Consider the following 115343-nt stretch of genomic DNA (forward strand, 5'->3'; position numbering starts at 1 on the left):
CACCTGTCTGAGCGCAGCGAGTTTGGGGATTTTCACTGGTTTTTAGAAAAATCCTGCACATTTAGAAATGCTTATGCCCGAAACCGGAACTGGAAAGGTCCAGGAAACGAAAGCGCCGGACCGGGCAGAGGCAGCTGGAAGTGAAGGCTGAACTGTTACTAAATTATGATTAATTTTCCATTTTTTTCTTGCATTTTTCCGTCAACGTGGTAAAATAGTTGCTATGGAGGTGTAGCTCAGCTGGGAGAGCGCTTGCATCACACGCAAGAAGTCGCAGGTTCGAGCCCTGTCATCTCCATTAGAAGAGATTGCTGATTTCCTGAATGGGAGGTCAGCATTTTTTTGTTATAAAAAACTTTCTCTGTAGAAGCAAATGTGGTAAAGCAAACGCAGTGAAAAAAATTCGGAGGAACAAATATGACCATAAGAAGAATCAGACGTATCTATAGAATCAGCGGCATTCTGTCCGTACTATGTTTAACTTCCCTGTCCGGGTGCTCTGGTATGAAAAATTTTCAGGAGAGCACTCCGCCTTATGAAATGGTGGAGCAGGAGACGAACGGGACTGAGGCCTTAGGGCAGACAAATAGGGAAAGTACAGAGGATAATGGTCTTTTGTCCGCGCCGGAATCCACCGCCGCAGAATCCACCGTTACCGCACCTCCCGCACCGTCGATCATAGAACCCGACTGGTCTCACCATTTCAAAGGCCTGAACGGCGCGGCTGTATTTTACAATCCAACCGCAGGCAAAACAATGATCTGCAATCCGGAACTGGCCAGCCTCCAGCGTTCTCCCTGTTCCACATTCAAGATCATCTCCTCCCTGATCGGTCTGGAAAACGGCTTCATCGATCCCAAAGACTCCGTCCGTTCCTGGAGCGGGGAAAGCTTCTGGAACGAGGCGTGGAACAAAGACATTGACTTTCCGGAAGCATTTCGTACTTCCTGCGTCTGGTATTTCAGAAAGGTGATCGATGATATCGGACCGGATCTCCTTCAAACAGAGCTAAACCGGTTACAATACGGGAACTGTGATATCTCCGACTGGGAGGGACGCCTGAATACAAACAATAATAATCGGGCGTTGACGGGCTTCTGGATAGAATCCTCGCTGAAAATCTCCGCATCGGAGCAGGTACACGTGATGGAACGGATCTTCGGACCGGATACCGTTTACCGCGCGGAGACTATACGGCAATTAAAACAGGTAATGCTGGTGACTGACCAGGGCGAAACCGGGTTTCCCGTCTATGGAAAGACAGGATTGGGCAAAATGGCTGGTGTTGCAGTCGATTCGTGGTTTACAGGCCTCGCAGACACCCACAGCGGAATCGTGTATTTCAGCGTTTATTTAGGCGAGACTGAGGGCGCGGAGGTGTCCAGCTCAAAGGCAAAAGAAATTGCATTGCAGATATTGTCAGAACTCTGACCATTGCCATTATTTAGGGGAATTACGATTTACTTCCCCCCCGGTTAATCAGTCAAGCTCTAATCGCATAAGCACAATTTCCTGCCATCCCTGACTGCGGGAACGGAACCCTCTGGGATTCCTGCCATACTCCAGGAATCCCACGCTTTTATATAGTGCGATCGCGCCCACATTGGTACTGACTACCTCTAATTCCAATTGCAGGTAGCCGGCCTGCCTTGCGCATTCTATGCATGCTTCCATGAGTGCACGACCGATGCCCTTATTCCAATAAGCCTTCGCTATGCTGATTCCAGCCTCTGCCCGATGTTTTACCTTATCCTTTGAACCGACTTTTTCAATTCCAGCTCCCCCGACTAAATATTCACCGACAAATGCACATAATTCGATCTCATTCCTGCTGTTTTCTTTTTCAAGCAAAATAGCTTTCTCCTGCTCAATATTGAAACTGTTTTCGTCCGGGTAAGTCAACAGGAAATCGGTCTCACCATGTGTTTGCTGAAAATTATCATGAACCAACTCTGCATCTGCTTCCCGCGCATTCCGCAGCAAACATTTTGTATTATCTTTTAAAATTACTGTTTTATAATAGTTTATTTTCTATTCCCCCCAAATCAGCTCTCCGCTTATATTTTAACACTATTTCTGCTCATCATAGCTGTATTTCAGCAGCTCATAAATCTCATCTGTCACCGGATCATCTTTAAAATACCCTTCTAAAAGGCTTAAGACTTTCTCCGCGAATTCCGACGGGATCGGCTTCCCATCGATGGCGGTGTGGAGATCCTGCTTCATCTCGCTGACCATCTCCCGCTTTTCCGGTATGGGAAGCCCGTATATCCTGCACAGCATGCCGATCGCCGCACACGCTTCATTCGGCGAGGTCAAAGGTGCGTTTTCGAATCTCGTCTTAATCTCCACTGCCTGCTTGTTAATGTAAAACACCATCTCTCTCCACTCCTTTTTCTCAGATCGGCCTGCCGGCTCTATTTTATCCGGCGGCCGTCATTTTGCTGGAAGCTTACCCGGAAGCCCTCGGTACGCTCTACCATATCCAGCCGGCGGATCATCCGGTTAATCACATCCACCGGCACGCTCCGCTCCCGAACCGTATTGCGCCGCAGCACTTCCCGGTAGGGCACCTCCAAATATCTGATATTCACTCTTGCACCGTAATTGCTGCAAAGCCGGCATATCTTCTGTCTGTTGTCCAGCACCAGATTGGTTGCATTCCACACAAACGGGGTCTGCGTGCGCAGAAATCCCTTTGCCCGCTCTCTCGCAACGGCTGCCACAGGCCCGGAAGGCTCACTCGGCCGCACTCCCATCTCCTCCCGGATGTCATCCAGGGATATCACCGGGAGATGTGGAAAATTCTCCTGAATATACGTATCCTTACCTGCCAGCGGAAGCCCCGCCATCACATAGACATCGAACTTCGTCGTATCGTAGAGGCATTCCTCCGGCCATATGGTCTGTTTCTCAAAGTAACAGAATCGCGTATACTCATTGGCAAAATGAATCCGCTCATCATAACAGCCTGTTTCCCTGGCATAAGCCCTGAAATATTCCACCGTCTCCAGAGCCGCCGTCTTGTCCCTGCACTCCCGTCCCAGCACATCTGCGCGCCCAAGAAGCCAGAGCAGCTTCAGCCTGACGCTCTCCCTTGCTCTCACAAGACTAACGGCAGGCGACTCCTTCTCCATAAACAAGAGCGGCAGCCCGTGGTAACGGATCAGCCAGGCTATCTCCTCCCTGACCGCAAATGGAATCAAAAAACGTTCCTCCAATTCCTTATAGCACAGCTCCCGAAACCGCTTCATCCCCGCAATGCTGTGCCCGGGGGAAATGATTCTGCCCTCTTCTTCGGCAGAGCGCATCGTGCAGCTCTTCTTTCCGATATCGTGGAACATGGCGGCCATATAAAGGACCGCACGTTCCTCCCTGTTTAAATCCTTCCACTCTTCGCCTGACACGACTGCACGGCAGACGCGCCTCGTATGCTCCAGCACATTTCCCTCACGGTGCCATGTGCTGTCCTGCATGACGTCTTCCAGCTCTTCCAGCCATCGAAACTCCACGAGGAGTGCGTCAAAGCAGTATTCCTTCTGCTCTAAGAAATCTTCAAGTCTCTGCTGATCTGCCATACTCACACCTCCTCCCGAAGGGGAAGATCCGAGAATAAATCCGTCCCCGGCGCCAGCTGGTTCGGAATGACGGGCCGGTTGAGCCAATGCGTCTCCGAATCGAGAATTGTGTTTAAAAATGTGCTTCTCACATATTTAAACCGGTCCGTCACCAGACCGTCGTCCTCTGCCTTGATGTAGATGCCTTCCATGAGATCGGACATGTCTGTCTGCCGTTTTACCAGTTCCCAAAAAAGCCCCTGTTCCTCACACTGCTCCCGCAGGGACTGCTCATACCGCTCCGACTTAAAATGTGACCTGCCAAGCCAGGAAACCAGCTCATCCAGAGAATCCAGCCTGCCCTCAAACAGAACGAGGACCGACACAATAAACGGGCACTGTAAGAGCAGCTTCCTTCGCGCAGCCGTACTTAAAAAGCATTTCGTTTCCTTATCAAAAATGTCAAATTCCATAAAATAATGGGTAAGCCTGTCATAGTACACCGTGTGTTTGGCATACAGCCATTCTCCATACATCACATAGCGCGTCCCCAGTATCTCATATAAATCCGCCTGATGGCAGCTGGCCCACGTCTTAAACAGATCAAACTGGCGCTCTCCATAGCCGCCGTTTAAGAAATGGCCCCTGCTCTGGAGCATCAGTTTACCGTTCTCCCCAAAGCTGACGCCGCAGTTGGCACCATCCACCTTTTCCTCCAGGACCACGAATTTTCCCCGGATCTCCTCGAATCTCACATTTTTCAAATCCTCGTCGCCCGCCTGGATTCTGGAGCCTTCGATATGGCGGGTTCTCGGATATTTATAAATCATTTCCATATTCATTTCACTTCTTTCTCTCTTCATGTTCCCGTTATATGCCACAGACCTTTCAGCCATCCGCCAAAGCGCACGTTTCCATTTTACGCAGCAGGAGCCCTCTCCCATTACACAAGAAAGAGTCCGGCTCGCCGGACTCTCGCGCCGGAGGGCTTTTATTTCATAGGACGAACTTTTCTGTGAAATAAAAAAGCTGTGGCCCATACATCACCACAACACAAGTTAAGTCCCGCGGCAGCTTCCGGAAGAAGATCCATACGTATCCTCCCGACCAGCCGCTCACGAAAACAGACGAAAAAGAAATTCTTTTTCGGGCGTGTGTACGGTGTAAAAGTATCGTTTATAAGGGTATCAAAACAAGACGGCCCGCACGCTGCGTTCCATCCCAGGTTCCATTGATTTACTTATAAACAAACCATTACATCGTTCTCACCCTTTCTTTATAAATCTAGGGTAATCTTACCATCAAATAAATAGAATGTCAATTTATCTATACAAATAACGTGGCGTCACCTATAATAAGGATATCAATTTTATTACGGAGGCAGAACTATGCGTAACTACTTTCTTATTTATGACGACTGCTGTTTCTTTGAGATCGTGCTGCTGGGATATTTCATGAAATATTCCACGCTTGGTGAACAGCCCTGTGCTTACTGCATGGCTGGCTCCGCTGATGACGCAGGCGGCGGAACAATCCGCACATCGGAAGGCTTCTGCGTTCAGGCAGACACATTTTTAAAGGATATCGATCCGGACGAAGTCACATCCTTCATCATTCCGGGCGGCGATATCGCTCATGTCAAAGGAGACGAACTGAGTGCCTTCCTTCACAGACTTAACCGGGACAAATCCTGTATCTGCGCCATCTGCGCCGGCGTCGATCTTCTGGAAGAATACGGTTTTCTGGAAGGAAAGAACACCATTCGGACAAGCAAAAATCTGGCTGTGAGCGACGGACGTCTCATCACAGCCAGACCAAACGGATATGTAGATTTTGCAGTCGAAGCGGGAAAGGCCATCGGCCTGTTTTCAGACGAGGCCGACATTGCCGAGACACTGGACTTCTTTAAATACCACAAATCAGAGATCTGACTCGGTGCTGCCGCAAACGGCGTCACGATTCATCCACGGTAAATAGTTCCTCTATCGTGACGCCGAAGACCTTTGCGATATTCCAGGCCAGAACAAGGGAAGGATTGTACTTCCCCTTTTCCAGGTTGCCGATCGTCTCACGGCGGACTCCCACTCTGGCCGCCAGTTCTTCCTGCTTCATATCATACCTGGCCCGGTATTCTTTGATCCGGTTTTTAATCATCTCCCGACCACCAGCTTTCTTTTATTCCGTAATAGGCAGTTGATAACGCATAGACCAGCACCGATGCGCTCCACCCCCAGGCAATCCCGATGATAAGCGCCTTGCTGATCCCATAAAGCGCCGCATAAATCAGCGTCACCACGGCAGTTAAAACCATGCCGCACATAAATGCCCTGGCAGCGGACTTATTCATATACTCGATCATCATCTCATCTGTCTTTCTGAAAAAGTACTGAAAATCCACCGCAAATCCAAAGAATGCGAGGAAGGTACGCTCCTCCGTGACAATTCCCAGGATACCCAGCAGCGATAAAAATCCCAGACAACCATAGCCGTATTTCATATTCTTACTCCTTTCTATGTGGTATATTTATAACTTTATGTTACAAATATACCACATAGCTTTTGAGCTGTCAACAGCCAGTTATCCCGATTATAATAGTAAAACAGTTTTTCCTCTAACAATATAAACAGGCGGCAGCCACAGATATTTAAACCTGTAACTGCCGCCCGTCTGCCCTTTAAACCGTTGCAATATCAATCAATGTCAATTCATTCGCCCTGTTTTCCATACTGGTCACAAGGGCCGCCGCCGTATCGAGTGAGGTCAGCACGTTTACGCCTGTCTCGATGGCATTTCTTCTGATTATGAAACCGTCACGGCTCTTATCCGCACCCTGCGGCGGGATATCGATAACCAGATCGATCTCATGTCCCAGAATCAGATCCAGCAGGTTCGGGGACTCCTGTTCCAGCTTTCTTACTGCCAGCGCCTTTACTCCATGGCTGTTTAAGAACTTCGCAGTTCCCGCGGTAGAGAAAATCCGGTATCCCTGTGCCTGGAATCTTCTTGCTATGTCCACGGCCTCTTCCTTCTCGGAATCGCGGACCGTGATAATCATATTTTTATACTTCGGAAGGCGCACGCCTGCTCCCTCAAATGCCTTATAAAGCGCCTCATTGAAGGTCTTCGCAATTCCCAGACACTCTCCGGTAGACTTCATCTCCGGCCCGAGGCTGATATCGGCGCCGCGGATTTTTTCAAAGGAGAATACTGGCATCTTGATGGCGATATAGTCCGCAGAAGGCTGAAGTCCCGGCGTATAGCCCAGCTCCCGGATGGTCCGTCCGCAGATGATCTGCGTCGCCAGCGGCACGATGGGGATTCCGGTAACCTTGCTGATATACGGCACGGTACGGGAAGAACGTGGATTCACCTCGATGATGTACACGTCGTCTCCGTCCACAATGAACTGAATGTTGATCATTCCTTTCACGTGAAGGGCTCTCGCCAGCTTCTCCGTATAGTCTACTAAAGTCTCGATGTTCTTCTCTGTCAGATCCTGAGCCGGATAGACGGAAATACTGTCGCCGGAATGAATACCGGTCCTCTCGATATGCTGCATGATTCCCGGGATCAGAATGTCGGTGCCGTCACAGATGGCATCAACCTCGATCTCTTTTCCCATGATATACTTATCTACGAGTATCGGATGCTCCTGGGCAATCTGGTTGATGATTCCGATAAATTCGTCCACATCCTGGTCGCTGATGGCGATCTGCATGCCCTGACCGCCTAAAACATAGGATGGACGGACCAGCACCGGATATCCCAGCTTATGGGCCGCTTCTTTAGCCTCTTCGGCAGTGTAAACCGTATGGCCCGCAGGTCTCGGAATACTGCATTCCTCCAGAATCTTATCAAACAGCTCCCGGTCCTCCGCCGCATCCACATCTTCCGCGGCCGTACCGAGAATCGGAACACCCATCTTCATCAGACTTTCCGTCAGCTTGATGGCCGTCTGGCCGCCGAACTGAACCACTGCCCCATCCGGCTTCTCGATGTCCACGATGCTCTCCACATCCTCCGGTGTCAGCGGCTCGAAATACAGCTTATCCGCAATATCGAAGTCGGTACTTACCGTCTCCGGATTATTATTTACGATAATCGTCTCATAGCCCTCTTTGCTGAACGCCCAGGTGCTGTGAACCGAACAGAAGTCAAACTCGATCCCCTGGCCGATACGGATCGGGCCGGAACCGAGGACAAGCACCTTCTTCCGCCCGCTGGTATATGCGGCTTCATTCTCGCTGCCAAAGCAGGAATAGTAGTAAGGCGTCTCCGCCGCAAATTCAGCCGCGCACGTATCCACCATCTTAAACGCGGCCACAATGTTGTTGTCCTTACGCATCTGATGAATCTCCTGTTCGGAGCTTCCTGTCAGTCTGGCGATGACGTTGTCCGGGAACTCGATTCTCTTGGCTTCTCTCAGCAGATCCACCGTCAGCGGTCCCTTCTTAAGCGCCTCTTCCATCTCCACGATGATCGCCAGCTTATCGATAAACCAGACGTCGATCTTCGTGATCGCATGGATCGTCTCATAGGTGAAGCCGCGTCTTAACGCCTCCGCGATCACCCAGATTCTCCTGTCGTCCACGAGGGCCAGCGTGTCCTTTAATTCCTCGTCGGAAAGCTCCGTAAAATCATAGGACATCAGGCTGTCCACATGCTGCTCTAAGGAACGGATCGCCTTCATTAAGCCGCCTTCAAAGTTCGTACAGATACTCATGACCTCTCCGGTCGCCTTCATCTGGGTTCCCAGCGTTCTCTTGGCGCTGATGAACTTGTCAAATGGGAGGCGCGGCATCTTGACCACACAGTAATCCAGCATCGGCTCGAAGCTGGCGTACGTCTTCTTCGTAACCGCGTTCTTAATCTCATCCAGAGTATAGCCAAGCGCGATTTTGGCCGCAACCTTGGCAATCGGATATCCGGTGGCCTTGGAAGCCAGCGCGGAGGAACGGCTCACGCGCGGGTTTACCTCGATGACACAGTATTCAAAGCTGTCCGGGTTTAAGGCGTACTGTACGTTACAGCCGCCGGTGATTCCCAGTTCGCTGATAATTTTAAGCGCTGATGTACGAAGCATCTGGTACTCCTTATCGCCCAGAGTCTGGGAGGGAGCCACAACGATGCTGTCGCCGGTGTGAACGCCGACCGGATCGATATTTTCCATATTACAAACGGTGATCACATTGCCCGCACCGTCGCGCATCACTTCGTATTCGACTTCCTTCCATCCTGCGATGCATCGCTCCACCAGGACCTGTCCCACACGGGACAGACGAAGGCCGTTTTCCAGGATCTCCGCACATTTTTCCGGGTTCTCTGCGATACCGCCGCCGGAACCGCCCAGTGTGTAAGCCGGACGAAGGACTACGGGATAACCGATCTTTTCCGCGATTTCCAGACCGTGTTTGACATCCTCCACGATATCGGAGGGAGCCACCGGCTCGCCGATCTTCTCCATAGTCTCCTTAAACATCTCGCGGTCTTCCGCCTTTTTGATGGTAAGAGCCGTGGTTCCGATCAGACGCACGTTGTTATCCTTAAAAAATCCGGCGTCCTCTAATTCCATGGCAAGATTCAGTCCCGCCTGGCCGCCCAGAGTCGGGAGCACGCTGTCCGGTTTCTCCTTCAGGATCAGCTGTTCCACCACTTCTACCGTCAGAGGTTCGATATAAACCCTGTCCGCAATATCCTTATCCGTCATGATGGTGGCCGGATTGGAGTTTAAGAGAACCACCTCGATGCCTTCCTCTTTTAAAGAACGGCACGCCTGGGTTCCCGCATAGTCGAATTCCGCCGCCTGGCCGATGATGATCGGGCCGGAGCCGAGAACAAGTACTTTTTTAATATCAGGATTCTTCGGCATTACTTTCCCTCCTCCATCATTTTCAAAAATCTGTCAAATAAGTAGCCGGAGTCCAGCGGTCCCGGACATGCCTCCGGATGGTACTGAACCGTGAAAATGTTCTTATTTACGTATTTTAATCCCTCGTTGGTGCCATCGTTGACATTGACAAATGCCGGAACGGCTGTCTCAGCTTTAAGCGTATCCATGTCCACCACATAGCCGTGGTTCTGTGAAGAAATGTAGACGCGTCCTGTCTCTAAGTCCTTCACCGGATGGTTTCCGCCGCGGTGACCGTATTTTAACTTGTGGGTATCCGCGCCTGTGGCCAGCGCCATCAGCTGATGGCCGAGGCAGATGGCAAAGATCGGAACCTCTGATTCATATAATTTGCGGATCTCGGTGATAATATCCGTACACTCCTTTGGATCTCCGGGGCCGTTGGAAAGCATGATTCCGTCAGGCTTTTCCGCCAGAATCTCTTCCGCGGCCGTCGTCGCCGGGTATACGGTAACCTGGCAGCCTCTCTCATTCAAAGAACGGGCAATGTTCATCTTGGCGCCTAAATCGAGAAGCGCCACCTTCTTTCCGTCTCCCGGAAGCACGTATTTTTCGGCGCAGGTGGTTTTCTTCACCACACCGGTAACCGAATAATTTTTCATACGGGCAACAGCCTCATCACAATCAAAATTTTCATTGGTTGTAATCATGCCGTTCATCGTACCTTTTTCTCTTAAGATTTTTGTTAGGGCTCTCGTATCGATACCACTGATACCTGGAATATCTTGTTCCTCTAAGAAATGCTGAATGGTATCCCCGCTTCTGAAGTTGCTGGGGATTCTAGATAATTCTCTGACAATGTAGCCGTCCGGCCATGCTTTATACGATTCCATATCTTCACGACAAATTCCGTAATTACCAATCAGCGGATACGTCATCACCACGGCCTGCCCCGCGTACGAGGGGTCGGTGAGGACTTCTAAATAACCGGTCATGGAAGTATTAAATACGATTTCGCTGATTACTTCCCTTTTCGAACCAATGCTGGTCCCTGTGAATACGGTTCCGTCTTCCAGTATTAAAAAAGCTTTCATACGTAAAGTCCCAATCCTTTCTTAATGCTATGCGTTGTTTGAGCGCTCTGAAAATCAGCCCAAATTGAATAGATTATACATGATTTCACGACATTTTTCAACTGTTTTCTGCACGATTGTCTGACTATCTTTTTCCGCTTTTCGCAGACTATTTTAAACATATTATACAATACCCTGTTTTATATATTGAGATGGATGGTTCTTCCGGCCGTGGCATTCACCTCCTTAAGGAATCGCATTCCCGGCGAATAACCGGGCTCAAAACTGCAGAGACTATCTGCGAGGTGATGTTTATGATAGATAACAGTGAAATGCCCATCGGCTTTACCATGGAGCTGGCACAGCATTCCGACATTCTGACCCGTTTTGCGGAGCTTCCGGAATCCAGACGGAACGAACTCGCAGACGGAGCCAGAAACGTTGAGAGCCGGAATGAAATGCGTAACTACGTAGAGTCCATGTTCCGGTAAAACGTCCGGAAATTCGGAATCCCTTCAGTCAGCCAGGATTCCCGGTCTGCGGCGCCTGCCCCCTCCCGGCAGAAACTTTCTCCGCCGCAGCCCGTTTTCCGGAAAAACCGGAACATTTGCGAGACAGCCGTCATATACTGTCAGTAATCATCCAATAAAGGGGCAATCTATGAGAAAATATATGACCGCTGCCGCACTGGAACCTACTGATACCGGCTTACTCCAGGTAAATGTAGTTTCTGCCGAAAACAATTTTCCTATCCGCGATGCCGAAGTTTCCATCGCTTACAAAGGAGATCCTGAAAGCACTGTAGAATCGACGAACACCAATTCTTCCGGCCAGACCGGGGAGATCCGCTTAGCCGCTCCTCCGCTGGAATACAGCCTGTCGCCCGGCTTAACCCAGCCCTATTCCGAATATACCATCACCATCCGGGCGCGGGGCTTTGCGGAAGTCGCTATCTCGGGAACGGAAATCCTGCCGGACTCTCTTGCAATCCAGCCGGTCCGTATGACGCCGCTGGCCGACGAGGTATCACCGGACACTCCCATCGTCATTCCGGATCACACGCTCTATGGCTACTATCCGCCGAAAATTGCTGAAGCTGAAGTAAAGCCGGTGGCTGAAACCGGTGAGATCGTCTTAAGCCGCGTGGTAGTTCCTCAGACCGTCGTGGTTCATGACGGGGTTCCTACCGACTCAACCGCCCCCAATTACTACGTTCCATACCGGGACTACATCAAGAATGTGGCCTCCAGTGAAATTTATGCCACCTGGCCCCGCTCCTCCATCACGGCAAACGTTCTGGCCATCATGAGCTTCACACTGAACCGTGTCTACACGGAGTGGTACCGCAACCAGGGCTACGATTTCACCATTACCTCTTCCACCGCTTTTGACCATAAATGGATCTATGGCAGAAATATCTTCGAGTCCATCTCCGAGGTTGTGGATGAGATCTTCGACAACTACTTATCGCGTCCCGAGGTCAAACAGCCGATCTTAACCCAGTACTGTGACGGCAACCGGGTGTCCTGCCAGCACAAAGGCTGGATGACGCAGTGGGGCTCCGCAGACTTAGGCGAGCGCGGATACAGCCCCATTGAAATTCTGCGCTATTTCTACGGTGATGACATGTACATCAATACCGCCGAGCAGATTTCCGGCATCCCCGCTTCCTGGCCCGGCTACGATTTAACCATCGGCTCCAGCGGCCAGAAGGTACAGCAGGTGCAGGAACAGCTGGACGCCATCGCCACCGTCTACAGCGCCATCCCGCACATTACGCCGGATGGAATCTTCGGACCGGCAACCGCCGCCGCTGTGCGGGAATTCCAGTCCATATTCGGCCTCCCTGTGACGGGAGTCATCGATTTCCGAACCTGGTACAAAATCTCCCATATTTATGTGGGAATCACAAGAATCGCCGAGTTAAATTAATTAATATAATAAGAAGAAACAAAAAAAGCCAGATGCATCGGTTCTGCTGATCAGACGATGCATCTGGCTTTTTGTATTGCTGTTTTTTGTATTCCTGTTTTTTGTATTCCCGTTCCTCAACCGCCGGCTCATCCTTCTCCGCCGCACCGAACCGCCGCCACGTATCCCAGCAGGCACAGGGAAATCCCGCCAAGCAGCTGGTAGAGTTCGATCTGTTTCCACGCCACATCCCACAGGATCACCACCGGCGAGGAAAATACCAGGCCGATGATCACGCGGTACATCTGGCGCTCATGATTGACCAGAAGATGTTCCACAATTTTGGCAAACAGAAAAATTCCGAGTCCCAGCCCTGTAAAATACGGAAGCAGGACCAGTCCATCGGACAGAAGCGCTGGAAAATCAAACGCGGCCGCCGCCCTGATACAGCCGTTTGTCGTCTGCAGCAGCGGCTCGTACACACCGATCATCATCATGATCATGGAGCCGCTCACGCCCGGAACCACCATGGTTCCCGCAGCCAGTATGCCCACGAAGAACATGGAGATGATCCAGAACCGGCCGGAAGAGAGATAGGCCGCTCCGGTCTTCACCGCCTCGCCTCCAGCCCGGGAACCGGAGGCGAGGGATAATCCGCCCGCTACGGTAATGAAGATCACCACGGCGGCTGTGATGCAGATCGTCACCGCCCCCAGTCTCTTCTCCCCAGGCTCCGCCTTCGCCTTCGTCTTCTCAAACAGGGCCGGAAGGCCGCCGCCGATAAGCCCGATAAACGCCAGCTTCGTCTGTAAGGGAAACGTCCCAAATAAGTATTCGAACACCAGAGACAGGCTGATGATCCCAGCCACCGCCCCCAGACCGTAGGGAAACAGCGTTTTTATGCTTTCCACCGGTTCCTTAAAGAGCCGGTTCACCGCATGGATGATCGTGTCGTACACGCCCATGGATATGGCCAGCATCCCTCCGCTGATGCCGGGAAGGATATTGGCAATTCCTATGACCACGCCTTTCAGCAATTCACCGATATACTCCAAATCATTCCTCCTTCAAGGTTGTATATCGTATTTTATGCTTCATCCACCACTTCTAATACCTCTTTCACCCTGGCAATGTGATAATCAGCCAGACTCTGGTCGAAATTGTAGCGGTTATCGATCACCGCCGCGATCTTCATCCCGGCTCTGCTGGCCGCTGTGATCCCGATGGTGGAATCCTCCACCGCCAGACACTCTTCCGTCCTTACGCCCAGCTGGGCCGCTGTATACTGATAGATTTCAGGGTCCGGTTTGCTCCGTTTAAACTGGCTGCCGCTGACCACCACTTCAAAATATTCCCGGATCTCATTTTCACGAAGAACCCGTTCCACTAAGTCCAGCTGGGTGGAAGAAGCCAGGGCGAGCCGGTATCCCTTTTCCTTCAAAGTTCTTAAGACCTCTGTAACTTCCGGGCGGTAGATTTCTCTATAATCCACCTCACTGTAAATATCACGCTGGCGGCACTCATCTCTCAATTCCTCCCACGGCTGTCCGTTATCGACCGCACGCTCCAGTACCTCCCACGCCTCTTTTTTCGTCGCGCCAACCATCGGATAAAGTTGTTCGATGCGCACGTTCGGGTTCTTCTTCCTGGCAAATTCCAGCTGAAATTCCAAATACGTTCCCTCACTGTCGATGATCACGCCATCCATGTCAAAAATCACTGCCTTAACCATGTGTTTCCTCTCTCCTGTCCCTTATCCTGTGTTACCAGTATTTCCATAATAAGCATTCCCAGGCGCCTTTTCGCAAGTCCGGCCTGCCCGGATGGCTCTATCATATCACACTACTGCCGGTTTTCACAATATATCATTTTTAGCCATCAGGGTAAACCTACAGAATTATGAAAAGCTGCTTTCACCGATCTGAAACTGGGTGAAGCACTCCGGCCCCGGTTCCCTGGCGGAATGAACCCCCTGAACTCGCTCTCAACCTCATTAGGAACCACACTTCTTAATAATTCTGTAAGTTTACAGGTTTATCCTGTTCAGCCGTCAAAAAAACGGCACAGCCAAACCTGACTGTGCCGCCCGAACTCATATTTTATAGCCTCTGATCTTTATGTACTCCTCGATCATTCTGACACTTCCCTTAATTCCGGCCGTTGATGTATTGATCAGAAGATCGTAGTTCTCCGGGTCCGCCCATCCTCTCCCCGTGTAATAACGGTAGTAATTCCGGCGTTCCTTGTCAATCCGCTTCACATTCTTCTTAATGTCCTCCGGCGCATAGAGTTCTTTCTCCTTTACCCTGCGGATTCTCGCGTCCATATCCGAATAAATGAAGATCCGCACCAGTTCGATGTTGTCCGCGTCCTCCAGCACGTAATCGGCGCACCGGCCCACAATGACGCAGGACTGCTCCTCTGCCAGCTTCCGGATCACCTCCGACTGGAAACGGAATAAGTTGTCCGCCGAGATCAGGTCCGAACCGAAGCTGGGGCCTCTCATCTCCGGCGTCATGCTGCTGATAATCCGGTACAGAAGCCGGTTCCCCGCTTTCTCATCCGCCAGATGAAAGTAACTCTCCTTGATGCCGCTCTCGTCGGAATTCATACGCAGGATATTCTTGTCGTAAAAATCAATTCCCAATTCTCCCGCCAACTTCCGACCGATTTCATTGCCGCCGCTGCCATACTGACGGCCAATGGTAATAACAAGTTTCTTATCTCCCATGTGAATCCCTCCTGTGCATGCGTGACCGTTGATTTGTTGTTTTCTGTCTCCATTATAACACACATTTTCTGCCGCGGACACTATTTTTCCGGAATATGGAGTTCCCCAGCGGGGTCATATTATAGTTCACAGCCATGTCGGTAACGGGACCATTTTCACTGCTGGAAAATGGTCCCGGTCCGGTCTCTTAAGAAACTGCCGGTCTTCTGACAAGAAATGTATTGTATCCATACCGTCTCAGCTCCTGCTCCATTTGCACGGCGTTATCCAGCTCCCGGAAAGCGCCGGCACGTACCTTGAATAGACCGTCCTCACTGACAATAAAGGCTGGGAATCCCTGGGACCGCAGTGTGTTCATCTGCTGTTCTGCCAGAGAGCGGATACGGTAAGCTCCCGTCTGAATCTGGTAGTACTCCGGCTGCTCCGCTTCCCCTTCCCGGATCGTTGTCAGAATTCCGTCGGCAATCGCTCTTGCGATGGCATCGAAATTATCATCAAACAGCTGGTTGTCGGCCTCATTGTCGATGAAACCCACCTCCACCAGAACGGCCGGCATCTCGGTTCTGCGAAGCACGACCAGCCCCGGCCTCTCGATGATGCCCAGGTTGGCAAACCCCGTATTGGCCAGCTCTTCGTTGATATTGTTCGCAAGCTGGGCCGGAACCCCCTTATTCTCAAATACGAGACTCATAATTCCGGAGGCGCTGCCCGGTATCGGCATAGCATTCCGGTGAATCGATACGAAATAGTCCGCTCCCGCCTCATTCGCCATTGTGGCCTTTTCCAGAGGCGTATTATACGTATCATCTGTTCTTGTATATCTGACGTCTACTCCATTCTCCGACAGAATTTTTCCTACCGCCAGGGCAAGCCTCAATGCATCGTCCTTTTCCTGTCTTCCTTCAAATTTTGCGCCCGGATCAGCGCCGCCGTGACCGGCATCTATCACTACTATCTTTCTTTCAGCCAAAAGAAAAACTCCTTTCACATACCTCTATGATGTAAAGTATGTGAAAAGAGCCCTGAATGTACCATTTTTGATCTATTCCTGTAGTTTCTTCACTTTTGTAAGGCGTTCATTCAGCCGGACAACCCATTCCTTGCGTATGAGTCCTCCTGATTTCCTTGCAATGCTTTCTAACGGAAGCTCTCCCAGGGTATGCAGCAGGGGCTGGCTCAACACATCGGCTCCCGCCTCCTCCTCCAAAACCTTTTTCGCCTCCGGATTATCCAAAATCTCATCCAGTGTATCGTATACGGAATGGTACCCGTTCCTCACACGGTACTCGGTCGCCACCTCCCGCATCTCCGCATTCCGGTCCTGTCTGAATAAATAGGAAGGTTCATCCGCCTGTTCTCCATACAGGATCACATCGTCGTAATCCCCGCGCTCCGTCTTCACCAGAATATCATTCTTCCCCGGAAGCAGCGCCACCCCGTCCAGCCAGAAGATATGGCAGTCCTTGCACATGGCTCCCATGGATTTGCTGTTCACAAACAGCTCCACGTCCTCCGCGTTTGAATAAACACGGATGGTGTTCCTGCTTTCCGCCCGTCTCTTATAACGCTTTCCGGTAATATGAACCACAGGCTCCCCGGACCACTCCGCCTTATACAGGTAGAATGCGTCCTTTCTCGTCTTTCGGTCATACGTGACCAGCCCCTTGTTATTTCTCCCGTTCACACCGCCTTCCTTGCGGTTGACGGAGGCGAAATCACACAGATTCCACACATAGGACGCCCACACCAGCGGATGCTCCCTTATGATTGCCAGCATCTCTTCGTGGTACAGAGACTGGTAGCTCTCGGAGTAATCGCCTCTCGTCGGCGAACCGGTCTGGTAAGTCAGAATTCCATCCGCGCCGTATTCCGATATGGCGATCGGAACGGGCACCTGCTTCTGCTGCAGTTCATCCAGCCAGACTCCCATGTCACTGCATTCGCCCACATACCATCCGTAATAGACGTTATAGCCGATTCCGTCGGTAATAACGCTCAAAGGGCTGTCCTCCGCAAGGGTCATCATGTGGGAGCAGACCGTGATGCGTCCGGGGTCAAGGCGTTTCGCCAATGCGTTCATCTCCCAAAGCGCCTCCTCCACCCAGTCCTCTGCGCCAAACATGGTCACATCGTTGCCGATTCCCCAGAAGCAGATGGACGGATGGTTGTAGTTCTGTTTTATCAGCTCCGTCAGCTGTAAAAGAGCGTTTTCTCTGGCCGCTGCACTGTCTGAGAGTCTGGAGATAAACGGAATCTCCGCCCATACTGCCAGCCCCTCCCGGTCGCACAGCTCATAAAAATAAGGAGCGTGCTGATAGTGGGCCAGCCTTACGGTATTGGCGCCGATTTCCTTTAAGAGGGCCATGTCCTCCTCTATGTCCTCCCGGGAAATGGCCCATCCGCGGTCCTCCCGGTCCTGATGGCGCCCCACCCCGTGGAGAAACAGCCTCTCTCCGTTCAGCTGAAACCCCCTTTCTGCGGAAAGGCTGATGCTCCGGAAGCCGAATCGGATCATACGCTTCTCCATCCACTTTCCGTCCTTCAGCAAATCTGCGGACAGCGTGTACTGATAAGCACTACTGCGTCCATTCCACAAAACAGGCTGCTCGATAAAAAGCTCTGCCGGCTCCTTTCCTGCCTTGACCGTCGCTTTCGCACACAGCTCCCCGTCCTGATCCAGCACCTGGCAGCAGACCTCGCACCCCTCCGGCTCGTCCACCACGCTGTACACGCGGACCCGTCCTCTGCCGCCGCCCGTAATCTCCGGAATAATATAAACACCCTCGGAGCCGTCGTCATCCAGGCTGAATCTCGACGCATCCGCCACCACCAGATTGACATCCCGGTAAATACCGCCGAAAAACGTGTAGTCCGCGGCGATCGGATATACATCGTCGCGCACGGAATTGTCCACCCGCACTTCAATCCGGTTGCACTGCCCCGGTCTCATCCATTCCGTAATGTTAAACCGGAATAAGGAGTAGCCGCCCTTATGCGTCCCTACCGGCTGATCATTGACCACAACCTCGGCGACACTGCCCGCAGCGCCTATCTCCAGATAGATGTCCCTGCCTTTCCAGTCATCCGACATCTCAATCTGCTTTTCATAGACGCACACTCCCACATAGCCGCCGTTCCCATTCTGTCCTCCCCTGATATCCCAGATGTGAGGCAGAGTAACCACGGCGGCAGGGCTTCCATCACCTTTTCTGAATTTCCAGTCAGAATTAATATTGTATCTTCTCATTCTGCTCCTCCCTGCTGAAAACGCATCCCTGTCAGCCTGATACCTTTAGCTACATTATACAAAAGCTTCAGAAAAGGTACAATACTTTTTATAAAAATGCACTATAATTAATAATTAATCGATTGAAGAAAGGAATCGCCGGCCTCCATACCATCCGCCCCCCTCGGACCGACCGGAGTTGACAGTACGATCTGTGTGTTCGTCTTCCCGTATTTCTGCACTTCTCCGATAAAAGCGTCCAGCTCCATGGTGCTCCGGAAGGCCACCTTCAGCAGCATGGAGTAGTCTCCCGTTACGCAGCTGCACTCCAGCACATTGGGGATCTCCGCCATACGTTCGTAAAATCCCAGCTTCTCTCCAGGCAGAACATCCAGATTTACATATGCCGTGATGTGATATCCCAGCTTAACCGGATCCACCGCCGCGTGGTACCCGGTGATGATGTCCTCCCGTTCCAGTTTTCCAATCCTGGAGGAAACCGCCGGCGAAGACAGAAAGGTACTCTCAGCAATCTTTTTGAGGGAATACCTTGCATTTTCCTGCAGCATCTGCAATATTTTCTTATCGATCTCATCCATCTGATTTTTCTCTCCTCTTATAGAATAAAAATTCCGGCAAGCGGGGCACCCCGTAAAACAAGAAAGAGTCCGGCGAGCCGGACTCTCGCGCCGGAGCGCGGTCGCTTCAGCGGCCATACTTCCTTAGCGCGGAGTGCGCATCCTCCCGGAGGGTTTTTATTTCATAGGAGGAACTTTCCTATGAAATAAAAAAAGCGTCAGTACCGCCAGGGTACGAACGCTTTTGTCCTTTTTATTCACAACCATTATCTTTATTTTCTTATTTCTCATCTATCATAACCACAGAAAGAGCGGTTGTCAACGTTATTTTCTTAGGGAAACCATATTTTTCATGCGTTCCACGGCCTCCACCGTGTTCTCATACGTGCCGAATGCCGTTAAACGGAAGTATCCCTCGCCGCTGGGCCCAAATCCGCTTCCAGGAGTTCCCACCACGCCGGCCTCGTTTAAGAGGCAGTCGAAGAACTCCCAGGAGGTCATTCCGCCAGGGACTAAAAGCCAGATATAGGGGGCGTTGACACCGCCGTACACCTCGCATCCGATTTCCTTCAGCCCTTCATAGATCACCTTCGCATTTCTCATATAATAGGCCACCTGCTCCTTTAGCTGCTCTCTGCCTTCCGGAGAGTATACCGCCTCACCGGCCTTCTGAACGATATAGGGGGCGCCGTTGAACTTCGTTCCGTGGCGCCTCGCCCACAGGGAATGGAGCATCACACCTCCGCGGACCAGTTCCTTCGGAATCACGGTAAAGCCCAGACGCACGCCGGTAAAGCCGGCGTTTTTCGAGAAGGAACGGAACTCTATGGCACACGTTCTGGCCCCGTCGATCTCGAAGATGGAGTGTGGAACCGACGGCTCTGCGATATAAGCCTCATAAGCCGCATCGTAAAGGATCACGGCTCCCGTTCTGTTGGCATAGTCGACCCACACCTTAAGCTGGTCTCTCGTAAGCGTCGTTCCGGTTGGATTGTTTGGAACGCACAGATAGATCAGATCGGGAGTCTCCTCCGGGAGCTCCGGAACAAACTGGTTTTCCGCCATGCACGGCATGTAAATGACTCTGCTCCATTTTCCCGTCTTCTCGTCATACTCCCCGGTTCTGCCGGCCATGACGTTGGAATCCACGTAAACCGGATAGACCGGATCGCAGACGGCAATTACCGCGTCCTCGCTGAAAATCTCCTGGATATTGCCGCAGTCGCATTTCGCACCGTCGGAGATGAAGATTTCATCCGCCTCGATCTTGCATCCACGGGCCGCGTAATCGCCAGCCGCGATGGCCTCCCGCAAAAAGCCATAGCCCAGATCCGGCGCGTAACCATGAAATGTCTCTGCACTGCCCATCTCCTCCACAGCATCGTGAAGCGCCTTTATGAGAGCCGGCGCAATGGGCTGCGTGACGTCGCCGATTCCCAGACGGATAATCTTCTTATCCGGATTTGCAGCAGTATAGGCGTTCACCTTTTTTGCGATAGCGGAAAACAGGTAGCTTCCCGGCAGTTTCAGATAGTTGTCATTTACTTTTACCATCGATGTCCTCCTGTGAGCATATTATAAATTTTCTGGATCAAATTCCCCCTGAAATACTTCCACGGCCGGTCCGGTCATATACACATGGCCGCTCACCCGGTCCCAGGTAATACTTAATATTCCCCCCTTCAGTTCCACCTCCACGGTATTCTCCGTCCTGCCGCTTAAGACGGAGGCCACAGCGCTCGCCGTCGCTCCCGTGCCGCAGGCCCACGTCTCCCCGCTTCCGCGCTCCCACACACGCATGCGGAGATGGCTTCTGTCGATCACCTGGATAAACTCTGAATTGGTCCGTTCCGGGAAACGTTCATGTGTCTCAAACGCCGGTCCCATGGCCTCTAAATCCAGTCCGTCAATCTCGTCCATATAATAGATGGCGTGAGGATTTCCCATGGAGATTCCGATGAATTCATAGGACCGGCCGTCGATCGTGATCGGCTCCGGCACCTCTCCCGTCACCTCGGGAATCCCCATATCCACGGTGATGAGCACGGCCTTACCGCCCTCGTCAGTGACCTTTAAATGCTTGATTCCCGCCTTCGTCTCCACATCGAATTCATCCTTTTCCACGATATGGTGGTCGTACACGTATTTCCCCACACACCGGATTCCGTTTCCGCACATCTCGCTCTCGGAGCCGTCGGCATTAAACATCTTCATGCGGCAGTCCGCCTGCCCGGAAGGGCAGATCAGAATCAGGCCATCCGAACCGATTCCAAAATGGCGGTCACTGACCTTCACCGCCAGCTCCTCCGGCCGCTCCACCGTCTCCTCAAAACAGTTGATATACACGTAGTCGTTACCCGTTCCCTGCATCTTTGTAAACTTCATGGTATCCCCCTTATCTGTTAATCAGGCTCATGATCATCTGCGCGGTTTCCACCATGTTGGTGCCGCTGTCCATGCTGCATTTCTGCAGATAGCGGTGGGCATCCGTCTCGGTCATATGGTTTCTGTCCATCAGAAGTTCCTTCGCCTGTTTGATTAATTCCTGTTCTTCCCTGCTCCGTTCCAGGGGCTTCAGTCTCTGTTTTCTCCTTCTCCTGACCAGCGATTCCATCATCATCTCCAGAGTGCTGATCAGATCGTGAACCTTCAGGGGCAGTCCGAGACAGACCACATCCTCCGGCGCTCTTCCGTTCCAGAGTCCCGGCGATGCCACCAAAAGCATCCGGACTCCCGGCGGCAGACAGTCGTGGAGCTCCTCGTACACCATGTCTGCAAATCTGGCCCCGCATACCACAATCCCGCTTCCCAGTTCATCGGCGCTGTTAATGGCCTGTGCGCCGGAAGTACAGACCGACGCGACCGAAAAGCCATTTTTTGCAAGGATATTCCTAATATTTTTCGCGTCCTCCGGTTTGGAGAACGCCACAATCACATTGGCCAAGCGCACTCACCTCCAGGGTATCGAATCAGCTGCGAAACAAAAAAATCAATACTTATACAAGTACTCCTTTGTCTCCCAATCCGTTACGTACGCCCGGAACATCCGCCATTCGGCTTCCTTGGCCTCCAGATACTTGGTATAAATATGCTCTCCCAGAACCTCTTTCATGAATCCGCTGCTCTTAAATTCCTCGATGGCCTCACCGAGCGTCTCAGGAAGCCTGGATATACCGCGCGCAAGAACCTCCTCCGGCGCCATGGTATAAATATTAGTATCTACACTGTCGGGCGGAACCATACCTTTTTTAATCCCGTCCAGGCCAGCCGCCAGGCAGGCCGCCAGCGCCAGATACGGATTGACGGAAGGGTCCGGGCAGCGCAGCTCGATCCGGGTGCTCTCTCCTCTCGACGACGGAATCCGAATCAGCGGACTGCGGTTTGCCTTTGCGGACCACGCGATATAGATGGGCGCGTCGTACCCGGGTACGAGCCGCTTGTAGGAATTCACCAGCGGATTCGTTAAAATGGTCATCTCCTTCATATGGCAGAGGATGCCGGCCATAAACTGGTAGGCGAGCTGGCTGAGCCCCAGAGGATCCGCCTCATCCTCAAATAAGTTCTTTCCATTTAAATCAGACAGGGACATATTTAAATGCATACCCGATCCATTGACTCCCGCCTTCGGCTTCGGCATAAATGTGGCATGAAGGCCGTGGCGTTTCGCAATCGCTTTTACTGCCATCTTAAACGTCATGACATTGTCGGCTGTCACCAGCCCTTCCGCGTATTCGAAGTCGATTTCATGCTGTCCCGGCGCCATCTCGTGGTGAGAGGCCTCTATCATAAATCCCATATCCTCCAGATTGAGCACGATATCCCGGCGGACATTCTCTCCCTGATCAATAGGAGCCACGTCGAAGTACCCGGCCATTTCTTGGGTCTCCGTCGTCGGTCGTCCTTCCTCGTCTGTCTGAAAAATAAAAAATTCGCATTCCGGTCCGGCGTTAAAGACAAACCCCATATCGGCCGCTTCCTTTAGCACGCTTCTCAGCACATACCGCGGATCTCCCTCAAACGGAGTCTTATTGGGACGGTAGACGTCACACATCAGCCGCGCCACCTTTCCCTGCTGCGGGCGCCACGGAAAAATCTCAAAGGTATCCAGATCCGGATATAAATACATATCGGATTCCTCGATCCGCACAAAGCCCTCGATTGAGGACCCGTCAAACATGCAGCGGTTATCGAGCGCCTTCTTCAGCTGGCTCGATGTGATGGCAACATTTTTCAGCATACCAAAAATGTCAGTGAATTGAAGCCGGATAAACTCCACATCTTCCTCTTCCACGATTCGGAAGATATCTTCCTTACTGTATTTGCTCATAATAGCGTCTCCCTTTCCTCTCTTCTTACTCACTTCTGCACAACAAAGAATCCGGCAGGCCGGACTCCCGCGCAGAAGCACGCATACCCGGTTAAGCGTGGCGCGCGTTCCTGCCCGCAGGGCTTTTTGTGTAGCAGGAGCACATCCCCAGACACAAAAAGGGGCGTGATGTGCCAGAACCCCTGACCGGAGCGTCCGCCCCGATGAAATTCTCTTACATCACCCCCGTTATATGCATAAAATATAACAGCTTGAAAAAAGTTTGTCAATGTATTTTTATTCTTATTCTGGAAGCATTTTATTCATCTTTGGAAAATAATCCAGTCATCCGCAAAAAGGGACGACTGTACAACCGACAGCCCTCCCTTCTCAAGTCTCCTAATAGTAAGCAGCAAAATCATTCCCCGGCATTCCCGCCGAGCCGCTCAATTTCCCTCCGCAGCCGCGCCAGTTCTTCGTCTCTTTTCCTTAATTCTTTATCCTTCTCTCTCTGATCTGCTTTGCTCTGTTCCAGCTCCGCCTTCTTATTCCTGACTTCTTCCGCCAGCTTCTTAATCTCTTCCTGCTGCTCTTCAATCATCAGCTCCACCGTATTCTTATCAAACAATGCCAGCGTCTCGTTATACATCGCTATCAACTCCTCCGGTTCATCCGAACTTAAAAAATACAGCCACGCATCCAGCTCTTTATCTATATTGTGAGTGATTTCCCTGAAAATGTCAAGCGCTATAAAGATAGCAGGCGCTTCTCTGCCCCGGGAAGCGGTAACCTACCTTCTGAATCTCCACATTGGCCAGCGCACCGGATTCCAGTTCCACGACAATATCCATGATAATCAACGACGCCTCAGCTGTCAGACGCTTAAACTGGGAAGGCAGAACCTGTTTTACTGTCACCTGCTGCCCAATGATAACCGTCAGAAGACGGGACAGCCGTTCCCCATGCAGCACAGGATCAAATACATGCTTAAAAAACGGGTCGTATGTAATCCTTAACCCTTTTGCTCCTCTGACAATATCAAGGATTTCCCGCCTGAAATCCTCTGTCAGACTCAAATACTCCTCATAGGCGGGCGAAGTCCTCAGGACGTCTTGCGCCTCCTTTGCGGACAGCACAATGCCGCCCATACCATTCGACAGATACTCTGTGTTTTTCATACGCATGGTCTCCTTTTTTAATTTTCAGTTAAGTTTGAGTGAGTCTATCGGCGAAATGCCGGATAATCAGAATGAACGGAAGACGTTCCGCTCACTAAATGAATAGTTTTATTGTAGCAGAGAATTGGCGAAAAAGAAACTGTCAAAATAAAATAATACAGTTGAAATTTCAGCGGTCAATTTTATCAAAAATAAAGCCCCATACCCTCCGGTTTTCCCGCAAAGGTATGGGGCCATTTCCCTTAAACTTCCGTACCTGCGCTGCCCTCAAACGCCTTCTCCCGCGCCTTCTTATAATTCAGCGCCCGGATGGCATTTAAGATCGCCAGTACCGAAACACCCACATCGGCGAATACCGCCGCCCACATGGTTGCAAATCCAAATGCTGTTAGAATCAAAACCAGCACCTTGACACCGATTGCAAATATAATATTCTGTTTTACAATCCGCATGGTTTTTCTGGCGATAACGATGGCATCCACGAGTTTGGAAGGTTCATCTGTCATAATCACCACATCCGCCGCTTCCACTGCCGCGTCGGAACCGATTCCGCCCATGGCGATACCGATATCCGCCCTGGCAAGAACAGGGGCGTCATTGATGCCGTCACCCACGAATCCCAGTGTGCTGCCTTCCGGCTTCGTAGTGAGGAGCTCTTCTACCTTCCCCACTTTATCCCCCGGCAGGAGGCCGCCATACGCTTCATCGAGGCTCAGCTTATCTGCAACCGCCCTGCCCACTTCCGGTTTGTCTCCGGTCAGCATTATGAGACGTCTGACACCGGCTCTTCTCAGTCCGTGCAGCGCTTCCGGCACATCCTCGCGCACCGTATCGGATATGATGATGGAACCGAGGAACACGCCGCCTTCTGCGATGTAGAGGGATGTTCCCATGATTTCCGGCACATCCGTAATGGTGATTCCCTGTGCCTTCATCAGCCGTTCGTTACCGATATATAAGTCTTTTCTGCCGTTCTCCAGATCCAGTACGGCGTGGATTCCGTGCCCGGCAATCTCTTCCGCCGTGACGATCCTGGATTCCTCCACGCGCTTTCCATATGCGTCCTTCACCGACAGGGCAATCGGATGGTTGGAATGAAACTCTCCGTAGGCCGCCAGTTCAAGCAGTTCGTCCTTCGTTCCTTCCACCGGTTTTACCCGTGTCACCTGGAACTTTCCTGTGGTCAGCGTTCCTGTCTTATCAAATACCACCGTATCGAGTGACGCCACCGCTTCCAGATAGTTGCTTCCCTTCATCAGGATGCCCTGCTTTGAAGCCGCTCCCAGACCGCCGAAGAAGCTGAGCGGAACGGAGATAACCAGTGCGCATGGGCAGGACACAACCAGGAAACTGCACGCGCGGTAAATCCAGATTCCCCAGTTTCCGGCTGTGAGCAGAGGCGGAATAATAGCCAGAACCAGCGCCAGACAGACGACCACTGGGGTATACACTCTGGCAAATTTCGTAATGAAGTTCTCGGCCTTTGCCTTTCTGGAGCTGGCATTTTCCACCAGTTCCAGGATCTTAGCCACGGTGGAGTCGTCGAACAGCTTCGTCACCTGAACCTCCAGAACTCCGTTCAAATTGATGGAGCCGCTGATGATCGGATCATGATCCTTTACCTCCACCGGCATGGACTCTCCGGTCAGCGCCTTCGTATCAAGGCTGGAGCTTCCTTTTATAATCACGCCGTCGAGCGGCACCTTTTCCCCTGGCTTAACGACGATCGTATCTCCGATTTCGACTTCATACGGATCGACCTTCTCTTCTTTTCCATCCCGGACCAGGTTAGCATACTCCGGGTTGATATCCATCAGCTCGGTGATGGACTTTCTCGACTTGTTGACAGCATAATCGCTGAATAACTCTCCTACCTGATAAAACAGCATGACCGCAACCGCTTCTTCCAGGGCCCCGCATCCGATCGCTCCGAAGGTTGCCACTGTCATCAGGAAATTCTCATCAAATACCTGGCCATGGGAAATGTTGCGCACCGCCTTGAGCGGAATGTCATATCCGGCCGACAGATAGGAAATCACAAACGGAATCCAGGCATAAGCCGTCTTCCCTTCCATCAGGGCTCCCGCGATCAGAAATACCGCGCTGACCGCCAGCCTTACTACCATCGTTTTCTGTTTTTTCGTCATCGCTGCTCCTTAACGTTTACCGGAGTACCTTGAATTCTGCTTCCGGTTCTATCTTATATGCAATTTTTCTGCTTTCTTCCACAATCGCGTCTGCACGGTCGTCCTCGACCTCCATGGTCAGTCTCTGCGTCATAAAGCTGAGTGCCGCAGACTTCACGCCTGCCAGCTTCGAAACCTCAGTCTCGATCTTTGAAGCACAGTTTGCACAGCATAAACCTTCTAATTTAATAATCTTTCTCATACCTTACTCTCTCCTTTTTCTTTTCTCTTATTCGCAGATATGTTCCATGCCCTGGGCCAGAATCGTCTCGATATGGCCGTCTGCAAGGGAATAAAATACGGTTTTTCCGTCCCGCCTGAACTTTACCAGACGCATCTGCTTTAGGACGCGCAGCTGATGGGATATCGCTGACTGCCCCATCTTCAACAGGCCTGCGATATCGCAAACGCACATCTCGGACTGGCTGAGTACATACAGGATCCTGATTCTGGTAGAATCTCCGAATACCCGGAAGAATTCGGCCAGATCCAGAAGCTGCTGGTCAGCCGGCATCACCTGCATGACACGGTTTACAATGTCCTCGTGGACCGATATAAAATCACAGTGAGGTGCCTCGCTGTCCTGCAGATCCATTCTGTTTCCATCCTCCATGATTTACCTCCTTCTTGTTCTTATTTTATTCCATCATATGAATAACTGTTCATATGTTTATATTATCACATTTTATGAATAAGTCAATACCCTTTTTCCGTTGACTTTTGCCCTCTCCGGTGCTAAAATGAAGTTCCTTTCTCCCGCCTTCATCCCATTCCGGGAATCGGGAAAAGAGAATATTGATACCACGGTAGAGTCCCCGGGAAGCAGGCGTCATTTCCTGCTGCACAGTCACCTCCCGGAGAGGAATGCGGTTTTTGAGGCATTCCACCGCTTGGCAAGATATTAGAACGCACTCACTGTTACGACAGATCTGCAGCCGGCTGTCCTCTGTCAGAAAGTACACGTTCCATAATATTACTACCAGGAGGAACCATTATGATTCAAGTGGAACATGTGAACAAGACTTTTAAAGTCGCAAGAAGGAGCGCCGGCTTTTCTGAAGCGGTCAGGGCGCTTTTTCACAGAGAAGTGGACTATGTCCATGCGCTGAACGACATCACCTTCACCATCGGAGACGGTGAGATGGTCGGCTACATAGGCCCCAACGGCGCGGGAAAAAGCTCCACCATCAAAATCTTAAGCGGAATTCTGACTCCCGACAGCGGAACCTGCCTCATTGACGGCCGGATACCCTGGAAGGAACGGAGGGAACACGTAAAAGAGATCGGCGTCGTATTCGGCCAGCGCTCACAGCTCTGGTGGGACGTGCCCGTCATCGATTCCTTCGAACTTCTCCGCGACATCTATGAAATTCCCCAGACACATTACGAAGACGCACTCGACGAGCTTGTAGATTTACTGTCCTTGAGTGAAATCATGCGGACGCCTGCCAGACAGCTGTCCCTCGGCCAGCGGATGCGCTGCGAAATCGCCGCCTCCCTGCTGCACCGGCCGAAAATCTTATTTCTGGATGAACCGACCATCGGCCTGGATGCCGTCTCCAAGCTGGCAGTCCGTGAATTTATCCGCAGACAGAACAGAATTCACGGCACCACGGTCCTCCTGACCACCCATGACATGCAGGACATAGAAGCCATGGCAGACCGGGTCATGCTGATCGGAAGAGGCCGTCTGCTTTTAGACGGCACCTTCGAGTCACTGAAAAATCACTGCCGGGAAGAAGGGGAAACTTTGGATGAGATGGTCGCGGATCTGTACCGCGATTATCGGATTTAGGAGGCGGCTTATGAAAAAATACCTCTCATTTTTCCGGATTCGCTTCCTACACGGGCTGCAGTACCGGACTGCCGCGGTGTCAGGCATGGTCACCCAGTTTGTCTGGGGCGCCATGGAGATTTTACTGTTCCGGGCCTTCTACCAGGCGGATTCCTCATCATTTCCCATGACCTTTCAGGCGCTGTCGACCTACGTCTGGCTTCAGCAGGCGTTTTTGGCCCTCTACATGGCTTGGTTCTGGGAGATGGAGCTGTTTGATTCCATCACCACGGGTAATGTAGCCTACGAGCTCTGCCGTCCCGTGCGCCTCTATAATATGTGGTATGTCCGGAGTCTGGCCGTCCGTCTGTCAAAGGCGGTGCTGCGCTGTATGCCGATTCTCATCGTAGCCCTTCTCCTTCCGAAGCCCTACGGCCTCACACTGCCATCCCATCCGGGAACCTGGTTTTTTACCGTACTTTCCATGGTTCTGGCGCTGTTCATCGTCACTGCGCTTAACATGGTGGTCTATATGTCTGTTTTTTATACCATTTCCTCTCAGGGAATCCGGCTGATCGTCTCGTCGCTCTTCGATTTTTTCAGCGGCGCCGTCATCCCCCTGCCCTTTTTGCCGGGAAATATAGGAGCTGTCGTCAGCCTGCTACCCTTTGCCTCCATACAGAATGTGCCGTTCCGCATCTTCGGCGGTGATTTGAGCGGCCGTGAGATATACTTAAGCATTTCGCTACAGGTCTTCTGGCTGCTTGTGATGCTGGCCGCCGGCCGGGCCATGGAACGCCATGCATTGAAACACGTTGTCATACAGGGCGGTTGAGAAAAAGGAGGAATCTTTTATGAAAGCAGTACGGCTTTATTTTCGTTTTTTTGAAATGCAGTTAAAAAGCATGATGCAGCACAAGGCTTCGTTCTTTTTCACCATGCTGGGACAGTTTCTCGTCTCTTTTAACGCGTTTCTGGGCGTCTACTTCATGATGACGCGTTTTCATGAGGTTTCCGGCTTCATCTATCCGGAGGTGCTCTTATGTTTTTCCATCACGCTGATGGCGTACACGCTGGCGGAGACATTTTTCCGCAGCTTCGATACCTTCAACCTGATGATTGGAAACGGTGAATTCGACCGGATCCTGCTGCGGCCGGGCAGCTGCGTCTTCCTGGTGCTGTGCAGCAAGATCGAGCTTACAAGGATCGGACGGCTTCTCCAGGCTGTCGTCATGCTGGCTTACGGAGTGGCGAAAAGCGGTATTCTCTGGACACCGATGCGGGTGCTCACGCTGGTTCTCATGATCGGAGGCGGGACCCTCGTGTTTGCCGCTGTCTACATCATCTTTGCCTCCATCTGTTTCTTCACTCTGGAGGGGCTGGAGTTCATGAACGTGTTCACGGATGGTGCGCGGGAATACGGTAAGTATCCGGTCGCCATTTACGGAAAGACGGTGCTCACGATCTGCACCTTCCTGGTGCCGTTTTCCCTGTTCCAGTACTATCCCTTCCTCTATCTGACCGGCAAAACGGCCAGGGACTGGTACGCCCTTCTTCCGCTGCCCGCCTGCCTCTTCTTAATTCCGGCGGCCTGCCTGTGGCGTTTCGGATTGTCCCATTACCAGTCCACGGGTTCATGAGAGAGCCCCTCTGAAGCAGCTGTTACACAAAAAGAAGGCAGAGAAAGTAAACGGTTCTACCTTTTACTTTCTCTGCCTTCCGGCACTTGAAACTCTATGGCTTATTCGGCCTGATTTTGCTTTTTCTTCACGCAGCGATGGGAACGATAGCTGCTATCTGATCAATTATATTATCACAGTTATCTGTATGGAAGATAACTTCTACTGTTCTCGATTTAGCAAGGGACAGCACTCCAACAATCGACTTCGCATCTACTATACGGCTTCCCAGTTTTACGTCCGCATCAAAATCACATTTGCTCATAATTTTTACAAATGAAAAGATCTGTTCTGCCTGGTCAAACGTTACGAAAATATGCTTCATTTTTATCACCCCTTTGTTTTCTGACAGTTTATATCATACCACGACACGATTCGACATTTCTACGGTAATATTTTTCTAAATACTGGAAAATATTTCGTTTTTGCCATTTATCCCCGTTTCACAGGCCGCTGCCGCCCTCATCCGGTGATGCGGGATCGCCCGCCGTCACCTCCAGACCGCCGCCGGCGCCCTCGTGAATCGGATAGTCCCTGCCGTCTTCCGTTTTGAATACCGCTCCTTCTCTCACTGTAAGCTCCTGATTAACCAGTGCCATGGACACCTGGGCAGACAGCTCTCCTAAAGCAGCCGGATTCCAGAGATTTAACTCCGGGCACACGCAGGCGCCGTCAGAAACAGTGTCTTTCTCAGACATGGGTGGGATCCCAAGACCTGTTACCCTGATCTGTCCCTCAAGTCCCTGCTCTTTTACGACATCCGCAGCGGCCTTAATCCCTACCGTGGTGGGCGCACAGATCGCTTTAAGAGCCGGGTACTTCTCAATCAGCTCTCTCGTCCTGGCTTCGGAGGCCTTATAATCATCCTCCCCATATACAATATCCACGAGACGCATGTTCTGATACTCCGGCTGTTCCAGTTCTTCCATCATGGCGTGAATCCACTGGCTCTGATTGGCGGAACGGGCCTGGGCCGAAAGGATTGCCCACTGGCCCTCCCCATCCATACAGTCCCTGACCGCGTGCACCAGACTGGCGCCTGTCTCCTTTGGATCGGCCGGGCTCACATAAATGCTGCGGCTGTCCTTTTCCGTGTCAGAATCTAAAGTAGTGACCACGATTCCTTTTGCCATCGCCTCCTTTAACACGGGAGCGAGCGCATGTTCGTCACTGACCGCGATGGCGATGGCTTTCACCCTCTCCCGCATCATACGGCGCACAAGAATCACCTGATCCTGGGCCCTCGCCGATTCCGGATACAGCACCTCGCAGCGATATCCCGCTTCCTCTGTCACCTGGCGGAACGATTCCGCCACTTCTTCATTATACTGGTTATCTTTTGATTTCATGATTATTGCATATTCCGGATTCTCCGCCACCAGCCCCGCAGCACTGCACGCCGCAAGGCTTAAAAGGGTCAGAAGTCCTATTATCAGCCAGAACCGTTTCACCGTCTTCCCTCCGCTGTCTCTTCTTTAGTTTCCATTATATTCCAGTATACTACCCATGGGGTAATTTGTCTATTTTCGTTGCATATTTCCTATTTCCTGTTACAATATTTATATTCCATGTTTACTAAACATGAAACCGGGAACGTTCTGGCGTTCCCGCATTTTTGGAAGGAGAAAGATACGATGAAACTGCTGATTGTAGACGACGAAAAACTGACCCGCGAAGGAATCCGTGACAGCATCGCCAGGCTTTCTCTGCCTTTTGACTCCATACTTCTCGCCGACGACGGGGTACACGGCCTGGAGACTGCGGTCTCCGAACAGCCGGACATTGTCTTAACCGATGTGAGGATGCCCCGGATGACAGGTGTTGAGATGGCAGAAGCCATACTGGAAAAGAATCCTGACACCGCTATTATTTTCATGAGCGCCTATTCTGATAAAGAGTATTTAAAGGCAGCCATTAAACTGAAGGCTGTCCGTTACGTAGAGAAACCACTGAGCCTCTCCGAGCTCGACGACGCCCTGGCCGAGGCCCTGTTAAACTGCCAGGTGCGCAGCCACACGCGGAGCGCCGTCATGATACAGGAAAAGGAGCAGAAAGGCCATCTGGCCCACCTTCTGTCGCTTCCGGGCAGCGAGGCGGCAGCGCTGGAGCTGAGCAGCCAGCTGGAGCTTACTATCGGTCCCGCCACCTCGTTTTTCACAATCATCGTGGACAGCATGACGCCGCTCTCCGAGCTTCCGGAGATCCCGATGGATGAGGCGCGGGAGAATTTCCTGATCTTGTTAAAGGAGCTGGGATTAAAGCAGGTCTATGCCTTCCGCTCCGACCGCTATGTGATCGTACATATATATTCTGAGAAAAAGCCGGATAAGGAGGCCGTTAAACGATGCGCCCTGTTCTTACAGGAGAGTTTCGACAAATACTGCCGCTTTTTCCTCGCGGCAGGCCCCATCGTCACGGGTGCCGCCTCCGTCCATCTCTCTTACGAGAAGGCGAAGCTCCTCCTGGAAAACAGCTTTTTTCACGAGTTCAATTCCATTTTGACCGATTACGATAAACCGGCAGCCCTCTGCCCGCCCGCCGATGTGCTGATGGACTTTGGCCTGGCCCTCTCGGAAAAACAGAAGGAGAAGGCGCTGGAGCTGGTGAGACAGCTCCACGACTCCATCTTGAACGGCCAGCCGCTTCTGCCCAGCCAGGTGAAGGATATCTACTACAAATACCTTGTAAAGCTGGACGAAAACGGCATCATGAACTACGTTTCCCTGTGGAGCAGCGAGGGAGTAAATCCTCAGTCCATCTGGGACAGCGTACTCCGCTGCCGCACATTTTCCGAGCTGCACAGCCTGCTGGCAGAGAAAATCGAGCAGTATTTTGACCATTTAAGCCGGGACACGGGGGAGAATCCCCTGGTCTTTCAGGTCAAGGAATACCTTCACCAGAACTATGCCATCTCCTCGCTCTCTGTGCTGGATGTCAGTGAATACGTGAACCGGTCTTCCAGCTATATCTGCACGCTGTTTAAAAATGAGACGGGGCAGACACTGAACCAGTATCTGACCAATTACCGGATCAAGAAGTCCAAGCAGTTTTTGGGAGATCCCCGTTATAAGATCGCCGATATTTCCTCCAAGGTGGGCTACAGCGACGGCAACTATTACAGCAAGACCTTTCGGAAGCTGGTGGGCCTGTCCCCTTCTGAATACAGGGAGAAAATACTTTCATGAGAAACTTCTTCAGACGAATGATGCGTCACTATACGTATGACCTGAAACTAAAGAATAAGCTTGTTATCTCCCACGCTCTTTTAATTCTGCTGCCCACAGCGGTCTTATCAGGCTTTATTTTCGTAAAGCTTTACGGCATCGTCATGGACGACTCCATCCGCTCGGAGCAGGCCTTATCTGCACAGACGGCGGCGTCGATCGAGAATCTGGTGTCCCACGTGACCTATGTATCCGACGCACTCAAAGAGTCTTCCTCTATCCACCGCCTCTTCTATCTCTCGGAGAGCGATGCAGCGGCGTTTGAGCCGGAGCAGAACCGAATGGACAGCCTGTTTCATTTGACGGACAGCCTGACCGACAACACCATGATCACGGGAATCCGCATCTACTACGATGATTCCGTTTACCCTGATCTGATGAAATACAATACCGAGGGCAACCGGCTGTTTGCTCCTGTCTCCTCTGTCAGCAGCAGCTACTGGTACGGAATCTTCAGCACCATGCATGATAGGGAGCTGCTCTGCCCGGAGCTCTACTTAAGTCCGTCTGAAGCAGGGGAATTCGGCCGCCTGGCCTATATTTCCAAGATCACCTATCTGCCGCCTGTCGGTTCCGATCAGGAGCTTGTGCAGGCCTCCGCCTATCTGGCAGTGTATTTTAACGGTGAGCCCTTCGATTCCGCGCTTATTAACAACGCCTCGGTCAAGGGAGAGGCAGCCTACATCATCAACAGCCGTGACGTGATGGTATCCGCCTCCGACATGGCCCTTGCGGGGATCTACTACATTCCCGCGGACGAATTCTTTTCCGAGATCGGTCCGGAAAAGACATTCTCCCTGGTGGCGTATCCGGATGGCGACGCATATACGGCCTACTTCCCGGTCCGGAACACGGACTGGTACATGGTCTCCCTGCTGCCCTCCAGCCACATCACCGACGCGGGGCGGAATCTGATGGTTCAGCTGATTATGGCCTACCTCCTCTTCACCGCCGCCGCCCTCTTCATCGCCCTGAAGCTTTCCGTCTCCATCGCGGACCGTATCATCGCGGTGGCCTATCAGATGGAATCCGTCCGTACAGGCCGGCCCAGGCCGATGGAGGCCGAGGAGACCGGCTGTGACGAGATCGGCGTCCTCACCGACACGTACAACTATATGACGGAAGAGATCAACGATCTGATGAACAGCCAGGAGAAGGCCTCCGAAGACTTAAGGCTGGCGGAATTCCGGGCCTTACAGGCGCAGATTAATCCGCATTTTCTCTATAATACACTGGATATGATTAACTGGCTGTCCAGAACCGGACGAAAAGAAGACGTTACGAAGGCGGTCCAGACGCTCTCCCGCTTCTATAAGCTGACGCTCAGCAAGCGGGGGCTTATGAACACCATCGAGGAAGAGTTAGAACACACCGAGCTATACGTGGAGCTCCAGAACATGCGTTACGACGACTGTGTCAGCTTCGTCGTGGATGTGCCGGATGAACTGTCCGAATATACCATTCCAAAGCTGACCTTCCAGCCCATTGTGGAGAATGCATGGCTCCACGGAATCATGGACAAGGAAGAAAAAAGCGGCAACATCCTTCTGACGGGCTGGCGGCAGGGCGGGGACATTGTCTTCCTCATCTCCGACGACGGCATCGGGATTCCTCCCGAAAAGCTGGAATCCATTCTGGCAGAAGGAAACGGAGATCCCATGGCAAATGGAACCTCCGATTCTGTACACATCGGTGTCTATAACACCAACCTCCGTCTGAAGCGTCTCTACGGAGATTCCTACGGCCTTACCTTCCAGAGTTCTCCCGGAATGGGAACGGAGGTGACCATAAAGATTCCCGCGAAACGCCGGGAAGACAGCCCTGTTTAAACCAACAGAGCTTTAGAGCGTGTTTGAAAATTGCTTTCTGACACACTCTAGTGATGACAGCTTCCGCCGCCATGATTGCAGTCATGCGCTTCGCCTTCATGGTGGTGGCTGCACATGGTATCAGGATTGTAGGAGAGCGTTCCCTTTAAGAGCGCCTCCACAGCCTGGTCCGCATCTCCGCTCACACCCGGATACAGTTCGATTCCGGCCTCGCTCAGCGCATTTCTCGCGCCTCCGCCGATACCTCCGCAGATCAGAGTCTTCACTCCCAACCCTTTTAAGAATCCAGCCAGCGCGCCGTGACCGTTTCCATCAGTTCCCACGACCTCTGAAGATACAACGGTTCCCTCTTCTACCTGATAAATCTTAAACTGCTCGCTGTGTCCAAAATGCTGAAACACACCGCCATTCTCATACGTTACCGCAATTTTCATGATTCCATCCTCCATTATGATATTCTTGTCCGTCACACCTGCGTCCGGAGCAGCGTCGCTTTCTGCAGTCCTTTTTACAGCATCCGCCCGCCCTGGGACATACCTCATAGTTCCCTCCGCAGATGGAAAGAGCGCTTCCCTCCACCAGCATGGCCGCTATCTTCATCCTCGCGGACTGGTATACGGCCTGAACCGTCGTCCTGGCCACACCCATCTGGTCTGCGCATTCCTCCTGAGTACAGCCCAGATAGTCGATGAGGCGGATCGTCTCATACTCTTCCAGCGTCAGGGAAATAATCTGGTCCGACTCCGGGCCTGTCTCTGCTTCGATCTGGTCCGTCCCCGGGCCTGTCCCTGCTTCCAGCGGTCCAAACCGCATTCTTCCCGGTATTCCGCATATCCGTCTCGCCTTAACGGGCCGTGCCATATCGTTTCCTCCCTTGCGCAGATGTTATTGACATATGTCATTTATTATAAGGCAATTTTTGACATATGTCAATTATAATTATTTTTCTTTCACATATACCCAAAACGGGCGGAGGCTGCACCTGAAATCCGTGCTGCCTCCGCCCGTTTGTCTCACTGCCGACGCAGATCCGCGCCCCAGTCTCATCGGATCGATCCGATAATTCCGTCCGCCATATCTTTCCGGTATGGATCGTAGACGATCTCGATCATCATAATGGACTCTCCCGACCACCGGAAATACAGATCCTGGTTGAGAAGTCCCGTATAGATTACCGGCAGCTTCGCGTATTCCCGGCCGCCAAGGGTGACCATCTCCACCGCTCCGATCTGCATGTACTCGTCGTATCCGCCGAGTCCCTGCCCCATCACCGCGGCCAGCTGTCCGGCATCCATTCCCTTAAACTCCTCGTCCATCTGGTCATACGTCACCACCACCATGGACACCGTCATATCCGGTGCCGCCACCGACAGATCCAGGGTCATGGTATCATCCACGTATAAATCCATATAGGATTCCAGCGGCACGAAGCCTTCCGGAACCGTCACCTGATAGCCCAGCCGGGGGCTGGTAAACGTCATTCCGTTCCAGCTCCCCGCCGCCGGTGTGACGCCGGGTCCTTCCACCATGGCGCCGTTATCGTCAAAGGTATACTCCGTCCCGTCGATCACACGGGTTGTCCCACAGACCATCGCTCCGGAATCCTCCAGATAATACCAGATCCCCTGAAGCTCTATCCAGCCGGTTTTCATAAATCCATCGGCTCCTATGTAATACCATCTGCCCTGATCCGTAATCCAGCCTTCCGGGGCAAATGTTCCGTCATCCTCCTGGTACTGCCAGCCACTCTCCTTCGTACCGGGGCCTGGCTGTTCTGCGGCCTGATACTGCCATGTCCCTGCCCAGGCCTGTCCCGTACCCAATGTGCCAAACAAAAGCACAGCGGCTGCGGCAATCCATTTTCGCATCACTGCTTTGTTCCTCCTGTCCGGACGTGCTGTTGGTACAGCGCTGCTTAAATTCCTGCGCAACGTTTTACCAGGCTTTCTGCCTTCCCAATACCGGTCTCCGGTTGATGATCTTATCGATGACCAGGAAATAGATTGTCACCGATACGGCTGCGCTGACAAAATCGGAAATAGGTTCCGTATAAAATATGTATTTGATTCCCATGGTTGCAGGAATCAGAAACGCGCCGCCGAGGAAGATTATCTTCCGGAACATGGACAGTGTAATCGCCACCCGTGCGATCCCCATACCGGTAAACCCGTCCACTACAGTATATTGCGCAGCCAGAGGAATTATGCCTAACGTATAGATTTTAATGGCCCAGACAGTCAATTCCACATACGTCTCATTCTGTGTGAAGATCCGGACGAAAAACTGGGGAATGGTGTGGGCGATCAGGAACATGACCGTGGTAAACACAAGCCCCAGCATCGCGATATGGACCTCTGCCTTCTTGATTCGTTCCGGCCTTCTCGCGCCGTAATTATAGCCCAGGATCGTCTGGGTCCCGCTGGTAATCCCGCCAAGCGGCATGGTGACCATCAGCATAAAGCTCTGAACGATCGTCATGCAGGTCAGCAGCATGTCTCCCTGCTCCGCGCCGCCGTACTTCTGAATCACAGTATTCAATGCGATGATCAGAATGTTGTCAAACGCGATGATCAGGAACGGACTTAAGCCGATTAAAAGGACTCTCTTCATGATCTGCCAGTCGTATTCCCCGAAGGTGATCCGCACCGGCGCCCGCTCGCTGAAAAGGAACTTAAGCACGTAGGCGCAGGAAGCCATCTGAGACAGCACCGTAGCCACGGCCGCGCCGCGCACTCCCATGTGAAACACAAAGATAAACACGGGGTCCAGTATAATATTGCACACCGCGCCGATTAAGACCGACTTCATCCCCACCTTGGCGTAGCCCTGGCAGATGATAAACTGGTTCATCCCCGTCGCCAGGAGCGCAAATACCGTCCCCAGCAGATAAAACGTTATGTATTCGTTTGCATAAGGAAACGTGGCCTCGCTGGCTCCGAACCACATGAGCAAGTGGTTCTTCATCAGCAGGGCGATCACTGTAATCGCCGCTGACAGCACGGTCAGAAGCAGAAAACAGTTTGCCAGAATCTGTCTGGCCGCCCGCTCATTCTTCTCCCCCAGCCGTATACTCATGAGGGGGGAACCGCCGACACCCACTAAAAAAGCAACAGAAGAAATGAGGGTCACAATCGGGCCGCAGATTCCTACTCCTGCCAATGCGATTTCGCCTGTTCCGGCGATATTACCGATATACATTCTATCCACAATACTGTAAAACACACTCACAAACTGGGCCAGCATGGAGGGAAACGCAAGCCTCCATACCAGTCCTCTCATATCATCTGAATCTAAATTATTCTCTGCCTTCACCTTCTGTTATCCATCCTGTATCCCAATTTTCTTTCGCTTATTCTGCCATCGCTCCGTCAGGGCCAAAGGTATAAGATGCCCCGTCGATGGTCATAGTCGTGTCGTGAATCATGGCGCCATTGGAATCTAAGTAGTACCACTTACCGTCTACTGAGACCCAGCCGGTCTGTTTCACGTAATTCTTCGTATAATACCAGTTACCGTCCACATGCTTCCAGCCTTCCGCCGGAATCAGTGTTCCGTAATCCACAAAGGAGAATTCGATGGTCACGTCACCGGTAATTCCATCTACCTTTCCCTTATCCGTGCACTGCCATATGGTTCTGTTCTGGCAGTTGTTGATGGTTCCGTACCTCGCATACCAGATATCGTACGGAATCTGGCTGATATCCATGTGATTGGTCAGCCACTCGTTGTTCGCATAGACGACTGGCCGGTATCCCGCGTCGGATATCACTTTGCAGAATGCGTTAATATTGTCGGTAATCTGCTGCTTCGTCAGACCGTTGTCCAGAAGGTGCTGCGATTCCACATCGTACGCGATCGGATACGAGACCGGATAGTCCCGCACCATCTTTAGCACGTAATTCGCCTCGTCTATGGCACTCTGGGTGTCGAGTGCCTGTGTGTAGAAAAATACACCGGTCTTAATCCCGTTTTCCGACGCGCCCTGCATGTTCATGGAATAGTAGGGATCCATATCCTTGTAGTATCCGATTCTGATCATGGCGAAATTCACGCCGTCGGCCGCGACCTTTGCCCAGTCGATGCCTCCCTTGTCCGCGTTCGCCCGGTTCTGATACTTCGTCACGGTAATGCCTTTCTCCAGCGCTCCCGCTATGGGCGCCCCCGACGCGTCCACATACTGACCGTTTTCCTTGTCCCACGGCTCTGCCGCTGCCGCCGTAAACGGCACAGCAGCCATCATCATGACGGCCATCAGTCCCGCCGCCAGACGGATTCCTTTTTTCTCGTTCCTGATTTTACTCATTCCTTCCTCCAATTCGTTACTCGCTTTCCGTCAGTCCGATTCCCTGCGGAATACATTGATATCGTGAAGCAGCGTCTTCACACTGTAGATCAGGGAATCAAATGCCCCGAACTCATACAGATTCAGAAACAGCATGCCGATGGGCACCGCCAGGATCATACCCGCGACTCCGCTGATCTTAAAGCCCAGATACAGAAACAACAGCGTTGCAAGAGGATCCAGCCCCATGGTATCGCCCACAATCTTCGGTTCTATGACACGCCTCAGTACCTGTGTGAGCACGTAGAGCGCAAGCATCCCCACTGCAAAAGCAGTATCTCCTGAAAAGAGCCTGATCACCGCCCAGGGAATCAGGATCGTCCCGGTTCCCAGCACCGGAAGGAAGTCCAGAAAGGCCACAATAACGGCGATCAGAAGAGCGTAATCGACTCTCAGGACCAGAAGGCCGACAGCAAGCACCACTGCGATTACAAACATGATCTTGAACTGTGCGAGAAAATAGCCTCCCACCAGATGCTTTATATCTTTTTTCAAATACTTATAATACTTCGATCCGCCCTCCGGCATGTATTTCTTAAAGAATTCCAGTATCTTATCGCGGTCCACGATAAATAAGTAGGACGAAAAGATCGTGACAATCGTATATACCAGTGCCGCGGGAATACTCTTAACCACGTTGCCGGCAACGGTCACCGTAGGGCTTGCGATCTTCTGCACTGCCAGGTTCAAATACTCCCCGATATGTCCGAAGAACTGGTTTACGGAGTCTGAAACGCTCTGAGGCAGGAACTGCAGGAGCCGTTCCACTTGAATCAACATCTTCTGGACTTCCACGGAAGCCGATTCATAATACTTCGGGATGTCGCCCACGAAACCGACAGCTTCCGATACCAGCTTCGTAATCACAAAGTAAAGAAGCGTGATAATAAGCGCCAGAACCGCCACCACAATCAGCATGGAGCTGTGCTTTCTCACGATCTTCACCCGTTTTTCCAGAAACTTCACCAGCGGATTGGCTATCATCGCAATAATCCAGCCGATGACAAACGGCAGGAAAAACTTCAAAAAACGCGGTCCTATAAAACAGACCAGCCAGATAACAAGCAGGGGTATGACAATATTGAGAATTAACCTGCAGTACTTCTTCCAATTATTCATAATCATCACCTGTCCTCATTATACTCCCCGGCCGGAACCATTACAAATGAAGAAAATCTAAAGATATTCTTTCAAAAAGCGGTACAAGGCATCCATCTCCTCATCGGTTCCGATGGTAATGCGCAGATAGTTGTCAATCCGCGGCTGATTAAAGTACCGCACAAAGATGCTGTTCTGCCGGAGTGCCTCATAGATGTCCTTCGCCCTGGCGGTCTCATGGGAAGCAAAGATAAAGTTCGCCATGGATTCAGGGAAGGTAAAGCCAAGCTCGTGAAGCCTTAGCTTCGCCTGTTCTCTCGTACGGATAATCTTCTCCACCGTATCCTGGAAATACGCCCGGTCCTCCACGGCCTTCGCCCCCAGAATCTGGGACGGCATATTCATGGTATAGGAGTTGTAAGAGTATTTCACGTCATTCAAGGCGCGGATTAAGGCCGGATTTCCGATGGCATAGCCGATTCTCATGCCCGCCATGGATCTCGACTTACTGAAAGTCTGCACAACCAGAAGATTTTCATACTTCCTGGTCAGCTTAAGCGCGCTGGTTCCGCCAAAATCAATGTAGGCCTCGTCCACAATCACCACCGAGTCCTGGTTATGGGAAACGATGTCCTCCACCTCCGAAAGCGGCATATAAAGCCCGGTAGGCGCGTTGGGATTAGGGAAAATAATTCCGCCGTTCTCACGGTAATACTCTTCCTTCACAATCTTGAAATTCTCATCCAGAGCCGGTTTCTCATAGGGCACGCCGAAAAGCTCAGCCCAAACCGGATAGAAGGAATAGGAGATGTCCGGGAAAAGCACCGGCTTATCGGAGTTGAAAAAGGTCATGAACGCCATGGCGATCACGTCGTCGGATCCCACCCCTACAAAGATTTCATCTCTATCCACTTTATAATATTCGGAAAGTGCGTCCACAAGAACCGAGGATGCAGGATCCGGATATTTTCTGAACAGATCGTAATCCATCTCCTTAAGCGCTGCGCTTACGCCCGGCGCCGGCGGATAGGGATTCTCATTCGTATTTAACTTGACTAAATGGCTGCCCCTCGGCTGGTCTCCCGGCACGTAAGGGACTACTTTTCTGATATTTGCCTCCCATGGTTTCATCGCTCTTCCTCCCGTCATGAAAGTCCGTACTCTCCGGCAACCGCTTCAAAGGCCGGCAGAGACCGCTCAATCTGCTCATAAGACACACAATAGGAAATTCTCACATATCCGGGACAGGCAAATGAGGTTCCCGGCACCACCAGCAGGCGGTGCTTCTTGCATACTTCACTGAAAGCCCTGTCATCCGCTTCCGGAGATTTTACAAACAGATAGAATGCGCCTTCCGGACGGATACACTCGAAGCCAAATCCCGTGAGGCCGTTGTAAAGGAGATTCCGGTTCCTGTCATAGGCCTCCACGTTTACCTTCTCGTCAATACAGCGCATGATCACCCGCTGCATCAGCGAAGGAGCGTTCACGCAGCCGAGAACACGGTTGGCAATGGTCGCCGCTGCGATGACAGCCTTTGAATCCTCCAGCTCATCCGGAATCACCAGATACCCGATCCGCTCTCCCGGAAGCGACAGGGACTTGCTGTAAGAGTAGCAGACAACGGTGTTATGGTAGAACGGCGTCACATAAGGCACCTCCACCCCGTCATACGCCAGCTCCCGGTAGGGCTCGTCCGATATCAGCACGATGGAAGTCCTGTACTCCTCTTCCTTCGCCTTCATAACTGCCGCAATCTGTTCCAGCGTCTCCGACGAATAGACCACTCCGGTGGGATTGTTCGGCGTATTGATGATGACCGCCTTCGTCCGTCTCGTAATCTTCTCCTTCAGCTCCGAGATATTCGGCTGAAATGAGGAGGTATCCGGGGACACCGTCACCAGCACTCCGTCGTAATTTCTCACATAGGCGCCGTACTCCATAAAATAGGGGGCAAATACGATCACTTCGTCTCCCGGATCCAGAACCGTCTTTAAAATAACGTTCATACCGCTGGCTGCGCCCACGGTCATCAGAATATTCTCCAGATGAAACTGTGTGCCGAATCTCCGGTTCAGCGACTGTGCCACCGTATCCCGGACATCCTCGAAGCCCGCGTTGCTCATGTAACCATGGACCATGGTAGACGCTTCTTCCGCCACGATATCCGTAATCGCCCGGTTCACCGCCTCCGGCGCCGGTACATTGGGATTGCCAAGGCTGAAATCATAGACATTTTCCGGTCCGTAGATGGCGGCCAGGCGTTTTCCTTCTTCAAACATGGCCCGAATGGCAGAATTATTCTCAACAAGGGGCCTCATCTTCTCAGCTATCATATCCTCATTCCCTCACTTTTTTCTGAATTTATGGCTGGTGCTGCATTGCGTAAACTACCTCACCAAGTGCTCATAGTATACCATACCAGGAACTCAAGGTCTATAACAAAAATGAAGAGCCGGGGACAGCTGCAGGCGTCTTTTCACACCTGGCAGTTCCCCGGCTCACGGTCTCATTTCCGGCTAATCCACGATGTCTTCTCCGCAGCGCAGGCAGATGCCTTTCCCTTGGGAAGACGCCGTTTCAAGCGCCTGCTCCGCCTTTTCGTAAAGATCATCAAAGTCTGCGCTTCCGTCCGCGGCCATCACATATCCCGCGTTGATGGAAGGCCGGATCTTTGCCGACTCCAGGGACAGCTCCATCTTCATATCCGCCATCAGCTGTTCCAGCTTCCTGCACATATCCCTGCTCCCGATATTTTTACAGAGCACCAGGATCTCATAGCCGCTGATCCGGCAGACGATATCCTCCTCACGGAAAAAGCGCTTCAGCTTATCCACGCTGTTCACCAGGATCCGTTCCCCGCTCATCTGTCCCAGCGCCTCATTCACCTCTGGAAACCCGTGAAACCGGAACAGTGCCAGCGCGGACGGCTGGCCTCTGCGCCTGGATATCCACTCCTTCATCAGGGGAATCCCCGTCTCCCGGTTATGGAGACCCGTCAGCAGATCCATCGGTGCAGGCCTGCACCGCTCCAGTTCTTCCAATCGTTTTCTGCACTCTTTTATCTCCTGGCGCAATGCCATGATCTCATCGATATCCAGGATGACTCCGTATACAAATGTGGTGCCATTCCAGTGTTTTCGTCTCGCCTGATAGCGGATCCATACATATCCCGCCTTCGTACGCATACGAAATTCCAGGCTGTATACGGTCTGTTCCTCCGCCATAACAGCGGACAGCACCCGGTCCCGGTCACCGGGATGGATGAGCGAAGCCATCTGATTCTGATACTCCTCCTCCAGCTCACGACCGGTAATCCCGAGAATTTCCAGAAAACGCCTGCTGACATAGAGAAGCTCCATGTCCTCCGTCCACCGGCAGCAATGAAAACCGCCCGGAACGCCGGAATCCAGAAACTCCAGTTCGTCGTTCTGCAGCTGAATGGATTCTCCGGCCGTCTTAAGCATCTGGGGCTCAAATGCGCCTTCATCTCCGTTAATATTCAGGACATCCGCGAGAATCCGCTGGGAGGAAGCCAGCCTCTCTTCCTGTCGCTTTACCTTTGTCACGTCGCTGACCGATCCATAGAACAGCCTGTGGTCATCCCTTTCCTTTAAGAAAAAGATGCGCAGGGAGATCCACATCAGCTCTCCGCTCAGCCTGTAGCGCCGTATGATGCCTTCCGATCCCTTCAGCGGATTTCTGCAGGCCGCCTCGAAGAGCTCCAGCACCTTGCCCTGGTCATCCTCGTGTATCTGCGCCATAATAAATTTCCTGCGTTCCTCCAGATCGATGGGATTACAGCCGGTCACCCGGTAATACCCCTCGTTCACAGAAAGCAGCTCGATCTTTTCCCCGCAGACATCGTAAAGGGCCATTCCGCCCAGCATATTATTGAGGATTGCCTCGCTGGTCACATCCTTATTGACAAGGTCCTCCAGGCGGAGTTCCTCCAGCTGATGGGCCTGAATGCCACGGTAATCCACATTCTCTTCATGGAGAAGCAGCGGTTCAAACTGTTCGATCGGCATCGGACGGTAGTAGTAATAGCCCTGCCCGTAGATACAGCCCACATTTCTCAGGAAATCCACCTGCTCCTTTTTCTCCACGCCCTCCGCGATCACCCGCAGCTGCGTCAGCCTCGCCATGCGGACGATGGTCTCCAGGATTCCCATGCCGCGGTTCTGGCTGTACTCGTTCATATCCAGAAATTTCGTGTCGATCTTGATGACATCCACATTTACATCCTTTAACATGTTGAGCGAGGAGTATCCGCTTCCAAAGTCGTCCATAAAGACGGTAAAGCCCGCATTCCGCAGATCGATCACCACCTGGCGAATGAGATTGTAATCCTCGGCGTAGGCGCTTTCCGTGATCTCGATGGCCAGGAGCGCCGGATCGATCTCATACCGGCTCGTAAGCTCTGCAAACGTATTCGTAACGTTCATGGAATAGATATCGATTCTGGAGACATTGACCGCGATCGGAATCGGCTTATGCCCCGCAGCGATCCAGTCGTGAAGCCTTCCGCACACCATATCCCAGACGTAAAGGTCCAGATTGGTAATAAAGCCGTTGCTCTCCAGAAGGGGAATAAATTCTCCCGGCTGTACGATGCCCCTTACGGGATGGTTCCATCTGACCAGCGATTCCAGTCCGATAATCTTTCCCGTCAGCATATTGCACTGGGGCTGGGCGTAGAAGATAAACTCCCGGTTGTCCAGGGCCCTCTGAACCTCCGACAGAAGCACCTGGTCGTCCTCCATCTTCTTTTTCATTCCCGCGTCGTACCGCCCTGTACGGTTTAGGTAATTCCCCTTGACCGTGGAAAGGGCGATGGAGGCTCTGTCATACATCATGCTGACGGATAGATTCCAATCCTCTATCTCATAGACACCGAAGGCTGGAAGGAAGCCGGCGCTTCCCCCGTACTGCTTCACAAAATGCTTAATTCCCCGCTCCAGATTCCCAAGAACCGACTCGTCTCTCGGAATGATGATGGCAAAATCATCGCCGCCCATATAGCCGGCCATGGAATCGCACTGCTTTTCGACTTCTTTTAACTGCTCCGCAATGCTGATCAGGAACCGGTCCCCGGCCTCCTCCCCGAACCATTCGTTAAACAGCTTGAAATGCTCAATATCGATGGCGACCATGCTGAACCTTATGCCGCGCTTTTCCCGGAGAAACTGTTCCGCTCTCTCCAGAAACAGGCCGTACCGGTACAGTCCCGTCATGGAATCCTTCTCTTCCAGCCTGCTTCCGCCTCTGTCCGGGGCCGCAGTCTCCTGCTTCTTCTGCTGATCGATGTCCTGGATAAAGACCATGATAACCGTCTTATCCTGCTCCCCCGTCCGCAGCAGCACGGCGGTCTGGGCCACCCAGCAGTACTCCCCGGACACAAGAAGCTTCCGGAATTCCCCTCTTATGGTGTGGTTTTTTCCGCTCAGGCGCTGTGACAGCGTATCAAAATTCCAGAACTCCAGGAAACGCTCCCGGTCCTCCGGATCAATCATATGATCCGCAACCTCCATACACATGGTATCCAGGCTTCCCTCCATGGCGGGAATCACGTATTTCCCATTCTGATGGAAGAGTATCTTATAGGTATTCTCTGCCAGGTTTAACTCGAACAGCTCTTCATAGACACTGGTCTCCGTCAAATCGTAAAACAGGCTCCTGCTCTGCCTGTCCACAATCTTAAAGAGCATCAGCCAGCACCGCCCGCACCCAGGCCACTCAACCTGTCCCGACGACAATTCAAGCCACTGCCGGTTTACCGCGTCGTAAAACAGAATATGGCTGCAGTCCTCCTTCATGCCCGGACAGCCGCTGCATGGAGAATCTCCATTACAGATTCCCTGATAACAGGTGATCCCTACTCTTAAATTCGGGCAGACAGCCTTTGCTGTTTCATTGAAGTAGACAATCCTGTAATCTTCGTCTATAACATAAATGCCGGTACCTTCTCCAGCCACTGGCAATTGATCCATACGTTCCGCCTCTCTGCCGCAGTCAATACCGCCGGCATTCTATCGCAATTATTATCTATTATAAGCTATGGGAGGGGGTACGTCAACAAAACGAAATTGATGTTGGGCGGGGAAAATTGCGGTACAGAACGAAAAAGCGGGTGAAATTTGCCCGCATACAGATGTATACAGGATACATCCTTGCGTCAAGTTTCACCCGCTTTTCAAGCTGTCAATACCAGAGCGTGTTTGAAAAATCATTCCCGCCATCTGCACGCCCCACTTCGCGGCATATTTGGCCCCAATTCAGTCAGCGTAGCCCACTACGCCTCCTTCATCGGGGCCAAATCTCCCACAAAGTGTGACGCACAGCTGGCAGAAAGCATTTTTCAAACACGCTCCAGGACTCACAGGCTGCGCAGCTGCTCTACCATTTCGTGAGATAAGGTAAATTTACCGACGTAGCCCACGTCTCCGGTCATCAGGACGGAGCCGTCCTCCTCGATTTCCACTTCAAGCACTCCGCCCGGCATGTGGACGTACATCTTGGGATCGGTGAGGCCCATCTTGTAGGCTGCTCCGGCGGCGGCGCAGCCGCTGGTTCCGGATGCGAGGGTATAGCCCGCGCCTCTCTCATAGATCTCGATTTCGATGTTGGTCCTGTCCACCACCCTGAGGAGTTCGGTGTTTACCTTTTCCGGGAAACACTCAGCCGCTTCGGAGTGACGGCCGATGCGGCAGGCCAGATCCTTTGAGATATCGCTCAGCCAGATCACGCAGTGAGGATTGCCGATGGAGACACAGGTCACCCGGTACGGAATGCTGCCGAACATCATCGTTTCATTTAAGACTTCACGCCTCGGACCTGTCATCGGGATTTCGTCGCTCCAGAAGCTTAAATGCCCCATGGAAACCTTGATTCTCGTTCCTTCCTCATTCAGGTAGTGGATCTGCTGTTCCCCGCTTAAGGTATTGACCAAAAAATGATTTTTCTGCACATAGCCCGCATCTTTTAAGTATTTGCCGAATATCCGGACACCGTTTCCGCTTAACTCCGCCTCGCTGCCATCCGGGTTCAAGATCTTCACCGTCATCTTGTCTTCCCCCAGAATCGGGCCAACGAGAAGGCCGTCCGATCCGACGCCAAAATTGCGGTTGCAGATCAGCCGTACCGCCTCCTTTGAGAGCTTTAATTCATTTTTATTCGGATCAAAAATCAGGTAATCGTTTCCGAGTCCATGGTATTTCTCTAACGTAATCTTCATAATGCGGCTCCTTTCCCGTTTTTAACAATTGCTTCGCATAATTCCTGATATGTGATTCCGGCTGCCTCCGCCTCCTGCGGAAGAAGGCTGAAAGGCGTCATACCCGGAAGAGTGTTGGCTTCCAGACAGTAGATGGCGCCGTCTCCATCCATCAGAAAATCGACTCTGGAATAGTATCCCAGTTCCAGGATACGATGAACCGTCAGAGCGGCGGCTTCCAGCCTTGACTCCTGCTTTTCATCGATCCCGGCCGGACAGATCTCTCTGGTCATGCCGGGCTGGTACTTGTTTTTATAATCGTAAAATCCTTTTTCCGGTATGATCTCTATAGCGGGCAGGGCTCTTCCGCCCAGTACGCCTACAGAGAATTCCCGTCCCGTAATCTTTTTCTCCACCAGCACGCGGTCGCCATAGGAAAATGCGGCTTCCAGCGCCGTATGCCATTCTTCTTCCTTGTCTACGATTGTGACTCCCACACTGGAACCGCAGTCCAGAGGCTTTACGACACAGGGCAGGAATTCTGGCTGACTGCATTTTCCCCTTTCTGCAAGATACCAGTCAGGAGTAGCCACTCCGGCCGCCCGCATCAAAATCTTGGAAATATTCTTATCCATTGCCAGTAAGCTTCCCATATAACCGCTGCCCGTATGGGGAATTCCGTACGCCTCCAGTACTGCCTGGATCTGCCCGTTCTCTCCTGTGCTGCCGTGGAGCGCGATAAACACCATGTCCGCCTCCCGACATGCCTCCAGAACGCCAGGGCCAATCAGTGATTTTTTCGCACCGGTCTCTGCTCCGAGCAGCTCTAAGTCAGGGGCTTCCCCGCCGATTTCGTAAGCAAAGCCCAGCCCTTCTTCCCTGGTCCTGTAATGAACCCGCTCCCCTGCCTTAATTCCCAGCCAGGGATCCAGGAAAAAGACTTCATGGCCCCGCTCCATCAGCGCATTGGCAATTAAAGAGCCCGAGGACAGGGACACATCCCGCTCTGGACTGTATCCGCCTGCTAAAACAATAATCTTCATGATAAATTCCCTCTTTTGTCATTCATTCTTTCCCTCTATTATAGCCAGCATTATTTATCATTTCTATCGATATTATGCTGTTTTTATTGCATATTGTGTCTATTGCTGTATAATAGAACCGTTAAGGAAAGGAAACAAGAACTTATGACCGGCTATGAAAAAAGAGGATACCTAAACAGCGACTTTCGGCTGTTCCATTTGACCGATACAAAAAAACAGGATTTTGAATACCACTACCACGATTTCGATAAAATTATCATCTTCATCCGAGGCCGTGTGACATACCGGATCGAAGGCCAGGCGTATGAGCTGCAGCCTTACGATATCGTACTTGTGAGCCATAACGATATTCACAGGCCGGACATCGATCCGTCGGTTCCCTATGAACGGATCATCGTCTACCTCTCCCCCCGCTTCATCACCTCCTACCGGTCCGACACCTACGACTTAAGCGACTGCTTCCATAAGGCGAAGGAGCTGCGTTCCAACGTGCTGCGGATTCATTCGCTGGAGAAGAGCGGACTCTTTAAGACCATCACCGATTTAGAATACGCCTGCGCCCACGATGGATACGCGAAAGAGCTGTACTGCCAGGTGGTATTTCTGGAGTTCATGATCAAATTAAACCGCGCCGCCCTGACCGGACGGGTGGAATACATCTCCCCCGGCACCGGCGACCGCAGAATCTCCGCAGTCATGGAATTCATAGCCGGGCATCTGACAGAGGATCTGACCGTAGATCAAATCGCCGACGCCGCTTATTTAAGCCGCTACCATCTGATGCACCTGTTCAAACAGGCCACCGGCTATACCCTTGGTAATTACATAACCGAAAAACGCCTTTTGCTGGCGCGGGATCTGCTTCGCAGCGGGACGCCCGTTACCAATGTATGCTTTGACTGCGGCTTTAAAAACTATTCTACCTTTTCCAGGGCGTACAAAAAATACTTTGAATCCACCCCCTCCGATGCGAAGAAGACGTAAAACAGGCAGCCTGGATAACAGGCTGCCTGCCAAAAGGGCATACCGCTTCGCCCGTGCGTAATTCTTATCCTGTCATCCGTTTGGAATCCAGCCGTTTGGAATCCATCAGTTTGGAATCTTCATCGTATGGAGAATATCGTCAATCTCCTGCCATCTCGATGGAATAAACACGGTCTCAATCATCAGTACATAGGAGCCGCAGCGTTTGAAATAGACATCGGCAATCCCCTCTTCACTCTGTATTAACGTGATCTTTGCGAACCCCAGATCGTTGAAGGAAGCGCCGATGACATCGCTTTCGCTTCTATAAATATATTTAAAGTAATAGGCCAGTTCCTCATCCGACCAGTTTTCCCCGTCCAGCTCAGACATATTGATAATGGCGGTGACGATGATACTGTTGCCGTCGGGCGCTGATGCCACCATGTCATACTGTGCCTCCTCCGGCAGAGAGACGGTATTCCCCGAAACAGCCTGATAGGAATCCGGCAGTGTAATCTGGTATCCAACCAGCCGGTTCACGTAGGTCGTCCCGTTCCAGCCGTCATTCAGCCGTACCTGCGGCTGTACCCACGCTCCGGAACCGTCAAACGTATAATCGGTTCCCCCGATATTCCGGGTTGTGCCAGAAACCATGGCCCCCGTATTCTCATCAAAATAGTACCATACTCCGGCGCCAGCCTGGAACCAGCCGGTCTTCATAAAGCCGTCCTGCTCCACGTAATACCAGGTTCCCTGGTCCTCTACCCACTGGGCTGCCGCATAGCTGCCGTCATCGTTGTGATACTTCCATCTTCCCTCCTGATTCTCCCAGGTTCCGGCAAATGCCGATGATGCCATTACCACACTGAGCGCCGCGGCAACAACAGCGGTCATCCACTTCTTCCCCATATTATTTCTCCCTTCCCCGCACCGGAACCTTCCGATAATCCCAGCGCGATTCCTTTTTCTATAAGTCTATGGTACCGCCTTTTATATAGACTGTCAAGTATGCATTCTTTCTCTTTTATTTCGTCTTTGCAGATTTGTTTTTCATTTTATCTTAATATTGTTTCCAAACATCTAATATTTTCTTAATCCTTTATTACTTTCGTTGCAATCCATTTTCTGCCATGGTATTCTCTTACTAGGGCGTAGTAGAAAATTGCTTTCTGTCATCTGTACGCCCTGAAACCAAATTTAATCCATTCTCAGGGAGGAGAATTATTATGAAAAAAGTGGTTTCACTTATGATTCCGCTCTTTGCCGCTGTGGTCGGAATCACCGCATGCGGCTCGGGCAGCAAATCTTCAATGGTAGCAGAAACAACGGCGGCTTATACCGAGGCAGCCGCCGAAACCGTGTCAAACACCTCCATGACCTATGACTCTGCATCTCAGAAATCCGAAAGCGGTTCCGGCGGCGAACTGGAGATGGATACGTCAGGTACTCCGCTCCTGCCAGAAGGGCGCAAACTGATCCGCAACATCACGATGCAGGTGGAGACGGAAGAATTCGACAAGATGATCTCCGGCATCAATGCCAAACTGTCTGAAGCAGGGGGGTACATTGAACAGTCCGATATCTCCGGCACCAGCTTGAACTATCGCGGAGAGCCCGTTCCCCGGTACGGCAACATCACCGCACGCATCCCCAACGATAAACTGGACCGTTTCGTGGGCGCAGTCAGTGACAGCGGGAACGTCACCAACAAATCAGAGTCCACGCAGGACGTAACACTCCAGTACAGCGACGTGGAAAGCCGGAAAAAGTCACTGGAGATCGAGCAGGAACGCATCTGGCAGTTTTTGGAGAAGGCCGAGTCCATCGATACGGTCATCACGCTGGAACAGCGGCTCTCTGATATCCGCTACCAGCTGGAATCCATGGAATCCCAGCTTCGCCTCTACGACAATCAGGTGGATTACAGCACCGTCTATTTAAGCATTTCAGAAGTGACGGCCTACACGCCTGTCACACCGGAGACGACCGGAGCACGAATTAAAAACGGGCTCGCAAAGAATTTCGAGTCCATCGTCACAGCCCTGACCAATTTACTGATCCTCTTCATCACCACATGTCCTTTCTGGATTCCGTTAGCCCTACTCGCGGCTATTGTTATTTCCATCGTCCGGCGCCATAACCGGAAGATCGACAGGATCTATGCGGAAGAAAAGGCAAAGAGAGCCGCCGCACAGAAGACCGGGGAATTGCCGGATCAGGGATCGGATAAGGAAGATCGCAAATCGGGTAAGGGATCGGACGAAGATATGGATTCATAAAGAATAAATACATAAATGACAACAAAAAACATAGGGAGCATTACCTGCTGGTAATGCTCCCTATGTTTTTAATCAGCACGGATATGCTCCCATCCGCGTTCGTAATAAATTCCACTGAGTTTCTGTTCTGATATTCCTCCATGGGAATCTTAATCTCGATACCGGTGTCCGTGGTCAGATACTGTTTTTCGAATTTTTTGGTGGTGGATGGATTCTGAGGTGTCACCTGTTTTTCCGAAAGATTGTATTTTTCCATCTTTTCCGTAAATTCTTCCTTCAGTTCCGGTTTTTCGTGGAAAATCTTTTCCGCTACGGTGGGAATGTCGATGCTGCCCTGCTCCGCCAGCTCCTGGCTTAAGATGCTCTTCGCCTCCATGTGGGCTTCCCACTGCTCAGACTCATCATAATATCCCTTCTGCACCTGTTCTACTGCCTTGGTTACGATCGAGAGCTCCGTTTTCGGAGACATGCTGCCGTGGCACTGCAAAAACATCTGGGAGAAGTAATTGGTCTTCACCCCGTTGACCTCATACTTTTTTTCCATCACACGCAGAGAGTAATCATTTAAGTCGATCAGACACGCCTCTGCCAGCTTCTGATTTTCCGCAGGAAGAATGGCGTTCTGCCGGATAATGTCGTTGCAGTTTCCATTTTCCGTATAGTTCGTCATATGAGTATAGGAGGACTTATAGTTCATCTTAAGCAGGGCGATTCCGCACTGCTGTCCCGCGTCGTACCGCACCACCATCAAATCCGCGGACGGAATCTCGATGTTGGAATACATGATGTCAAACAGCTTCTGGGCGATCTCCTGAGACTTCTGGATAAACGTGTCCTCATCCATCTCCGAGACCATCTGGTAAACCGGGGAATCCCCGTCAAACTGACAGGATTTTCCCTCGTCGCTGGTCATGACCCGGTAAATATGGCTTCTCACAAAATCGGAAAAATCGGAACCGTGCTCCAAAAGGCCCCCCGACATCACCGCCGTCCCCACGGTGGAATCCAGAATATGTATGATGACGTGTGTTACTCTGATATCTTCTTTTTCCATTGCTTACTCCTCTTTCTGTAAATATCTGCAATACAAAATTGTTCGAAGGCACTTAGTGCCGGAGAACAGGCGAAAGACACGGGGTTATCCCGCCTCTCAGGATTACCCGTGTCTTCCGTCATTACGCCAGGAGCAGAAGCCCCACAGCAGGCCTGTAATAATCAAATAAAACCAGGTGGCCGGATTGCTGAACCATGTGGTGAAGAAGGACAGCACCAGATACATCGCAAACTGGGCATAAAACAGATAGCCCACCGGATTGCGTATCCGCTTCATCATCCGAACCAGCAGAAATGCGACCGCGCCCAGAATACAGGCAAACAGAACGACGCCGATGATTCCAAAATCATAGAAGGAATCGTAAAACAGCGTGACCGTCGTCAGCTCCTCCTTCGTCACATAGATCGGAAAATCCACCAGGGAGGGAACCAGGAACTTGAGTCCGGTCAGCGCCCACAGTGGGAACAGCATCCGAAGGCCGAAGGTATGGGATGGAAGCCATTCCACCATACAGTTAAAGTTATCGTAGTTATTGGCAATATACATGTAAGGCTGTGTGACAAAGATCGGCATCTCGCTGTTCTTCATCTGGAAGATTCCATTTAAATACGAAACGTCATGGCCTCTCGCAAAGGTCAGCAGCACATAGATGGGGATCATTCCCAGCACAAGGCCTATGGCGTAAGAAATCTTCAGCCGGTTATCCATGGCAATATACGTGAGCACTGCCAGCCCTACAGCCAGAATCAGCTGGAAACGGGACACGCAGAGGACCGGAATCGCACAGGCGATCAGATCCATGAGGATCACCAGCACCATACGCACGCCGTTCCGCCCCTGTTCGATACAGAAATAGAGCACGGACAGCGCCGGCACCAGGACGCATGAAACCGTAAAATAGTGAACTCCCGTGATATGGAAGGTCGAATACGCATGCGGCACGCCCCGTACGAAAAACGGAATGAATCCCAGGATCAGGGCCTCTGCCAGAAACGCACCCAAGGACACCGCGGTAACGATGACCATGGACCAGAACAGCGGCCTCTCATAGCCCTGAAAATTAAACCATCTGGAACGCTGGCCTCCCGACTCTCCCTGAGCCCTCATCAGAAACTCATACATCACCCAAAAGCCTAAAAGCGCCACCAGGAAACAGAGCCATGTGACTATATTCCAGTCCGACGACAGCTCAGACAGCTTCAGACACGCAATCCCCTGTCCTCCAACCCAGAACAGGGAGAAAAGCCCGCGAAGATGAATGATATTCTCCGTCCTCTTATAATCGTACCAGTACAGCCAGACAGCCGCCAGGATGAGAACAAGGCCCGAAAGCCAGTAATACCCCGCCCTCGCAAACAGATAACTGGCTGCGTAACAAATCAGATATACACCCATATTAGTTTGTCTCCTTCATCACAGGAAGGCAGCCGCCAATGCGACAGCTGCCTTCCTTTCAGGATTTTATAATTCGTAAATTCAGCTCGACCCTGCATTGCAGACTGTGAACGCTTCGTTCAACTCCGCAGTGCACCTCGACTCCGCTCCGCTTCGTCTCGGTCGCGGGCATTCGCCCTATGAAAAAGATCAAAGAAAAATCTGCTTATGTGCAGGCACAACGCATATTTTCCTTCGCTCTTTTTCGCACTGCTCACTGCAGTTCGCGCATGTATGCCTCAACTTCGCCCGCTGTCACGAATGACATGGCTTGATCGGCGATGGACTGCAGTTCTGCGATACTGTAGCCTGTGATCAGCTTTCTTGCGTTTAAGACTGCGGAAGCGCTCATACTGAACTCATTTAAGCCAAATGCCAGCAGCAGCGGAATCATCAGCGGATCGCTGGCCGCTTCGCCGCACATGCCTACCATGATGCCCTCCTTGCGGCCGCACTGGATGATGTGGCGGATGCTGCGGAGTACGGCCGGGTTTAACGGGGAGTAAAGGTAGGATACCTTGTCATTTCCTCTGTCTACCGACATGGTGTACTGTGTTAAGTCATTTGTTCCAATGCTGAAGAAATCCACTTCCTTCGCGAACGCATCGGCCATTAAGGACGCGGCTGCGGTCTCCACCATGATACCCACCTGGATATCTCTCTTATAGGCGATTCCCTTTAAATCAAGCTCTGCCTTCACTTCTTCGATCATCGCCTTCGCTTCCCGGAATTCCTCCAGGCATGTTACCATCGGAACCATGATCTTAATATTGCCGAACGCACTAGCGCGCAGAAGCGCACGAAGCTGCGGTCCGTATACATCTTCCCTGCGGTCCAGGCAGAATCGGATGGCCCGGTAGCCCAGAAATGGATTTTCATCTTTCTTTAATCCCATATATGGAATCTCTTTGTCGCCGCCGATATCCAGTGTACGGATAATCACAGGCTTGCCGTTCATGGCAATGGCTACCTTCTGATACGCCTCGAACTGCTCGTCCTCAGTCGGCATGGAATTCCGGTCCATAAACAGGAATTCTGTACGGAACAGGCCAATGCCTTCCGCGTCGTACTGAAGAACCTTGTCCACATCTTCGGGTTTGCCGATGTTGGCCACCAGTTCGATGGTCACGCCATCCTTCGTTACAGTTGGCTTGCCGATGTACTGGTCCAGTTCCTTCTTTTCTTTTAAATAAGCGGTTCTCTTTGTCTCATATTCCGCAGTGACCGTTTCCTCCGGATTCACGAATACGATTCCTTCCGATCCGTCCAGAACCACAGTATCTCCGTCTTTTACATTTTTTAAAAAACCCTCTACCGCAACTACCGCCGGGATCTCCAGGGCTCTTGCCAGAATCGCGCTGTGAGAGGTCTTTCCGCCTAATTCCGTTACGATACCACATACATTGTCCGGATTGATACCGGCCGTCATGGATGGGGTTAAATCCTTTGCAACGATGATGCTGCCAGCCGGCAGTGAGGCGATATCCACGGAACTGACCCCGAGTAATATCTTCTGCATACGTGTCTTGATATCACGCATATCGGTTGCTCTCTGCTGCATCAGCTCGTCTCCCATGGACGCGAACATATCGGCATACATGTTGCAGACATTCTCGATCGCATATTCACTGCACGCATTCTCCCCTGCGATCGTGTTCTCAATCTCGCCTGTCAGCATCGGATCAGAAAGAAGCATTAAATGGCCGTTTAAAATCTCGGCCTCCTTCTCTCCCACTCTCGTAGCCAGATCCTTAGCCAGAGCATCCGTCTCCTCCATCGCCTGATTTAGGGCCGCATGAAAACGTTCCTTCTCAGCTGCTGCATCGGAGATCGTCTCCTTCTTAATCACCAGTTCTGTCTCTTCCACGATAGCGGCTTTCCCAATGCCGATACCTGCAGATGCGCTTGTTCCTTTCATCATAACAAGACCTCCTTATTAATTATAAAATAGATTTATTCGCCCAGTCCGTCTTCGACAGCCTGAACCATGGCAGCCAGAGCCTCTTTTTCGTCCACTCCCTCACAGACGAATTCAATCTCATCGCCGCTTTTTACGCAGGCGCCCAATACACTGAGCACGCTCTTTGCATTGGCGGTGGTATTCTTAAAACGAAAATTCACCGAAGACTTGAAGTTCATAGCTTCCTTACAAAGAATCCCCGCCGGCCGTAAATGCAGGCCGGTAGGATTCTTTATGACAACTTTAGCACTGACCATATTCTATCCCTCCACACATCGTTACTGATTCTTATTCTGCTGCTTTTTTTGAAGTACCGGCGGTTGCTGCTTCATCCGTCTCCTGGTCAGCTGTCGTCTGTCCAGGGCCTTCACTCTCATCCTCGTTATCAGAGACAACCGTCACTTCAAAGTCAGAATAATTCACCACTTCAAACCCTTCTCCCACCTCGAAGGTAAGCTTACCTGCATGGGTTCCAGGCTCCAGGCCGGTCATATCGAGCGCGGCATTCATATCCCTGATATCCAGTGTATCCAACTCCTCCTTCAGCCCCCTGACCGTCACATCTACGCTGTCCTTGCTGAAGGTATACTCATAATCAGGGTCTGAACCACTGCTGGCTAAATCGGCCAGCTTAAGAGTGTAGGACTTTGTCGTCAGTGGTTCTACCTTTAAGGTAACCGTCACCTGGCTCTGGGCATTCGGTGCGATCGTCGTGCTCGGAGGCAGATAATCGTTCAGATCAAGATGGATCACCTTGTCTGTAGTCGCTCCGTCGATGGTAAGCTTGTCATCGACAACAGATAGCGCATTGACAGACGCCAGCACTGACTTCGTCGCAACCACGGGAACGGATTTCAAGTCGCTCTCCACTCCTGTGAACCGGTAGCCGGGGGCCACGGTTCCCTTCACTTCGAAATTCAGTGTCAGTTCCTTGGCCTTCAGGATCGCCATGTTATAATGGATGCTTTCCGGAGTAATCGTCAGTTCGTCTCCGAGATCCGTCAGTTCTTTATCGTTCGCGTCATAGCATTTGGGCGTTACGTAGCCGTCTAAGTCCGCATTGGCACCTTCCCGGTTAATCTCAATGCCGATCGACGCAATCTTGCCAATCACGGATTCCGGCGCGCGCGCCACCACGTAATCGGAGGACAGAGTAGTAATTCCTGACGCGTAACCGTCTTCCACCTCTCCTACGTAATTCACCTTTAAGTCGAACTTCTTATTCTGCATGGCTTCCGTTTTCACATGGAGAACCATTGGCTTCGCCGTCACTTCCCCGTTTCTGATCAGGGATACCTTGTTTTTGTTGACCTCTATGGTGACCGGCACCGCGCCTGTCACATCGTTATAGTCCTTTAAATCAATATACGCGCTGAAATCGGATTCCCGAAACAGCGAGCTGTTTCTCGTGTTTACCTGGTAACTCACCGTAACGCTGTCCTTGCCGATAATTTCATACGTCAGATTGGCATTATCCAGGATCTCCTCATTACGGACATCCACCGGAATTGTAAACGGCTGTCCGGAAACAACGGGATTGGAAATATTAACAATCGCCATCCAGATAACAAAGGCAAGAACGAGAGAAACGACTTTCAGGCCGAGATTATTTAGCAACTTTTCCTTCATTTTTCCGCCTTCCCTTCAATATCTTAAATCTGCTGCCTTCTCCTTCCACGTGTTTGATATCCATAAGCAGTTCCCGCAGCGCATCCGCGTCAACCGCGCGCTTTAAGCCGCCTTCCGAAGCGACAGAGACACGCCCCGTCTCCTCAGACACCACGATGGTCAGACTGTCTGTTACCTCGCTGACGCCGACCGCGGCACGGTGCCTCGTTCCCAGTTCCTTGCTGATAGACATGTTGTCGGACAGCGGTAAGTAGCATGTCGCAGCCGCCACCCGGTTACCGTGTATGACCACCGCCCCATCGTGGAGTGGTGTGTTGTGTTCGAATATATTAATCAGAAGCTGGCTTGACACCAGACCGTTTATTTCAATGCCGGTTCGTTCGATCTCCTTTAAGGAGTCGCCGCGCTCAATCACCATGAGCGCTCCCGTCTTTACCTTGGCCATCTCGAAAGTAGCTTTCACCAGCTCGTTGATCGTCCGGTCGGTAAATGCGGAATTGTCCTTTCCGTCATCAAAGGTAAGAATTCCTGTAAGCGGGTTTCTGCTTCCCAGCTGTTCCAGCGCCTTTCGAAGCTCCGGCTGGAAGATCACGATCGCCATCGTCACTGCCGGCGTCGCTATCGTATTTAAAATCCACTTGATATTATCAAGACGGAAGATATAGGTCAGCACATAGAAAAACAGTATTAACAGAATTCCTTTTAAGAGAGTCCAGGCTCTCGTATTCATAATCCAGACAAGCAGCTCATAAAGCAGTATCGCTATGATAATAATCTCAACGAGATTCGTCTTGGTTATCCTTGGTAAGAAGGAAACCCAGGAATATAATCCATCTATAATATCTGCCACGAAAGTCCACCTCCCTTTTTCCAGTTTCGCCTAACGCTGTGGTCTCTGGAGTTTTCTGGCATTTATTTTTTGAACCTTTACGTCGGGCGTGCTCACCGTCATCTTCGGCACCGCCTTCACGTAATAATAATAATCGTCATCCTCAAACTGAACGTATTCGGTCCGCGAATAATCCACTGCGAAGACGAAAAACGTATAAATCCCCGACAGGATTAAAGAAACCACCACTCCTATAATGAGCTCACTTACCGGAACTGATACATCCATGGTAATATCTCCGATAAAAATCACCACCAGCTGGGCGATGGTTCCCGCCACAATAGCGATGATCCAGGAGTAGTCGAAAGACATATTCTTAAGAATGAACACTACAATGATCGCAGCCGCAAAAGCCGCAATCAGCACTAACATCAGCTTATTGCCGAAGAGGCTCTTCACGATCTGGGAAAAGCGCTGCATCATATCGGCTGATATCTCATTGGTCAGAACCCCCGCGTTCTGTTTGACATACAGAAGCGTATAATAGATAAAAATGCCGCAGCCCACCGGAATCACGGAAATCATGCCGCCTGAAAGGCCGACAATCAGTGGAATCGCGTACGGAATCTTCAGTACGAAAAAGATCGGTGTGAGGATCAGAAGGCAGCTGTCACCGGGATGGAAACCGTAGTATAAAAGTGCAACCACCAGGACAAACACCGCCATAACCAGTGTAACCTCAAAGGATACCGCCCATAAGTGGGCCAGCATAAACGCCGCAGCCAGAAAGCTGATCGCGCTGTATGGCAGAAACGAGCACGCCAGCGCCAGCACCAGAGGAACGAGCGGATTCGTGAGTTTTGCCATGAAACCGATATTCCGGTTCATCAGCCAGAACGCAAGGTAACTGTATACAAACTTGATTACCGGCGTGATATAAATGTCAAACTTTGCATAAAATTCCTTTAATCGTTCCTTGAAAACAAGAAGACTCATCATTGGGTCCGTCCTCCTTTAGTCCGCGTTCCGGGTCTGGAATTACCTTCATACCGTTTGTCCAGCCTTTTCAGTTTTGCCATATAGACCTTCATCCCGCGGCTTGCGTAATCGTATCGCCTCGCATAAATGCACAGGCTTATGATGAGGTAGACCACCAGTCCGGCCAGATAGATCGCTCCCACCTTCATTCCCAGTTCAATGAGGCTCTCGATCCACATGACATTCAGCCACTTCTCAATATCGCAGAGCACCCACAAGACAATGCCCAAAAGGAAACTCAGGGTATAACTGAAAAAGGAACGCAGCAGTTTGCTGCTGATATAATCACTTTTAAAATACCGGTTTACGGGAAATATCCTGTTCCCCTCTTTTTTCTCGAACATGGCGAGGTTCGTCATGATTTTGATTTTTTCTTCACTCAGCATAGGCTCTCCTCAATACACCATAACATATCATCTTATTATAGCATAGAACTTTTTACTTGGCGAGACCCATCTGGAGATTTTTATAATTTTGTAAAGTTCAAAACCGGGGATACCCCTGTAAAATACAGGAAAATCCCCGGCCACATACACATATTTCTTCATGATTCCGAAATCTTTTATTCGTACCGCAGCGCGTCGATCGGGTCTTTTTTCGCCGCCTTTGACGCCGGATACAGGCCAAAGAACAGGCCGACCAGAGCGGAAAATCCAACCGCCACGACAACGACCTGGGGCTTCACTACCACGGAAATCCCGAACATCGCGCCGCCGCCCATGACCAGCCCCGCGCCGATCACCACGCCGAGAATGCCTCCCAATGCGGACAGAATCGCGGATTCCGTCAAAAACTGTATCATAACATCCCGCGTCTTCGCCCCAAGAGCCTTTCTGATTCCGATTTCTCTGGTTCTTTCCGTTACGGACACCAGCATGATATTCATGATTCCGATTCCTCCGACCAGCAGAGAAATGGCCGCTATCCCGCCTACAGCGGCGGACAGGCTGCTCATCATGCTGTCGTTCCCCTTCATCTCGTCGAGTGCAGAATAAAATGTCACATCCGCCGGCTGCCGGTCCTTAAGCCTTGCAAGATAAGGGACCATACGCCCGGACAGTTCGTTCATATCCGTCCCCTCCTTCGCATAAAAGTTCAGCTGGTACAGATAATCGTTAGGCCACGAAAGGATCGTGTACGGGATAAATCCCTCCTTCGTCTGCCCCGGCATCATGGACATCATCATCGTTTCAAACGGTGTCATCTCTTTTTTATAGACTCCGACTACATTATAATCGTCTGTCTCGCCGTAGACCGTGGTCCGCAGCGTCTTGCCAACAGCATTTTCCGTTCCGAAGAGCTCCAGCGCGCCCTGCACTTCCAGAACCACATTCTTTTTGCGCCCCTTGATATCAGCCTCATTTAAATTCCGTCCGTATAAAATGTTGATCTTCTGTACGTCAGGATAATTGTAATCGATACCCTGGAACTGGAATTTCACTTTTTTCCGGCCAAACAGCGCTTCACTGCTGTAGTAGGCGTTGGTATCCATATACTCAATATCGTCATGAAATACTTCTTTAATCCGTTCCATTTGCTCTAAATTAAAGTAATCGCTGTCCCGCATATCTCCGCCGTCGGATGGCCAGATATAGATGATCGCCCGCGTCATACCCACATTGGCATATAAATCGGCCACCATGGAACGCATGGTATCACCGATGGACACGATCGCAATCACCGAGCCGATCCCGATGATAATTCCCAGCATGGTGAGAAAGGAACGCATCTTATTCGCTTTGATGGCATGCAGTGCCATAAACATATTTTCAAGCAGCATGATGGTCTCTCCCTTCCCTATTCATAGCGCAGCGCATCGATAGGATCGGCCTTTGCCGCCTTGGATGCCGGATACAGGCCAAAGAAGATTCCAACCAGGGCGGAAAATCCGACCGCCACAATGATTACGGACACCTTCACAACAGGGACCATCCCCATGGCGCTTCCGCCGATCATGACAATCCCCACTCCCAGCAGAATTCCGATCACGCCTCCGCAGGCCGACATGAGCGCCGACTCTGTCAAAAACTGCATCATGATATCGCCGGTACGGGCCCCCAGAGCCTTCCTGATTCCGATCTCCCGGGTACGCTCCGTCACGGATACCATCATGATATTCATGATACCGATACCGCCTACCAGCAGGGAAATCGCTGCAATGCCGCCTACCGCGGCAGACATTCCGCCGAGCACGCTGTCCACACTTCCCATCTGTTCCACGACAGACTGGGTCATGATATCCGTTACCGGCCTTCCTTTTATCTTTGCAACGTAGCGGGCAATCTCAGGCAGAAATGTCTTCATGTCCACGCCGTCCTTCACATAGAAGTTCAAATCCTGAAAATAATCGCTGGGACGGGTGAGAATCGTATAAGGCATAAAGCCCGACTGCGTCTGGCCGTTCCCCATCATCATCGCCTCCAGAGGCGACAAATCCTTGCGGTAGACACCTACCACCGTATATTCCTCGGTGGTTTTATTGATTGTCATGCGGAACGTTTTGCCGACACAGTTGGCTGTCCCGAACAGCTGCTCTGCACCCTTGTCTTCCAGTACGACATTATTCCTGCGCCCTCTTACATCGGCCTCGCTCAATTCACGGCCGTAAATAATGTTCGTGGGCTGCACCTTTGTATAATTGTAATCAATCCCCTGGAACTCGTATTTTACCTTGTTTCTTCCATAAACTGCCTCGGTACTGGCATAGGCGTCGCTGTCCATATAAGAGATCTTGTCATGAAACACTTCCTTCGCCCGGTCCAGTTCGTCCAGGGTGAAGTAATCGCTCATTCGAAAATCATCGACACGCCAGGATACCATCACGATCGCCCGGTTCACACCTATGTTTTTATAGGCATCCGCGTAGAGGGACCGCATGCTGTCACCGACGGAAACGATGGCGATCACCGACGCGATACCGATGATGATTCCCAGCATGGTAAGGAAAGAGCGCATCTTGTTAGACCGGATGGCGTGGAGCGCCATGGTCATATTTTCTAGCAGCATGGCGTCCCTTCTTTCTTCACTTTAACTGCTTCCTCTTCCGTAAGCTCCTTCGGAACATTTCTCTTATCGCTCACCACCTGGCCATCCCGGAACCGGATAATCCGCTCCGTGAATGCGGCGATGTCTTCCTCATGGGTAACCACAACGACCGTGGCGCCTTCCTTGTGCAGCTTGGAAAACAGCTCCATGATCTCCACGGAAGACGCAGTGTCTAAGTTACCGGTCGGCTCATCTGCCAGAATCAGCGGCGGTTCATTGGCCAGTGCCCTGGCGATGGCGACTCTCTGCCGCTGTCCGCCGGAGAGTTCGTTCGGCATGTGTTCATACCGCTCTCCCAGGCCCACGCGCTCCAGAAGCTCCAGCGCGCGCTGTTCCCGCATTTTCTTGGATTTATGGGCATACGTCATGGGCAGTTCTACGTTCTTCAGTGCCGATGTTCTCGAAATCAGGTTAAAGGACTGAAATACGAAGCCGATCTTTCTGTTCCGGATCGCAGACAGCGCGTCGGGACTCATGTCGGCCGTATCGATTCCATCCAGGTAGTAATGGCCCATGGTCGGGCGGTCCAGACACCCCAGAATGTTCATCAGGGTGGATTTTCCGGATCCGGACTGTCCCATGATCGCCACAAATTCTCCCCGCTTAATGGTCAGATTGATTCGTTTCAGGCCCAGAACCTTGATGGAACCGGTGTCGTATATCTTCACCATATCCACCAGCCGGATCAGGTCATCCGATACATTCTCGGTCATGTAGGAAGGAAGCCTTTTTTCCCTTTTCCACATATTGCTTCCTCCTTTACTGTGCGGCCGGAACAGCTACAACGGTCATGCCGTCTGTAAGATTTGCCGCCGGTGTCTCAACGATCTGCATTCCCTCGGTCAGTTTCCCTTCTTCCGCCGGGATCACTTCCACCTGAATATCACTCTCAACTCCAGTGGTCACAGGGATCATATGGGCGATGTTGTCTTCTATCGTTACAATTGCGGTGCTGCCATCCGGCTGCTGAAGCAGAGCGGAAACCGGAACGACCCACGCATCCTCTGCCTTCTGCAGTTCGATCTTTGCCTTCGCTGTAATGCCTGCAATCAACCGTGTATTCTGGTCAATAATGCGGACCGTCGTCGGGATCACACGCTCCGTGGAACCGTTTCCTTTTTCCTCACCGGTCGGGGAAATGGCTGTCACCTCGCCCTTCACAGCCTCGCCGTTTAAGATATCTGCGCTGATCTCTACCGGCTGGCCGATCTGGACTTTGCCGATGGAATACTCGCTGACATTGATCTTCATCTCCAGAACGTCCAGATTCTCGATAATGAACATCGGCTTGTCGTCATCGGTCTTATCCGCAAAACGGCCTACCTTACAGTTGACCCGGACCACCGTACCGGCGATCGGGCTGGTCACACGCGTATTTTCCAGCAGTTCCTTCTTCTGGTCCAGTTCGAAAGCTGCGTTCTCAATCTGAAGGGAATACGATTCATTGGCCACCGGTCTGCCGTCTTTTAATGTAAATGTCTTTAAATCGCGCTGTGCGTTGTTCAGTGCGTCGGAAGCGGTCTCCAGCTCCAGCTGTGAGGCGCTTCCTGACTGGAACAGCACATTTGTTCTGTCGTAATTGGCCTTGGCGGCATCGTAATCCTGCTTTGCCTTGGCATAGCCGTTCTCAGCCTCGATCTGTTTCTCATTATATGTAGTAACTGCAAGGTCATAAGCATTCTGAGCGATATCAACCTCTTTTTTCGCATCCTTCTCATCCAGAGTGGCGAGCAGCTGATCCTTTTCCACACGATCTCCCTCTTTTACCGGGATCTCCAGAATCTCTGCGTGTAAATTGGATACCACCTCCACACTGTCCGTTCCCTCGACAGGACCGCTGACGGAAAGCATCTCCACCACTTCGCCCCTGGTCAGAGGGAATGTGGATGCCATCATCTGGGGCGCCTTGCCACCGCCCATCACCTTGGAGGCTCCGAAAATAACCACCACCGCGATGGCGACGCCAACGAGGACTTTTTTCTTGCCGCTCCATTTTTTACGGCGTCCTCTTTCTCCGTTTTTCTTCTTCTTTTTTTTCTTCTTGCCGGAAGTGTCTTCTTCCATGAGCTCTTTCAGTTCTTCATTAAAATCCTCGTCGCTCATCGGATCTTCCATCACCGGTACAGGCTTCGCCCCGCCCCTCCGGCTGCGCTCCGGCTGAACGGTTTTCTCTTCCGCTGCAAAGGCCTCAGCATCGGCCACGACATCATCCATCTTTACCTGGATATCGTCCGCCTCTTTACCGTCTATTTCCACGTGGTTGAATTCGTCTTTCATACGTCTCTTTCCTCCTGATTAATATCTCGCTCCATTCTCCCCCATTATAATGGCATCTCATAATCTTTTACAACAATAAATTCTTATAATTTTCTAAAGTTTTTACCAAATTTACCATTATTTTCGTAAAATAAGTTTTTATTGTACCGATAAAAAAAGAAGAGACCTGCCAGCGGCCCCCTCTTTCTTACCGTTCGTTATTTCAATCCACATTCTGAGTTCAGAATACAAAACCCAGATTGGCATAGTAGCTATGCTGCCATTTTATCCGGTTGCCGGATTGTTTTGACCTCATGTCAGTGGGGGAAATCTGCCCGCCACTGCCGCTGAGTTTGTTTTTGCGATTCATCTCCCACCTATAGAGGCTGGGAGAATTCTCGTTGATTTTGTTAAATAAATCACACATCCCAGAATTTCTTTTCAAAGTCCTCCTGAAGCAAAGGTTTTGATATGTAATATCCCTGAATGCAGTCGGCCTCCAGGGAACAGACCGTGTCCAGCTCATTCTTCCGTTCCACGCCTTCCACACATACGGAAATCCCCACTCTGTGGCAGAGCTGGATGACCGAACCGATAAATGACCGGTTAAATTCATTCTCTTCATCCCCGATGGCGGTGATAAACAGGCGGTCGATCTTCACGATATCAGCCGGTGACTGGGACAGCATGCCCAGAGAAGAGTATCCGGTTCCGAAATCGTCCATGGCAATCTGTATATTCAAATTCCGCAGAAGCTTAAAGGCTTCTTTTAACGCCTCCATATCCGTGACGAAACAGCTCTCCGTCAGTTCCAGCACGATGTGGGCGGGCGGAAGATCATATTGATTCAGAATCTGTCTCACGAAATCGATAAACGACTCGTCGAGCATCTGCAGATAGGAAATATTTACATTCATAATAAAATCAGGCTGATAGCGGAGCCACTTTTTGCAGGTTCGCACCGCCTCCTCCAGAACCCATTTTCCGACCGGAACAATCAGGCCGCAGGCTTCCAGAAGCGGTATGAATTCAACCGGCGAAACCACTCCGTAAGACTCGCAGGACCACCGAAGCAGTGCCTCGGCACCAGAGACCCGCAGCGTCTCCGAATGCACAAACGGCTGATAGACAAGGTGAAACGATTCCATCCCGTTCATCACACTGAGCTGAAGACGGCTGGAAAGCTCCAGCGCGCGTCTTCTGGTGTGCATCATATCCTGGGAAAAGAACGTGACCGTATTCTTTCCATTCTGTTTGGACACCTCGAGAGCGCTTAATGCGCAGGTCAGAAGCTCCTGATAGCCGCTGCCGTCTTTTCCCATTATGGCTACGCCGACGGACACCGTAAGAAAATACGAACTGTCGTCGATCTTATGGGGCCGGTTGCAGTATGCGTGTATCTTCTGGTACAGCGCCCGCAGTTCCTCTTCGCCCGCGCCGGGATAAACGATGGCGAACTCATCGCCGTCAAAGCGGTACATGGCTGCCTCGGAGGGCAGAAGCTGCTGAACGCTCTGCGCAAACTGGCGCAGCACGGCGTCACCAAAGATGTGGCTGTTTAAATCATTGATTCTCACGAAATCGTCCAGTCCCAGGAGCAGGATACCGCCTTCTTCGTTTTCCTCATTTTCAAAAATCCGGCCGACTTCCTTCTCACACTCCCGGTTGGTAAACAGCCCTGTCGTATAGTCAATCTTGCCCTTGCTGCCGAGATCCGTGACCACTCCGGCAAAAATAACAGGCTCGCCCTCATCATTTCTCTTCAGTACCCCGCGGCAGCATACCCAGACATACTCTCCCTTTCGGTTAAGCACCTGGTATTCCACGTCGTGCACATCGGTCTCACCGTTCAGCATCGCCTCGATCGATCTGGAATACCGCTTGAAGTCTTTAGGGTTGATCAGATTCCCCCATACGGAAACGAGTCCCGGCACCAGTCTTCCTTCCAGCTCGAAATCTTTCTGCATATTCGGGGATACCAATGCGACATCAGTCTTCATGTTAATAATATAAATATAATTATCCGTGCTTCTGACCAGAGCGCTGTAAAACATGCCGGCATCTGCGCCAAACTCGGCAAAAAGTTCATCCTCTGAAGTCATTGTTTCCCCTTCTTCCTGTGTACGGTTTCCTTATATGATTTCTTTATGATTATACTGTGTGGTGTTCTCAATGATGTTTTCTATTTATAATGTTTTCTGTGGAATTCTTCCTTCCCGCGTTCTTCAATACATTGTACTATAATAGATACAATACAGACTGTCAAGAAAAATGTCTGCCACTTAAGCAGAGATTTTTACAGTTTACAGGCTGTTTTTACTTTTTCTGCGCTGCTATAATCAGCATCATCGGCCGCCTCATCTCGTCCTTCATCCCCGGAATGTCCATCATCTTTTCCGGCGGCTGCGGTTCGATAATATTCTTAAACGCGAATCCGTTGACCAGCAGTGTATTCAAATATGTGGTCAGTGTCCGGTGGTATTTGGTCACGTGTTCGCCAAGGAATACTGCATCCCGCTCACCTTCATAATAGTAGCGGTCCACCGGGAAATGAAGTATCCTGCCCTCTTCATCATAGCACCAGTCCTGATCCCCGCGCGAGGTGAACACCGGGTGCTCCACGGAAAATACGAATGCTCCCTCCGGAGCCAGCCAGCTGCCTATCTTTCGGACAAGCGTCTCGAAGTCTCTGACGTAATGAAACGCCAGTGAGCTGATCACGACGTCAAAGGATCCGGCCGGAAAATCCAGGTCCTCCATGGCACTGCAGCGGTATTCAACCGCCTCATGGCTGTTTTTCTGCTTCGCGGCGGCCAGCATCTTCTCGGAAATGTCTGTTCCCAGGACGTATTGCGCTCCATTCTGAGCGGCATACAGACAGTGCCAGCCATATCCACAGCCCAGATCCAGGACCCGTCTGCCGTTAAATTCAGGGAGAACTTTCTGTAACTCAGACCACTCACCGGCCCCTTTTAAGCCCTGCTTCGAGCGGTCCATCTCGCTGTACTTCTTAAAAAACGACTCATCATCGTATTTATTTTCCTTCACAGTCCGGTTTCCTGCCTTTCTGCCATGCTGTCTTTTTTGTCCCGGTCTGTTTTATAGGGATCCGGGACATCCTATGGTTGCTTTATTTTACCATAATTGTAATAATTTTACTATCAAAAGATTTTTCTGCCTAGCTGTGATCTTTTTATAAGCTTCCACTCTTCTTACCGGTCTTTTAATAGAAGAAAATAAAAAAAGAGGTGCCTGAAAAGCCAGTATCAGACCTTAAAATGCATCTGTTTCTGACTTCCGGGCCTCTCTCATAAATCTTTTAATCCCGATTATAGCAATACTCCTCCTCCACAATCCTCCCCGTCCCACTGTCTCTCCGGAACTGTCTGAAGAAGTCCCACAGCAGCTCCGCCATGAGAACCGGCGGCCAGTGGGGATTGTTTTCCACTGCAACATAGCGGAACGCGTTTAAGTTATCCCGGTTCCAGATATTCAGTGTATAGTATTTATAGCCATAGTGCCAGGCAATCTCCTCTTTATCTCCGTAGAATCCCAGGACGTGGTGGAGTTCGTCCTCCGGCGTATTTAGATAGGAGATGCACGTTCCGGCGTCTCTTGGTTCGCAGTTCAGGGTATCCATGCGCATGTTCAGCCGGCGGATCATCCATTCGTGCTTGTCCTCGCCCTCAGGCGGAACCGGCATGTCGCTGAATCTGCGGCGGCCGCCGTGGATCCGGGTCGGGTCCTTCGAGTCGTCGCGGCGGTCATCCAGATACGTTTCCCCACTGCATTCTCTCCCCCAGTCCTTTCTCGGCTTCCAGTCATTGACCGGAACGAAGCTGGAGGCCTCGCACACGCCTACCACCTGCATGAGGGGTACCAGGGCGTCCTTTAAGTTCTGTATTTCCTCCGGTGTGTAGTGGACGTTGAAATTATCGTATTCCCTGTAGATATCATTGCCGCAGGGTCCCACAGCCGTCAGCTTCTGCGGAATCCGGAAATAGGTGGAGGTAACCTGGTAACCGCCCTGGGAATAGCCGCAGAGATAGACGCGCTCCCGGTCCAGGGGGTATTTCTCGCCGATGAAATCCAGCACGCGTTCAAAATTCTCCCAGTTGGTATTCTGCAAATAGGCCACCATGAATTTATCTCTCCCCGCCAGCTCGGCAAAGCCAAGGGAAAATTCCTCACACTCAATGGAATTGCCGCCGCCGTGGTTATAGAAGACAATCGGATATTTCTTCTTTCTGCCTTCCTCTGTCTCCATTTCCAGAGGTGTCAGGATCACCCAGCGGGCGTAGTAATCATCACCGTCGTACATCTCTTTCTTCAGGCCGCAGGCCCTGTAATACTCCATTGCGGCCTCTCCCATGGCGTCGTGTTCGTATTTAAAACGGAGCTGCATCCGTCTGGCGCATTCTTCCCCGTATGGACTGTCAATCATGCTGTCGATATCTGCGCTGCCGTTATGGGCGGTATGGAAATATTCCAGCACTCTGGCAAACTTCTCCCCTGTCTCCGGATTCGTCTCCTGAGACCAGTAATCTTTTCGATTCATCAAACTGCCTCCTCTTTCGCCTGACCGGCTGAATGAATACTGTTTCGGAACACGAGCACGATAAGCAGTGCCAATGCTACCGGGATGATCATGATTCTCCACATGGCCGCATAGCCGAAACGGCCTGCAAGAGATCCCGCAATCAGCGGTCCCACCAGGTTTCCGAGATCCTGGCCGATGTAGTTGGTGGAGCTGCCGGCTCCCCGCTTTTCCTTTGGTACACATTTCATGCACAGCGTCTGTACCGACGGCTGGCAGGCGCCGTATCCGAACGCCGAGACAAAGGCCGCCAGCAAAAACATCCAGATGTTGGTTGCAAAGCTGATCAGTAAAAATGCCAGCGCAAAGAAGAACATGGCGGGAATAAATATCTTTACAAGACCGTGTTTATCGCCGAATCTGCCGATCACCGGCCTGGTCACCAGGAGGGTCACAGCATAGACAGTGAAGAAGTACCCGATGTTCACGCCGCATCCCCTTTCCTCCGCGTAAATGACGAGGAAGGTTGTGATGTTGTAATAAACCATGCAGAGCAAAAACATCAGCACGGCCGGGAGTATGGCTTCCTTGGCGATAATGCTGTCCAGGGAAATACTGTACCGTTTTACTGCTTTGACGTGCTTGTTGCGGATCCGGCTGGCCGCCACCGCCGCCAGGCACATGGTAACCGCGCCGATCATAAATGTGTAATGGTAGCCGATCGTTCTGGACAGCGACAAACCGATGGTTGGCCCTATGGACTGGCAGATCACCTGGGCCAGGGAAAAATAGGATATACCGGTTCCCAGACGGTCCGGAGGCAGCGTGTCCGTGGCCAGCGCCAGACAACATGTGGCCGAGAACGCCTGCCCGGCCCCCTGAAGCAGCCTGCTGGCCAGAAGCACCGGGATGGACCCGGAAAAGCTGTATCCGGCATAGGACGCCGCCATGACCAGCATGGCGCATACCAGAATATACCGTTTGTTGAACGTATCAATGGCAGGCGCTGCAAAGATCTTGAAGATCAGCGCCGTGTAAGCAAACGCGCTGGTCACCAGACCCACGATGATGGGCGCGGCTCCCAGATGGTTGGCGTACTTCGCCACCAGGGTATTCATCATCTGCTGCCCCATGAACATCAGCATATTGGCGATAAATACGCTGATAAAGGAGGCGTTCCATATTTTATCAGGGACCTTTTCTTCTGTTTTACCTGTTTTCAGTGCTATACTACTGCTCATTTCAAGTCTCCTGTTCTGCTGCTATTGTTCTGCTGCTATTGTTCTGCTGCTATTGTTCTGCTGATACTGATCTGAAAAGGTTACCGTCCCTTCTGCCGGTAACGTTAAAGACCATTGATTTCTCCGGCGCGGCAGCAGGAAACGAAATGGTTTGGCAGCAGTTCCTCCAGATGCTGCGGCTCGTGGCATTTGCCGCACACGTAGGGGCAGCGGGAGGCGAATCTGCAGCCTGGTTTTGGATTGACCGGGGAGGTAATCTCCCCTTTTAAGATAATCCGCTCTCTTTTCGCATGGATATCCACCGATGGGATCGCGGAGAGCAGCGCCTTGGAATATGGGTGCAGCTGCTTTTCAAACAGCTCTTTCGAGGGTGCCGTCTCCACCAGCTGACCTAAATACATGACGCAGATATCATGGGAAATATGGCGTACGACCGACAAGTCGTGGGTGATAAACATGTAGGTCAGATGGTATTCATCCTGTAAATCCATGAGCAGATTCAGAATCTGCGCCTGAATGGACACATCCAGGGCGGATACCGGCTCGTCGCATACCACAAACTTCGGATTTAGGGCCAGCGCCCGGCCGATTCCCACGCGCTGGCGGCGTCCGCCGTCCAATTCATGGGGATATGCATTTCTGAGGCGCTCTTCGATTCCCACCAGATCCATGAGCCGGACGGTCTCCGCCTCTAAGGAGCCTCTGTCTGAGAAACGTTTCGACAGGATCAGCGGTTCCTGGATAATGGATTTTACTGTCATACGCGGGTTTAAGGAGGCGTACGGATCCTGGAAAATGATCTGCATTTTCTCTCTGAGCCGCATCAGCTCCTTATCCTTCACCTTTGTCACGTCTTTTCCCTCGAAGTAAATCGAGCCCTCCGTGCTCTGCAGAAGATGGATCATCGTCCGCCCCAGAGTGGATTTGCCGCAGCCGGACTCGCCGACCACGCCCATGGTACGGCCCGGCATGATTTTGAAGGATACATCATCCACCGCGTGTACTTTTCCTTTTGGAGAATCAAAATGTTTTTTTAAATTTCGTGCTTCTATCAATGCTTCCATGTCAATCCTCCTTTTTCTGAACTGCACCGGCTTTTAAACAGCGCGTCAAGTGGCCCGGTTCCATTTCCCGCAGGGGAACCGCGTGTTTTCTGCATTCTTCCGTGGCATGGGGGCATCTTGGGTGAAACGAACAGCCTTCGGGCAGATGGACGGGATCCGGCGGCAGGCCCTCGATGGGATTCAGCCTGCGGACCTCCTTGCTCAAATCCGGCAGTGCGCCAAAAAGCCCCTGCGTATAGGGATGGGAAGGGTTGTCGTAAACGGCTTCCTTCGATCCGTACTCTATGATCTCCCCCGCATAGACCACCGCTACGTCGTCCGCCACGTCAGCGACGACTCCCAGGTCGTGGGTGATCATGATCATGGCCGTATTCATCTTGTCTCTCAGCGCCTTGATCATCTCCAGCACCTGGGCCTGAATCGTCACATCCAGAGCCGTGGTCGGCTCGTCCGCCAGCAGCAGGTCGGGGCTGCAGGCCAGCGCCATGGCTATGACCACCCGCTGCTTCATTCCGCCTGAAAACTGATGTGGGTAATCGTTTACGCGGTCATCCGAGATACCTACCATGTTCAGCATGTCGCAGGCTCGGTTTAAGGCTTCCGCCCGGCTTATCTTCTGATGCTGACGGATTCCCTCGGCGATCTGCTCTCCCACCCGTTTGACCGGGTTAAGCGCTGTCATCGGATCCTGAAAGATCATGGATATCCTATTTCCCCTGACCTTCCGCATCTCGTCCTCTTTCAGCTGCAGCAAATCCACACCCTCTAAATACACGCTTCCGGACGGCACTCTGGCAGGCGGATCGGGAAGAACGCGCAGGATTGCCTTTGCGATGGAAGTCTTGCCGGCTCCCGTCTCTCCGACCAGCGCCAGCGTCTTCCCCCTTTCCAGATGAAAGGAGACACTGCTCACCGCATGTACGACTTCTCCCTCCATCGTATATTCCACGACCAGATCCTTTACCGACAGGAAGGAATCTGTTTCGATCTTTTCATTTTTCATATAAACACCTCTTTGTTATGAGTTACTTATTCAGCTTCGGATCAAGCGCATCACGGACCGCGTCCCCGATCAGGTTAAACGACATGACGACAATCATAATAAATACGCCGGGACAGATCATCAGATACGGGTACTGCCGCACGTAGGATCTGGCATCGGACAGCATGGCCCCCCACTCCGGAAGCGGCGGCTGAACGCCAAGGCCGATATAGCTTAAGGTCGCCGAGACGATCAGGCCGCCGGCGATCGCCAGGGTGCAGTGGACGATGAACGGCGTGATCGCATTGGGGATGACGTGCCGGAAGATGATTCTCGCATTTCTGCAGTTGATGGACTCCGCCGCCTCTATGTATTCCAGTCCGCGGATGGCTAAGATATTCGCGCGGATCGTCCGGGCAAAGTTGGGGATTCCCGCGATTCCCACCGCCAGAACCGTCTTAAAGAATCCGGCTCCCAGAACGGAGGACACGCAGATGGCCATGAGCACCTGGGGAATGGAGTGGAATATGTCCAGGAAACGCATGATTAAGTTATCCACCTTTCCTCCGAAGAACCCGGCAATGGAGCCCAGGATCAGGCCGCCGGTTCCCGAGATGGCCACGGAGACGATACCGACCGAAAGGGAGAAGCGTCCGCCGTATAAGATTCTCGAAAGCATGTCTCTGCCCATGGAATCCGTTCCCAGCCAGTGATCCCTCGAAGGCGGGGCAAAGGCATTCTGCAGATTCATTTCCGCATAATTATAGCGGCAGATATAGGGGGCCAGGATAGCCAGGACCGCCAGGATAATCAGAATGGACAGGCCGAACATGGCTTCTTTCCGCTTTACCATTCTTCTCAAAAAGATCGAAAACATGGATTCACTCTTTATTTTTCCCATTCTTTGTACTCCTCTGCTTATTCTCATACTGGGCTTTGATTCTGGGGTCGACATAGGCGTAGATGACATCCACGATCAGCATGACCACACTGAAGGTGATCGCCGAGAAGATGACAGATCCCTGTACCGCCCCGTAATCGCGGTAATTGATTGCCTGCACCATATAGGTGCCGATTCCGGGAATTGTAAATACGTTTTCAATGACGATAGCACCTCCTAAAAGTCCGGAGAACTGTGTGCCTGCGTAGGTGATAATGGGAATCATGGAGTTCGGAAGAATATGCCCCATAAGGACCTTTTTCTCACTTACTCCCTTGGCCCTCGCCGTCGTTACATAATCCGCCCGGATGCACTCCAGCACGCTGGACCGCGTCTGTCTGGCGAATCCTGCGATTCCGCCGAAGGAGTTGGCGATGGCCGGAAGGATATAGAATTTCAGTCCTCCGATTCCATAAGAGGGGAGCAGCCCCAGCTTCATGGAAAATAAAAGTACCAGCAGAATCGCCAGCCAGAAGGATGGCATGGATACGCCAAACATGGCGATGATCATGGAAGCACGGTCGGAAACCGTATTCTGGTGGGTTGCCGCGATAACCCCAAGCGGCACCCCCACACAGATGGAAATCAGCATACTGGCCACGGCCAGCGTAAATGTCCTGGGAAAGCGCGTCAGCATATCGGCTGTCACGCTGGTTCCGTACTGAAAGGACGTTCCCAGGTCAAAGCGTAAAAATACTCCGCTGGCGTAATTCCAGAACCGGTGGAGATACGAGCCGTTTAAGCCCAGCATCTCCCTCGCCTGTTCGATCTCCGCCTGTGTTGCACTGGACCCAAGCATGATGGCCACCGGATCGCCGGGAATGAAGAACATAATCGTGAAGATCAGAAAGGTCACGCCCACAATAACCGGAATCAGCCACAGAATTCTTTTTGCAATATATTTACCCATAGAATAGACCTCACTTAAAATTCGTATAGTCGCACGCCGGTCCTACCAGCTGTCCCCACGGGTGATTGACGAGACCGATGGTGTCGCGTCCTACGGAGAAGGTATAGGACTGATAGAGTCCGTATGCGTATGCGTTGTCACGGACGTAATCATGGAGCGCTTCTACCGTCTCGCCGCCGTGCGTGCTGATTTCATGGGCCGCTTCCACCAGCCCCTGCAGTGTTTCATCCTTTACGAAGCACTTCGGAGCTTTCCCATCCGCGCCCGCGTCAAAGATTCCGTCGTAAATACTCGTTACGTAGCACTCGGTTCCCTGAATAAATACGTATAAATCCCACTGGGCCGGGTCGTACTGATACGTTGCCAGCAGAGAGTTGTCATAGGCGTTGATCTCTGCGTCCAGCCCTGCTGCGATTAGCTGGCTCTGGATCACCACCGCGGTGTCCTTGTACTGCTGGTCGATCAGAAGGCGGATATGAAGGGGCGCTCCCGTCGCCGGATCGATTCCTCCCGGATATCCCGCCTCCTCAAGCATGGCTTTCGCCTTGTCCAGATCGAAATCATAGTAATCCTCCTCGTTCCATTCCGGGTTGTAATCGCCGCAGAGCTTATCGCCTAAATCCTTGATCGCCTCGCCGTTTCCTCTTAGACCGCCGGCGATGATATCTTCCTGGTTGATGGCGTAGCAGATGGCCTGGCGCAGCGCCAGGTTGCCGTCGAACATCTGGCCTTCATCCATATTGAACGCGAGGAGCATGGGGGCCGAGGATAAGACCTTATTTACACTGTAGCCCTCGGCCGGCGTGCCGTCCTGGTTCATGAAGTAGCCGATCTCCGCGTTGTTGCAGACGGTAACGATGTCATTCTCCCCCATCTGGAGGGCGATGGTCGCCTGGCTGGCCTCTGTAACAATATTGTAAACAAGCTTGTCCACGCCCTGGTCATACGCATTGGCTGCATAGCTCCTTAAGCCCTTATCCGTCTGCCAGTAATCCGGATTTTTCTCCAGCACGTAATAGGAACCGGAGACACATTCTGTCACCTGGTAGGCTCCTGAGGTGATCGGCTTCGTGGAAAACTGATCTTTATGTTCCTCGTACGTCTTCTGGCTCACGATACAGCACTGGGCCAGCATATATTCAAAGGCGCCAACAGTAGTTGTCTTCAGCTTGACCTCCAGATGATTGTCGTCGATCACAGAGGCCGATTCCATGTAGTTTGTAAACCTCGTGAAGTTGCCTGATTCGGAAATGCTGTTTAAACAGAACACCACATCGCTCGCATGAATCGGATTCCCCAGCGCATCGTGTATGTAGTCGTAAAGCTCGATCTCGAAGGTCACATCATCCTTCTGCTCGATGTTCTTTGCCAAAACCCACTGCATCTGATCCCAGCTGGTTCCGAAATCTTTAAATATGGCGATATTGTCATAGACTGCATACCGCAGGAAATTGCGTCCCTGTGTGGGCGGTGCAAACGGGTCTAAGTCCCCCATTGTAGTTGTCATTGCAATGTTGACGGTTTTCGATCCATCTGCGGAAGCTTCCTTCCCCGCCGGGGCCTTTGCCGCCGCTGCTTCACCGCTTCCCCCACTGCCTCCGCATGCTGTCAGACTGCCCAGCATGGTCACCGCCATAGCCGCTGCCAATACTTTTTTCAGCTTCATATACCTTCCTCCTTGTTCTGATCACGATTGTGACCGCCTGTGTTTGGCTTCTCCGATGTTTAAGATACATTTCAAATACAAATTCATATCTAATTCATCTTACACAAGATTACCATATTGACACCATTTTTCAATGGTATTTTTTCACAATTATACCGGTTTATTTTTATGTAATTTGCTATTTCCTCGATTTTGTCACGGTTTTCTCCTCTTATTTCTTGTATTTGTATTTATTTTGTGATATGTATAGGATTGTGAAAGGTATTAAAATCATATCTTTTATTTCCATGTAATTCATCATGTTTTATTTTATGGAGGTATTGTTTGATGATACAGACTAAGAACAAATTAAGATATATGGAAATTTACAGTGATATAAAAGAAAGGATTGCTTCCGAAAACTATGGTGCAGGCAGTCTTCTTCCCACGGAGGGCGAGCTCACACAGCTGTATTCGGCGAGCCGCACTACGATAAGAAGAGCGATTGCCCTCCTTCAGGAGGATGGGCTGGTAAAATCCGTGCAGGGAAAGGGTACTGAGGTGATCAGTCCCAAGAAATGGTCGCGGCCTTATCCCTTCCAGGAATTCAGAAATTTTAATCACATAACCGATTTTCGGGGAGCTCCGCTGGTGGAGGGGGAGATCATCACTCAGGAAGCCCTCGTCGATGTGGTACCTGCGGAAATAAAGATCGCCGGGGTCCTCTCCGTAGCCATCGGCTCCGAAGTCTACAGGATTCAGCGTATGAAAAGCTTAAATGATATGGTGTTTGCCTACGTCACCAGCTATGTGCCGTGCCCTCTGACCCCGGGCCTGGAGCAGCACAGCGGGAAATTCTTCATCCTGTACCGCTGTCTGCAGGAAAACTACGGACTCACTGTTACGAAGGTGGAGGAAACGATATCCTCGTCCGGTTCCGGTTTTCTGGAATCGCGTCTGCTGGGAGTCGCTCCCGGCTCTCCGCTCCTTACGTTTCAGCGGACCGCCTACTGGGAAGGCGGGATTATGGAGTATTCCGAGTCCAGCTTCCGGCCGGACGTCTATCGAATCGCGGTGACCATGGAGGGACCGTTTGAATGGACAGGCGCAGATCAGCTTTCTTAGAGCGCGCCTGAAATTCACCCCTTGAAAACGCTGCAAAGGTATTTAGAACATACCTTTTATTCCCGTAATCTATTGACTTTCCCTGGTACGTCTTTTATAATGGCCTGATGGACAGCTTTTTTGTTCGGTAAAAACCACAGACAGGAGGCAATGATCTTGGATAAAAACGCACCAAAATATGTATCGGTTTACAATGCGATCAAGGCAGATATCTTGTCGTCAAAATATCCGACGGATTCCTTTCTTCCTCCGGAAAATGAACTGATGGAGATCTACGGCGTAAGCCGGACCACCATACGGAACGCCGTCAACCTGCTCAGGGACGAGCATATCGTGGAAGTTCATCAGGGGAGAGGCACAAAGGTACTACAGGCGGCAAAATCCATCACCCCCTATAAGTTTCTCAGCGTAAAAAACCAGGCCTCCGTGACCACGCAGTTCCGTCTGGAAGGCGACTGTTCCGTCAGCGCCCAGGGCGCCGTGATCGACATGATTCCGGCCGAACTGAAAGTGGCCAGGGCCTTAAACATCGAGAACGGCAGCGACGTGTACCGTCTCCAGCGCGTCAAGATGGTGAACGATACGATTTTCGCCTATGTGGTCAGCTACGTGCTGCCGGAGATCGCGCCCGGCCTGGAGCAGCACAACGGGGAAATCTACTTTTTATACCGGTTTCTGAAGGAAACATATGATATCAATTTTGAAAACGGCAAGGACATCATCTCCGCCGGAATCGCCGGCTTCATGGAGTCTCGGCTGCTGAACGTCAACCCGGGAGCCCCTCTCCTGATCTTTAACAGAACGACGTACCAGCGCGGCATACCGTTCGAATACTCGGAAAGCATCAACCGCGGCGATCTTCTGGAGCTGGTGGTGGACAGCTTTGCGTCTTCGCCGAATTCTTATTATTAGAGTACTTCCCCTTCATTCGCAGTCTCCACCAGCAGTTCTTCTGCCGGCAATACCTCGGTGAATTCAGCGAAAAAGACCGCCTGGGGCCAGTTGAGTCCCGCCCGGACGTGTTTCCCCTTTTGCTTTGCGGCCTCCTCCATCAGAGTTAAGAGTTCCGTCACCGTGTCCCGTGTCAGATAACCGCCTCTCCAGTGGAAAATAAGCGGCTTTCCTTTTTTGACTGCCTGTGCGGCGCGTTTGGCCACATCCTCCGTCTTTGTGAAGGAAAGCTTCTTTTCCCTGTAATAGAAATAGTCTCCGTCGCCGCATAGCGGCGCCTGATAGAGCACCGGCTCGTGGTCTCGGAACAGCTGCTTATCCCCCAGGTTAAAGTAGTCGTAGCGGATGGTCTCTCCACGGCCCAGGCTGTTGTCAAAGGTGGCATCCAGATGGTAATACCGGCCGCCGATTTTCACGATATTCCAGGCGTGGCGGTATTTGATGCCCTTTTCCGGATTGGCTTCGGATATAGCTATCATGCACCAGATCCCCAGGGCGTCGCAGAGAATCTTCACCGTCTTGGCGATCCCCTCGCAGACGCCCACGCCCTGGCCCAGGGGGCCGATGATCTCGTGGGAATACGGCTTCTTCAGCTTGTCGTAGCGGACGCTGGTACAGATAAAATCATGAATATACCGTTCCTTCTCCCACTCTGTCATGGATTCGGCCAGGCGTACCAGCTTGGCCGTTCTGGCGCTCATCGCCTTCTGATGTTCTTTCACCTTTCCCTTGTCAAATAAGTATTCCGGTATCATCTCCACGCTGCCGGAATTCTGGTAAAAACGGTAGTGGAATCCGGTACCGTAAAACAGTTCGGGACAGTCCAGGCGGAGCTTGAAAAAGATATCCGCCAGTTCCCGGTTTTCCAGCCGCGGAACCGCAAAGGACGGAGCGAGCGCCGTCAGACCGGTTTTCATGGCGTGATATGCGCTCTGCTCTGTCTTGTTCATCTGGCTGTAATAGTATGGTTCCATGGTCTTTCGCTCTCCTGCCTAATCGTTATCGTCCTCTGCCTCTTCCATGAGGCGCATGCCCGCCGTACTCGTCACGGGAAGCGAGAACGCTACGGCCCGTGCCTTACTTGCCGGGCCGGCTTTTTCCATGATGTTTTTCATGACAAGGTTCTTCATGCCGCTCTTTACGACGATGAACACCATCTCCTTTTCCGCCACGAGGGAGACTCCGAGATACTTCTCCGCACGCTCTAAGCCCGTGCCTCTGGCGTGGATCACGGTTCCTCCGACTTCCTCCACCTCCCGGGCGGCGTCCATAACCATGTTGGTATATCCCTGGTTGGCAATCACAATCAGGAGTTCATATTTCGTGTCTTTCAATGAGCTTTCCTCCCCTTTTTCAAAATTCTGATTCTCCGTCAGGAACAGCAGGGGCTTCTTGCCGCCTATGCTGCTGAGCGGAATAATAAAGGCTATGCCCGTGCCGGGAACGTCAATTTTCAAATGCTTCTGTAGATCTGATTTTATTTCTTTCCATACGGAGCCCGTCACCACAGACAGCATGACAGCCTTCTCCGTCTCCTCCAGCCCCAAATAGTCCAGGGTATCGCTGACCGCGGTCCCGTTGCCCACGGTTATAAAGGCGACATCCGCCCCGTGATGGCCGTACAGAGTATGAAACTTTTTTACCGCGGTTCTTTCCGTGATTGTAACCATTAAATACAGTTCGCTCATACTGCAGTCCTTTCTTTCGGAATCTTATCTGTGCTGCTATATTGCAGCTATGCTGCCATTAAAGTTCGATGATCGCATCATCGTCAAGCTGGTCGAAGTCCAGTGCCGGCTCGGAAAATGTCTGGTCTTTCGGTGCGGATCTCTGCTGCATCTGATAGATCATGCCCAGAATCTGTATAGTGATCAGCGGAGTCATGGCAACCATGGCGACCACGCCGAAGGCGTCAGTGACAATGTTTCCGCCCACCGAGGTACAGGCTCCCTGCGCAAACGGCAGCAGAAATGTGGCGGTCATCGGACCGGAGGCCACCCCGCCGGAGTCAAAGGCGATGGCCGTAAATATCTTCGGTACAAAGAAGGAAAGCCCCAGCGCAATCGCATATCCCGGGATGATGAACCACAGGATGGAGATTCCCGTCAGAACCCGCAGCATGGCAATTCCGATGGATACGGCCACGCCGATGGAAAGGCTGATACTCATCGCTCTGGCCGGAATGGCGCCGTCCGTGATCTCTTCCACCTGTTTGTTCAATACGTAAACAGCCGGTTCCGCCTTGACGATAAAGAATCCGATCAGCATGCCGATCAGAACAATAATCCAGTTGTAATCCAGGGAGGCGATCACCTGTCCAAGGTAATTACCAGCCGGCATAAAGCCCACATTGGCGCCTGTCAGAAACAGCACGAGGCCTATGTATGTATAGACGAGGCCGACAATGATTTTTCTTAAATTTCTCTTTGAAAGTTTGAGAACTGCGATCTGGAAAATACCGAAAAACAGGATTATGGGAAAAAGCGATACGGCAATTTCTCTAATATAGGTAGGAAGTCCGACGCGGAACAGCTCCCATAGTTCTACGGAATTGCTGATCTCCGGAAGGACCGGCGGAATGTAGGCGCTTTCATTGGGCCTGTAAATCATCCCGAGGATAAGTACTGCAAGAATCGGGCCTATGGAGCAGAGTGCCACCAGGCCAAAGCTGTCGTCCGACGCATGCCGGTCATTACGTATGGCGGAAATACCGATACCAAAAGCCATGATAAACGGAACCGTCATGGGACCCGTCGTCACGCCGCCGGAATCGAAGGCCACTGCCAAAAAGCTCTGCGGAACAAACAGTGTAAGAACAAATGCCAGAATGTAAAATACAATCAGCATGTGAGGCAGCGCAATGCTAAACAGCATACGCAGAAGTGCAATGACGAGAAAGACACCGACGCCCAGCGCGACCGACAGGATCAGAGTCCGGTTCGGTATGGACGGCACCTGTTCCGCCAGCACCTGAAGATCCGGTTCCGAAATCGTGATGATGAATCCCAGTACGAATCCCAGTACAACGATGATACTCAGTTTTTTACTCCTCGTAATGGCCGTACCCAGTCTTTCGCCCATGGGAGTCATACTGATCTCCGCCCCGAGCGTGAAGAACATGGTGCCTACGACGATCATGGCCGCGCCCATCAGAAAGCACAGTAAAATACTGGAGGAAATGGGAGCGATCGTAAAGCACAGAATCATAACGATTCCGATGATCGGGAGTACGGAATTAAGCGCTTCCGTCAGTTTCTCTCTCAATTTCAGCAGGTAATTTTTCAATAGAACAACCTCATTCCTTTCTGTAATAAATTTTGTGCTTCCAGTATAACATAAAAATGCTCTGGCTGTAACCCCTTTTGGCCAGAGCATTTTTTCTTAAGTGATCCCCTTCCCGCATGGGGTACACCAGAATCACTGCAAGCAAAAATATGACCGTACTGATTATAAAATCCTTCTTATTCGTAACCGCGGTTGCCGGAGACGGATATTCCCTGGCTGCTCCCCTTCTCTTTTCTCAAGAAGATGCTTCTGAATAATAGCCTTGCAAGCGGTCCGGCTATGATCAGCTGCAAGGGCAGCGCCATTATAAAATTTTTGCAATAGGCAGTCATGAATTGCGGCAAAAACAGATTTGTAAAACCGTGTATCTTGATCGTTGCCATAATACGGGCAAAAAAGACCTGCGCAATGACCGTGAAAATCTGAATTGCAAATATAATAAATATCGGCCGGTCACCTGGCTGTACCACTCGAAATGCAAGATATTTCGCTACATTTCCCGCTATAAAACAGGCGCAGAGGAAAATGATAACAAACTCCACCCACATCCCCGTCAGGGCATGCAGAAATGTTGAATTTGTGAATTCTCCGGTTCCAAGCACCGTATTGTAAAGCGTCATTCCATAGACCATCAGCCACGCTGTAACCAATGTAAATACTACTGTTTGAAATCTTGTCTTAGGCATTTTTCTATTCTCCCTGCACAAAAAATGACACTAAATACGGCTCAAGCCATCAGACATCGGTTTGAGCGATATTTAGTGTCATTTCTGAACCTATGCTATCTTTTTATTTTGATCATATAATGATTGAAACATTAAAGCTTTCCCGGGTATCTGTCATGATCTCCCATTTGTCCACCAAGCTGCCGCCAAGTCCGAATAAACCGCATTTTACTGTAGTTCCGCCAATATCAATGCCAAATAGATGGTTATTCATCGGAATCTCCTCACATCTCCATCAGTCATTTTTCAACGCCGCGTCAAACGCGACCTCCGATGGCTGGAAATTCATCTGATCGATATACCGGTATGCTAAAGCAGCGCCGAACTCCCTTTCCATACCGGAATCTTCCCATTCTACCGAAATCGGGCCCTCATATCCCGCCTGATTCAGTTCCCGGATGATTCCGTCGAAGTCCACGTCGCCCTGACCCACCGACACGAAATTCCAGCCGCGTCTGGTATCACCGAACTCTATGTGGGAACCGAGAATCCCCGCCTTTTCATTGCGGTTAATCTTGACGTCTTTTGCATGCACGTGATAGATCCGGTCTGCAAAATCTCTTACAAAAGTCAGTTCATTCACTCCCTGCCACACGAGATGGCTCGGATCAAAGTTGATACCGAGGGTTGGCCTGTAATTAAACTTCTTAAGCAGCGCCTCCGTGGAATAGTAATCGTATGCGATCTCCGTCGGATGTACCTCCAGCGCAAATTGAATGCCGTATTCATCGAACACATCAAAGATCGGTGTCCACAGATCATAGATCAGCTGATAGCCGTCATCGATCATCTCCCGGGTCGTCTGCGGATAAGAATACCACCAGGCCCATATAGGGGATCCCGTAAACCCGGTTATCACTTTTACCCCCATCATCGAGGCCGCCTTCACGGTGCGTTTCATCTCCGCTATAGCCCACGCTCTGATTTTTTCCGGCTGTCCTGAAATTTCCGATGGCGCAAAATGATCCAGGCGGGGATCCCACACATCCCCCACACACTGTCCTGTAAGATGGGCTGATATCGCGTAGCACTTTAACCCGTATTTTTCCAGCGTTTCCTTTACCCAAGGAACGTAACCCGGCTCCTCCAACGCCTTTCCCACATCAAAATGTGCATGGGCTGCGAGTTCGATTCCTTCATACCCGATTCTCCGGCACATCTGGCAGAGTTCCTCCAGACTCATGTCTCCGAACTGCCCGGATGCTAATGTAACTGGTCTCTTTTTCATATTTCTCCTCCTATGCAATCATCACAGTCCGGGTCTTATTACCTTCCAGCGGAACCGGAATATAAGCGGTGCGTACAATCACGGTGAGCGCTACCTCATGAGTGCCTCTGGAGAGTCCGCCAGCACGCATCACGCGGACAGTCATCGGTTCTCCATACTCCCATTTATGTTCCACCACCGTCTTCATCTCATCCAGTGTGAACCAGTACTCGCCTCCGTCCACGCTGCAGCGGATATCCTCCCGGGCCGCCGCCGCGCCGTCGACCGCAACTTGAATATCATTTACCATAGAAAGAGGAATGCCTCTGTAATAGGTAATGTGGGTCTGCAGCTCATAACCTATGGTATTTCCCGCCTCTTCAAAGTTTTTGCAGGTTCCTTCCGTAAATACATTGTTATCAAACATTTCCCGTTCCTCCTATCCCTGAATTTCTTTCAGACAATCCCTGATATATTTCTGATGTGCAATGACCTGTTCCTTCTCCGCCATCGGCTGCCCCGGAATCGTCCAGCGGTTGCCCTCATACTCCGTCGCCACATAGCCGTCATAGTCATGATCATGAAGGTACTTAAGGATCTCCTGATAATCCACTGAATATTCACCGTTTTCTGTCATTTCGAACAGCTTGAAATGAATATGGAAAATGTATGGCATCAGGTCATCCAGCACCGAAAGCGGTTCATTCTCATAGCCATCCGCAAAATGTGCATACATATGATCTGCTCCGGATTTTAAGACAGCTGCAAGCGCCGGAATAAACGCCCCGTCTTCGCCATAGATCGACCTGCCGTCCCCGCCCTGTTCGTACAGCTTCTGAACCACGGCGATCGGCTCCTCCCCGGTTCCAAGCGCTCTGCAGTAGTTCTCCATCACTCTGGGTTCTCTCTTACAGAAGATTCCGGTATCGATCACCAGACCGATATACGGAGAATGCAGGCGCTTCATCTCGGCAATATAGTCTTTGGTCTTCTGCTTGTCAAAGCTGAGCCCCGCGTGGATTTCCAGCGCCATCTTCATATCATATTTCTCACAGTACGGAAGCAGCGGTTCCAGCACAAAAGCCGGCGTCATGGATACCAGACGGATCATGTTCATGCCAAGCCGGTGTGCCAGCTTTATTTCTTCAATCAAAAGACTGACACACTCTTTTTTGGTCAGTGTCCGGTTATCATAGAGGTTTGTGTTTAAAAACACATCCGCAATCACCGGTTTTATCCCGTAGCCCCTGCAAAGTCTGTCCCATTCTGCAAGCGTCTCCTCAGATGGATGCGGTGTGCCGTGCATCATCTGGTCCGGCAAAATCTCCACCCCATCCACGGAATTTTCCTGCATGAAACGGAAGATATCTTCCAGACTCATGTTCTTTGTCATGTATTCATTCTGTAAGCTGTACAAGCTGACACACGTCTTGATTCTGCTCATGATTAATTGCTCCTTCTCTTTCCTATTTTTCAAATGCAACTGCATTCCCTGTCTTTGCGGACTCCCAAATGGCTTTCATAACCGCAAGCACTCTGCGCACCTCCGGAATCTTTACGAGAAACTCTTCCTGGCCATGATAGGCTCTGACATAGTTTTCAAAATAATTTCTGTGACTGGTATTGACCGTCGGAAGCGGTTCCGTAACAATCAGCCCTTCTCTTGGATTTCCAAAGGATCTGGTGGGTCCGGCAGCGGTCATCGTCCGGTTCCCGGATACGTTGTGAAGCAGCTCCTCCGTGCGCACGATCCTGCCTTCCGGATGAAATCCGTCCACATACGCCGTTCCCTCATTTCCGCCCATAAACCAATGGCGCTCGAACCAGTTGGATGGCGCATCCTTTAAATAGTAGGTTCCAAGCTCAATGTTTGCCGTTACGCCGTTGTCGAACTTCAGCATGATATTAAAATAATCGTCAACCTCAAAATTGATAACATTTCTGACATCTGCAAACACCGAATTGATTTTTGCCTCCGGCATCATCCACATGACCTGGTCAATCAGGTGCACGCCCCAGTCAAACAGCATCCCGCCGCCCTCTGATACGTATACATGCCAGTCATGCATATTTCCGTTAAATCCGTAAAGCTGGTTCTTAATCGTATAGACGTCCCCCAGGCTCTTCCGGTCGTAGATCTCCTTTATAGTGCGGTAGTCCGGGTCATATCTTCGCTGCTGGTGCACGGTGAATTTCACACCGCATTCATCCACGATTTTTACCATCTCATCAAGCTCTTTCACGCTCATGGCCACCGGCTTTTCGCAGATAATATCCTTACCCGCCCTGGCAGCCAGTTCTACCAGCTTTCTATGCTGGTTGTTATTGACCGCAATGATTACTACCTGGATATCAGGGTTGGCCAGCAGTTCTTCCGGCGTGCCGTACCGGAGGATTCCCACCTTTACATCTTCCAGCTGGTCTGCGGCCGTGTCACAGACGGCCGTCACTCTGATTCCTTCAAAATCGGACAGCATCGCCTCATGCTCATGCCCCATGAATCCATGTCCAATAATTCCAAGATTAATGATATCGCTCATCTTCTGACTCCCTCTCTCAAACCTAATATTTTCTTTTCCATTGCAATGTGTCTCGCCATCTGCGTAAAGGTATCTCCGGATACCGGATCGTGATCCTCGTACTCTGTCATAATGTATCCGTCAAAATCCGAAGCCGCAATCACAGGAAGAATATCCTCATAGGGTATGCTGTGTTCATGCAGGTCCTCGTATATATAGTGGAATTTCCCATGCATTTCCACACAGTAGGGCATGATCTTTTTTAATCCCTGAGTATCCGGCTTGCTGTAAAAAGTAACAAAACCGTACATACCGCTGAAGGCCCCCATTTCCGCACCATTCGCACCGGCGGCAGCCATTTTTTTCTGCGCCTCCTCCATGGGTACCTCATCAAACCGCAGCTTCGCCGCCAAATCAAGCATGGAAAGCCTTGCCCCGTTTCGAAGAGCCGCATCCCAATTCGGCTTATTCGGCTTTACAGCAAAGCAGCCGAAGTCCGGAATAAATCCTATATAGCTGCTCTTTGACTCCTGGATAACCCGCAGATACTCCTGCATATAAGGCGAGGTCGGATACTCCGGATTATGAATTTCAATGCCCACCTTAACGTTATACAGCTCTGCATAGGGCGCCAGGCGCTTCAGCACATTGGGCCCGCAGAGATACTGCTCCCGCATCACCGTGGCTCCCAGCTTGTTGGCCGACTTTAAATCTACAATTGCCCTTGCGAGCATCTCATCCTCTGTAAGATTCCGGTCGTGCCTTAAGCCTCTGTCCATGTTGGCGGCATAGCTTACGATCTCCATCCCGTAATACCTGTTCATCGCTGTAAGCTCTCCCAAAAAACGGTCGCTCACATAGGGATAATCGGGACACATCTGCGTCGCTACGATCTCATATCCCGTATATCCCATCTCCGCGGCAGTCCGGATTATGCCCTCAAGGTCCAGCACTCCTTTCGCGTATTCCGGAGTAAAGCAATAAAGGGTAAGTCCCAGTTTTATATCAGCCATTGATGTTTTCCCCCTCTCTGATCTCCAGCACTTTTTCGCCGCAGGAGTTTAACGGCATATAGGCGTGGTCATGGTCCGCCCCCGGGAGCGGAAGATACGGCACGCGAAGCATTAGTTTTACCTCCACCTTGTGGGGGCCTGCTGAAAGGCCGCCCGGAAGAATCACTTTGATATGGGCAGGCTCCAGGATATTCCAGAATTCGGTATATGCCTCCCCGAGCTCCAAAGAGTTCAGTTCTTTCCCAATGATGCAGAAGTACACGTCCTCCTGCCTGTATGCCGCTCCATCCACCTTAACCCCGAATTCATCGATATCGGAGAGGAAATGTCCTCTGTAATAGCTCAGTCTGATATCAAAGGAAAAACCACTTTTTTTCCCGTTCACTCTATCGTTTTTTAACGAATTGCCGCAGACCACGTCTACGAAATTCACTCTCATTGCAAATGCCATACGTTCCCTCACTTTTCTGAATCTGTATTATGCTGTCTCTCCATCCACTTTCTGTATCTTTGCCTTGGCCGTAATCGTCAAGTAAACCGCCGCAAGAAGCACGATCCCGCGGATCAGCTGGGTAATGGCTCCCGAAGACCCGGTAAGCACAAGGCCATTCTCCAAAAGGGCGATGGTAAAAGCACCGATAATGATCTTATAAAGTCTTGTGCCGTCGCCTCCCTCTACCGGAACACCGCCGATAAACATGGCCATCATGACGCGCATCTCAAAGCCCAGCCCCAGGGTGGTGGAACAGCCGCCTACGCGCGCCAGCACAAACATGGCCGCGATTCCCGTAAACAGACCGGAGAGACCAAAGGCGGCGATCTTGATGAAGGTCACGTTGATGCCGGAAAATCTGACGGCATTTTCATTCTCACCGATTGCCCTGCAGTAGGCTCCGAATGGAGTTTTATTAAATACATAGCTCACAATGGCCACCAGAATAATCACCACCGGCAGCTTGATGGTATTGCTGTCCAGGGATTTCACAAAATCCGGTACCGTGAGACCGGAGGTGCTGCCTCCCATGGCCACCGTTCCCAGCGCCCGGAGGGCAATCAGCATGGCCAGGGAGGCCATAAAGGACGGTACCTTAAATCTTGCATTGACCACTCCAAGGAACAGACCGGAGCAGAGTCCCGCTGCGACAACTGCTGCGATGGCCGGTACAAAGCCGTAATTGATTGCAACAACTGTGCCCACCGCGCCTGCAAAGCCTACCAGAGACCCCTGCGTGATATCGGTAGCTCCCAGCGCTGCAACGAACAGCATTCCCAGAGCCGCGATGATTGTATTAAGGGTCTGTTTTACGATGACCAGCATGTTGCTCCCGTCAAAGATCGCACCTCCTGTGGTAATCATAAAAATCAGGAGCAGAAATACGAAAATAAGGATCGGAAGCGCTGATTCTACTTTTTCTAATTTTATCTTCTTCATCATAGCATCACCTCGATGATCTTACTTTCGCTGAACTCCGGGCGTTCCAGCATGCCCGCCGTTCTTCCGTTGTTCATCACAAGAATCCGGTCCGCCATGCCGATGGCCTCCGACAGCTCATCCGTGATTAAAAGTACCGCTGTGCCCTGCGCCTTTTTTTCCCGGATCAGATGGTAAATATACGCCTTGACTCCGATATCCACGCCTCTGGTGGGACAGTCGAGGATCACGTAATTCAAGTCCTTGGAAAGCCAGCGTCCCAGATTGATTTTCTGCTTATTTCCACCGGACAGACGTCCGATCGGCTGTCTCGGGCTCTTTGCCTTCACGTCAAACTCTCTGTATATCCTGTCGGTAAGCGTCACAATATCCGTCCGTTTCGTAAAGCCAAATGCGCCCGCAAGCTGCTTCGCACTGGGCAGATAGAGGTTATTCCGAATACTCGCCCTCATCATCAGGCCCTCTTCATCACGGTTCTTTGAAAGATAAGCGCCGCGGCAGTTCAGCATATCCGTCGGCCTCTTCAGACTCCTGCCTGTCTTTTCATCTATGACCTTTCCGCTTCTTTTGCTTTCTGTGATTCCAAATACCGCGCTTCCAAGAGGATGGATGCCGGCATCCGACAATCCGCAGACGCCCAGGATCTCCCCCTCGTGCAGTTCAAAGCTGACATTTTTTATCTGTCCGTTTGCAAGGCTTAAGTCTTTTACGCTCAAAACCACGTTTTCTTTAAAGTTGGCTTCCTGGTCGGTCCGGAAGTAATCGTTCCTTATCTCACGGCCTACCAGCATCTGTTTTAAGCTTTCCTCCGTAATGTTCTTCCGCTCCACCGTATCTACCACCACGCCGTCTCTCAGCACCGTGACCGTATCACTGATCAGAAGTGTTTCGTCCAGGTCATGGGAGATGATGATCATGGCGCGGTTTTCTTTTTTAAAGCGGTCTTTCAGCCTGTAAATGACCTGTCTCGTATCCTGAGAGAGGGACTGGGTAATCTCATCGAGGATCAGAAGATCCGGATCGGTATCAAGAGCTCTGGCCAGCTCCACCATCTTTCTCTGCTCCATCGTCAGATGTGCGCAGGGAATATGGAGCGGAACTTCCACCAGATTCCATTTTTTGAATATCTCCAACGCGGCCTTTTCCATCGCCTTCGCATGGACGATTCCGGCTTTTCGGAAGCGTTCCGTTTTGCCCAGGTAGATATTCATCGCGCCTGTCAAAGGGGTGATGACGCCAAGTTCCTGCACTACCATGGCCACCTTCGCCTTATTCGCCGCGAGGGGACTGTCCGGCCTGTAGCTCTCTCCCCGCAGAAACATCGCTCCCTCATCAAAGGGCTGCATGCCGCTGATGATACTCGTCAGGGTCGATTTGCCCGATCCGTTCTCGCCGGACAGCGAACGGATCTCTCCACGCCGCACCGTCATACAGATATCGTTGTTCGCATGCGTAATGCCAAAGCTTTTATGTAAGTGTTCGATTCTCAATATTTCTTCTGCCATTACTTCACCACCCCCTTATCATTCAGATGCGACAGGATGCCGCACAGGATCACGACAATTCCCAGCGCGATGTTCTGGTACGTACCGGACGGAACCCCAAACAAGGTCAGGATATTAAACAGGGCCACCACCGAGATACCGGAGATCAAAATCCCCACCGGCTTCGTAACGATGTTCTGGATAGAATCCGCTAACAGCGTCGCCGCCAGGGATTTAAAGATGATATTCAGACTGTTTAAACCGGAGCTGCAGTCCAGTTTGCCTGCAAAGCTGATATGGTTCACCGCAGCAAGCCCCACAAATATGCCGCCCACAACCGTAGCTCCTATCAGCGTCTTTTTCGCCTTGATTCCCATCACCTGCGCAACCTGTGAATTTCCTCCCATGGCCTGCAGATTGATCCCCAGTGTGGTCCTGTTAAAAATAATATAGGCGGCCACAAAGGCGATAATCAGCAGGATCAGCATTCCCGGCATCTGTCCCAACGCCCGGATCGCTCTTACGCCTGGAAGTTTTTCTGATCTCGATGCAGCCACGGTAGACCACTGCGCCAGAATCGCTTCCAGAATCAGCGCACTGCCCAGACCGGATATCCACGCGGGAATGTGCAGAGATATGGAACACTGTACACACAGCTGCTCTGCCAATACTGCGCATAAGACTGCTCCGATCACCAGGCCCGGATATCCCAGTCCTAACTGCTCTCCCAGCAAAGCACCCACGTTGGCGCTCAGCAGGATGTTCGCTCCCACCGAGAGGTCAATCAGACCGCCGGAGAAGATAAACATCAATCCATAGGAAGCCAGGACGGGAAACACGGCATGAGACAGAATCGTCAGAAGATTGTTCACAGACAGCAATTTTCCGCCGACAATCACATTGCACAGGATCATAAGAATCAGGAGACCTCCCAGCAGGCACAGTTGAGAATTTGTTCTTTTTGTCATGTCAATTTCCTCCATTTTTACGGGAAGGCAGCCACTTCTTTTAACGGCTGCCCTCTTTTCTGTCTCACCCGCAATTTTTACTGCACATCATAACCTGCTGCTTTCATCTCATCTGCCGGGATGATTCCCGCTTCGTACTTTGCCATCAATCTGCTGTCAAGACTGTAGTCGTTTATGATGGACAGCATCTCATCGCAGGAGATCCCCACCATGGCCTGAATCTCTTCCTCGGTGTACACGGACTGATCCATAAAGTACTTCTCGTACAAATCATACGTCTCTGCACTTACTTCGAACGGTTCGATTGTGTCGACCCAAATCGCATTGCCATTCGCATCTGTCAGTTTATTGCCAGCACATGCATTTTGAAGGACGATAGCGGAGAAACAGCCTGCAATCCAGTAATCACCGTTGATCATCTCCAGAGGAACCGTCTCATCCATAAGCAGTCCCAGCGCCTCTTTGTCAAGGCCGGAGGTGATGACCTTCGTCTTGTAATTTGGATATCCTTCCAATGCGGTACAGGCCGAAATTGCGTAATCCGATCCCACTCCATAAATCACATCCGGTTCTTCATTTGCGATCAGTGCGTCCTGCATGTTTGGAAGACTGTCTGCTGTTGTGTCGGAATGGACCTCTGCCAGAATCGTGCCGCCCTCTGCTATAAACTTTTCTTTAAAGGCATCCAGTCTGGGCTGGTCAGAAGCATCCCCCTCTGCGGAAGAGGTTGCGATACAGGTTTTATAGCCCTGATCGATCGCGTACTGTGCCAGCATTTCGCCATATACGCTGTTTGCCGGTGCCACGGCTCCTGCGAAATGTTCATATGATAACAGCTTCTCCTTGATCGCAGGATCACTTGGCACTTTGTCATTCAGCACAAAATAGACGCCGGCCTCTTCACACATATCTGCAACCACCGTATAGAGCGGTTCTGCGGGAAGCCAGATAATGATTCCATCGCATCCGGAGGCGATCATATTCTCGACATCTGTGATTATGTTCTCAACGCTGAACTGGTCATCCGCCGACGTGCTCTCATCTTTGCAGGCGTCTAAAACGATCTGCGACTGATTGGCCAGTGCAGCCAGCGAATATCCGCCGGTTCCAAAATAGTTATAACCAATTTTAATACCGCTTGCCCCTGCTCCATCGGTCTGTTCCGCTGCCGCCTGCTCTGTGGACGCCTCCTCCTGGTTTCCGGAGTTTTCTTTGTCCCCCTGTGCCCTGGCGCCTGTTGTGCTGCCGCCGCATGCGGCCAGCGAAAACGAAATGCAGCCGATCAATCCCACTGCCATAGCTTTTTTTAAAATTTTCCCCATAATTTTATCTTCTCCTAATCAAAATAAATGGTTTTTCCAGTTGCCGCGCTCTTATAGATATTGTCAAGAACCTTCGTAACTACAAACGCCTGCTCCGGTCTTACCAGCGGCTCTTTATCTTCCACAATTGCCTCTAACCACTGTTTCGCCTCCAGAAATTCCGGATCGGTTTTCTCCCCCTCAAAAAACGCGATAGTTCCCCCCTCTGAGAACCGTGTCTCTGTCAGCTTTCCATGGGTTGTCTGATTGAATTCCAGGTCGTATCCGCCTTCCATGCTCATACTTCCCAGCTGCTGCGCTCCGGCCTTCGTACCGCAGAGCGTACACGCGGCTTCCCGGCTCTTCGACATATTGATCGCCCAGGCAGACTCCAGGAAAATCGCCGCTCCATCCTTCAGCTTGATATATCCGAATGCCGAATCCTCCACTTCAAAGGTCTTCGGGTCCCAGAGTCCGAACTGGTTGTCCTGCACGGCCAGCTCGGAATGACCAAGCTTCTCAAACACGGAGCCTGTTACCGACTCGATGTCGTAATTATCCATACACCATAAGGTAATATCCAGCGCATGTGTTCCGATGTCGATCAAAGGTCCGCCTCCCTGAAGCGCCTTGTTCGGGAACACGCCCCAGGTCGGGACGGCTCTTCTGCGAATCGCATGTGCCTTTGCAAAATAGATCTCGCCCAGATCCCCTGCCTCGCATGCGGCATGCAGCACCTGGCTGTCCTTGCGGAACCGGTTCTGATAGCCGATGGTAAACTTCTTTCCGCTCTTTTTCCATGCATCCATCATGGCCTCTGCCGCTTCGGTGGTGTGCGCCATGGGCTTCTCACACATAACGTTCTTTCCGGCCTCAAAGGCCGCTACCGTGATCGGACTGTGAGCGACGTTCGGAGTCAGCACGTGAACCGTGTCGATGCTCTCATCGGCTAACAACTCTTTGTAATCTGTATACACCTTTGCCCCCGGTGCCCCATACTTCTCGCAGGCCTCTTTTGCCCTCTCCTCAACGATATCGCAAAAAGCAACCATCTCACACAACTCCGGATATGACGAGAGTGCCGGAAAATGCTTTTGTTTCGCAATTCCACCACACCCAATTATACCGATTCTCACTTTCTTCATTTCTCTTCCTTCCTTTCGCTTTTTTCAGCACCTCAACTGATATATTCATGATAATTCAAATTCCTCTTTTTCAATATTTTCATTTCGCCTGTTTTTCCTATTCATTTTTGCACTCCCTTTTTTATCTCTCTCCGACAAACAAAAAATGACAAAATCGATACATATCGATTTTGTCATTTTATTTTTATGCTGACTATTCCGGACGCAATATGATGCATCGCATCTCAAGCGGTTCCATTTCCATGCTGATCACAAGGCTTTGACCTTCCGTTTTCATCTTGTCCATCGTCATATGGGGCGTTGCCCTCTGTTTTAAGTAATGAATATCATCCTTTGACGGATCCTCGATATAAGCCAGCTTCTGCCACTCATCCATGATACTTCCCTGCTTCCGGCTGACAATATACTGCCGCATGAGATAGCTTCCCTCATGCGCTAAATGAGTCAGCTGTATCGTCAGGGTCTTCGGCTGCTGATGTTCCAGATAGATATAATGGTCCTGCAGCGTGGTTTCATTCTCTTCCTTCATATAATACAGATGGTTTCTCCTGATAAAATGAAAAGCCACAATGGTGATCTCACCTCTTTCATCTCTGGTCACAATATAGTCTTCTGTCTTTTTTACCAGAAGAGGCTTTAATTCCTTTAGCATGCGCATGGCGATAAATGCCGGCTTTTCTATATGATCACTGGTCAATAGCCCCATGGCCCCTTTTAAGAGGTTCTGATTATCATAGTAATCGGTGGTGCTGTCCGACAGCTGGCTGTAGCACAGCGTATCCACCAGCCCCAAAAGATCTAAATTGCATTTTAAGATATAGCATCCCTTCCAGAGGCTGTCATTGAAATAATTTCTGGAAGAAACCGTCATGTTCCATTCGCTGATCACGACCGGTCTGTTATTCAGTCCATACATGTTCAGGATACCGTGCAGTTCCTGCACGCTGTGCAGCAATTCACTCTCATCTGTTTTCCGTTTGGAAAAGCGCTCCTTACTGATCTGTCCCTGTGCATATGGAAAATGGGTAAATGTCAAATGCTCCGGATAGATTCCGCCGTCCACGAACTTGCGAAGCTCCTCTTCTGTGTGGGTACGGTACCACCCCAGATAGTTGCCCGCTCCCGACACAACCGACTGCGGTGAATATTGTTTGACAAGGTTTCTCACGTCGCGGAACAGGACCGTATACGGCTGCTTATCCGCATATACCTCCACGCGCTTGTCATCCCACAGCTCGAAGATCCATTGTGAAACCGCCTCCTCCCCAAATTTGCGGACCACATGCTCCATCATGTCCGCAAAGCACCGGAGGAATTCCTGATAGTCCTGAAACAACGTCACATTTTCCGATTCCCGCAGAAAATCATTGACCGAATTAAGAATCCTGCGCGGTTTTTCACCAATCTCGATGACCGGCAGAATATCGTTCTCCACCAGCACGCCAAGCGCCTCATCCAGCAGCTTGAACCTGGCGCTCCCCATCTCCCGGTTCTGAACTATGTACATCTCCTTTTCAAATATGTTCCACACCCGCAGATACCTGATTCCAAGCACTTTTTTGCTATAGATCACCGCCTCTCGGCTGCCTGTTTTCAACAGTTCCACCAGCGGACCAAAATTGATGGTCCGATTCCAGATCCGATGATAAGGCCCGCAGACCGAGGAATCCACCGACTCAACTGCTTTTGCCTTCTCCGCCGGCAGCAAACCGGAAGCCGCGGAATATCCAAAATGGCTCTGCAGCTGCGTACGGATCCGCTCCCTCTGATTCGCCTTTATTTCCTCTGTCCTGTCTTCCTGCTTCCTGTGGGCCTCCCGATATTTTGTGGGCGTGCAGTTATACATGCCCCGAAAACGGCGGTTAAATATCGCCAGATTCGGAAACCCGCTTTCCAATGCTATGTCCGTAATCGCCTTATCCGTATTTAAAAGCAGCTCCGCTGCGTGATACAGCCTCGTCTCGTACAGATAGTCGATAAAGTTTCTTCCCATTTTCTGTTTAAAATACCTGGATACATAACTGCCGGAGAGATGAAAAAGCTCTGCAAGCTCCTCCAGGCTGACAGGCTGATCGTAATTGCTCTCAATATAGTCAATCAGATCATTCAGACGGCTCTGAGAATCCTTATCGCTGCCGCCCACAAGATGATTGCTCTCCGAGATGATGAAATAGCTTACGAGCTGATGAAGAAGCCGGTAAAAACAGCTGTACCGCAGCAGATACTGTTCCGGCGGATTGTTTGCATAATCAATCAACAGCTGCTGCAGGATCACCCTCAGCTTCTCATAGGCCTCCCCCTCTCCCTCCTCTGTAGAATTACACCAGAACAGGAGATTTTTCTTTCCGGTATAGGTCACAAGAAAGGCCTTGGAGATTTTCAGGACACAAAGCAAAAGATCCTCGGAGCTTCCAAGCCGCTTCTTCAAACTGAATGACCGGTTGCTGTTGATCAAAATAATCGATTCCCGCTTCAGCCGGACCGTCTTGCTCTCAAAACTGATGCCGGTATCCCCCTCCACCACATAGAGCAGCAGCGGATCCCGGCTCATCTCGTGATCAAATATGGGATTTTTCAGAACCTCCATCTGAATGAGGTCAAATTCCTTCTCCTGTTTCATTGTGTTCCTCCCCTTTTTAACCGTTCACTCCTATCATAACACAATATTTGCGGGAGAAGTACCCGGGATTTCCGGAAATATAACATAAAAAGCAGCATCAAAAATTAAATTTTGACACTGCTTTTAGCTAACACTGTTTTTACGCTTCCTCCGATCCCCACGCAAACTGGAATTTATCTATTAACTCTCTTAACTTTCCCCTATTTTCAAGGCTTCCCGCCATTGAAAATTCTATATATGTATCCTTTTCCCTTGTTTTTGCCCTTATGGGATAATTACAAGGGAAAATTCATTATTCAGTTGTTTAATCGTTGCCTGCCACTTTATCAAGAAGTCTTGCGGAAGTCCGCTTTGCTTCCCTTGTAGCATGGGCATAGACATTCATGGTGGTACTCACGTCTGAGTGTCCTAACAGTTCCTGCACATCCTTAGGCTGAGCCCCGTTGGATAAGAGGTTTGTCGTGTAGGTATGCCTCAGTGTGTGGAAATGGAAACCTTCAAGCTCCGGTACTTTTCTTCCTGCTGTCCGGCAGGCTGTTTCTATGGTTGCCGGAAGTTCCAGACAACCATCCTCCCTTAAGCATACAAAGAAGATTTCGGTGTAATCTTCCGGCACATTCTCTGTCATTCCCAAATGATAATACTCGTAATGCACCCGATTCTTTTCCATTACTTCTCTGTAAAAATTCCGCTGGTAGAGTTCCCCATACTGAAAACGGTTTTTGTGCTGTTCCTTTTTTGCATTCCTCAAAATATCTGCGAGGGTATCGCCAAAGTCAACAACCCTGATCTTTTTCCACTTTGTCGGACCGATTTCGTGCTTATGGGTAGCACCATTGTAGCGGATGCTCCTGCGTACAGTGAGATACTGTTCTTCAAGGTTGATATCCTGCCATGTCAGACCTGCTACCTCTCCAAGTCTGAGACCTGTAAAGTATGCTATCTGAACCGGAAGAATCGCATCCCCACTTCGTTTTCCAAGCTGTTCAATCAGTTTCCGGTACATTTCAAAGGAAAGCGGTTTAACCTTGTCTCTGTCTGTGGCTGTTTCATCCGCAAACAAATCTGTTTCTTCCTTTTTATGCCTCATCACCACATACTGCATTGGATTGAAGGTAATAAACTGTTTCGGAAATACCGCAAACCGGAATGACTGTTGCAATACTGCTGAAAATGACCTTACATAATCAATGGAATATCCTTTTGATATAAAATCTCCCACAGTGCCTCCAAATGAGAGCAAATCCATAAACTCCTGCAGGTGTACCGAAGTCACCGTTTTCAGTTTCCTTTTGCTGATAGGGTGTTGTTTGATTCTCCCAATTGTCTGAAGATAATTGCCAACCGTTCCATTACTCAATGTGCCTGTCTTTAATTCTTCCTCAGCCCACAGGTCAAGCAACTCTCCGAGTGTGATGTTTTCAGCCTTTGCAACAAACCGCTTGGCTTCATAATCCTCCATTGCCTGCCTCAACAGCTTTTCCGTCTCGCTTTTGTTTTCCGTACCTGCAAATTCCTTCTGCACCAGATTACCGCTTGCATCTTCCACATAGAAGCGGTAGTACCATTTCTTGCCTTTCTTTCTTACAGAACCTTTTGCCATAATCGTTACTCCTTTCGATATCGACAATCGGAACTGATGAAATGCTTTCTGCGTGTAAGTATATCATAACTCCGGTTGTCTAATCTATACCGGTTCGAAGTCTTTCTCTGAAAGAAGATTTGCAAGCCTTACGGCTGCCGTTTCGGGATTCTTGGAATAGAGCCTTACAATGTCGCCCATGTCGTTCAGTGCGTTTACCGTATGGGTGATTTCCCTAAGGAACATAATCTCATTATATTCCTGATTGGATTCAAACCCCATTACTTTTGCAATTGTGGCATCTTCCGTATTCCCTTTAAAATTCTTACAGGCATATTGAAAGGAATCAACGAATAATTCGTATTCCTTCAACATCAGCAGCAGTAAATCTTTGGAAAAATCCGCTTCGTCTGCCTTCATATCATAAGGCAGTTTGGAGAGAATGGAAGTCATGGTATCACGAATCTGTAATTCCCTTTTATCCGTAACATCACTTGTCATTTCTTCCGTCTCGCCCTTCAGCCACTCCACTGATACATGAAGTGCTTCCGACAGACCATCCAGAACAAGCTTCTTGGTGTTGTCAATCGTTCCTGCCTCATACCGCTGTATGGTGGAAGCGGTAACTCCCATCTTTTCTGCTATATAAGGCTGGTTGACACCTAATTCCAGTCTGCGTTGTTTTGCCCTGCTACCGATTAACTTGCGTAATTCTTTATCTTTCATTCTGATACGCCTCCTTTTTCGGTATGGCTAAAGTATAACACAGTAAAAGTAGCATTGCAATATGCAAGTTAATAATTACTTTTAAAATTCCGTAATGCTTGACAAGAAGATATAAAAGTTATATAGTAGGCATAGTTACAAAATTGCATTATGCAATTCAAGAGGAGGTGTTTTAATGACAGAAGTGAAGATTGCACTGTCCATTGAGGAAGCTGCCGACTATACGGGTATCGGCAGAAATACCCTGCGGAAACTGGTAGAATGGAAAAAGCTTCCGGTATTGAAGGTAGGACGGAAAGTCCTTATCAAAACGGATATGCTTGAAAAGTTCATGACCGCCAATGAAGGCAGGGACTTAAGGGACAAAGGAAATGTCAGAGCTGTCACAAGAAATGTGACAAATTAAATAGGGACAGTCCTAAGACCATCCCTAAGGTATGTATCTGACCGAAGCCATGATATACCTACACGCAAATAGATTATACCATGTGCTTCCTCTAAGATACAACCGGAAATTTAAGAAGTGGGGAAGAAACTTTTTTATACAAGCCCTCGGCGTTTGAGAGCGAAATACACCCCTCGCACAAATCTTACGATTTGTACTCTGTGTATTTCGCCCTGCTGGGAGCTTTTCGCCGACAGGCGGATATGTTCGTAGACAGGCTACCTATGTAGCCTACTCACTTTCACATTAGAAAGTTTCCCATCCTCATTTCTTGCAGCTTCGTACTTGGCAGATACGGAAAGGAGGAAGCACATGCCAAGAAATTCATTTATTCAGATGACGAAGCTCCACAATGTCCGGGGAAGAATTTATTATATTTCAAGCCCAAAGAAGCAGGAAAATCTGTATGCGGTATATGAAACCACAGACCGTAATTTTTGGACTGACCTTGCAAAATATAATCAGGCAGAATTTAAAAAAAACGGTACGGAGGGGAAATGTATTGAGGCAAGGGAATTGATCATAGCCCTGCCGGAATCTTTTACGGAGTATCCTCCAGACAGACTGTTGCAGATATTTACAGACCATTTCAGACAGACTTACGGAACGGACTGTATCGCAGCCCTGCATCACAATAAGCGGAAAACCAACTATCACATCCATCTCATTTTTTCGGAGCGTACACTCTTGGAACAGCCCATAGAAAAGGTTGCCACCCGCAATATGTTCTATGACGAAAAGGGAAATCATGTACGCACCAAGAAAGAGATACTTGATGAAGAAGGAAATATCCGTAAAAGGTGTAAGGTGATTCACAAAGGTGAGGTATACGAAAGACAGATTTTCTCCATTAAGGATAAACACTTCAAGGCTGAAAATTTCCTTGATACCGTCAAGCAGGATTATACCAATCTTATCAATCAGTATGTGTGGGATAAAAGCCAGCGGTTAGAAGTTTTTGAGCGTGGCGGTATGTATCTTGCCACCAAAAAGATTGGTAAGAACAATCCGAAAGCCACCGAGATTGAGGCAGACAACAGTAAACGCACCTTGTGGAATCAGACTGTTGACAGAGCGATTGTAACGGGTGTTTCCAAGTCAGAAATCATGCAGATAAAAAAGGAACGGATAACGGACAAGATTGTGGAATCCGTATGGCTTTACGGAAACAGACCGAATCTGTTATCTTCCATTATCGGTACTGCCATTGCAGTATTAGAACTGTTAATCTCCAAAGTATTTCTCAAAACTCTGGAGCTTGCAGATAAAGTAATTTCCAAAGAGCTTGAAGCAAGACCGGAGAACACAGATTTCAAAGAGCAGAAAGCTGTACCAGAAGAAAGCAGAAAGCAGACAGATACACCAAAGCCTGCCATACCGCCAAGACCACAGCCATCACCGGAAGCAGTTTCTTACAAGCACTTATGCGAAATTTATCAAAAGCTGCAAGAACAGAATAAAGCAATTTTTGCACTCGAGAAACAGCGAAGTGACCTTGAAATTGAACTGTCCGACAGCAAAGGTATCTTCAAAGCAAAAAGGCGTTCCGAACTTTCAACAGAGATAGCCGGATTGGAGGAACGTATTTCCCGAATGAAAGCCCGATTATCCCATATCGTAAAGGAATACGGGTATCAGAATGCGGAAGCCTTCTACAAAGCATTTCATAAGTCAGAGACAGCTTATGGGGATTATCAGGACAGCCTTAAGAATTGGAAACAACGGTATGGAGAAAAGCCACAGTCTCTACACGATAGGCTTATATCTAAGAAACAGGACATAAAGGAGCGAGAGTTAACAAGACCATATTCTCCACCAAACCGTGGAAGGAGTAGATAACAAAGGGAGTGTATTCAAAAATTCAACATAGCTGAATTTTTGGATACACTCCCGGGAATAAATAAGACTTTTTTAACAACATTTATAGGTAGTGTTGTTCTCCATTTATAATATAATTCTGCGAGACGAAATGCCCCTTTCGCCGCCATCAGTTCGTCCTCATCCAAAAGATGAACCTTCTTTTCCTGCATAATATCTGTTAATATATCATAAACAGCCTGTGCAATTATCCGCTTACCTGCAATAACAAACTGCACCTCCTCCAAAGCCTCTGTCTTCTTAAACTCACATATACTCAGGCAATCATAATACATCAATACCCCTAACAGGAAATTGGCTGCCTTCTTTTTATCTTTATGTACATATTTTTGATAAATACGTGTTTTAAAAACTGCACTTGTAAAGGAATTCTTCTGTGCCGTCCGAGCTCCATCTGACACTGCCTGATAATCATATTCCTCTTCACCGACAAAGAAATCCGGAAGTGAATCCTTTAATAACGTATGGAAAAACAAAGCATCAAGCAGTTCTCCACTCATGGTTGTCTTACAACGGCAGATAAACCCTTCTTCATTTGCATATATTATTTTAGTATGGGAGCCTGGTAAAACAAAAATCAGATCCTCGCCCTTGCCACGCTCCCTCAACAAAGCCACCGCCTCTGTTTCTTCTCCACGCATAACATCCATCTGCTCCAGCGTATCTATTCCGATATCCTCTACATGGTTCCTGACTCCCGGAATCATGTAAAAAGGTATTCTGGTAATGTCACTAAAGAAGCGGCATTCTATTGCATTGCACAAAGCCCTTTCATCAACAGGTGCGCATAAATATGGAATTTCTTCAAGCCCCACATTAGAGGTTAGCATCCCCGAGCAAAAAATCCCTTGAACCTGGCTTTCTTCTATATGACTTTCTTCTATCAGGCTATCAATACATCTTTTTACCGTTTCACGGATCACCTGATCAGATCCATCCATAGCGGTATTCCTGACACCTGCTCTTTCTTTTTTAGAAGAAACAAAGGAACCATCCTGTCTCCACAAATATGCCCGGGTATTCGTTGTACCACCATCAAGAGTAATGATATATTTCAATTCATGATTATATTCTTCCGAATTTTGCAAGCAATTCATCAACGGTTGCTCCTCTCAGAATTTCTTCTCTTGTTGCAATTTCAAGATCTGCCTGAGCGCGTGCCTTTTTATATACAGCTTCCAGCTCATTATACGGAACTACTGCAACACCGATTTCATCCGCAACAATTAAATCTCCTGGATTTACAATAACGCCTCCGCAACAGACAGGAACATTTACCGCAATAGGTTCCTTCCTTCCCGAATATGCTGTATGCGCTGCTCTAGGTCCTGACGCCTTGGCAGTTATCGGAAACTCCAGCATCTTCGCCTCATCTGTATCACGGCAGCTGCCATCAATCACAGCGCCTGCTATACCGGCATTTCTTGCAAGACCAGACATAAGTCCTCCCCAAATTGAGGTTTCCGTTTCTCCAAATGCATCAATTACAATAACATCCCCAGGTCTGGCAATTTCAAATACACACAGGCAATCCACGATATCTCCTGCTGTCAGCTTTACAGTAATAGCCGGACCAATTATTTTTTTATTGATGGATTTGGGCTTCATATCATGTCGCATTACCTGCTCTCTCTCCATTGCGTCCCCTACAACGCAGGAAAGGGAATAAACATCTTCCATTTCTTTATATGGTTTGATCAGTTCCTCCTGGATATCCGGTCTCGGATTCATTATACATTTCATTATCTTTACACCTTTCTTTTAATTATTTGCCAATGCAGAACATTAGTCTGATTATCTTTGTAAGCATGCGATGCCTGAATCAGGAGCTTCTCATGGGATGTTCCTTTCCCAATGACCAAATTATTTGAATAAGCCCCTAATCCCTCTGTACGGACTTTTAAATATCTTCCTTCATCCCAGTGAATTCCATCCTCCAGAAACATCATGCTTCCATATCCATGATGCAGCGACGGAATTGGAATTCTGCTTCTTTCATAATAGTTTTCTCCACCATCTTCACTAACCACAAGTGAATAATAATGATCCGTGGTTTGACCTGTCCAATCAACCGTCGCATCATTGACAAATAAAAGCAGAAAAATTGTTCCCTCCTGATACATCGCATCATAAATACGTCCTCGACGTGTTCCTATCTGACGCAGATTGCTCCATGTGCTTCCTTTATCTCGGCTAATTGAATAAGATGGCACCATATAGGGTTGCCACTGTGGATCATTTGATATATCACATATTAATTGATATACAATAATATCTCCCTTTTCATTCACTATTGCCTTTTCACACATAGCGGAGTATTTCATCTCAGAATGTAGCAATTTTAATGACGGCTGAAAGATATAGGGCTGTGACCATGTTTCCCCATAATCCTCTGACCTTTTATATTCCATCCATCCTACCGCAGAATGTCCCTTTTCATCAAGTGAGCAATTAGGGTAAAAAGCTAAAATTTTTTCATTTTTTAACAGGCTATTTATCAAAAATCCCCGCACTTCATCTTTAAATTTAAATGCTGAAATGCGAGGATTTATTTTATTTATAATTTTCATCACAAGATCTGGCAGAACTCAAACTGTTCACCTGTTGGACTTGCTATCTTGAAGTACCGGATACCGTTGTCCCAAAATCCCGCAATACCCTCAATACCATCAGTAACGATCTTATATCCGTTCTTTACACAATATGCATAGTCCGACTCAATATCATCAGAAGCAAAACTATAATGATCAATTCTCCCGGAAACCTCATCCGGAAGCCGAGAATCTGATGGAAATATTTCAAAAATAACATCATCATTTTTCAAAAAATAAACAGTATCGTTTCCATTTTGAAATTTGCCAGTCACTTCAAAGCCAAGCACATTTACATACCACTCCACATCTCTTGCAACATCATTGGTAGCAATACCAATATGTCCGATCCTTCTGTTTTTAATCATAAGAACACCTCTTTCTGTTATTCCTGATAAATAATTCCACATCATCCTTGCCCGGGATAGACGGCATGCCTCCTCTACTTTGTACGCATAATGCTGCAACCGCATTGCCTGTCAGCGCACATTGACTGATTTCTTCCCATTCCAGCTTTTCTATTGCCTGATTATACGATAACAGCCTGCTTAGGAATCCACCCCAAAAGGAATCGCCTGCTCCCGTTGTATCAACCGTATTAACAGAGAACGCATCAAAAATTTCTCTTTGATCCTTTCTTGCCACTAATACCCCCTGCTTTCCCAGTGTAATTGCAACTAATTTTATTCCCATCTTCAGGAACTCATCTGATGCATCCTCATAATTGGACGCACCTGTCAAAAGCAGACTCTCTTCATCCGACACCTTCATTATATCCGCCAGCGATATCACTTTTTTCATTTCTTCTACAGCAGTACACTCACTTTTCCATAATGATGCCCGATAATTGGGATCATAAGAAATAATCACTCCTGCTTTTTTAGCGATCGATACCGCTTCCAACGTTGCACTCCTGGATGGCTCATTTGTTAAAGACAATGACCCAAAATGAAATATCTTACAATTTGAAAGTAATTTTTCATCCAATTCTTCTTTTCTAAGCATAGTATCCGCTCCCGGTTTCCTTGCAAAAGAAAAGCTTCGCTCTCCCCTCTCATCCAGCTCCACGAATGCCATAGTAGTAAAATATTCTGTATCCTCTAATACTGCTCTTGTATCAATTCCTTCCTTTTTCAGTGTTTCTTTTAGAAAATGACCATGCATATCATTTCCCACTTTTCCAACAAATGCAGTACTGCACCCCATATGGCTTGCCGCTGTCAGCAGATTCGCAGGTGCTCCTCCAGGATTCTGCTCAAATAGCTTCATTCCATTCTTGCTATATCCTGATTCTGTGAAATCTATAAGTAATTCTCCTAACGCAACAATATCTATCTCTTTACTCATCATTCAAATACTCCACACTTTGGCATTATATTACGTTTAGTAAAAACAAGCACAACACTCATTAATTTTATGGCACCAAATAATTTTGTTTCAGTTTCATTTCAAAATCTTGAATTTCTTCCTTACCATCTATGATACCAATTTCCAGATTATAGGTTCTGTCTTCTAAAGGATCCAAAAACTGCATATTTTTTTGAGCCTCTTCAGACGTTCTGTTTAGAGGATATTGCGTACATGGTTCAAGCGCCAAAGCATAATCACCACTGACCATATTTTTCCATTCCACCATAAACGGGAAATCTTTTCGCAAATATCGCAAGTAAACCCCAAGTTGCAAATCATCGTTGATAATTGCCACGCTTGTATAACCGGATGCATCTGTTGCTGGACGATGGAAATATGTATCGCATGAGCTACCATCGACTGGATCTGTTATATACCGAAATGCCTGTTCATCACTTTTTGTATAATTCACATAATTCTCTGTTATAGACGTTGGAAGTACAACCCTTGTATTTCTGTCTAATAACGGATATCCAAAATTAATATGATATAAAAGCATTATAGCTTCCCGTTTAAAGCCCTGATTTTCCACTGTATCACAAATAGTAAAGCTTTTTGCACCCAACCTTGTAGATATCTTACGCTTTAAAACAAGGTGCTCATGAGAATGAGCCGCTTCATGCATATCCCCTTTCACAGAAATCAGATACTCATCTCCATTCCACTCAGCGTTTATTCCAGTATTTTCAGCAGGCGTCTGAGATATTCTTCCATGCCAGTTGTATTCGGTGTCCTCATCCACACAGCTTTGTCCAATATTGCCAAGGCCACACGTATACAGCATTCCACCATGAAAGTAACGGCCAAATTCCATACCATGAACATTAAAATACTCCGGCGCAACTGCTCCTGGCTTTGCAAGAAAGCTTAAGTTTACCCCACGATACTTTGCATAAAGCAAATCCAGACATTTACTTTCCATTACGCAAAACTCAAGTCCCGATCCGTTATATATTTCCCATGCTTTTATTCCTTCTGCTTTACCAGAAGCCAGCTTTACCGGTCTGGCTCCTGCTATCTGCTCTATCCGGCCAATCTTTCTAAGCAGATCTGCCTTTTCTATTTCTCCACACAGAAGCTTCACCATCTAATCTTCCTCCTGTTAATGCCGACAATAATTTATTAATGTCATTTAATTTTTATTTAGCAGGAATTTCTCGGAATATATTTGTCGAAAAATTCATAGAAACTTCATTTTCTCTGCATGTATCCAGTATTATATTATCCAATGATACCTCATCAACATGTACTGCTTCAATTGGAAGTTTAACAAGCTCATCCATACTTAACAATGCTTCAACCTGTGCATCAAAACAGGATTGATTTTCTTCACTTCCTTTTTTATCAGTTTTTGTAGTTGCCACAATATGATTGTTTGCAATGTAATTTTCTCTTCCGGAAACCAAACGAATGATTATCGGTTTTACGCCTGCCGGTTTCAGATATTGCTGTTCAATCGTCTCTGAAATGTGATTAGAAATCATTGAATTGCTACTTCCCTGAATATGAATCAGGCCAAAATCATCCTCTAATCCATTATCATATTCCAGCATCGGCGGCCATGGTTCATGATCTCTGAGAAAATGATTGGAAGATATGAGATTTTCTCTACAATTTTCCATTATCAGCATTCCCGGATAAAAAGAATGAAATCTATTTGCAGTTACTGATGATCTAAGAACACCCTTAAGATGTACTATACTTTTTCCTCTTGGAAAAATGTTATTAGAAGTAATCAGAAGTCCTCCAAAATTTTCGGCAAAAATAGTATAGCCTCTATAACCAGCACCCATAAGATTATCTGTTATTTTAGATGCCTGTCCGGCTCCACGAAGTTCTACACAATTTCCACATTCCGCTATAAAATTATCATGAATAGATAATGCATCAGAATTGTAAAGAGTCACTCCATGCTCCAAATAAATAATACCCATGCCTGTAATTCTGAAAGAATCCTGTGCACTGGCTACATAAATTCCGGTTTTTCCATTTAAGTATGTGTTCTCTGGATCTCCTTTTCCATCATCTACGAAATGAAGTCCATCAATACAGAAGTTTTCGAGCTCCACGGAACTGATTCTCGGATCTCCCTCGCGTTCTATCAAAAAAGTTGCACCAGATCTTTCATCTCCCTTTAATGGTTCCAAGTCTACCAGAATTCTGCTACCACCCGGCCAGATGTCATGAAGATCTTTCCACTGTTCTTTTGGTACATTATATCTGATGCTTGAAGACACAAATCCATGCCCTGATCCTTGAATTTTCAAATAACTGATGTCAATTTTCACCTGCGTTTTTAAATGATAATCTCCAGACGGAATATAAATTACTGCTCCCGGTTTTCCTCCATCATCTACATTTGTATCCTTCTGTCTGCTCTTGATGTCTGCAATGATACTGTTGATCACTTCTCCGATATCCGTATATGGGTTACCTACCTGCCAGTCAGTGACATCATAATAATTATTACGTTTCATTTCAATACTCCTCTTCTTATACTAATCCCTGAATCCGTGAAGTTCACGGATTTATAAAGTTGATTCCTTAAAAAGCGAATCAACTAAAAGATCTTTGCACAATTAATGGGTTGCAATATCACTGATCAAATCATAAATAACAAGATACTTTCGATTATCTGTAAAAATGGCAGACTTTCCCATTGTTTGTTGCTACCTCTCTTGTATGTGGATGGATTACAGACTAAACTGGGCAAATGCCGTATATATTTCGATAAAAGTGTGTCTCCAGACATTGCTTTGCCCTAATCCCATGATCAGCTGTCTGGCATGTTCTGTCACATGGCTTGCCATCAGGATCATGTTGCTGATTACGGTACGCAGTCTGCGGCGATGGACTTTATGGCGAGTTTTTCTCCTGCCAATGGTTTCCTGCCCGATCATCCGAAGTATATTGTACGCCAATATGGTAAGTTCAAGTACCAATTCATTGGTATCAAATTTCCCTGACGGAAGCCGTTCCACATCCATATCCGTCTTGATTTCACTGTGGAACTGTTCGCACTCACCATGTGCATGGTAATTCTGGATAACTTCAGAATCTGCCATCCCTGTATTAGTCCACCATGTGTTCACTTCTAGGTCGGATGGCAGTAGGAATTGCCCGTATTTATCAATGGTACGTTCTATGATCTCATAGCCAGTGCGGATGGCAACTGTTTTATCGTTTCCTTCCGCTGTACGATAGGTGACATCTTTCCAGTCACTACCCACATAAACGGTTTTTCCGTCACGTGGAGCTGTGATATTTTGCGAGTTGTTTTTTGCCATCTCGTACCATGCTTCCCTGCTTTCACGGCGGAGATTACATTTTATAATGAAGTAACAGCCGCTTTCAAGCAGGATTCCGATGTTCTCAGCAGCGTCATTTCCAGAATCCAGACGGATAAGGAGCGGTTCATTTGTGACCTGACGACACAAACTGATCGTCTCTCGCAGGAAATCGGGTGTATCACATTGACAATGCTGTTTTCCTTCACGAAGCTGGGCATTGATCAGATAACCTTCTGTCCCGATATATGCCATGATTGGAGCGTATCCATCATACCCTTTGTATGTACGGGATACTCCCTCTTTCCTCGTCTTGGAATTATCAAACGGAGTTACATCAATGTCAACCGGAACAAAACCGTTAGACAGCTTGGAGGGAACAATGCCATTAGTACGTAAAAGTTCTACATTTTCCTTTAGGATATATTCCCGGAGGGAAGAGCCAATGACATCCATCCTTTGACGAAGGGTTTCTTCTGATGGAATGTTGTAGGCAATTCCGAGCGCAGTTTTATAAAAATCCCGGTCATCGTCCATTTCGTGAACAGCCTGGAATTCCGGCTTGCCCATGCATAACATACCAATGTACGTGAGGAGAATATCGCCATTTTTAATCTGATGCTGTGAACGGTTCGGTGTTACATCCATTCGATTGCAGTGCTTAACAAAATCGCCTTTTCCAAGGATTGCTCCTACAACAGCCAAGCCGCTTGCTGGAATGATTCGTTCATTGGTAAATTCGATTTTAATATTTTTCATGGCATAATCTCCTTTGAAAGTGAATTTCTAAGAAGATTATACCTGAAAAACGCTTCGCCAAGCAGGTGAATTTATAAAACGATGAAATTTTAATGAATCCATTGAAAAATCAAGTGTTTTACCTGTTATGGTGCAATGAACTTCACGGATTCAGGATATATTTAACTTGATAATCTAATTCCCTACTTGCTCTCTTAAAGACTTCACATGTTTCAACCCTTTCTTATCAAGGGATAACAAATCAAGATATTTTTGTATAGTAGCTTGTTCAACTGCATGTACAAGTTTATGAGCTTCTCATCCTCAGGCCTTAGGTGTCCGCTGCCTGGGAAGGGCACGTCCGGAGATTCTTGGATTTTTTAATCCATCCATAGAGCGTTGTTGGCTTTCCCCCAAGTTCATTAGCTACATTAGAAAGTGATCTTCCAGACGACAGGTATCTCTTCACAGCCTCCATTTTAAACTCTGCACTATATTGTTTCATTTCTATCATTCCCTTCTCTTTTTAGTATAACACGAGTTTCTTGTGTCTACTAAATTGGATAAGGATCAATTATCATTCTTATTATCTTAATTTTTCAGCAAATATAATCTAGGATTTTTTATATTCACAGAACCATCTTTTACATATAAAGAAATATTTTTCCCTTTTGGTTCATAAGCCCGTACATTCAATGCAGTATTATTTAGATAGAGTGTGACAACTGTACCGTCTACAACTACTTGCAATAAATACTCTTTTTCTGCTTCCAAAAATAATGGTCGTTCAGAGCCCTGAGCCATATATCTAAACCACGGTAAATTAGGCGTACGATTGAAATCTACTTTTCTATTTTTGATTTCAATCTCAAATCTATATGCATCTCCAGTCTCTTTTTCCTCAAAGATATTAATGCCAAACGCATGTGTACCCGATTTAAAAGAAACTACTGTTTCAAACAAAAAAGTTTCCTCGTCACATTCTTCAATTATAACCTCATTAATTCCACTATCAATTTTAATTACTTTTTCTTCAAATAAGTCATTAGATATCTTCTCTACAAATGCATTATGTACACTGTCTGGCATCTTTACTTTTAAGTCACCATTCTCCTTTTGTACAAGTTCATGTACTACTAGCGTTCCTCCCCAAATCCAATTGTTAATATCCATATCTTGATCTTTGGAAGCTACCCAGCCAAACAAATAACGGTGTTCACTATCCCCACAAGATCTGGCCGCATAGTATGCCCTACCATCAAAAGCATCATCATCCGGCATCTGCCAGGGTCCGAAAATCGAACGACTTTTCCTATATATTGTTTTGTTATTCTCGCTGTATTCAGTTGTAAGTAAATACCACCAATCTCCTATACAAAATAAATCTGGCATTTCATGCATACAAAACATATTTGGTGCCCAAAAATCCCCTTTGAACTCCCAATGTTCTAAATCATTTGATGTAAAATATACTGTACAACCTGTTTTAATCTGTCTGTTATCCTGCTTGTGTGCTCCTAGAATTAAAATATATTCTTTTGAATCCTCGTTCCATAAAACATATGGGTCTCTCCAGTCATTAGGATCATATCCCATTTGAGGAGGAAGTTTTAATTTATCTGCTGATTTTGTCCAATGCAACAAATCATCACTGGTTGCATGCATTAATACCTGTGCATCCTTACCTTCAGCTGCAAAATCTCGATTATACCCTGTATAAAACGCATGATACTGCCCTTCCCCTTCAAATACACTTCCTGCAAAAATGAATTGATCCTGTTCTGTGTCTTCACCGCGTAGAAGCACCTCACCTTTATCTTCATAATGTACAAAATCCTCCGTCACCGCTAACGCCCATCCAAATGGTTCACCAAACGGTCCCGGATTTCTTGTATCTCGCTGATGATATAAATAAAATTTTCCATCTTTGTAAAATGGCATACAATCTCCAAATGCATATCCCTCAGGTTGATAATAAATATTCTGCATAATTCTTCTCTCCTTAATTACAATAATTTATAGGCATTTGTTAAATGCCAAAAACCCTTGATTTAATGGGTTTTCTTACTACATTTATATAAATTTTCTCTCCGCAGGTGGTAAAATAGAGGTAACCACACCAACACTTTCACAACCTAATGAGGAGAAAATTTATGGCTATTAAATATCATCAGATTTCCCTAAATGAAGTCTTTTCAGACTGTCAGACCAAACTCATTGAAGAAGCACCTTCCTTTTTTCAGCTTCTTTCTGAACACTTTGACCTTGATACATTTATTCCGCCAGAGTTTGTTTCTGCTTTTTATCTTTCTGTTGGTCGTACGCGACTTTACCCTTTACATGGTTTTCTTTCCGCGTTTATCCTTCAGAAAATTTTTCTATCCCAACAGATTCCCTGCTCCTTCTTTTTATCAGGCTCTGCAAGGAATTTCGGGACTTCTGTGGCTTCTCAAAAGTTCCTGATGCTCCTCTCATGACTCGTTTCAAACAGGATTTCGAGCCTTACATTGAACTGATGTTTCAACGGATAGCCGATTGCACCGAGCCCATCTGTCAGGCGATTGATGCCTCTCCTGCTCAGATACTTACTTTTGATACATTGTGAACTTCCACTGATTTGTACAACTAAATATATAAATACCCCATAATCTGATGATATATGTCAATTCAGAAACAATTCTGAATAATGACCGTTTTTCTCTCCTTATCTATAGGAAAGTTTTCCACAGTAACTGCTAAAAACATTTAACAATTACCTATACAATAATTTATCCTTTAACTGCACCCATAGTCATTCCTTTAACAATTCTTTTTTGAATGAAAAAGGATATTATAATGATTGGCAGACTAAACAAGACTGCCCCAGCTGCCATTGGCCCTAATTGAATATTATATTCTGTCAAAAATTCAGACAATCCAACTGGAACTGTTTTGGTACCAGACATTGTTATTAACAAAGCAAATAAAAAGTCATTCAACCCTGTCAAGAATGTAAAAATAGCAGTTGTTGCCATTCCATTCATAGCTACTGGTACTATTACTCGAAAAAAAGCACTAAGGTTACTACAACCATCTACTAATGCAGCTTCATCCAATTCTCTTGGTATGCCATTAAAAAATCCCATCATCATCCAAATTACAAATGGTACTCCTATACATGCATAAACCAATATTAATGCAATATGTGTATCTCTAAGGCCAATTTTATTAATTACCGAATAAATGGGTACACTAATACAAACAAGTGGTATCATACGTATCATAAGAGTAAGATACATAAAAAAAGATGATAAGCGAGAGCGAAACCTAGAAAGCCCATATGCTGCAAGAGATCCCACAGTTAGACTTATCACCGTGCTGACAAGTGCTGCAATTAAACTGTTTGCTAAATATTTTCCAAACGTCAAATACTCAAACATATCTTTATAATTCTGTATGGAAATAGGGTTTGGAAAAAATCGAGGTTGTGTAGATATTACATCCGATGGTTGTTTCAATGATGTTGATACAGTAAATAAAAAAGGAAATAAAAACATAAACACAAATATCAAACAAATTAAAAACGGAACCAGTCTTTTCAAGCTTTTTTTCACCATTATGCCTCCTTCACTCAACTATAATTCTGTGAAACCTTCAGTCTAGTAAAATTCATAGATTTTAGATTCCATATCTTTAAAGTTTCTCTCTTTTCGTCAAGAATCTTTCTGTATATCGTTCGATATTTATGGTAAAGTCGATTGAATATAATTCATATTATCAACTGGAAATTGATTTTACATTAGCTGTTGATTGTGGCGTCATACTGGCTAATAAAAATTATAATGTAGCAATCTTCGTAAATATTCTTTATATTGCTCACTCTACCTGGAACATTATTGACTGTTTTTGAAAGCTTAACATTTCTTACTCTACTAAAATTCTCCGTGGCATTAAATTCGGCAAGACCCCAGATGCCACTTTTTGTGATTAACTGAGCCATCTTTTGGATTCAAACGATAAGGATTTGATTTTTTATATACATCCCTTTAAGCCTTCAGTCATACAACTCACTTACAAATGTACTAAAACTAGATCTGTTTAACTGTTCTTATAGAAACTTGATATTCCTTCATTCTCCATTTCGGAACAGTCTTATGATTTCCTGTTTGACTCTTAGAACTAAGTAATTTCTCTGGATTCAAAGAAATTGCTATTCTTAATCCTCATTTGGATTCCATACTTTCTTAATAAATATCGATGCCAGCACTAAAAGTGCAAGCATAAATATTACTGCCATAGCACTTGCTTCTCCTACCTGTCCGAAGCGAACATTAGCTTTATAGATATATGTACTAATTACTTCTGACGAAAAATTAGGACCTCCTTGTGTCATAGCCCAAATTGTATCAAACGAACGCAAAGCATCCATAACACGTATAATTATTGCAATTACAATATTAGGTTTCAGCAATGGTAGGGTAATATGATAAAACAATTTAAGTGTACCCGCCCCATCAATTCGTGCTGCTTCGTAATAGGTAGGATCTATCCCTTGCAATCCTGCTAATAGCACAAGCATCATAAAGGGGGTGCATAACCAAGTATCTGCTATAATACAAGAATATAAAGAAATCTTTGGATTCGATAACCACATAATTGAATGTACATTATTAATGATTCCAAGCTTATACAATCCCCAATTTATAATTCCAAATTGATCACTTAATAAATATTTCCAAACTAGCCCTGCCACTAGTGGAGCCATCATTAATGGCGTTAACATTAAAGTACGCATTATTTGACTCCCCTTAAAACCTACATTCAACATTAATGCTAGTAACAATCCCAAAATAAACTCTATCGTCACCGCAATAACAACATATTTTACAGTATTAGCAACGCATAGTACAAATTTTGGGGAAGTAAATACAGCAAGAAAGTTTTTTAACCCAACGAAACTTTTACCAGCCATATTTGAAATATCATATTTGAAAAAGCTATCCACTACTAATTTGACCGCGGGGATTAAGAAAAACATAAGCATCATTACCACCGCCGGCAAACAAAAGATAATGAGCATTTTCTTATCTTTTCTCACCTGAACTTTCCTCCCTATTCCACAAATATTTATTCGTTTCCGGCTGAATATATCAGCCGGAAACTTTAATTTAACACTTAATTTAAAAGATCTTTAATCATTTCTGCTGCATCATCCAATGCCTCTTGCGGAGTTTTCTCTTTCAGTAGCGCCTGCTGTATAGCAGGAACCAAAGCCTCTGTTTCAATTAAATTCCATTCAACAATTGGTGCTCTATTCTGCGTTGCCGGTCCCTCTAAAGTTGCCTGAATATCAGCTAGGAACTCATATCCTTCTTTCTTTCCATATTCTTCAAATAAAGATTTTCTAGCTGCGGTTCCTAAATTTTGCATAATCAATTCATTATTATCATACATAAATTTCACATATTCTTTTGCAATCTCTTGTTTCTTAGAAGATTCTGGTATTACCTGATACCAAGGTCCTGGAATCGCTCCTACTCCTGCACTTCCAGAAAGATGAGGTGCAGTTGCTACTTTACCTGCAACTTTTGATGTTTCCGGATTATTTGCTGCAAGATAGAAATGTCCCCAATTAAGCATCATTGCTAAATTTCCTTGATAAAACATCTCTGATACTTCACCCGATGCCATTTCCATAGCTCCTGGAGGACAAGATTTATCTTCATTCACTATATCACTAAGAAATGTTAACGCATCTACATATGGTTTCTGATTAACTAATACTTCTCCATCATCACCTAATACAACAGGTTTAGCACCTGCCTGTACTGATTCCTCAAGCCAACAGCACGCTGTATCTCCATCTGTCTTTCCAAAAATACCAGTACCATACAAATCAGTTTCTCCATCACCATTAGTATCTCTAGTAAAGAATTTTGCAACATCACGATATTCCTGCCATGTAGTAGGTGGTGCTAACTCATATCCATACTCTGACTTAAAAGCGGCCATTTCATCTGGATCTTCAAAAAGATCTGTTCTGTACATAAGTATCTTACAGTTTGTCCAAACAGGCATTCCGTAATTGACATCATCAACCTGACCACCAGCCAGCATTCCAGGCATTAAATCATTTACCACTTCATCAGTCATTAAATCATCAATTGGCAATAATCCCTGAGCAAATTCAGCCATCCAAAGAATATCAATTGTAGCAACATCATACGCACCTGTGGATGCTGTAATATCTGCCTTCAATTTATCATACACTCCTGTATATGGTACCGATTCCACTCTTACCTCATAGCCTGTCTGTTCTTTAA

Annotated in this window: 106 protein-coding genes, 1 tRNA gene and 2 pseudogenes (1 of these 109 running past the window's edge); 18 read left to right on the forward strand and 91 right to left on the reverse strand. The window is 49.2% G+C overall.

Features of this window, described 5'->3' with window-relative positions:
- Nucleotides 1–225: 225 nt before the first annotated feature.
- Together H8S80_RS28445 and H8S80_RS28450 are read left to right on the forward strand one after the other, a co-directional pair.
- A tRNA-Val gene (locus tag H8S80_RS28445) sits at nt 226–298 on the forward strand.
- A gap of 119 nt (nt 299–417) precedes the next feature.
- The gene (locus tag H8S80_RS28450) at nt 418–1431 is read left to right on the forward strand and encodes a penicillin-binding transpeptidase domain-containing protein (RefSeq protein ID WP_117633091.1); all 1014 of its coding nucleotides are present in this window, start codon (nt 418–420) and stop codon (nt 1429–1431) included.
- Nucleotides 1432–1479: 48 nt separating this feature from the next.
- Here the strand turns inward: H8S80_RS28450 and H8S80_RS28455 are convergent, their stop codons facing one another.
- Genes H8S80_RS28455 through H8S80_RS28470 form a run of 4 tightly spaced genes read right to left on the reverse strand, consistent with a single transcriptional unit; the run spans nt 1480 to nt 4393 of the window.
- A complete protein-coding gene (locus H8S80_RS28455; protein WP_029466589.1) occupies nt 1480–2028 on the reverse strand; it encodes a GNAT family N-acetyltransferase in 549 nt (182 codons plus the stop codon).
- 42 nt (nt 2029–2070) lie between these two features.
- Nucleotides 2071–2379, reverse strand: coding sequence for a DUF3837 family protein (locus H8S80_RS28460; protein WP_002603198.1), 309 nt, complete (start codon nt 2377–2379; stop codon nt 2071–2073).
- Between the two features lie 38 nt (nt 2380–2417).
- Nucleotides 2418–3578 (reverse strand): AAA family ATPase, encoded by a 1161-nt coding sequence (locus H8S80_RS28465; RefSeq protein WP_117633092.1) that lies wholly within the window; start codon nt 3576–3578, stop codon nt 2418–2420.
- A 2-nt stretch (nt 3579–3580) separates the two neighbouring features.
- Nucleotides 3581–4393 (reverse strand): RNA ligase family protein, encoded by an 813-nt coding sequence (locus H8S80_RS28470; RefSeq protein WP_117633155.1) that lies wholly within the window; start codon nt 4391–4393, stop codon nt 3581–3583.
- A gap of 552 nt (nt 4394–4945) precedes the next feature.
- Here H8S80_RS28470 and H8S80_RS28475 point away from each other — a divergent pair.
- Complete coding sequence (locus H8S80_RS28475; protein WP_117633093.1) at nt 4946–5488, forward strand: DJ-1/PfpI family protein; 543 nt, start codon at nt 4946–4948, stop codon at nt 5486–5488.
- Between the two features lie 22 nt (nt 5489–5510).
- Here the strand turns inward: H8S80_RS28475 and H8S80_RS28480 are convergent, their stop codons facing one another.
- From H8S80_RS28480 to H8S80_RS28495, 4 genes are all read right to left on the reverse strand, one after another.
- The gene (locus tag H8S80_RS28480; RefSeq protein WP_025531210.1) at nt 5511–5711 is read right to left on the reverse strand and encodes a helix-turn-helix transcriptional regulator; all 201 of its coding nucleotides are present in this window, start codon (nt 5709–5711) and stop codon (nt 5511–5513) included.
- On the reverse strand, nt 5704–6054 hold the full coding sequence (locus H8S80_RS28485) for a DUF3796 domain-containing protein (protein ID WP_025531209.1): 351 nt from the start codon (nt 6052–6054) through the stop codon (nt 5704–5706). The genes H8S80_RS28480 and H8S80_RS28485 overlap by 8 nt, the downstream gene beginning before the upstream one ends.
- Nucleotides 6055–6232: 178 nt before the next feature.
- The gene (gene carB / locus H8S80_RS28490; RefSeq protein ID WP_002603192.1) at nt 6233–9427 is read right to left on the reverse strand and encodes a carbamoyl-phosphate synthase large subunit; all 3195 of its coding nucleotides are present in this window, start codon (nt 9425–9427) and stop codon (nt 6233–6235) included.
- Complete coding sequence (locus H8S80_RS28495; protein WP_002603191.1) at nt 9427–10500, reverse strand: carbamoyl phosphate synthase small subunit; 1074 nt, start codon at nt 10498–10500, stop codon at nt 9427–9429. The genes carB and H8S80_RS28495 overlap by 1 nt, the downstream gene beginning before the upstream one ends.
- A gap of 293 nt (nt 10501–10793) precedes the next feature.
- Between H8S80_RS28495 and H8S80_RS28500 the strand changes: the two genes are divergently transcribed.
- Nucleotides 10794–10970, forward strand: coding sequence for a hypothetical protein (locus H8S80_RS28500; protein WP_002603190.1), 177 nt, complete (start codon nt 10794–10796; stop codon nt 10968–10970).
- Between the two features lie 169 nt (nt 10971–11139).
- The gene (locus tag H8S80_RS28505) at nt 11140–12411 is read left to right on the forward strand and encodes a peptidoglycan-binding protein (protein ID WP_117633094.1); all 1272 of its coding nucleotides are present in this window, start codon (nt 11140–11142) and stop codon (nt 12409–12411) included.
- Nucleotides 12412–12539: 128 nt separating this feature from the next.
- On the opposite strand, the gene H8S80_RS28510 is transcribed toward H8S80_RS28505, so the two are convergent.
- The 15 genes from H8S80_RS28510 to H8S80_RS28580 form a co-directional block, all read right to left on the reverse strand.
- Nucleotides 12540–13445: a DUF368 domain-containing protein gene (locus H8S80_RS28510; RefSeq protein ID WP_117633095.1), complete on the reverse strand. Its 906-nt coding sequence runs from the start codon at nt 13443–13445 to the stop codon at nt 12540–12542.
- 32 nt (nt 13446–13477) lie between these two features.
- Nucleotides 13478–14122 carry an HAD family hydrolase gene (locus H8S80_RS28515; RefSeq protein WP_002603187.1) on the reverse strand — a complete coding sequence of 215 codons (645 nt, stop codon included), beginning with the start codon at nt 14120–14122 and terminating at the stop codon, nt 13478–13480.
- A gap of 360 nt (nt 14123–14482) precedes the next feature.
- Nucleotides 14483–15121: a cytidylate kinase-like family protein gene (locus H8S80_RS28520; RefSeq protein WP_002603186.1), complete on the reverse strand. Its 639-nt coding sequence runs from the start codon at nt 15119–15121 to the stop codon at nt 14483–14485.
- 187 nt (nt 15122–15308) lie between these two features.
- Nucleotides 15309–16091 carry an N-acetylmuramoyl-L-alanine amidase gene (locus tag H8S80_RS28525; RefSeq protein ID WP_002603185.1) on the reverse strand — a complete coding sequence of 261 codons (783 nt, stop codon included), beginning with the start codon at nt 16089–16091 and terminating at the stop codon, nt 15309–15311.
- A 72-nt stretch (nt 16092–16163) separates the two neighbouring features.
- Nucleotides 16164–18368, reverse strand: a complete 2205-nt coding sequence (locus tag H8S80_RS28530) for a glycoside hydrolase family 2 protein (RefSeq protein WP_117633096.1) — start codon at nt 18366–18368, stop codon at nt 16164–16166.
- A 107-nt stretch (nt 18369–18475) separates the two neighbouring features.
- Nucleotides 18476–18946, reverse strand: coding sequence for an Lrp/AsnC family transcriptional regulator (locus H8S80_RS28535; protein WP_025531202.1), 471 nt, complete (start codon nt 18944–18946; stop codon nt 18476–18478).
- 303 nt (nt 18947–19249) lie between these two features.
- Nucleotides 19250–20479 carry an LL-diaminopimelate aminotransferase gene (locus tag H8S80_RS28540; protein ID WP_117633097.1) on the reverse strand — a complete coding sequence of 410 codons (1230 nt, stop codon included), beginning with the start codon at nt 20477–20479 and terminating at the stop codon, nt 19250–19252.
- 21 nt (nt 20480–20500) lie between these two features.
- The gene (dapF, locus tag H8S80_RS28545; RefSeq protein ID WP_117633098.1) at nt 20501–21310 is read right to left on the reverse strand and encodes a diaminopimelate epimerase; all 810 of its coding nucleotides are present in this window, start codon (nt 21308–21310) and stop codon (nt 20501–20503) included.
- Nucleotides 21311–21320: 10 nt separating this feature from the next.
- The gene (locus tag H8S80_RS28550; RefSeq protein ID WP_025531200.1) at nt 21321–21869 is read right to left on the reverse strand and encodes an ANTAR domain-containing response regulator; all 549 of its coding nucleotides are present in this window, start codon (nt 21867–21869) and stop codon (nt 21321–21323) included.
- A 45-nt stretch (nt 21870–21914) separates the two neighbouring features.
- A complete protein-coding gene (gene glnA, locus H8S80_RS28555; RefSeq protein WP_002603179.1) occupies nt 21915–23252 on the reverse strand; it encodes a type I glutamate--ammonia ligase in 1338 nt (445 codons plus the stop codon).
- A gap of 397 nt (nt 23253–23649) precedes the next feature.
- Entirely contained in the window at nt 23650–23880 is a 231-nt protein-coding gene (locus H8S80_RS28560) for a hypothetical protein (RefSeq protein ID WP_002603178.1), read from the reverse strand.
- A 91-nt stretch (nt 23881–23971) separates the two neighbouring features.
- The gene (locus tag H8S80_RS28565; RefSeq protein WP_117633099.1) at nt 23972–24409 is read right to left on the reverse strand and encodes a hypothetical protein; all 438 of its coding nucleotides are present in this window, start codon (nt 24407–24409) and stop codon (nt 23972–23974) included.
- A 242-nt stretch (nt 24410–24651) separates the two neighbouring features.
- A complete protein-coding gene (locus tag H8S80_RS28570; protein WP_117633100.1) occupies nt 24652–26556 on the reverse strand; it encodes a heavy metal translocating P-type ATPase in 1905 nt (634 codons plus the stop codon).
- Nucleotides 26557–26572: 16 nt separating this feature from the next.
- Nucleotides 26573–26797 carry a cation transporter gene (locus tag H8S80_RS28575; RefSeq protein WP_002603175.1) on the reverse strand — a complete coding sequence of 75 codons (225 nt, stop codon included), beginning with the start codon at nt 26795–26797 and terminating at the stop codon, nt 26573–26575.
- Between the two features lie 27 nt (nt 26798–26824).
- Complete coding sequence (locus H8S80_RS28580; protein WP_025531196.1) at nt 26825–27190, reverse strand: ArsR/SmtB family transcription factor; 366 nt, start codon at nt 27188–27190, stop codon at nt 26825–26827.
- A gap of 399 nt (nt 27191–27589) precedes the next feature.
- Between H8S80_RS28580 and H8S80_RS28585 the strand changes: the two genes are divergently transcribed.
- The 3 genes from H8S80_RS28585 to H8S80_RS28595 are packed head-to-tail and all read left to right on the forward strand — an operon-like array spanning nt 27590 to nt 30009.
- Complete coding sequence (locus tag H8S80_RS28585; RefSeq protein ID WP_117633101.1) at nt 27590–28390, forward strand: ABC transporter ATP-binding protein; 801 nt, start codon at nt 27590–27592, stop codon at nt 28388–28390.
- 10 nt (nt 28391–28400) lie between these two features.
- On the forward strand, nt 28401–29204 hold the full coding sequence (locus H8S80_RS28590) for an ABC transporter permease (RefSeq protein WP_002603172.1): 804 nt from the start codon (nt 28401–28403) through the stop codon (nt 29202–29204).
- A 19-nt stretch (nt 29205–29223) separates the two neighbouring features.
- Nucleotides 29224–30009: an ABC transporter permease gene (locus H8S80_RS28595; RefSeq protein ID WP_002603171.1), complete on the forward strand. Its 786-nt coding sequence runs from the start codon at nt 29224–29226 to the stop codon at nt 30007–30009.
- Nucleotides 30010–30136: 127 nt separating this feature from the next.
- Here H8S80_RS28595 and H8S80_RS28600 read toward each other — a convergent pair whose 3' ends face one another.
- Nucleotides 30137–30373: an HPr family phosphocarrier protein gene (locus tag H8S80_RS28600; RefSeq protein ID WP_002603170.1), complete on the reverse strand. Its 237-nt coding sequence runs from the start codon at nt 30371–30373 to the stop codon at nt 30137–30139.
- Between the two features lie 118 nt (nt 30374–30491).
- A complete protein-coding gene (locus tag H8S80_RS28605; RefSeq protein WP_002603169.1) occupies nt 30492–31499 on the reverse strand; it encodes a substrate-binding domain-containing protein in 1008 nt (335 codons plus the stop codon).
- A gap of 183 nt (nt 31500–31682) precedes the next feature.
- On the opposite strand from H8S80_RS28605, the gene H8S80_RS28610 reads away from it, so the two are divergent.
- Nucleotides 31683–33233, forward strand: a complete 1551-nt coding sequence (locus H8S80_RS28610; protein WP_117633102.1) for a response regulator transcription factor — start codon at nt 31683–31685, stop codon at nt 33231–33233.
- Nucleotides 33230–35101 carry a sensor histidine kinase gene (locus tag H8S80_RS28615; RefSeq protein WP_002603167.1) on the forward strand — a complete coding sequence of 624 codons (1872 nt, stop codon included), beginning with the start codon at nt 33230–33232 and terminating at the stop codon, nt 35099–35101. Before H8S80_RS28610 ends, H8S80_RS28615 begins: the two co-directional genes overlap by 4 nt.
- A 47-nt stretch (nt 35102–35148) precedes the next feature.
- On the opposite strand, the gene H8S80_RS28620 is transcribed toward H8S80_RS28615, so the two are convergent.
- From H8S80_RS28620 to H8S80_RS34915, 10 genes and pseudogenes are all read right to left on the reverse strand, one after another.
- On the reverse strand, nt 35149–35535 hold the full coding sequence (locus H8S80_RS28620; protein ID WP_117633103.1) for a NifB/NifX family molybdenum-iron cluster-binding protein: 387 nt from the start codon (nt 35533–35535) through the stop codon (nt 35149–35151).
- Nucleotides 35513–35962 carry a DUF134 domain-containing protein gene (locus H8S80_RS28625; protein ID WP_117633104.1) on the reverse strand — a complete coding sequence of 150 codons (450 nt, stop codon included), beginning with the start codon at nt 35960–35962 and terminating at the stop codon, nt 35513–35515. Before H8S80_RS28625 ends, H8S80_RS28620 begins: the two co-directional genes overlap by 23 nt.
- A gap of 182 nt (nt 35963–36144) precedes the next feature.
- Entirely contained in the window at nt 36145–36969 is an 825-nt protein-coding gene (locus H8S80_RS34040) for a hypothetical protein (RefSeq protein ID WP_207660925.1), read from the reverse strand.
- Nucleotides 36970–37036: 67 nt separating this feature from the next.
- Complete coding sequence (locus H8S80_RS28635; RefSeq protein WP_029466608.1) at nt 37037–38413, reverse strand: MATE family efflux transporter; 1377 nt, start codon at nt 38411–38413, stop codon at nt 37037–37039.
- A 37-nt stretch (nt 38414–38450) separates the two neighbouring features.
- Complete coding sequence (locus H8S80_RS28640; RefSeq protein WP_029466609.1) at nt 38451–39404, reverse strand: glycoside hydrolase family 25 protein; 954 nt, start codon at nt 39402–39404, stop codon at nt 38451–38453.
- A gap of 30 nt (nt 39405–39434) precedes the next feature.
- Complete coding sequence (gene ytvI / locus H8S80_RS28645) at nt 39435–40568, reverse strand: sporulation integral membrane protein YtvI (protein WP_181988027.1); 1134 nt, start codon at nt 40566–40568, stop codon at nt 39435–39437.
- A gap of 51 nt (nt 40569–40619) precedes the next feature.
- Nucleotides 40620–41672: a histidinol-phosphate transaminase gene (gene hisC / locus H8S80_RS28650; protein WP_038258402.1), complete on the reverse strand. Its 1053-nt coding sequence runs from the start codon at nt 41670–41672 to the stop codon at nt 40620–40622.
- A gap of 14 nt (nt 41673–41686) precedes the next feature.
- Nucleotides 41687–42877 carry a pyridoxal phosphate-dependent aminotransferase gene (locus H8S80_RS28655; RefSeq protein ID WP_117633105.1) on the reverse strand — a complete coding sequence of 397 codons (1191 nt, stop codon included), beginning with the start codon at nt 42875–42877 and terminating at the stop codon, nt 41687–41689.
- Between the two features lie 183 nt (nt 42878–43060).
- The gene (locus H8S80_RS28660; RefSeq protein WP_117633106.1) at nt 43061–46534 is read right to left on the reverse strand and encodes an EAL domain-containing protein; all 3474 of its coding nucleotides are present in this window, start codon (nt 46532–46534) and stop codon (nt 43061–43063) included.
- A gap of 192 nt (nt 46535–46726) precedes the next feature.
- Nucleotides 46727–46885, reverse strand: a pseudogene (locus tag H8S80_RS34915) (DUF6783 domain-containing protein).
- On the opposite strand from H8S80_RS34915, the pseudogene H8S80_RS34920 reads away from it, so the two are divergent.
- A pseudogene (locus H8S80_RS34920) lies at nt 46823–46954 on the forward strand (DUF6783 domain-containing protein); the annotation flags it as partial. The pseudogenes H8S80_RS34915 and H8S80_RS34920 sit on opposite strands and share 63 nt — an antisense overlap.
- On the opposite strand, the gene dapF (H8S80_RS28665) reads toward H8S80_RS34920, so the two are convergent.
- Both dapF (H8S80_RS28665) and H8S80_RS28670 read right to left on the reverse strand, forming a co-directional pair.
- Nucleotides 46921–47778, reverse strand: a complete 858-nt coding sequence (gene dapF / locus H8S80_RS28665) for a diaminopimelate epimerase (protein ID WP_117633107.1) — start codon at nt 47776–47778, stop codon at nt 46921–46923. The pseudogene H8S80_RS34920 and the gene dapF (H8S80_RS28665) sit on opposite strands and share 34 nt — an antisense overlap.
- Entirely contained in the window at nt 47775–48800 is a 1026-nt protein-coding gene (locus H8S80_RS28670; RefSeq protein ID WP_117633108.1) for a D-alanine--D-alanine ligase family protein, read from the reverse strand. Before H8S80_RS28670 ends, dapF (H8S80_RS28665) begins: the two co-directional genes overlap by 4 nt.
- Nucleotides 48801–48944: 144 nt before the next feature.
- Between H8S80_RS28670 and H8S80_RS28675 the strand changes: the two genes are divergently transcribed.
- A complete protein-coding gene (locus H8S80_RS28675) occupies nt 48945–49784 on the forward strand; it encodes a helix-turn-helix domain-containing protein (RefSeq protein ID WP_117633109.1) in 840 nt (279 codons plus the stop codon).
- Nucleotides 49785–49889: 105 nt separating this feature from the next.
- On the opposite strand, the gene H8S80_RS28680 is transcribed toward H8S80_RS28675, so the two are convergent.
- The gene (locus H8S80_RS28680) at nt 49890–50675 is read right to left on the reverse strand and encodes a choline-binding protein (protein ID WP_117633110.1); all 786 of its coding nucleotides are present in this window, start codon (nt 50673–50675) and stop codon (nt 49890–49892) included.
- A gap of 317 nt (nt 50676–50992) precedes the next feature.
- Here H8S80_RS28680 and H8S80_RS28685 point away from each other — a divergent pair, with 317 nt between their 5' ends.
- Entirely contained in the window at nt 50993–52045 is a 1053-nt protein-coding gene (locus tag H8S80_RS28685) for a DUF4349 domain-containing protein (RefSeq protein WP_117633111.1), read from the forward strand.
- Nucleotides 52046–52085: 40 nt separating this feature from the next.
- Here the strand turns inward: H8S80_RS28685 and H8S80_RS28690 are convergent, their stop codons facing one another.
- The 21 genes from H8S80_RS28690 to H8S80_RS28790 all read right to left on the reverse strand — a co-directional run bounded on the left by H8S80_RS28690 (nt 52086) and on the right by H8S80_RS28790 (nt 76630).
- Entirely contained in the window at nt 52086–53099 is a 1014-nt protein-coding gene (locus tag H8S80_RS28690) for a nucleoid-associated protein (RefSeq protein ID WP_110322189.1), read from the reverse strand.
- A gap of 102 nt (nt 53100–53201) precedes the next feature.
- On the reverse strand, nt 53202–54494 hold the full coding sequence (locus H8S80_RS28695; protein WP_002603151.1) for an O-antigen polymerase: 1293 nt from the start codon (nt 54492–54494) through the stop codon (nt 53202–53204).
- A gap of 253 nt (nt 54495–54747) precedes the next feature.
- The gene (gene ptsP, locus H8S80_RS28700) at nt 54748–56454 is read right to left on the reverse strand and encodes a phosphoenolpyruvate--protein phosphotransferase (RefSeq protein WP_117633112.1); all 1707 of its coding nucleotides are present in this window, start codon (nt 56452–56454) and stop codon (nt 54748–54750) included.
- Nucleotides 56455–56486: 32 nt separating this feature from the next.
- Complete coding sequence (locus H8S80_RS28705) at nt 56487–56750, reverse strand: HPr family phosphocarrier protein (RefSeq protein WP_002603149.1); 264 nt, start codon at nt 56748–56750, stop codon at nt 56487–56489.
- A gap of 31 nt (nt 56751–56781) precedes the next feature.
- Complete coding sequence (locus H8S80_RS28710; protein WP_187049082.1) at nt 56782–58122, reverse strand: CdaR family protein; 1341 nt, start codon at nt 58120–58122, stop codon at nt 56782–56784.
- Entirely contained in the window at nt 58100–58972 is an 873-nt protein-coding gene (gene cdaA / locus H8S80_RS28715) for a diadenylate cyclase CdaA (RefSeq protein ID WP_002603147.1), read from the reverse strand. The genes H8S80_RS28710 and cdaA overlap by 23 nt, the downstream gene beginning before the upstream one ends.
- Nucleotides 58973–59002: 30 nt before the next feature.
- Nucleotides 59003–59950 carry a hypothetical protein gene (locus H8S80_RS28720; RefSeq protein WP_002603146.1) on the reverse strand — a complete coding sequence of 316 codons (948 nt, stop codon included), beginning with the start codon at nt 59948–59950 and terminating at the stop codon, nt 59003–59005.
- Nucleotides 59947–60375 carry a hypothetical protein gene (locus H8S80_RS28725; RefSeq protein WP_117633114.1) on the reverse strand — a complete coding sequence of 143 codons (429 nt, stop codon included), beginning with the start codon at nt 60373–60375 and terminating at the stop codon, nt 59947–59949. Before H8S80_RS28725 ends, H8S80_RS28720 begins: the two co-directional genes overlap by 4 nt.
- Before the next feature lie 176 nt (nt 60376–60551).
- Nucleotides 60552–61769: an ABC transporter permease gene (locus H8S80_RS28730; RefSeq protein WP_117633115.1), complete on the reverse strand. Its 1218-nt coding sequence runs from the start codon at nt 61767–61769 to the stop codon at nt 60552–60554.
- Nucleotides 61770–61786: 17 nt separating this feature from the next.
- Nucleotides 61787–62995, reverse strand: a complete 1209-nt coding sequence (locus H8S80_RS28735) for an ABC transporter permease (protein ID WP_002603143.1) — start codon at nt 62993–62995, stop codon at nt 61787–61789.
- Nucleotides 62986–63780 (reverse strand): ABC transporter ATP-binding protein, encoded by a 795-nt coding sequence (locus tag H8S80_RS28740; protein ID WP_117633116.1) that lies wholly within the window; start codon nt 63778–63780, stop codon nt 62986–62988. Before H8S80_RS28740 ends, H8S80_RS28735 begins: the two co-directional genes overlap by 10 nt.
- Before the next feature lie 13 nt (nt 63781–63793).
- Entirely contained in the window at nt 63794–65311 is a 1518-nt protein-coding gene (locus H8S80_RS28745) for an efflux RND transporter periplasmic adaptor subunit (RefSeq protein WP_002603141.1), read from the reverse strand.
- A gap of 398 nt (nt 65312–65709) precedes the next feature.
- Complete coding sequence (locus H8S80_RS28750) at nt 65710–67392, reverse strand: bifunctional diguanylate cyclase/phosphodiesterase (protein WP_025531570.1); 1683 nt, start codon at nt 67390–67392, stop codon at nt 65710–65712.
- 214 nt (nt 67393–67606) lie between these two features.
- Nucleotides 67607–68338, reverse strand: coding sequence for a class I SAM-dependent methyltransferase (locus tag H8S80_RS28755; RefSeq protein ID WP_117633118.1), 732 nt, complete (start codon nt 68336–68338; stop codon nt 67607–67609).
- Between the two features lie 271 nt (nt 68339–68609).
- A complete protein-coding gene (locus H8S80_RS28760; protein ID WP_117633119.1) occupies nt 68610–69848 on the reverse strand; it encodes an alpha/beta hydrolase family protein in 1239 nt (412 codons plus the stop codon).
- Nucleotides 69848–71068, reverse strand: a complete 1221-nt coding sequence (locus H8S80_RS28765; protein WP_117633120.1) for an MFS transporter — start codon at nt 71066–71068, stop codon at nt 69848–69850. Before H8S80_RS28765 ends, H8S80_RS28760 begins: the two co-directional genes overlap by 1 nt.
- 104 nt (nt 71069–71172) lie before the next feature.
- On the reverse strand, nt 71173–72132 hold the full coding sequence (locus H8S80_RS28770; RefSeq protein ID WP_117633121.1) for an ABC transporter ATP-binding protein: 960 nt from the start codon (nt 72130–72132) through the stop codon (nt 71173–71175).
- Nucleotide 72133: 1 nt separating this feature from the next.
- A complete protein-coding gene (locus H8S80_RS28775; protein ID WP_117633122.1) occupies nt 72134–73135 on the reverse strand; it encodes an ABC transporter ATP-binding protein in 1002 nt (333 codons plus the stop codon).
- A 22-nt stretch (nt 73136–73157) separates the two neighbouring features.
- A complete protein-coding gene (locus H8S80_RS28780; RefSeq protein WP_110322204.1) occupies nt 73158–74015 on the reverse strand; it encodes an ABC transporter permease in 858 nt (285 codons plus the stop codon).
- Nucleotides 73996–74964, reverse strand: coding sequence for an ABC transporter permease (locus H8S80_RS28785; protein ID WP_117633123.1), 969 nt, complete (start codon nt 74962–74964; stop codon nt 73996–73998). Before H8S80_RS28785 ends, H8S80_RS28780 begins: the two co-directional genes overlap by 20 nt.
- Nucleotides 74965–74974: 10 nt before the next feature.
- Nucleotides 74975–76630 carry an ABC transporter substrate-binding protein gene (locus tag H8S80_RS28790; protein ID WP_117633124.1) on the reverse strand — a complete coding sequence of 552 codons (1656 nt, stop codon included), beginning with the start codon at nt 76628–76630 and terminating at the stop codon, nt 74975–74977.
- 327 nt (nt 76631–76957) lie between these two features.
- On the opposite strand from H8S80_RS28790, the gene H8S80_RS28795 reads away from it, so the two are divergent.
- Together H8S80_RS28795 and H8S80_RS28800 are read left to right on the forward strand one after the other, a co-directional pair.
- Nucleotides 76958–77734, forward strand: a complete 777-nt coding sequence (locus tag H8S80_RS28795) for a GntR family transcriptional regulator (RefSeq protein WP_117633125.1) — start codon at nt 76958–76960, stop codon at nt 77732–77734.
- A gap of 156 nt (nt 77735–77890) precedes the next feature.
- Nucleotides 77891–78646, forward strand: coding sequence for a GntR family transcriptional regulator (locus tag H8S80_RS28800; RefSeq protein ID WP_167437534.1), 756 nt, complete (start codon nt 77891–77893; stop codon nt 78644–78646).
- On the opposite strand, the gene H8S80_RS28805 is transcribed toward H8S80_RS28800, so the two are convergent.
- The 19 genes from H8S80_RS28805 to H8S80_RS28895 form a co-directional block, all read right to left on the reverse strand.
- The gene (locus H8S80_RS28805; RefSeq protein WP_117633126.1) at nt 78643–79659 is read right to left on the reverse strand and encodes a transglutaminase domain-containing protein; all 1017 of its coding nucleotides are present in this window, start codon (nt 79657–79659) and stop codon (nt 78643–78645) included. The genes H8S80_RS28800 and H8S80_RS28805 overlap by 4 nt on opposite strands.
- Before the next feature lie 18 nt (nt 79660–79677).
- The gene (locus H8S80_RS28810) at nt 79678–80373 is read right to left on the reverse strand and encodes a P-II family nitrogen regulator (protein WP_055658661.1); all 696 of its coding nucleotides are present in this window, start codon (nt 80371–80373) and stop codon (nt 79678–79680) included.
- Nucleotides 80374–80431: 58 nt separating this feature from the next.
- Nucleotides 80432–81970: a DUF1538 domain-containing protein gene (locus H8S80_RS28815; protein WP_117633127.1), complete on the reverse strand. Its 1539-nt coding sequence runs from the start codon at nt 81968–81970 to the stop codon at nt 80432–80434.
- 176 nt (nt 81971–82146) lie between these two features.
- On the reverse strand, nt 82147–82656 hold the full coding sequence (locus tag H8S80_RS28820) for a DUF2798 domain-containing protein (RefSeq protein WP_117633128.1): 510 nt from the start codon (nt 82654–82656) through the stop codon (nt 82147–82149).
- Nucleotides 82657–82768: 112 nt separating this feature from the next.
- Nucleotides 82769–82909: a hypothetical protein gene (locus tag H8S80_RS28825; protein WP_181988028.1), complete on the reverse strand. Its 141-nt coding sequence runs from the start codon at nt 82907–82909 to the stop codon at nt 82769–82771.
- 21 nt (nt 82910–82930) lie between these two features.
- Nucleotides 82931–83923, reverse strand: a complete 993-nt coding sequence (locus H8S80_RS28830; RefSeq protein WP_025529466.1) for a sugar phosphate isomerase/epimerase family protein — start codon at nt 83921–83923, stop codon at nt 82931–82933.
- A 10-nt stretch (nt 83924–83933) separates the two neighbouring features.
- On the reverse strand, nt 83934–84329 hold the full coding sequence (locus H8S80_RS28835; protein ID WP_117633129.1) for a C-glycoside deglycosidase beta subunit domain-containing protein: 396 nt from the start codon (nt 84327–84329) through the stop codon (nt 83934–83936).
- Between the two features lie 12 nt (nt 84330–84341).
- The gene (locus H8S80_RS28840) at nt 84342–85346 is read right to left on the reverse strand and encodes a sugar phosphate isomerase/epimerase family protein (RefSeq protein ID WP_117633130.1); all 1005 of its coding nucleotides are present in this window, start codon (nt 85344–85346) and stop codon (nt 84342–84344) included.
- A 22-nt stretch (nt 85347–85368) separates the two neighbouring features.
- Nucleotides 85369–86442 carry a Gfo/Idh/MocA family protein gene (locus H8S80_RS28845; RefSeq protein WP_117633131.1) on the reverse strand — a complete coding sequence of 358 codons (1074 nt, stop codon included), beginning with the start codon at nt 86440–86442 and terminating at the stop codon, nt 85369–85371.
- Nucleotides 86439–87434 carry a sugar phosphate isomerase/epimerase family protein gene (locus H8S80_RS28850; protein ID WP_117633132.1) on the reverse strand — a complete coding sequence of 332 codons (996 nt, stop codon included), beginning with the start codon at nt 87432–87434 and terminating at the stop codon, nt 86439–86441. The genes H8S80_RS28845 and H8S80_RS28850 overlap by 4 nt, the downstream gene beginning before the upstream one ends.
- Nucleotides 87427–87885, reverse strand: coding sequence for a C-glycoside deglycosidase beta subunit domain-containing protein (locus H8S80_RS28855; protein WP_117633133.1), 459 nt, complete (start codon nt 87883–87885; stop codon nt 87427–87429). The genes H8S80_RS28850 and H8S80_RS28855 overlap by 8 nt, the downstream gene beginning before the upstream one ends.
- 27 nt (nt 87886–87912) lie before the next feature.
- Complete coding sequence (locus H8S80_RS28860; protein ID WP_054355566.1) at nt 87913–88869, reverse strand: ABC transporter permease; 957 nt, start codon at nt 88867–88869, stop codon at nt 87913–87915.
- Nucleotides 88866–90371, reverse strand: coding sequence for a sugar ABC transporter ATP-binding protein (locus tag H8S80_RS28865; protein WP_117633134.1), 1506 nt, complete (start codon nt 90369–90371; stop codon nt 88866–88868). Before H8S80_RS28865 ends, H8S80_RS28860 begins: the two co-directional genes overlap by 4 nt.
- The gene (locus H8S80_RS28870) at nt 90371–91318 is read right to left on the reverse strand and encodes an ABC transporter permease (RefSeq protein WP_029466623.1); all 948 of its coding nucleotides are present in this window, start codon (nt 91316–91318) and stop codon (nt 90371–90373) included. The genes H8S80_RS28865 and H8S80_RS28870 overlap by 1 nt, the downstream gene beginning before the upstream one ends.
- A 77-nt stretch (nt 91319–91395) precedes the next feature.
- Entirely contained in the window at nt 91396–92640 is a 1245-nt protein-coding gene (locus H8S80_RS28875) for a sugar ABC transporter substrate-binding protein (RefSeq protein WP_117633135.1), read from the reverse strand.
- 14 nt (nt 92641–92654) lie between these two features.
- On the reverse strand, nt 92655–93764 hold the full coding sequence (locus H8S80_RS28880; protein ID WP_117633136.1) for a Gfo/Idh/MocA family protein: 1110 nt from the start codon (nt 93762–93764) through the stop codon (nt 92655–92657).
- Nucleotides 93765–93957: 193 nt separating this feature from the next.
- Nucleotides 93958–96384, reverse strand: coding sequence for a GH39 family glycosyl hydrolase (locus tag H8S80_RS28885; protein ID WP_117633137.1), 2427 nt, complete (start codon nt 96382–96384; stop codon nt 93958–93960).
- A gap of 304 nt (nt 96385–96688) precedes the next feature.
- The gene (locus H8S80_RS28890; RefSeq protein WP_012744117.1) at nt 96689–97987 is read right to left on the reverse strand and encodes a tyrosine-type recombinase/integrase; all 1299 of its coding nucleotides are present in this window, start codon (nt 97985–97987) and stop codon (nt 96689–96691) included.
- Nucleotides 97988–98071: 84 nt separating this feature from the next.
- Nucleotides 98072–98692 carry a helix-turn-helix domain-containing protein gene (locus tag H8S80_RS28895; protein WP_117633138.1) on the reverse strand — a complete coding sequence of 207 codons (621 nt, stop codon included), beginning with the start codon at nt 98690–98692 and terminating at the stop codon, nt 98072–98074.
- 175 nt (nt 98693–98867) lie between these two features.
- Between H8S80_RS28895 and H8S80_RS28900 the strand changes: the two genes are divergently transcribed.
- Both H8S80_RS28900 and H8S80_RS28905 read left to right on the forward strand, forming a co-directional pair.
- Nucleotides 98868–99098, forward strand: coding sequence for a helix-turn-helix domain-containing protein (locus tag H8S80_RS28900; protein ID WP_005604346.1), 231 nt, complete (start codon nt 98868–98870; stop codon nt 99096–99098).
- A 324-nt stretch (nt 99099–99422) separates the two neighbouring features.
- Entirely contained in the window at nt 99423–100976 is a 1554-nt protein-coding gene (locus H8S80_RS28905; RefSeq protein ID WP_502709021.1) for a MobA/MobL family protein, read from the forward strand.
- A 14-nt stretch (nt 100977–100990) separates the two neighbouring features.
- Here H8S80_RS28905 and H8S80_RS28910 read toward each other — a convergent pair whose 3' ends face one another.
- The 10 genes from H8S80_RS28910 to H8S80_RS28955 form a co-directional block, all read right to left on the reverse strand.
- Nucleotides 100991–102112, reverse strand: coding sequence for a 2-dehydro-3-deoxygalactonokinase (locus H8S80_RS28910; protein ID WP_117633139.1), 1122 nt, complete (start codon nt 102110–102112; stop codon nt 100991–100993).
- Nucleotides 102081–102758 carry an RraA family protein gene (locus tag H8S80_RS28915; RefSeq protein ID WP_117633140.1) on the reverse strand — a complete coding sequence of 226 codons (678 nt, stop codon included), beginning with the start codon at nt 102756–102758 and terminating at the stop codon, nt 102081–102083. The genes H8S80_RS28910 and H8S80_RS28915 overlap by 32 nt, the downstream gene beginning before the upstream one ends.
- A 5-nt stretch (nt 102759–102763) precedes the next feature.
- Complete coding sequence (locus H8S80_RS28920; protein WP_117633141.1) at nt 102764–103585, reverse strand: sialidase family protein; 822 nt, start codon at nt 103583–103585, stop codon at nt 102764–102766.
- On the reverse strand, nt 103585–103974 hold the full coding sequence (locus H8S80_RS28925) for a VOC family protein (RefSeq protein WP_117633142.1): 390 nt from the start codon (nt 103972–103974) through the stop codon (nt 103585–103587). Before H8S80_RS28925 ends, H8S80_RS28920 begins: the two co-directional genes overlap by 1 nt.
- Nucleotides 103967–104953, reverse strand: coding sequence for a carbohydrate kinase family protein (locus H8S80_RS28930; RefSeq protein WP_117633158.1), 987 nt, complete (start codon nt 104951–104953; stop codon nt 103967–103969). Before H8S80_RS28930 ends, H8S80_RS28925 begins: the two co-directional genes overlap by 8 nt.
- A gap of 67 nt (nt 104954–105020) precedes the next feature.
- A complete protein-coding gene (locus H8S80_RS28935; RefSeq protein WP_117633143.1) occupies nt 105021–106103 on the reverse strand; it encodes a DUF4432 family protein in 1083 nt (360 codons plus the stop codon).
- 52 nt (nt 106104–106155) lie between these two features.
- A complete protein-coding gene (locus tag H8S80_RS28940; RefSeq protein WP_117633144.1) occupies nt 106156–107493 on the reverse strand; it encodes a NosD domain-containing protein in 1338 nt (445 codons plus the stop codon).
- A 216-nt stretch (nt 107494–107709) separates the two neighbouring features.
- Nucleotides 107710–109062, reverse strand: coding sequence for an IS1380 family transposase (locus H8S80_RS28945; protein ID WP_117633145.1), 1353 nt, complete (start codon nt 109060–109062; stop codon nt 107710–107712).
- Nucleotides 109063–109372: 310 nt separating this feature from the next.
- Complete coding sequence (locus H8S80_RS28950) at nt 109373–109555, reverse strand: transposase (protein WP_117633146.1); 183 nt, start codon at nt 109553–109555, stop codon at nt 109373–109375.
- A gap of 77 nt (nt 109556–109632) precedes the next feature.
- Nucleotides 109633–111030, reverse strand: a complete 1398-nt coding sequence (locus H8S80_RS28955; protein ID WP_117633147.1) for a glycoside hydrolase family protein — start codon at nt 111028–111030, stop codon at nt 109633–109635.
- 164 nt (nt 111031–111194) lie between these two features.
- Here H8S80_RS28955 and H8S80_RS28960 point away from each other — a divergent pair, with 164 nt between their 5' ends.
- Nucleotides 111195–111518 (forward strand): hypothetical protein, encoded by a 324-nt coding sequence (locus H8S80_RS28960; RefSeq protein WP_117633148.1) that lies wholly within the window; start codon nt 111195–111197, stop codon nt 111516–111518.
- A 291-nt stretch (nt 111519–111809) separates the two neighbouring features.
- On the opposite strand, the gene H8S80_RS28965 is transcribed toward H8S80_RS28960, so the two are convergent.
- From H8S80_RS28965 to H8S80_RS28975, 3 genes are all read right to left on the reverse strand, one after another.
- Entirely contained in the window at nt 111810–112637 is an 828-nt protein-coding gene (locus H8S80_RS28965; protein WP_117633149.1) for a carbohydrate ABC transporter permease, read from the reverse strand.
- 599 nt (nt 112638–113236) lie between these two features.
- Nucleotides 113237–114118: a carbohydrate ABC transporter permease gene (locus tag H8S80_RS28970; RefSeq protein ID WP_243007991.1), complete on the reverse strand. Its 882-nt coding sequence runs from the start codon at nt 114116–114118 to the stop codon at nt 113237–113239.
- Between the two features lie 77 nt (nt 114119–114195).
- A protein-coding gene (locus tag H8S80_RS28975) for an ABC transporter substrate-binding protein (RefSeq protein ID WP_117633150.1) crosses the window boundary here: on the reverse strand, nt 114196–115343 show its 3' portion. 175 nt of this gene lie beyond the right edge of the window; the window shows 1148 of its 1323 coding nt (coding positions 176–1323); the start codon falls outside the window, past its right edge; its stop codon occupies nt 114196–114198.

Source organism: Hungatella sp. L36 (genome assembly GCF_014288035.1).

Coding starts and splice junctions, on each gene's coding strand:
- H8S80_RS28465 (WP_117633092.1), bottom strand. CDS start 3,578: ATGGCAGATCAGCAGAGACTTGAAGATTTCTTAGAGCAGAAGGAATAC.
- H8S80_RS28855 (WP_117633133.1), bottom strand. CDS start 87,885: ATGGCATTTGCAATGAGAGTGAATTTCGTAGACGTGGTCTGCGGCAAT.
- H8S80_RS28585 (WP_117633101.1), top strand. CDS start 27,590: ATGATTCAAGTGGAACATGTGAACAAGACTTTTAAAGTCGCAAGAAGG.
- H8S80_RS28745 (WP_002603141.1), bottom strand. CDS start 65,311: ATGAAAGACGAATTCAACCACGTGGAAATAGACGGTAAAGAGGCGGAC.
- H8S80_RS28620 (WP_117633103.1), bottom strand. CDS start 35,535: ATGAAAATTGCGGTAACGTATGAGAATGGCGGTGTGTTTCAGCATTTT.
- H8S80_RS28740 (WP_117633116.1), bottom strand. CDS start 63,780: ATGTGGAAAAGGGAAAAAAGGCTTCCTTCCTACATGACCGAGAATGTA.
- H8S80_RS28780 (WP_110322204.1), bottom strand. CDS start 74,015: ATGGGAAAAATAAAGAGTGAATCCATGTTTTCGATCTTTTTGAGAAGA.
- H8S80_RS28940 (WP_117633144.1), bottom strand. CDS start 107,493: ATGAAACGTAATAATTATTATGATGTCACTGACTGGCAGGTAGGTAAC.
- H8S80_RS28505 (WP_117633094.1), top strand. CDS start 11,140: ATGAGAAAATATATGACCGCTGCCGCACTGGAACCTACTGATACCGGC.
- H8S80_RS28560 (WP_002603178.1), bottom strand. CDS start 23,880: ATGTATAACGAGACGCTGGCATTGTTTGATAAGAATACGGTGGAGCTG.
- H8S80_RS28875 (WP_117633135.1), bottom strand. CDS start 92,640: ATGGGGAAAATTTTAAAAAAAGCTATGGCAGTGGGATTGATCGGCTGC.
- H8S80_RS28520 (WP_002603186.1), bottom strand. CDS start 15,121: ATGGGAGATAAGAAACTTGTTATTACCATTGGCCGTCAGTATGGCAGC.
- H8S80_RS28930 (WP_117633158.1), bottom strand. CDS start 104,953: ATGAGTAAAGAGATAGATATTGTTGCGTTAGGAGAATTACTTATAGAT.
- H8S80_RS28925 (WP_117633142.1), bottom strand. CDS start 103,974: ATGATTAAAAACAGAAGGATCGGACATATTGGTATTGCTACCAATGAT.
- H8S80_RS28910 (WP_117633139.1), bottom strand. CDS start 102,112: ATGAATTGCTTGCAAAATTCGGAAGAATATAATCATGAATTGAAATAT.
- H8S80_RS28450 (WP_117633091.1), top strand. CDS start 418: ATGACCATAAGAAGAATCAGACGTATCTATAGAATCAGCGGCATTCTG.
- H8S80_RS28615 (WP_002603167.1), top strand. CDS start 33,230: ATGAGAAACTTCTTCAGACGAATGATGCGTCACTATACGTATGACCTG.
- H8S80_RS28840 (WP_117633130.1), bottom strand. CDS start 85,346: ATGAGCAGAATCAAGACGTGTGTCAGCTTGTACAGCTTACAGAATGAA.
- ptsP (WP_117633112.1), bottom strand. CDS start 56,454: ATGATGAAAGGAACAAGCGCATCTGCAGGTATCGGCATTGGGAAAGCC.
- H8S80_RS28670 (WP_117633108.1), bottom strand. CDS start 48,800: ATGAAGATTATTGTTTTAGCAGGCGGATACAGTCCAGAGCGGGATGTG.
- H8S80_RS28860 (WP_054355566.1), bottom strand. CDS start 88,869: ATGATGAAGAAGATAAAATTAGAAAAAGTAGAATCAGCGCTTCCGATC.
- H8S80_RS28590 (WP_002603172.1), top strand. CDS start 28,401: ATGAAAAAATACCTCTCATTTTTCCGGATTCGCTTCCTACACGGGCTG.
- H8S80_RS28880 (WP_117633136.1), bottom strand. CDS start 93,764: ATGAAGAAAGTGAGAATCGGTATAATTGGGTGTGGTGGAATTGCGAAA.
- H8S80_RS28885 (WP_117633137.1), bottom strand. CDS start 96,384: ATGAAACAGGAGAAGGAATTTGACCTCATTCAGATGGAGGTTCTGAAA.
- H8S80_RS28695 (WP_002603151.1), bottom strand. CDS start 54,494: ATGGGTGTATATCTGATTTGTTACGCAGCCAGTTATCTGTTTGCGAGG.
- H8S80_RS28820 (WP_117633128.1), bottom strand. CDS start 82,656: ATGCCTAAGACAAGATTTCAAACAGTAGTATTTACATTGGTTACAGCG.
- dapF (WP_117633098.1), bottom strand. CDS start 21,310: ATGAAGTTTACAAAGATGCAGGGAACGGGTAACGACTACGTGTATATC.
- H8S80_RS28785 (WP_117633123.1), bottom strand. CDS start 74,964: ATGGGTAAATATATTGCAAAAAGAATTCTGTGGCTGATTCCGGTTATT.
- H8S80_RS28805 (WP_117633126.1), bottom strand. CDS start 79,659: ATGGAACCATACTATTACAGCCAGATGAACAAGACAGAGCAGAGCGCA.
- H8S80_RS28705 (WP_002603149.1), bottom strand. CDS start 56,750: ATGGTCAGTGCTAAAGTTGTCATAAAGAATCCTACCGGCCTGCATTTA.
- H8S80_RS28935 (WP_117633143.1), bottom strand. CDS start 106,103: ATGGTGAAGCTTCTGTGTGGAGAAATAGAAAAGGCAGATCTGCTTAGA.
- H8S80_RS28870 (WP_029466623.1), bottom strand. CDS start 91,318: ATGACAAAAAGAACAAATTCTCAACTGTGCCTGCTGGGAGGTCTCCTG.
- H8S80_RS28900 (WP_005604346.1), top strand. CDS start 98,868: ATGACAGAAGTGAAGATTGCACTGTCCATTGAGGAAGCTGCCGACTAT.
- H8S80_RS28915 (WP_117633140.1), bottom strand. CDS start 102,758: ATGAAATGTATAATGAATCCGAGACCGGATATCCAGGAGGAACTGATC.
- H8S80_RS28580 (WP_025531196.1), bottom strand. CDS start 27,190: ATGGATCTGCAGGACAGCGAGGCACCTCACTGTGATTTTATATCGGTC.
- H8S80_RS28735 (WP_002603143.1), bottom strand. CDS start 62,995: ATGCTGCTAGAAAATATGACCATGGCGCTCCACGCCATCCGGTCTAAC.
- H8S80_RS28680 (WP_117633110.1), bottom strand. CDS start 50,675: ATGGGGAAGAAGTGGATGACCGCTGTTGTTGCCGCGGCGCTCAGTGTG.
- H8S80_RS28660 (WP_117633106.1), bottom strand. CDS start 46,534: ATGGATCAATTGCCAGTGGCTGGAGAAGGTACCGGCATTTATGTTATA.
- H8S80_RS28830 (WP_025529466.1), bottom strand. CDS start 83,923: ATGAAAAAGAGACCAGTTACATTAGCATCCGGGCAGTTCGGAGACATG.
- hisC (WP_038258402.1), bottom strand. CDS start 41,672: ATGAAACCATGGGAGGCAAATATCAGAAAAGTAGTCCCTTACGTGCCG.
- carB (WP_002603192.1), bottom strand. CDS start 9,427: ATGCCGAAGAATCCTGATATTAAAAAAGTACTTGTTCTCGGCTCCGGC.
- H8S80_RS28595 (WP_002603171.1), top strand. CDS start 29,224: ATGAAAGCAGTACGGCTTTATTTTCGTTTTTTTGAAATGCAGTTAAAA.
- H8S80_RS28865 (WP_117633134.1), bottom strand. CDS start 90,371: ATGGCAGAAGAAATATTGAGAATCGAACACTTACATAAAAGCTTTGGC.
- H8S80_RS28460 (WP_002603198.1), bottom strand. CDS start 2,379: ATGGTGTTTTACATTAACAAGCAGGCAGTGGAGATTAAGACGAGATTC.
- H8S80_RS28765 (WP_117633120.1), bottom strand. CDS start 71,068: ATGAGCAGTAGTATAGCACTGAAAACAGGTAAAACAGAAGAAAAGGTC.
- H8S80_RS28570 (WP_117633100.1), bottom strand. CDS start 26,556: ATGACGAAAAAACAGAAAACGATGGTAGTAAGGCTGGCGGTCAGCGCG.
- H8S80_RS28485 (WP_025531209.1), bottom strand. CDS start 6,054: ATGAAATACGGCTATGGTTGTCTGGGATTTTTATCGCTGCTGGGTATC.
- H8S80_RS28725 (WP_117633114.1), bottom strand. CDS start 60,375: ATGCTGAGTGAAGAAAAAATCAAAATCATGACGAACCTCGCCATGTTC.
- H8S80_RS28750 (WP_025531570.1), bottom strand. CDS start 67,392: ATGACTTCAGAGGATGAACTTTTTGCCGAGTTTGGCGCAGATGCCGGC.
- H8S80_RS28890 (WP_012744117.1), bottom strand. CDS start 97,987: ATGGCAAAAGGTTCTGTAAGAAAGAAAGGCAAGAAATGGTACTACCGC.
- H8S80_RS28895 (WP_117633138.1), bottom strand. CDS start 98,692: ATGAAAGATAAAGAATTACGCAAGTTAATCGGTAGCAGGGCAAAACAA.
- H8S80_RS28790 (WP_117633124.1), bottom strand. CDS start 76,630: ATGAAGCTGAAAAAAGTATTGGCAGCGGCTATGGCGGTGACCATGCTG.
- H8S80_RS28960 (WP_117633148.1), top strand. CDS start 111,195: ATGGCTATTAAATATCATCAGATTTCCCTAAATGAAGTCTTTTCAGAC.
- H8S80_RS28690 (WP_110322189.1), bottom strand. CDS start 53,099: ATGGAAAAAGAAGATATCAGAGTAACACACGTCATCATACATATTCTG.
- H8S80_RS28920 (WP_117633141.1), bottom strand. CDS start 103,585: ATGAAAATTATAAATAAAATAAATCCTCGCATTTCAGCATTTAAATTT.
- H8S80_RS28530 (WP_117633096.1), bottom strand. CDS start 18,368: ATGAGAAGATACAATATTAATTCTGACTGGAAATTCAGAAAAGGTGAT.
- H8S80_RS28655 (WP_117633105.1), bottom strand. CDS start 42,877: ATGATAGCTGAGAAGATGAGGCCCCTTGTTGAGAATAATTCTGCCATT.
- H8S80_RS28775 (WP_117633122.1), bottom strand. CDS start 73,135: ATGAAAAATGAAAAGATCGAAACAGATTCCTTCCTGTCGGTAAAGGAT.
- H8S80_RS28600 (WP_002603170.1), bottom strand. CDS start 30,373: ATGAAGCATATTTTCGTAACGTTTGACCAGGCAGAACAGATCTTTTCA.
- H8S80_RS28770 (WP_117633121.1), bottom strand. CDS start 72,132: ATGGAAGCATTGATAGAAGCACGAAATTTAAAAAAACATTTTGATTCT.
- H8S80_RS28730 (WP_117633115.1), bottom strand. CDS start 61,769: ATGCTGCTTGAAAATATGTTTATGGCACTGCATGCCATCAAAGCGAAT.
- H8S80_RS28640 (WP_029466609.1), bottom strand. CDS start 39,404: ATGAGTAAAATCAGGAACGAGAAAAAAGGAATCCGTCTGGCGGCGGGA.
- H8S80_RS28535 (WP_025531202.1), bottom strand. CDS start 18,946: ATGGATGAGATCGATAAGAAAATATTGCAGATGCTGCAGGAAAATGCA.
- H8S80_RS28625 (WP_117633104.1), bottom strand. CDS start 35,962: ATGGCACGGCCCGTTAAGGCGAGACGGATATGCGGAATACCGGGAAGA.
- H8S80_RS28565 (WP_117633099.1), bottom strand. CDS start 24,409: ATGAAAAACACAGAGTATCTGTCGAATGGTATGGGCGGCATTGTGCTG.
- H8S80_RS28500 (WP_002603190.1), top strand. CDS start 10,794: ATGATAGATAACAGTGAAATGCCCATCGGCTTTACCATGGAGCTGGCA.
- H8S80_RS28945 (WP_117633145.1), bottom strand. CDS start 109,062: ATGAAAAATATTAAAATCGAATTTACCAATGAACGAATCATTCCAGCA.
- H8S80_RS28720 (WP_002603146.1), bottom strand. CDS start 59,950: ATGATGAGTCTTCTTGTTTTCAAGGAACGATTAAAGGAATTTTATGCA.
- H8S80_RS28495 (WP_002603191.1), bottom strand. CDS start 10,500: ATGAAAGCTTTTTTAATACTGGAAGACGGAACCGTATTCACAGGGACC.
- H8S80_RS28950 (WP_117633146.1), bottom strand. CDS start 109,555: ATGATAGAAATGAAACAATATAGTGCAGAGTTTAAAATGGAGGCTGTG.
- H8S80_RS34040 (WP_207660925.1), bottom strand. CDS start 36,969: ATGCGAAAATGGATTGCCGCAGCCGCTGTGCTTTTGTTTGGCACATTG.
- ytvI (WP_181988027.1), bottom strand. CDS start 40,568: ATGATTATGAATAATTGGAAGAAGTACTGCAGGTTAATTCTCAATATT.
- H8S80_RS28835 (WP_117633129.1), bottom strand. CDS start 84,329: ATGTTTGATAACAATGTATTTACGGAAGGAACCTGCAAAAACTTTGAA.
- H8S80_RS28795 (WP_117633125.1), top strand. CDS start 76,958: ATGATACAGACTAAGAACAAATTAAGATATATGGAAATTTACAGTGAT.
- H8S80_RS28610 (WP_117633102.1), top strand. CDS start 31,683: ATGAAACTGCTGATTGTAGACGACGAAAAACTGACCCGCGAAGGAATC.
- H8S80_RS28710 (WP_187049082.1), bottom strand. CDS start 58,122: ATGAAGGAAAAGTTGCTAAATAATCTCGGCCTGAAAGTCGTTTCTCTC.
- H8S80_RS28685 (WP_117633111.1), top strand. CDS start 50,993: ATGAAAAAAGTGGTTTCACTTATGATTCCGCTCTTTGCCGCTGTGGTC.
- glnA (WP_002603179.1), bottom strand. CDS start 23,252: ATGAGCAAATACAGTAAGGAAGATATCTTCCGAATCGTGGAAGAGGAA.
- H8S80_RS28955 (WP_117633147.1), bottom strand. CDS start 111,030: ATGCAGAATATTTATTATCAACCTGAGGGATATGCATTTGGAGATTGT.
- H8S80_RS28850 (WP_117633132.1), bottom strand. CDS start 87,434: ATGGCTGATATAAAACTGGGACTTACCCTTTATTGCTTTACTCCGGAA.
- H8S80_RS28475 (WP_117633093.1), top strand. CDS start 4,946: ATGCGTAACTACTTTCTTATTTATGACGACTGCTGTTTCTTTGAGATC.
- H8S80_RS28965 (WP_117633149.1), bottom strand. CDS start 112,637: ATGGTGAAAAAAAGCTTGAAAAGACTGGTTCCGTTTTTAATTTGTTTG.
- H8S80_RS28515 (WP_002603187.1), bottom strand. CDS start 14,122: ATGGTTAAGGCAGTGATTTTTGACATGGATGGCGTGATCATCGACAGT.
- H8S80_RS28825 (WP_181988028.1), bottom strand. CDS start 82,909: ATGAATAACCATCTATTTGGCATTGATATTGGCGGAACTACAGTAAAA.
- H8S80_RS28760 (WP_117633119.1), bottom strand. CDS start 69,848: ATGAATCGAAAAGATTACTGGTCTCAGGAGACGAATCCGGAGACAGGG.
- H8S80_RS28845 (WP_117633131.1), bottom strand. CDS start 86,442: ATGAGCGATATCATTAATCTTGGAATTATTGGACATGGATTCATGGGG.
- H8S80_RS28675 (WP_117633109.1), top strand. CDS start 48,945: ATGACCGGCTATGAAAAAAGAGGATACCTAAACAGCGACTTTCGGCTG.
- H8S80_RS28810 (WP_055658661.1), bottom strand. CDS start 80,373: ATGAGCGAACTGTATTTAATGGTTACAATCACGGAAAGAACCGCGGTA.
- H8S80_RS28480 (WP_025531210.1), bottom strand. CDS start 5,711: ATGATTAAAAACCGGATCAAAGAATACCGGGCCAGGTATGATATGAAG.
- dapF (WP_117633107.1), bottom strand. CDS start 47,778: ATGAAGATTACGTTAGAGAAATACCATGGACTCGGAAACGATTACCTG.
- H8S80_RS28470 (WP_117633155.1), bottom strand. CDS start 4,393: ATGGAAATGATTTATAAATATCCGAGAACCCGCCATATCGAAGGCTCC.
- H8S80_RS28540 (WP_117633097.1), bottom strand. CDS start 20,479: ATGGTAAAAGTAAATGACAACTATCTGAAACTGCCGGGAAGCTACCTG.
- H8S80_RS28575 (WP_002603175.1), bottom strand. CDS start 26,797: ATGAGAAAGATTATTAAATTAGAAGGTTTATGCTGTGCAAACTGTGCT.